Origin of the sequence: Mesorhizobium sp. LNHC252B00 (genome assembly GCF_000502955.1) — a bacterium.
GTDB lineage: Bacteria > Pseudomonadota > Alphaproteobacteria > Rhizobiales > Rhizobiaceae > Mesorhizobium.
Genome location: NZ_AYWO01000014.1, coordinates 1 through 115,343 on the forward strand (window position 1 = coordinate 1; position 115,343 = coordinate 115,343).

The 115,343-nt window shown below is 60.0% G+C and carries 99 protein-coding genes, 8 pseudogenes and 1 riboswitch (1 of these 108 running past the window's edge); of the genes and pseudogenes, 46 read left to right on the plus strand and 61 right to left on the minus strand.

Translation table 11 applies throughout. From position 1 onward, the window contains the following. Positions 1 to 389: arginase family protein (locus X744_RS152300; RefSeq protein WP_031260553.1), on the minus strand; the 389-nt coding region annotated here is incomplete at its 3' end. 134 nt (positions 390 to 523) lie between these two features. On the opposite strand from X744_RS152300, the gene X744_RS152295 reads away from it, so the two are divergent. After that, positions 524 to 964, plus strand: coding sequence for an Lrp/AsnC family transcriptional regulator (locus X744_RS152295; protein WP_023760289.1), 441 nt, complete (start codon positions 524 to 526; stop codon positions 962 to 964). Here X744_RS152295 and X744_RS12985 read toward each other — a convergent pair. Together X744_RS12985 and X744_RS12980 are read right to left on the minus strand one after the other, a co-directional pair. Continuing rightward, a pseudogene (locus tag X744_RS12985) lies at positions 961 to 1,753 on the minus strand (ATP-binding cassette domain-containing protein). The gene X744_RS152295 and the pseudogene X744_RS12985 overlap by 4 nt on opposite strands. After that, a pseudogene (locus X744_RS12980) lies at positions 1,750 to 2,470 on the minus strand (ABC transporter permease subunit). Before X744_RS12980 ends, X744_RS12985 begins: the two co-directional pseudogenes overlap by 4 nt. A gap of 120 nt (positions 2,471 to 2,590) precedes the next feature. Between X744_RS12980 and X744_RS0137350 the strand changes: the two are divergent. Then, complete coding sequence (locus tag X744_RS0137350) at positions 2,591 to 2,830, plus strand: hypothetical protein (protein ID WP_156938575.1); 240 nt, start codon at positions 2,591 to 2,593, stop codon at positions 2,828 to 2,830. 168 nt (positions 2,831 to 2,998) lie between these two features. On the opposite strand, the gene X744_RS1000000174520 is transcribed toward X744_RS0137350, so the two are convergent. The 4 genes from X744_RS1000000174520 to X744_RS152280 are packed head-to-tail and all read right to left on the minus strand — an operon-like array spanning position 2,999 to position 5,139. Then, complete coding sequence (locus tag X744_RS1000000174520) at positions 2,999 to 3,172, minus strand: hypothetical protein (protein WP_198032240.1); 174 nt, start codon at positions 3,170 to 3,172, stop codon at positions 2,999 to 3,001. Between the two features lie 32 nt (positions 3,173 to 3,204). Then, a complete protein-coding gene (locus X744_RS152290; RefSeq protein WP_023760294.1) occupies positions 3,205 to 4,332 on the minus strand; it encodes a WD40 repeat domain-containing protein in 1,128 nt (375 codons plus the stop codon). A 13-nt stretch (positions 4,333 to 4,345) separates the two neighbouring features. After that, positions 4,346 to 4,669: a hypothetical protein gene (locus X744_RS152285; RefSeq protein WP_023760295.1), complete on the minus strand. Its 324-nt coding sequence runs from the start codon at positions 4,667 to 4,669 to the stop codon at positions 4,346 to 4,348. Beyond that, positions 4,666 to 5,139 (minus strand): hypothetical protein, encoded by a 474-nt coding sequence (locus X744_RS152280; RefSeq protein WP_023760296.1) that lies wholly within the window; start codon positions 5,137 to 5,139, stop codon positions 4,666 to 4,668. The genes X744_RS152285 and X744_RS152280 overlap by 4 nt, the downstream gene beginning before the upstream one ends. Before the next feature lie 556 nt (positions 5,140 to 5,695). Between X744_RS152280 and X744_RS152275 the strand changes: the two genes are divergently transcribed. From X744_RS152275 to X744_RS152230, 10 genes are all read left to right on the plus strand, one after another. Further along, positions 5,696 to 7,363 (plus strand): aromatic/alkene/methane monooxygenase hydroxylase/oxygenase subunit alpha, encoded by a 1,668-nt coding sequence (locus X744_RS152275; protein WP_023675586.1) that lies wholly within the window; start codon positions 5,696 to 5,698, stop codon positions 7,361 to 7,363. 54 nt (positions 7,364 to 7,417) lie between these two features. Then, complete coding sequence (locus X744_RS152270) at positions 7,418 to 8,479, plus strand: 2Fe-2S iron-sulfur cluster binding domain-containing protein (protein WP_023760298.1); 1,062 nt, start codon at positions 7,418 to 7,420, stop codon at positions 8,477 to 8,479. A gap of 47 nt (positions 8,480 to 8,526) precedes the next feature. After that, positions 8,527 to 9,585 (plus strand): aromatic/alkene monooxygenase hydroxylase subunit beta, encoded by a 1,059-nt coding sequence (locus tag X744_RS152265; RefSeq protein ID WP_023760299.1) that lies wholly within the window; start codon positions 8,527 to 8,529, stop codon positions 9,583 to 9,585. A gap of 16 nt (positions 9,586 to 9,601) precedes the next feature. Further along, positions 9,602 to 9,973: an MmoB/DmpM family protein gene (locus X744_RS152260; protein WP_023760300.1), complete on the plus strand. Its 372-nt coding sequence runs from the start codon at positions 9,602 to 9,604 to the stop codon at positions 9,971 to 9,973. A 71-nt stretch (positions 9,974 to 10,044) separates the two neighbouring features. After that, positions 10,045 to 11,067 carry an amidohydrolase family protein gene (locus X744_RS152255; RefSeq protein ID WP_023760301.1) on the plus strand — a complete coding sequence of 341 codons (1,023 nt, stop codon included), beginning with the start codon at positions 10,045 to 10,047 and terminating at the stop codon, positions 11,065 to 11,067. A gap of 5 nt (positions 11,068 to 11,072) precedes the next feature. After that, positions 11,073 to 11,870, plus strand: a complete 798-nt coding sequence (locus X744_RS152250; RefSeq protein WP_023760302.1) for an iron-sulfur cluster assembly protein — start codon at positions 11,073 to 11,075, stop codon at positions 11,868 to 11,870. A 77-nt stretch (positions 11,871 to 11,947) separates the two neighbouring features. Next, positions 11,948 to 13,579 (plus strand): molecular chaperone GroEL, encoded by a 1,632-nt coding sequence (locus X744_RS152245; RefSeq protein ID WP_031260561.1) that lies wholly within the window; start codon positions 11,948 to 11,950, stop codon positions 13,577 to 13,579. A 38-nt stretch (positions 13,580 to 13,617) separates the two neighbouring features. After that, on the plus strand, positions 13,618 to 14,661 hold the full coding sequence (locus X744_RS152240) for an NAD(P)-dependent alcohol dehydrogenase (RefSeq protein WP_023760304.1): 1,044 nt from the start codon (positions 13,618 to 13,620) through the stop codon (positions 14,659 to 14,661). A gap of 73 nt (positions 14,662 to 14,734) precedes the next feature. After that, the gene (locus X744_RS152235; protein WP_023760305.1) at positions 14,735 to 15,424 is read left to right on the plus strand and encodes an MIP family channel protein; all 690 of its coding nucleotides are present in this window, start codon (positions 14,735 to 14,737) and stop codon (positions 15,422 to 15,424) included. Positions 15,425 to 15,560: 136 nt separating this feature from the next. Next, complete coding sequence (locus X744_RS152230) at positions 15,561 to 16,058, plus strand: DUF1097 domain-containing protein (protein WP_023760306.1); 498 nt, start codon at positions 15,561 to 15,563, stop codon at positions 16,056 to 16,058. A 100-nt stretch (positions 16,059 to 16,158) separates the two neighbouring features. Here the strand turns inward: X744_RS152230 and X744_RS1000000172245 are convergent. Beyond that, positions 16,159 to 16,558, minus strand: a pseudogene (locus tag X744_RS1000000172245) (transposase); the annotation flags it as partial. 212 nt (positions 16,559 to 16,770) lie between these two features. Between X744_RS1000000172245 and X744_RS152225 the strand changes: the two are divergent. The 9 genes from X744_RS152225 (at position 16,771) to X744_RS152185 (ending at position 26,324) form a co-directional block, all read left to right on the plus strand. Then, a complete protein-coding gene (locus tag X744_RS152225; protein WP_023760309.1) occupies positions 16,771 to 17,760 on the plus strand; it encodes an ABC transporter substrate-binding protein in 990 nt (329 codons plus the stop codon). Positions 17,761 to 17,893: 133 nt separating this feature from the next. Then, positions 17,894 to 18,706 (plus strand): ABC transporter permease, encoded by an 813-nt coding sequence (locus X744_RS152220; RefSeq protein WP_245266712.1) that lies wholly within the window; start codon positions 17,894 to 17,896, stop codon positions 18,704 to 18,706. 13 nt (positions 18,707 to 18,719) lie between these two features. After that, positions 18,720 to 19,523, plus strand: a complete 804-nt coding sequence (locus X744_RS152215; RefSeq protein ID WP_023760311.1) for an ABC transporter ATP-binding protein — start codon at positions 18,720 to 18,722, stop codon at positions 19,521 to 19,523. 94 nt (positions 19,524 to 19,617) lie between these two features. Continuing rightward, a complete protein-coding gene (locus X744_RS152210; RefSeq protein WP_023760312.1) occupies positions 19,618 to 21,222 on the plus strand; it encodes a GMC family oxidoreductase N-terminal domain-containing protein in 1,605 nt (534 codons plus the stop codon). Positions 21,223 to 21,376: 154 nt separating this feature from the next. Continuing rightward, positions 21,377 to 22,651: an NAD(P)/FAD-dependent oxidoreductase gene (locus X744_RS152205; protein ID WP_023760313.1), complete on the plus strand. Its 1,275-nt coding sequence runs from the start codon at positions 21,377 to 21,379 to the stop codon at positions 22,649 to 22,651. Positions 22,652 to 22,723: 72 nt separating this feature from the next. Further along, the gene (locus tag X744_RS152200; protein WP_023760314.1) at positions 22,724 to 23,140 is read left to right on the plus strand and encodes a RidA family protein; all 417 of its coding nucleotides are present in this window, start codon (positions 22,724 to 22,726) and stop codon (positions 23,138 to 23,140) included. Between the two features lie 5 nt (positions 23,141 to 23,145). After that, entirely contained in the window at positions 23,146 to 23,820 is a 675-nt protein-coding gene (locus tag X744_RS152195; RefSeq protein ID WP_031260566.1) for a DUF1028 domain-containing protein, read from the plus strand. A 27-nt stretch (positions 23,821 to 23,847) separates the two neighbouring features. Next, complete coding sequence (locus X744_RS152190) at positions 23,848 to 25,338, plus strand: aldehyde dehydrogenase (protein WP_023760316.1); 1,491 nt, start codon at positions 23,848 to 23,850, stop codon at positions 25,336 to 25,338. Between the two features lie 50 nt (positions 25,339 to 25,388). Continuing rightward, a complete protein-coding gene (locus tag X744_RS152185) occupies positions 25,389 to 26,324 on the plus strand; it encodes a LysR family transcriptional regulator (protein ID WP_023760317.1) in 936 nt (311 codons plus the stop codon). A 12-nt stretch (positions 26,325 to 26,336) separates the two neighbouring features. Here X744_RS152185 and argE read toward each other — a convergent pair whose 3' ends face one another. After that, positions 26,337 to 27,503 carry an acetylornithine deacetylase gene (argE, locus tag X744_RS152180; RefSeq protein WP_023760318.1) on the minus strand — a complete coding sequence of 389 codons (1,167 nt, stop codon included), beginning with the start codon at positions 27,501 to 27,503 and terminating at the stop codon, positions 26,337 to 26,339. A 279-nt stretch (positions 27,504 to 27,782) separates the two neighbouring features. Between argE and X744_RS152175 the strand changes: the two genes are divergently transcribed. Further along, complete coding sequence (locus X744_RS152175; protein WP_031260567.1) at positions 27,783 to 29,852, plus strand: NAD(P)-binding protein; 2,070 nt, start codon at positions 27,783 to 27,785, stop codon at positions 29,850 to 29,852. Positions 29,853 to 32,104: 2,252 nt separating this feature from the next. On the opposite strand, the gene X744_RS152165 is transcribed toward X744_RS152175, so the two are convergent. Both X744_RS152165 and X744_RS0137360 read right to left on the minus strand, forming a co-directional pair. Next, positions 32,105 to 32,578 (minus strand): hypothetical protein, encoded by a 474-nt coding sequence (locus X744_RS152165; RefSeq protein WP_023760321.1) that lies wholly within the window; start codon positions 32,576 to 32,578, stop codon positions 32,105 to 32,107. Positions 32,579 to 32,768: 190 nt separating this feature from the next. After that, a complete protein-coding gene (locus X744_RS0137360; RefSeq protein WP_031260570.1) occupies positions 32,769 to 33,074 on the minus strand; it encodes a ribbon-helix-helix domain-containing protein in 306 nt (101 codons plus the stop codon). 226 nt (positions 33,075 to 33,300) lie between these two features. Between X744_RS0137360 and X744_RS152160 the strand changes: the two genes are divergently transcribed. Next, the gene (locus tag X744_RS152160) at positions 33,301 to 33,696 is read left to right on the plus strand and encodes a VOC family protein (RefSeq protein WP_031260572.1); all 396 of its coding nucleotides are present in this window, start codon (positions 33,301 to 33,303) and stop codon (positions 33,694 to 33,696) included. A gap of 657 nt (positions 33,697 to 34,353) precedes the next feature. Here X744_RS152160 and X744_RS152150 read toward each other — a convergent pair. Genes X744_RS152150 through thiC form a run of 6 tightly spaced genes read right to left on the minus strand, consistent with a single transcriptional unit; the run spans position 34,354 to position 39,487 of the window. Further along, positions 34,354 to 35,118: a hydroxymethylpyrimidine/phosphomethylpyrimidine kinase gene (locus X744_RS152150; RefSeq protein WP_023760325.1), complete on the minus strand. Its 765-nt coding sequence runs from the start codon at positions 35,116 to 35,118 to the stop codon at positions 34,354 to 34,356. Beyond that, entirely contained in the window at positions 35,109 to 35,714 is a 606-nt protein-coding gene (locus X744_RS152145) for a thiamine phosphate synthase (RefSeq protein ID WP_023760326.1), read from the minus strand. Before X744_RS152145 ends, X744_RS152150 begins: the two co-directional genes overlap by 10 nt. Beyond that, positions 35,711 to 36,484: a thiazole synthase gene (locus tag X744_RS152140; RefSeq protein WP_023760327.1), complete on the minus strand. Its 774-nt coding sequence runs from the start codon at positions 36,482 to 36,484 to the stop codon at positions 35,711 to 35,713. Before X744_RS152140 ends, X744_RS152145 begins: the two co-directional genes overlap by 4 nt. A gap of 3 nt (positions 36,485 to 36,487) precedes the next feature. Beyond that, on the minus strand, positions 36,488 to 36,685 hold the full coding sequence (gene thiS / locus X744_RS152135) for a sulfur carrier protein ThiS (RefSeq protein ID WP_023760328.1): 198 nt from the start codon (positions 36,683 to 36,685) through the stop codon (positions 36,488 to 36,490). Next, a complete protein-coding gene (gene thiO, locus X744_RS152130) occupies positions 36,654 to 37,655 on the minus strand; it encodes a glycine oxidase ThiO (protein ID WP_023760329.1) in 1,002 nt (333 codons plus the stop codon). The genes thiS and thiO overlap by 32 nt, the downstream gene beginning before the upstream one ends. Next, the gene (gene thiC / locus X744_RS152125; RefSeq protein WP_032907654.1) at positions 37,652 to 39,487 is read right to left on the minus strand and encodes a phosphomethylpyrimidine synthase ThiC; all 1,836 of its coding nucleotides are present in this window, start codon (positions 39,485 to 39,487) and stop codon (positions 37,652 to 37,654) included. Before thiC ends, thiO begins: the two co-directional genes overlap by 4 nt. 103 nt (positions 39,488 to 39,590) lie before the next feature. Beyond that, positions 39,591 to 39,707, minus strand: a riboswitch (TPP riboswitch). 231 nt (positions 39,708 to 39,938) lie between these two features. Here thiC and X744_RS0137365 point away from each other — a divergent pair. Continuing rightward, the gene (locus X744_RS0137365) at positions 39,939 to 40,625 is read left to right on the plus strand and encodes a DUF309 domain-containing protein (protein WP_245266715.1); all 687 of its coding nucleotides are present in this window, start codon (positions 39,939 to 39,941) and stop codon (positions 40,623 to 40,625) included. A 1,041-nt stretch (positions 40,626 to 41,666) separates the two neighbouring features. Here the strand turns inward: X744_RS0137365 and X744_RS152120 are convergent. Then, a complete protein-coding gene (locus tag X744_RS152120; RefSeq protein ID WP_023760333.1) occupies positions 41,667 to 42,260 on the minus strand; it encodes a GIY-YIG nuclease family protein in 594 nt (197 codons plus the stop codon). Between the two features lie 332 nt (positions 42,261 to 42,592). On the opposite strand from X744_RS152120, the pseudogene X744_RS12800 reads away from it, so the two are divergent. After that, positions 42,593 to 43,426: pseudogene (locus X744_RS12800) on the plus strand (Shedu immune nuclease family protein); the annotation flags it as partial. 107 nt (positions 43,427 to 43,533) lie between these two features. Continuing rightward, positions 43,534 to 43,698, plus strand: coding sequence for a hypothetical protein (locus tag X744_RS1000000176275; RefSeq protein WP_348626167.1), 165 nt, complete (start codon positions 43,534 to 43,536; stop codon positions 43,696 to 43,698). Positions 43,699 to 43,765: 67 nt separating this feature from the next. On the opposite strand, the gene X744_RS0137370 is transcribed toward X744_RS1000000176275, so the two are convergent. The 4 genes from X744_RS0137370 to X744_RS152115 form a co-directional block, all read right to left on the minus strand. After that, a complete protein-coding gene (locus tag X744_RS0137370) occupies positions 43,766 to 44,242 on the minus strand; it encodes a hypothetical protein (protein ID WP_031260578.1) in 477 nt (158 codons plus the stop codon). 241 nt (positions 44,243 to 44,483) lie between these two features. Continuing rightward, complete coding sequence (locus tag X744_RS12795; protein ID WP_023760336.1) at positions 44,484 to 45,470, minus strand: hypothetical protein; 987 nt, start codon at positions 45,468 to 45,470, stop codon at positions 44,484 to 44,486. A gap of 1 nt (position 45,471) precedes the next feature. Then, positions 45,472 to 45,804: a hypothetical protein gene (locus tag X744_RS1000000175285; protein WP_023760337.1), complete on the minus strand. Its 333-nt coding sequence runs from the start codon at positions 45,802 to 45,804 to the stop codon at positions 45,472 to 45,474. After that, positions 45,794 to 46,675, minus strand: coding sequence for a hypothetical protein (locus tag X744_RS152115; RefSeq protein WP_031260579.1), 882 nt, complete (start codon positions 46,673 to 46,675; stop codon positions 45,794 to 45,796). The genes X744_RS1000000175285 and X744_RS152115 overlap by 11 nt, the downstream gene beginning before the upstream one ends. 677 nt (positions 46,676 to 47,352) lie before the next feature. Between X744_RS152115 and X744_RS152110 the strand changes: the two genes are divergently transcribed. The 5 genes from X744_RS152110 to X744_RS0137385 all read left to right on the plus strand — a co-directional run bounded on the left by X744_RS152110 (position 47,353) and on the right by X744_RS0137385 (position 52,891). Next, positions 47,353 to 47,571, plus strand: coding sequence for a KTSC domain-containing protein (locus X744_RS152110; RefSeq protein ID WP_023760339.1), 219 nt, complete (start codon positions 47,353 to 47,355; stop codon positions 47,569 to 47,571). A gap of 52 nt (positions 47,572 to 47,623) precedes the next feature. Beyond that, on the plus strand, positions 47,624 to 48,448 hold the full coding sequence (locus tag X744_RS1000000171070; protein ID WP_023760340.1) for an FCD domain-containing protein: 825 nt from the start codon (positions 47,624 to 47,626) through the stop codon (positions 48,446 to 48,448). Beyond that, positions 48,445 to 49,077, plus strand: coding sequence for a hypothetical protein (locus X744_RS01000000169895; protein ID WP_023760341.1), 633 nt, complete (start codon positions 48,445 to 48,447; stop codon positions 49,075 to 49,077). The genes X744_RS1000000171070 and X744_RS01000000169895 overlap by 4 nt, the downstream gene beginning before the upstream one ends. 746 nt (positions 49,078 to 49,823) lie before the next feature. After that, positions 49,824 to 52,358 (plus strand): P-loop NTPase fold protein, encoded by a 2,535-nt coding sequence (locus X744_RS152105; protein ID WP_198032241.1) that lies wholly within the window; start codon positions 49,824 to 49,826, stop codon positions 52,356 to 52,358. A gap of 302 nt (positions 52,359 to 52,660) precedes the next feature. After that, complete coding sequence (locus X744_RS0137385; RefSeq protein WP_023736267.1) at positions 52,661 to 52,891, plus strand: hypothetical protein; 231 nt, start codon at positions 52,661 to 52,663, stop codon at positions 52,889 to 52,891. 284 nt (positions 52,892 to 53,175) lie between these two features. Here X744_RS0137385 and X744_RS152100 read toward each other — a convergent pair whose 3' ends face one another. The 12 genes from X744_RS152100 to X744_RS152040 form a co-directional block, all read right to left on the minus strand. Next, the gene (locus tag X744_RS152100; RefSeq protein ID WP_023760344.1) at positions 53,176 to 54,489 is read right to left on the minus strand and encodes an HlyD family type I secretion periplasmic adaptor subunit; all 1,314 of its coding nucleotides are present in this window, start codon (positions 54,487 to 54,489) and stop codon (positions 53,176 to 53,178) included. Then, positions 54,464 to 56,239, minus strand: coding sequence for a type I secretion system permease/ATPase (locus tag X744_RS152095; RefSeq protein ID WP_245266721.1), 1,776 nt, complete (start codon positions 56,237 to 56,239; stop codon positions 54,464 to 54,466). Before X744_RS152095 ends, X744_RS152100 begins: the two co-directional genes overlap by 26 nt. Before the next feature lie 370 nt (positions 56,240 to 56,609). Continuing rightward, positions 56,610 to 57,410, minus strand: coding sequence for a hemolysin expression modulating protein (locus tag X744_RS152090; RefSeq protein ID WP_031260584.1), 801 nt, complete (start codon positions 57,408 to 57,410; stop codon positions 56,610 to 56,612). Between the two features lie 923 nt (positions 57,411 to 58,333). Then, positions 58,334 to 59,497, minus strand: a complete 1,164-nt coding sequence (locus X744_RS152080; RefSeq protein ID WP_023760348.1) for an IS4 family transposase — start codon at positions 59,495 to 59,497, stop codon at positions 58,334 to 58,336. 413 nt (positions 59,498 to 59,910) lie between these two features. Continuing rightward, positions 59,911 to 60,861, minus strand: a complete 951-nt coding sequence (locus tag X744_RS152075; RefSeq protein WP_023760349.1) for a LysR family transcriptional regulator — start codon at positions 60,859 to 60,861, stop codon at positions 59,911 to 59,913. Positions 60,862 to 60,927: 66 nt separating this feature from the next. Beyond that, positions 60,928 to 61,716, minus strand: coding sequence for an ABC transporter permease (locus tag X744_RS152070; RefSeq protein ID WP_023736275.1), 789 nt, complete (start codon positions 61,714 to 61,716; stop codon positions 60,928 to 60,930). A gap of 3 nt (positions 61,717 to 61,719) precedes the next feature. Next, positions 61,720 to 62,631, minus strand: coding sequence for a nodulation factor ABC transporter ATP-binding protein NodI (nodI, locus tag X744_RS152065; RefSeq protein WP_023760350.1), 912 nt, complete (start codon positions 62,629 to 62,631; stop codon positions 61,720 to 61,722). 4 nt (positions 62,632 to 62,635) lie between these two features. Then, the gene (locus X744_RS152060) at positions 62,636 to 62,920 is read right to left on the minus strand and encodes a carbamoyltransferase N-terminal domain-containing protein (RefSeq protein ID WP_023760351.1); all 285 of its coding nucleotides are present in this window, start codon (positions 62,918 to 62,920) and stop codon (positions 62,636 to 62,638) included. Positions 62,921 to 62,955: 35 nt separating this feature from the next. After that, positions 62,956 to 63,564: a nodulation methyltransferase NodS gene (nodS, locus tag X744_RS152055; protein ID WP_031260585.1), complete on the minus strand. Its 609-nt coding sequence runs from the start codon at positions 63,562 to 63,564 to the stop codon at positions 62,956 to 62,958. Positions 63,565 to 63,599: 35 nt separating this feature from the next. Next, the gene (gene nodC / locus X744_RS152050) at positions 63,600 to 64,958 is read right to left on the minus strand and encodes a chitooligosaccharide synthase NodC (RefSeq protein WP_023760353.1); all 1,359 of its coding nucleotides are present in this window, start codon (positions 64,956 to 64,958) and stop codon (positions 63,600 to 63,602) included. Positions 64,959 to 64,972: 14 nt separating this feature from the next. After that, positions 64,973 to 65,632, minus strand: coding sequence for a chitooligosaccharide deacetylase NodB (gene nodB, locus X744_RS152045; protein WP_023760354.1), 660 nt, complete (start codon positions 65,630 to 65,632; stop codon positions 64,973 to 64,975). Continuing rightward, positions 65,629 to 66,222, minus strand: a complete 594-nt coding sequence (locus X744_RS152040; protein ID WP_023736281.1) for a NodA family N-acyltransferase — start codon at positions 66,220 to 66,222, stop codon at positions 65,629 to 65,631. Before X744_RS152040 ends, nodB begins: the two co-directional genes overlap by 4 nt. 238 nt (positions 66,223 to 66,460) lie before the next feature. On the opposite strand from X744_RS152040, the pseudogene X744_RS01000000169900 reads away from it, so the two are divergent. Continuing rightward, a pseudogene (locus tag X744_RS01000000169900) lies at positions 66,461 to 67,562 on the plus strand (LysR family transcriptional regulator). A 483-nt stretch (positions 67,563 to 68,045) separates the two neighbouring features. Here the strand turns inward: X744_RS01000000169900 and X744_RS152030 are convergent. Next, entirely contained in the window at positions 68,046 to 69,077 is a 1,032-nt protein-coding gene (locus X744_RS152030) for a LacI family DNA-binding transcriptional regulator (RefSeq protein WP_023760358.1), read from the minus strand. A gap of 303 nt (positions 69,078 to 69,380) precedes the next feature. Then, positions 69,381 to 70,709: a dicarboxylate/amino acid:cation symporter gene (locus tag X744_RS152025; RefSeq protein WP_023770900.1), complete on the minus strand. Its 1,329-nt coding sequence runs from the start codon at positions 70,707 to 70,709 to the stop codon at positions 69,381 to 69,383. 1,412 nt (positions 70,710 to 72,121) lie between these two features. Here X744_RS152025 and nifA (X744_RS152020) point away from each other — a divergent pair. The 3 genes from nifA (X744_RS152020) to X744_RS152010 all read left to right on the plus strand — a co-directional run bounded on the left by nifA (X744_RS152020) (position 72,122) and on the right by X744_RS152010 (position 76,505). Continuing rightward, complete coding sequence (gene nifA, locus X744_RS152020) at positions 72,122 to 73,888, plus strand: nif-specific transcriptional activator NifA (RefSeq protein ID WP_031260588.1); 1,767 nt, start codon at positions 72,122 to 72,124, stop codon at positions 73,886 to 73,888. Positions 73,889 to 74,110: 222 nt separating this feature from the next. Then, positions 74,111 to 75,250 carry a histidinol-phosphate transaminase gene (gene hisC / locus X744_RS152015; RefSeq protein WP_023760361.1) on the plus strand — a complete coding sequence of 380 codons (1,140 nt, stop codon included), beginning with the start codon at positions 74,111 to 74,113 and terminating at the stop codon, positions 75,248 to 75,250. Positions 75,251 to 75,464: 214 nt separating this feature from the next. Next, on the plus strand, positions 75,465 to 76,505 hold the full coding sequence (locus tag X744_RS152010) for an LLM class flavin-dependent oxidoreductase (RefSeq protein WP_023736289.1): 1,041 nt from the start codon (positions 75,465 to 75,467) through the stop codon (positions 76,503 to 76,505). Positions 76,506 to 77,095: 590 nt separating this feature from the next. Here X744_RS152010 and X744_RS152005 read toward each other — a convergent pair. The 7 genes and pseudogenes from X744_RS152005 to nifB all read right to left on the minus strand — a co-directional run bounded on the left by X744_RS152005 (position 77,096) and on the right by nifB (position 84,203). Next, complete coding sequence (locus X744_RS152005; protein ID WP_023760363.1) at positions 77,096 to 78,988, minus strand: ABC transporter ATP-binding protein; 1,893 nt, start codon at positions 78,986 to 78,988, stop codon at positions 77,096 to 77,098. Positions 78,989 to 79,010: 22 nt separating this feature from the next. Further along, complete coding sequence (locus tag X744_RS152000) at positions 79,011 to 80,849, minus strand: ABC transporter ATP-binding protein (protein ID WP_031260589.1); 1,839 nt, start codon at positions 80,847 to 80,849, stop codon at positions 79,011 to 79,013. An 85-nt stretch (positions 80,850 to 80,934) separates the two neighbouring features. Beyond that, positions 80,935 to 81,904, minus strand: a pseudogene (locus X744_RS12665) (SIR2 family protein). Between the two features lie 33 nt (positions 81,905 to 81,937). Then, on the minus strand, positions 81,938 to 82,150 hold the full coding sequence (gene nifT / locus X744_RS151995; protein WP_023678250.1) for a putative nitrogen fixation protein NifT: 213 nt from the start codon (positions 82,148 to 82,150) through the stop codon (positions 81,938 to 81,940). Further along, a complete protein-coding gene (locus X744_RS151990) occupies positions 82,147 to 82,467 on the minus strand; it encodes a nitrogen fixation protein NifZ (RefSeq protein WP_023760366.1) in 321 nt (106 codons plus the stop codon). Before X744_RS151990 ends, nifT begins: the two co-directional genes overlap by 4 nt. Before the next feature lie 96 nt (positions 82,468 to 82,563). Continuing rightward, positions 82,564 to 82,758, minus strand: a complete 195-nt coding sequence (locus X744_RS151985) for a 4Fe-4S dicluster domain-containing protein (RefSeq protein WP_023672218.1) — start codon at positions 82,756 to 82,758, stop codon at positions 82,564 to 82,566. A gap of 32 nt (positions 82,759 to 82,790) precedes the next feature. Then, a complete protein-coding gene (nifB, locus tag X744_RS151980; RefSeq protein ID WP_245266717.1) occupies positions 82,791 to 84,203 on the minus strand; it encodes a nitrogenase cofactor biosynthesis protein NifB in 1,413 nt (470 codons plus the stop codon). Between nifB and X744_RS1000000175290 the strand changes: the two genes are divergently transcribed. Beyond that, positions 84,118 to 84,291 carry a hypothetical protein gene (locus X744_RS1000000175290; protein WP_245266728.1) on the plus strand — a complete coding sequence of 58 codons (174 nt, stop codon included), beginning with the start codon at positions 84,118 to 84,120 and terminating at the stop codon, positions 84,289 to 84,291. The two genes, nifB and X744_RS1000000175290, sit on opposite strands and share 86 nt — an antisense overlap. 217 nt (positions 84,292 to 84,508) lie before the next feature. Here the strand turns inward: X744_RS1000000175290 and nifA (X744_RS151975) are convergent, their stop codons facing one another. The 9 genes from nifA (X744_RS151975) to X744_RS151940 all read right to left on the minus strand — a co-directional run bounded on the left by nifA (X744_RS151975) (position 84,509) and on the right by X744_RS151940 (position 93,955). Continuing rightward, complete coding sequence (nifA, locus tag X744_RS151975) at positions 84,509 to 86,197, minus strand: nif-specific transcriptional activator NifA (protein WP_023760369.1); 1,689 nt, start codon at positions 86,195 to 86,197, stop codon at positions 84,509 to 84,511. Between the two features lie 254 nt (positions 86,198 to 86,451). Further along, the gene (locus X744_RS151970; RefSeq protein ID WP_023678245.1) at positions 86,452 to 86,751 is read right to left on the minus strand and encodes a ferredoxin family protein; all 300 of its coding nucleotides are present in this window, start codon (positions 86,749 to 86,751) and stop codon (positions 86,452 to 86,454) included. Between the two features lie 11 nt (positions 86,752 to 86,762). Then, a complete protein-coding gene (locus tag X744_RS151965) occupies positions 86,763 to 88,070 on the minus strand; it encodes an FAD-binding protein (protein WP_023760371.1) in 1,308 nt (435 codons plus the stop codon). A gap of 9 nt (positions 88,071 to 88,079) precedes the next feature. After that, complete coding sequence (locus X744_RS151960) at positions 88,080 to 89,189, minus strand: electron transfer flavoprotein subunit alpha/FixB family protein (RefSeq protein ID WP_023760372.1); 1,110 nt, start codon at positions 89,187 to 89,189, stop codon at positions 88,080 to 88,082. Positions 89,190 to 89,206: 17 nt separating this feature from the next. Further along, positions 89,207 to 90,058 carry an electron transfer flavoprotein subunit beta/FixA family protein gene (locus tag X744_RS151955; RefSeq protein ID WP_023760373.1) on the minus strand — a complete coding sequence of 284 codons (852 nt, stop codon included), beginning with the start codon at positions 90,056 to 90,058 and terminating at the stop codon, positions 89,207 to 89,209. A 189-nt stretch (positions 90,059 to 90,247) separates the two neighbouring features. Continuing rightward, positions 90,248 to 90,628: a nitrogenase stabilizing/protective protein NifW gene (nifW, locus tag X744_RS151950; protein ID WP_023736300.1), complete on the minus strand. Its 381-nt coding sequence runs from the start codon at positions 90,626 to 90,628 to the stop codon at positions 90,248 to 90,250. Continuing rightward, on the minus strand, positions 90,625 to 91,833 hold the full coding sequence (gene nifV / locus X744_RS151945) for a homocitrate synthase (protein ID WP_050589557.1): 1,209 nt from the start codon (positions 91,831 to 91,833) through the stop codon (positions 90,625 to 90,627). Before nifV ends, nifW begins: the two co-directional genes overlap by 4 nt. Before the next feature lie 25 nt (positions 91,834 to 91,858). Beyond that, the gene (locus X744_RS01000000169905; RefSeq protein ID WP_023760375.1) at positions 91,859 to 93,205 is read right to left on the minus strand and encodes an aminotransferase class V-fold PLP-dependent enzyme; all 1,347 of its coding nucleotides are present in this window, start codon (positions 93,203 to 93,205) and stop codon (positions 91,859 to 91,861) included. Positions 93,206 to 93,634: 429 nt separating this feature from the next. Further along, the gene (locus X744_RS151940; protein WP_023760376.1) at positions 93,635 to 93,955 is read right to left on the minus strand and encodes an iron-sulfur cluster assembly accessory protein; all 321 of its coding nucleotides are present in this window, start codon (positions 93,953 to 93,955) and stop codon (positions 93,635 to 93,637) included. A gap of 686 nt (positions 93,956 to 94,641) precedes the next feature. On the opposite strand from X744_RS151940, the gene X744_RS151935 reads away from it, so the two are divergent. Continuing rightward, positions 94,642 to 95,709 carry a hemin-degrading factor gene (locus X744_RS151935; protein ID WP_023760377.1) on the plus strand — a complete coding sequence of 356 codons (1,068 nt, stop codon included), beginning with the start codon at positions 94,642 to 94,644 and terminating at the stop codon, positions 95,707 to 95,709. 79 nt (positions 95,710 to 95,788) lie between these two features. Here the strand turns inward: X744_RS151935 and X744_RS01000000169910 are convergent, their stop codons facing one another. Next, positions 95,789 to 96,082 carry a hypothetical protein gene (locus X744_RS01000000169910; protein ID WP_023760378.1) on the minus strand — a complete coding sequence of 98 codons (294 nt, stop codon included), beginning with the start codon at positions 96,080 to 96,082 and terminating at the stop codon, positions 95,789 to 95,791. 518 nt (positions 96,083 to 96,600) lie between these two features. Here X744_RS01000000169910 and X744_RS151930 point away from each other — a divergent pair. The 4 genes and pseudogenes from X744_RS151930 to X744_RS1000000175295 form a co-directional block, all read left to right on the plus strand. Beyond that, positions 96,601 to 97,818 carry a cytochrome P450 gene (locus tag X744_RS151930; RefSeq protein ID WP_031260595.1) on the plus strand — a complete coding sequence of 406 codons (1,218 nt, stop codon included), beginning with the start codon at positions 96,601 to 96,603 and terminating at the stop codon, positions 97,816 to 97,818. Between the two features lie 39 nt (positions 97,819 to 97,857). Then, positions 97,858 to 98,058 carry a ferredoxin gene (locus X744_RS151925; RefSeq protein WP_023760380.1) on the plus strand — a complete coding sequence of 67 codons (201 nt, stop codon included), beginning with the start codon at positions 97,858 to 97,860 and terminating at the stop codon, positions 98,056 to 98,058. A gap of 332 nt (positions 98,059 to 98,390) precedes the next feature. Next, a complete protein-coding gene (locus tag X744_RS151920) occupies positions 98,391 to 99,011 on the plus strand; it encodes a nitrogen fixation protein NifQ (protein WP_084025492.1) in 621 nt (206 codons plus the stop codon). A gap of 265 nt (positions 99,012 to 99,276) precedes the next feature. Further along, positions 99,277 to 99,384, plus strand: a pseudogene (locus tag X744_RS1000000175295) (ABC transporter permease); the annotation flags it as partial. Between the two features lie 464 nt (positions 99,385 to 99,848). Here X744_RS1000000175295 and X744_RS151915 read toward each other — a convergent pair. Continuing rightward, positions 99,849 to 100,229 (minus strand): hypothetical protein, encoded by a 381-nt coding sequence (locus X744_RS151915; RefSeq protein WP_023760385.1) that lies wholly within the window; start codon positions 100,227 to 100,229, stop codon positions 99,849 to 99,851. A 1,453-nt stretch (positions 100,230 to 101,682) separates the two neighbouring features. On the opposite strand from X744_RS151915, the gene X744_RS1000000175300 reads away from it, so the two are divergent. After that, the gene (locus X744_RS1000000175300; protein WP_245266724.1) at positions 101,683 to 101,769 is read left to right on the plus strand and encodes an NUDIX domain-containing protein; all 87 of its coding nucleotides are present in this window, start codon (positions 101,683 to 101,685) and stop codon (positions 101,767 to 101,769) included. 589 nt (positions 101,770 to 102,358) lie between these two features. On the opposite strand, the gene X744_RS151895 is transcribed toward X744_RS1000000175300, so the two are convergent. Next, a complete protein-coding gene (locus X744_RS151895; protein WP_198032243.1) occupies positions 102,359 to 103,294 on the minus strand; it encodes an XRE family transcriptional regulator in 936 nt (311 codons plus the stop codon). 239 nt (positions 103,295 to 103,533) lie between these two features. On the opposite strand from X744_RS151895, the gene X744_RS1000000173880 reads away from it, so the two are divergent. The 3 genes from X744_RS1000000173880 (at position 103,534) to X744_RS01000000169920 (ending at position 106,443) form a co-directional block, all read left to right on the plus strand. After that, positions 103,534 to 103,677: a hypothetical protein gene (locus X744_RS1000000173880; protein WP_155930622.1), complete on the plus strand. Its 144-nt coding sequence runs from the start codon at positions 103,534 to 103,536 to the stop codon at positions 103,675 to 103,677. A gap of 1,588 nt (positions 103,678 to 105,265) precedes the next feature. Further along, positions 105,266 to 105,652, plus strand: a complete 387-nt coding sequence (locus tag X744_RS151885) for a hypothetical protein (RefSeq protein ID WP_031260607.1) — start codon at positions 105,266 to 105,268, stop codon at positions 105,650 to 105,652. 68 nt (positions 105,653 to 105,720) lie between these two features. Continuing rightward, on the plus strand, positions 105,721 to 106,443 hold the full coding sequence (locus X744_RS01000000169920) for a thermonuclease family protein (protein WP_245266726.1): 723 nt from the start codon (positions 105,721 to 105,723) through the stop codon (positions 106,441 to 106,443). Between the two features lie 570 nt (positions 106,444 to 107,013). Here the strand turns inward: X744_RS01000000169920 and X744_RS1000000176010 are convergent. The 3 genes and pseudogenes from X744_RS1000000176010 to X744_RS01000000169925 form a co-directional block, all read right to left on the minus strand. Then, positions 107,014 to 107,148, minus strand: coding sequence for a hypothetical protein (locus X744_RS1000000176010; RefSeq protein ID WP_023760395.1), 135 nt, complete (start codon positions 107,146 to 107,148; stop codon positions 107,014 to 107,016). Further along, on the minus strand, positions 107,145 to 107,582 hold the full coding sequence (locus tag X744_RS151880; protein ID WP_198032244.1) for a toxin-antitoxin system HicB family antitoxin: 438 nt from the start codon (positions 107,580 to 107,582) through the stop codon (positions 107,145 to 107,147). Before X744_RS151880 ends, X744_RS1000000176010 begins: the two co-directional genes overlap by 4 nt. 540 nt (positions 107,583 to 108,122) lie before the next feature. Beyond that, positions 108,123 to 109,160: pseudogene (locus tag X744_RS01000000169925) on the minus strand (IS256 family transposase). Positions 109,161 to 109,663: 503 nt separating this feature from the next. Between X744_RS01000000169925 and X744_RS151875 the strand changes: the two are divergent. Beyond that, positions 109,664 to 110,947, plus strand: coding sequence for a hypothetical protein (locus X744_RS151875; RefSeq protein ID WP_156938579.1), 1,284 nt, complete (start codon positions 109,664 to 109,666; stop codon positions 110,945 to 110,947). Between the two features lie 129 nt (positions 110,948 to 111,076). Here X744_RS151875 and X744_RS151870 read toward each other — a convergent pair whose 3' ends face one another. The 3 genes from X744_RS151870 to X744_RS151865 form a co-directional block, all read right to left on the minus strand. Next, on the minus strand, positions 111,077 to 111,868 hold the full coding sequence (locus X744_RS151870) for a hypothetical protein (RefSeq protein WP_050589558.1): 792 nt from the start codon (positions 111,866 to 111,868) through the stop codon (positions 111,077 to 111,079). Between the two features lie 559 nt (positions 111,869 to 112,427). Next, entirely contained in the window at positions 112,428 to 112,886 is a 459-nt protein-coding gene (locus tag X744_RS1000000172260) for a MucR family transcriptional regulator (protein ID WP_084025495.1), read from the minus strand. A 184-nt stretch (positions 112,887 to 113,070) separates the two neighbouring features. After that, on the minus strand, positions 113,071 to 115,343 hold the 3' portion of the coding sequence (locus tag X744_RS151865) for a UvrD-helicase domain-containing protein (RefSeq protein WP_245266719.1). The gene runs 490 nt beyond the window's last position; the window shows 2,273 of its 2,763 coding nt (coding positions 491-2,763); the start codon falls outside the window, past its right edge — the gene reads right to left on this strand; it ends in the stop codon at positions 113,071 to 113,073.

Below are 115,343 nucleotides of genomic sequence, written 5' to 3' on the forward strand. Positions count from 1 at the left end.
GTGTGGAAGTCCGGATGCGCGTCGAGCCACAGCACGAACAGCGGGCGTCCGGCTTCGGCAGCGCGGCGGGCTATGCCCGATACGGTCCCGGCGGATATCGAATGGTCGCCACCGAGAAAGATAGGCATGGCGTCCTCGCTCGCGGCATAGGCGGCGTGAGCAATCGCGGATGTCCAGGCTGATATCTCGGGCAAGGCCTTCAGTGCCAAATTGCCATGCACGACGCGCCTCGCCGGAGTTGCCTGGACGGCCCCCATATCCTCGACAGCGTGGCCGAGGCCGGACAGCACTTCAGCAAGTCCGGCGGTCCTGAGCGCACTCGGCCCCATCTCGCATCCCATTCTGCCGGCGCCATCCTGCACCGGCGCCCCAACGATTCTGCAACGCATTGTCTGTTCCGCGACCCAATTTCGAATGAGCGCAAGGAGATCATGGCGAGGCGGCGATATGAACAGGCAGAATTGGCAATCCGAGAAGCATTGTTTATCGTGATGGTAGCAAAATTGACCAAAATGGTAGCCCGATGGATGCACTGGACGAACGGCTCGTGACCTTGCTGCGGCATGATGCGCGGCGGAGCGTGTCGGATCTCGCCGTCGATCTCGGTGTCTCGCGCGCCACGGTCAGGGCGCGCATGGAGCGGCTGCAAAGGTCCGGCGAGATCATAGGCTACACGGTGGTCCTGCGCGCCGACGCCGTCGATCAGCGGATCCGCGGCATCATGCTCATCGAGATTGAGGGCCATGCCGCCGACCGCGTGGTGCGGGCACTGGGCGGCTTCCCTGAAGTCTCGACCATCCACACCACCAATGGCCGCTGGGATCTGGTGGTCGAACTCGGGACCGCATCGCTGACGGATTTCGACGCGGTGCTACGGCGCATCCGGCTCATAGCCGGCATAACGGGCAGCGAGACGAGCCTTCTCCTGGCCACGCCGCGCACGACGCGGGCACGATTAACCTAGCTGTGGCCCTGGCCGTTGCTACCGGCCAGAAACTGTCGGAAGCGGTCCGATCGGCTGGCAGTAAAGAGCTCGCCTGGCGGTCCTTCGTCCTCGACCAGACCCTTGTGCAGGAATACGATCTTGCTGGAGACATCTCTGGCGAAACCCATCTCGTGGGTTACCACAAGCATCGTCCTGCCTTCTTCGGCAAGCGCGCGCATGACGCGCAAGACTTCGCCGACAAGTTCGGGATCGAGCGCCGAGGTCGGCTCGTCGAACAGCATAACTTTGGGCCGCTGGGTAAGCGCGCGCGCAATGGCCGCACGTTGCTGCTGGCCGCCGGACAGGTGGGCCGGATAGTGGTTGCGCTTATCGGCAATCCCGACTTTGACCAGCATCGCCTCCGCCTCTTCCACGCATTCCGCACGAGGACGCTTCTGGACGTGGATGGGCGCCTCGATCAGGTTCTCGAGTATTGTCATGTGAGACCAAAGATTGAACCCTTGAAACACCATGCCGACGCGAGCGCGTATTCCCTGGAGCTGCCGCAGATCTGCCGGTCGCGTCTTCCCGCCCTTTTTCTCGAGCAGGATTGTTTCGCCCCCGACCTCTATGCGCCCTTCATCCGGAATTTCCAGCATGTTGATGCAGCGCAACATAGTTGACTTTCCCGATCCAGAAGAACCAAGGATCGAGACTACGTCTCCCTCCCTCCCTGGCCTCCAGGGAGATGCCCTTCAAAACCTCCAGATTGCCGAAACGTTTGCGAAGCCCGCTCACGCTGACGGCCGGTTGATGTGGTTTTGTCATCGTGCACCTGTTTGCGCGTCGGCGGGCACCGGTGGCAGCCTCAAATGACCGGTCAGACCGTAGTCAGCCCACTGGAGGAGCCGCGTGACGAGGAAGTTGATCAAGAGGTAGATCGCGCCTGCAACAACGAGAATTTCGATAGCGCGGAAAGACTGGGGAGATGAGTTTGGCGGCAAGGCCCGTCACCTCCATCAACGTGATGATCGATGCCAGCGACGTCGCCTTAACCATCAGGATGAACTCGTTGCCGTACGCTGGCAGTGCCTGACGCAGGGCAAGGGGAAAGACGATCCGCCGGTAGAGCACGATGGTGCGCATCCCGCAGGCGCGTGCCGCTTCGATCTGTCCCGTGGGAACCGACAGCAGAGCGCCGCGAATAACCTCGCTCGAATAGGCAGCAGTGTTCAGGCTCAGGGCAATGAGGGCGCACCAGTAGGGCTCGCGCAAAATCGGCCAAAGAATGCTCGTCCTGATCGCCGGAAACTGGCCGAGACCATGGTAGATCAGAAATATCTGCACAAGCAGCGGGGTGGAGCGGAACACGAAGACGTAAAACCGGGTTGGCCAGGCCAGAAGGGTCAGCCCGGACAAGCGCGCCAGAGCCAGCACGATGGCTAGCACAGTTCCGAGCGCTACAGACGAAACCGCCAGTTGCAGCGTCAGCGGGACACCGGTCAGGAGCGTCAGCAGCGTGCCGTACAGGAAAGAGAAGTCCATCATACTGGCCTCGTTCCACGCGTGAGGCGCCAGCGCATCTATACTCCGTCTCGGCTACGGTCGGGCGGGTTTTGCCTTTGGATCAAGTAAGACTAGTTCTCGTATCGGGGGATGAAGGCGATGCGCGACTTACCGAAGAACGTTGACGCCGACGCAGTGATCGAGATCGGCCGCTACCTCGATGATCAAGGGAAGGGAGCGCCCGTTTCTATTGCGGATGCGATCAGGATCGTCCGGAAAACTGCAGGGACCAAGCTGACCGCTGTTGAACTGGAAGAACTGATCCTGGAATGTGCGGCAGCGCGCCATTTGGCAGTGGTTCTGGATTCCCGCGACTGGTCGGCCGTTGCATCATTTTGAAATCGGGGTTGGCGCGGTCTCGCGCTCGGGCAAACTCGTTGGTTGGCCCCGCCGCAAGGCCGCGCCGACCTTATCTCAACCCGGCGCGATTGGCTGACAGGAGGCGAGAAGGCTGTCAGGCTTACGTTGAGGAGCAGCAGCATGCGCCGGACAGTGACGTCCCGCCTTCTAGTTGGTCTTCAATTGACCAACACGGTTCTCGGCAATCCAGCGCGCGGCAAGCACCAAAGCGCCCATACTGAAATCCTTGCCGTGTTTGGCCACCATCTCTTCCGCCAGCTTGGCCAGCCGTTCGAAAAATTCGTCCTTGCTCTCGTCCCCTGCGGTGAGTTCGGTCTGCATGTGATCCTCCTGTTTCATGTGGGCCGCGTCCGCTATTTGAACATCTGCGCGGGAAAGGTGACGATCGCGGCGGTGCCATCGACGGAACCCACCGCTAGGTGTCTGCCGTCGCCGGACCAGGCAAGCGCGACGACGGCGCTGCCCAAAGGCCTGACGAGGAGTTCGTCGCGCGCGCCGATCTGGGCGATGGTGATACGGCCGTTGGCGTAGCCCGCCGCAATCAGTTTCTTCTCCGGGTGTGCCGCCACCGCCTCGACAAGAACCAGCCCGGCGCGGCCTGTCTCCAGCGCACCCGAGGTTTCGCCGCCAACAGGCGGGGCTGTCATCGACCAGCCGGCGACCCGGAACGCGCCTGAGGCAAAGAGCGCATTCGCCGGCTGGCTCCAGCACACGGTGCGGACCGGCGATGGAAACCCTGCAACGAGGTCTGCTCTTCCATCAGCCAGACTTACCAGAGCAAAACCGCCGGTTTCGAGCCCGCAGGCCAGCCAACTGCCGTCTCTGCTCCAGCGGATCGACACCGGGCGCGCGGAAAGGGGGATGTCGCGTATCAAGGCGGCCTCGCCATCGACCACCCAGATCGACAACCCTTCGCCAAGGCCGCAGGCAAGTCGCCGCCCTCCCGGCGAGAAGGCAACGGCATCTGTCGATGATGTCACATCGCGTTCCAGCCGCGTTGCATCGCCTTGGCCGTGCGACAGGAAGACATCATGCCCGTTGCTGACAGCTATCATATCCGCCTTGGCGCTGTAATCGATGGCGACGACTCGTCCGTCGATCTTCAGCAGTGCGGCTGCGACGTCACCGCCGGCGGTCATGTGCAGCACTTCGCCGCTGGCCGCGCCGACGAGAAAGCCGGAAGGCGCATAGGTGGCGAGCGGGACGTCGCCGTCACCGAATGCCGCCGTGGCAACCGATGGCACTGGCGGCTTTTCCCTGGGGCGAATCGTCGTCTGGCCGAGATCGTTGCTCACCCTGATCCGCGCTTCCGGCGGCTCGTGATCCGCAATCGCGGCAATGGCGATTGTTCCGTCGACTGCGGTGAAAGCGACAGCCGAGCCGTCGGCGCTGAAGCGCAGATCGGCGATCGCCGACGGCCGCTGCCAACTGCGGGCCAGAAGGTCGAACAAGGTCAGGTTCTGCATCGTCTGCTGGTTCATGCTGTCTCTCCCATCAGTCCTCGTTCGCCGCTGCGGCAAGCTTACGGTCGACGTCCTCGACATCGCCTTCCGCAGCTATGATGCGATCCTCGCAAGCCGTGCACGCCTGCGCGATCGCCGCCGCGTTCTGCCCTGCCTCATGCAAGTCCCGCACCAGTTGCTCGGTGGCGCCGCTTCTGCCGATTTCGAGTTCCAGGCGCAGCACGTCCATCTCGATGCCGGCGCGTTTCTGGTTGAGCCGCAGTGCTTCCGCAGTAAGCGCCGAGACGCTGGCGACGAGATCGAGCCGGCGAGCAAGCAGCGCGTCACGCCGGGCTGTGTGGGATCCTCCGGTCATTTTTCGCTCTTCAAAGGTTGCGGCGGTTTTTCGAAGGCCGACAGCAATTTGGGTAACGTGCTGGCCTGCGACTGGAACTGTTTTTCGGCCGTCTCGATGTGGCTCTTCAGCTGGTCCCAGATGTCGACGCGGATCATCGATGTCGTATCGCCGGTCAGGCGCTCGATCTCGTCGACGCGGAACTGGCGCGTCAGCGAAACCCCGGAAAACACGAAGTCGCGCAGCAGGATCGCATGGCTTTCGATGAACAGATGGATCATCGGATGCGTTTTTGTGGTGACGCCGCCGGCAGCAAGTTCGGCCCTGATGAAGTCCTGGAAATGGTTCTGCAGGCGGTGTTGGCTCTCGCCCATGAAGCGCATGACGAAGACCAGGTCGCGCGGCATCAGCTTCACGAGATCGCCGGAGACGCCATCGGCATGGCTGGATATTGGCTCGGGCGGTTCCCTTCGGTCTCTATCGTTCGGCATGGTCCTTCTCCAGCGTTAGGCCTGTGCGTGCCCATGACCGTCAAATAGTAGAGATAGACGAAGAGTTAAACAGAAAATATGAGCTTCGGGATTTGCTGCAATTGCTAACTAAATATGCTGCGCGTGCGAATATACGGCAAATATTACAGGCGTAAGTTACAACTGTAAAAGAACGTTACAGTGGGTTGCCGGGGCGCGAGCCGAAAGAGCGGCAATTTTGCTTTGAGCGCCAGCCATCAGGCTATTTCGAAACTGGCACGACGCTTGCACTGTTCATTCTCACAAGAAGCCCATCGCGCTTGACGCGGTGCCAAAAGAACGAAGGAACGGAGGAAGCAGAACCGCTTCGATACGCCCATCGCATATGCGTTTGGCGCTGCGGCTCCCTGTCAGACGCCTCGAAACCTTTGCCCCGATCCACTTGAACGGCCGGACCTCGGGTCGCGCCTCGACGCGCAACGCTTTGTCATGCCGCTCGCACTCTCACTGGCGGTGCTTGCCGCTTCATGCCGGGGTCAAGGGACCTGCGGCTCAAACCTGGTGGAGGCTTATGACCATGACGTCTCTGACGCTCAACAAGATTACCTCGCAACGCGGAATCTCCGTCGGCGAGGCGACCAAGAAGATTGCCGATCTCGGCTGGAATCCGTCCTACGTGCAGGAAGCAATGACGTTTCCGACCGACTACAAGATCAACAAGACGCCGCGCGACCCGATGAAGCAGGTCCTGCGGTCCTACTTCCCGATGCAGGAAGAGAAGGACAACCGCGTCTATGGCGCGCTCGATGCCGCCTTGCGCGGCGACATGTTCCGCAATGTCGAGCCGCGCTGGGTCGAGTGGATGAAGCTCTTCCTGGCCATCATTCCCTTCCCGGAAATCTCGGCTGCCCGCTCGATGGCGATGGTCGCCCGCATCGCACCTGGCGAGGAACTCCGGACCGGTTTCACCATGCAGATGATCGACGAGTTCCGCCACTCGACCATCCAGATGAATCTGAAGAAATGGTACATGGAGAACTACATCGATCCGGCCGGCTTTGACATCACCGAGGAAGCTTTCGGAAAGTGCTACGCCACCACCATCGGCCGGCAGTTCGCCGAAGGCTTCATCACCGGCGACACCATGACCGCCGCCTGCATGTACCTGACCGTTGTCGCCGAGACCGCCTTCACCAACACACTGTTCGTCGCCATGCCTTCGGAGGCCGCCCGCAACGGTGACTACGCGCTGCCGACCGTCTTCCTGTCGGTGCAGTCCGACGAGAGCCGGCATATCGGCAATGGCCACTCGCTGCTGATGGCAGCACTCAAGGAGCCGGAAAACCACCTCTTGCTGGAGCGCGACCTGCGTTACGCCTTCTGGCAGAACCATGCGATCGTCGATGCGGCAATCGGCACCTTCATCGAATACGGCACCACCAACCGCGACAAGAACAAGGAATCCTACGCGGAAATGTGGCACCGCTGGATCTATGAGGACTATTATCGCACCTACATGCTGCCGCTCGAAAAATACGGCATCAAGGTCCATCACGACGACGTCCAGGCGGCCTGGGAACGCATCACCAAGAAGAACTACGTCCACAAGGTAGGACAGTTCTTCGCGGTCGGCTGGCCGGTCAATTTCTGGCGCATCGAAGCCCAGACCGACAAGGACTTCGAGTGGTTCGAGCACAAATATCCGGGCTGGTACGCCGAGTTCGGCGATTTCTGGAAATGGTACGCCAAGCTCAGCCACAAGGGCGAGAAGGTGCTGCTGTTCAACAGCGACGTCGGCTACGTCTATCCGCACCGCTGCTGGTCCTGCCTCGTTCCGTGCCTGATCCGCGAGGACATGGTGGTCGGCGAAATCGACGGCCAGCTTCACACCTTCGCCCATGAGCTTGACAAGTGGACCGCAACGGTCGCCTTCGCCGACGAGTATCAGGGTCGTCCGACGCCCGCAATGGGCCGCTTCAGCGGCAAGCGCGAGTGGGAGACGCTCTATGACGGCTGGGATCTGGCCGACGCGATCAAGGACCTGAACTTCGTCCGTTCCGACGGCAAGACGCTGGTTCCGCAGCCGCATCTGCGCTTCGACGACAAGGAGATGTGGACGCTCGACGATGTGCGCGGCAACAAGCTCGGATCGCCGCTCAACGCGCTGCGTGCCATGTCGCCCGCGGACCGCGAGAAGCATCTGGCGGAGTACGCCAAGGGCTTCACCATCACCCCCTGTAACTGATCAGGCCAAAGGGGGGCGGGTTCGTCCCGCCCCTTCCTTTCACTGGAGGTCCGTATGTCGGAAACCCACACGGTCAGGCTCAGCCCGGTTGGCGTCGAATTCGACGTCGAGCATGGCGAAACGGTGCTCAACGCCGCTTTCCGCCAGGGCATCGCTCTGCCGCACGGCTGCAAGGAAGGGCAATGCTCGGCCTGCAAAAGCGTGTTGCTCGAAGGCGAAGTCGACATGCTGAAATACTCGACGTTCGCGCTGAACGACATGGAGAAGGAGAGCGGGCACGTCCTGTTGTGCCGCTGCATCGCCTTCTCCGACCTGGAAGTCGAGCTCCTCAACTACGACGAGGAAATTTTGGCGAAAGCGATCGCCGTGAAGACGTACAAGGGCCGGATTGCTCGGATCGAGCACCTGACCCACGACATTCGCGGCATCGAGATCGAACTCGGCTCCCCAATGAAGTTCTGGGCGGGGCAATATGTCGACATCACGGTTACCACGCAAAAAGGGGAGACGATTACGCGCTCGTTCTCCATGGCAAATACGCCGGACCAAACCGAAAAACTCTCCTTCATCATCAAAAAATATCCTGAGGGAAAGTTTTCCGGAGAACTCGATTCTGGAGGCATCGAAGCCGGAGCCGAAGTCACCGTCGTCGGACCCTACGGAACCTGTTTCCGCCGCGACGAACGGCAAGGACCCCTGATCCTCGTCGGTGCCGGCTCGGGCATGTCGCCGATCTGGTCGATCCTCAACGATCATCTGAAGAGCGGCGAGAAGCGTCCGGTCTATTTCTTCTACGGCGCCCGCACCCGCAACGACCTGTTCTATCTCGACAGGATCGCCGAGCTGGTCGGCAAGCATTCCGACGTCACCTTCATTCCCGTGCTGTCGCACGCCAATGACGACGCCGAATGGCAAGGCGAACGTGGCTTCGTGCACCAGAGTGTGGACGCCATGCTCAAGCAACTGGCGGTCGACGGGCAGGGCGATGTCCATGCCTGTGGCCCGCCGCCGATGATCGATGCGCTGCAGCCGGTCCTGTTCATGAACGGCTTCGAAACCGAGCGGATCTTCTTCGACAAGTTCACCACATCGGCAGGTGCAACGCCGGCCCATTGAGGGCGGCCACGCACAGCCAACCACAACTGCAACAAGGGAGAGAGACTATGCCTGCAACCTCGAGTTCAGTCGGATCCGGAGCCGCCGGCGCGGCGATCTTCGCCGACTCCGACAGCCGGAAATACCGGTATTTCGACCCGAAAGGCCAGCGCGCCACCCACTACGAGGACATGACGGTCGACGTTCAGCCCGACCCGGAACGCTACCTGATCCAGGACTGGATCATCTCGTTTGCCGACGGCAAGGGCGCCTATGTCAAGCAGAACACCGCCGCCCAGAGTTCCAACTGGCACGCCTTCCGCGCTCCCGACCAGGAATGGGAGCGCACGCACTACCAGCGCCAGTCGAAGATCGAGACCATGGTGCAGAGCGTCATCAACAATGCGCGCAAGTCGGGCACTCCGAAGACCTTCGACAAGGCCTGGGTGAAGATCCTGCAGACGCAGCTCGGCGCCTGGAAACATGCCGAATTCGGGCTCGGCACCTCGCTGATGCAGGCGCAGCGTTACGGCTACACCCAGATGATCAACAACGCGACGCTGACCAACTCGTCCTACAAGCTGCGGCTGGCCCAGGACATCACGCTCTACCTTGCCGAGATCGGCATGGACCTGCCCGGCTGGGACGACGAGCTCGGCAAGAAGGCCTGGCTCGAGGACAAGAACTGGCAAGGCACGCGCGAGGCGGTCGAGACCATCATGGGCGCGACCGACTATCTCGAGCAGTACTTCGCCATCAACATCGTCTTCGAGCCGCTGGTGGGCGAAGTCTTCCGCTCCGGCTTCCTGATGCAGATCGCCGCCGCAAACCACGATTTCATCACGCCGGCGGTGATCTCGGCGGCCGAGGCCGACTACGAGCGCAACCTCGCCAACACGATCGACCTCATGCATCTCCTCGCCAATGACGAGAAGCATGGCGCCGCCAACAAGAAGCTCTTCCAGAGCTGGGTCAAGAAGCACGGCGCGCTCGCCGACAAGGCAGCCACCGGCCTGCAGCCGATCTGGTCGATGCCGCATTCCAAGCCGGTCGCCTTCGCCGATGTCCGCGCCAAATCCGAAGAGCGGATTGGCCAGATCCTCGGCGAACTCGGCCTCAAGCGCTGAAACAGGAGAAATCGTCATGTCACTAGCAGCACGCGACGCAACGCATTCCAACATCTTCAAGGCGATGAAGGACATCACCTTCGAGCAGACGATTTCGCACCAGTGCGGCGTCACCATGAACGATTCTGTCGAGGCTCGCGCCATCGCCGAATTCATGGGCCAGAAGCCGGGGGTGACCATCACCTACCAGCCGGCGCTGATCCGCATCGATGGCACCGGCAAGCTGATCTTCAAGATGGATGCGATCGGCGAATATCTCGGCCGCGAGATTTCGGCCGAGACCTTCGAGGTCAACACCTCCACCCATTACGGCCGCATGGTTCGCGTCGACGACAACACCGTAATCCTGTTCGGCAACATGGACGAGATGTTCGAATACATCGAATAGCCGCCCAAAAATCTGGCGCGCCGTTGCATGCGGCGCGCCGACCCGTCAACGCGATCATTGTGGAGGCAAGTATGTACAGGACACCGGAAGGCAAGGACATTTTCGTGGTCGACGGCCACACCCATTTCTGGGACGGCAGCCCGGAAAACCAGAAAAATATCCACGGCAAGCAGTTCATCGAATGCTTCTATGCCTATCACACGGGCTTGAGCCCGAAGGAACAGCTGTGGGAGAAGAGCAAGTTCGAGAAATACAGCGCCGACGATCTCTATCGCGACCTGTTCATCGACGGTCCCGATGACGTGGCGATCGTGCAGTCGACCTATCTCAAGGACTTCTACAAGAACGGCTTCAACACGATCGAGCGCAACGCCGAGGTGGCCAAGCGCTATCCCGAGCGTTTCATCGTCAACGGCGCCTTTGATCCGCGCGACGGCGAGAAGGCGCTCGAATACATCCACTTCCTCAAGGAGACCTACAACGTCAAGGGCGTGAAGATGTACACGGCCGAATGGAACGGCGCTTCCAAGGGCTGGAAGCTCACCGATCCCGATGCCTACAAGTGTTTCGAACTCTGCGACAAGCTCGGCATCAGGAACATCCACGTCCACAAGGGCCCGACGATCATCCCGCTCAGCAAGGATGCCTTCGACGTCCATGACGTCGACCACGCGGCGACGGATTTCCAGAACCTCAACTGGATCGTCGAACATTGCGGCCTGCCGCGCCTCGACGATTTCTGCTGGATCGCGACGCAGGAAACCAATGTCTATGGCGGCCTGGCGGTAGCGCTGCCCTTCATCCATTCCCGCCCGCGCTATTTCGGCGAGGTCATCGCCGAACTGCTGTTCTGGCTCGGGCCGGAGAAGATCCTGTTCGGTTCCGACTACGCGATCTGGACGCCACGCTGGCTGGTCGAGAAGTTCTGGGCCTACCAGATCCCGGAGGACATCGCCGCCGAACGTGGTGTGCAACTGACCGACGAGATCAAGGAGAAGATCCTCGGCCTCAACGCCGCGCGTCTCTACAACATCGACGTCGAAGCCAAGAAGAAGGCGCTCGCCAGTTCGCCCTTCAGCATCGCGGCGGAGTAGGAGCCATGGCAACCGCCAATGTTTCCGGCGACTGCCAGAAGGAACTCTGGCGGCGCCTTGGTGAGGTCAACGACCCCGAACTGGACGAACCCATCACCGAGATGGGCTTCGTCGAGCGGGCTGATGTGACAGGCGATGGCAGCGTGGATGTCGATTTCCGCCTGCCGACCTACTGGTGCTCGCCGAACTTCGCGTTCCTGATGCTGGATGGCGTGCGCAAGGCGCTCGACCAGCTCTCCTGGTCGCCGGCCTATCGCGTCAAGCTGCACGACCACATGTTCGCCGACGAGGTCAATCGCGGCATGGCGGAAGGCAAGACCTTCGGCGATATCTTCGCCGTGCTTGCCGAGGATCAGGATCTCGGCGCCTTGCGCGAAACCTTCGCAATGAAGGCCTTCAAGCGGCGCCAGGAGGCAGTACTGCGCGGCCTCAAGGCGAACGGCCTGACCAATCGCGAAATCGTCGGCATGGACCTGCCGGCCTACGACGTCGCGCGGTTCGAGCCGGGCGAGGCGGCCAAACAGAAGCCGCGCTACCGGGCGGCGCTGCTCGAGCGGTTTCCGGACCGCCGGGTGGATGATTCCGTCTTCGTGACCTGGGAAGGGCTGCCCATACCGCCCGATGCACTCGGTGCCCATCTCGCCGAACTGCGCGGTGTGCGCATCAACATGGAGTTCAACGGCGCGCTGTGCCGGGGGCTCAAGCAGACCCGATACAAGGAACTGGATGTGGTCGACGGCGAACCGACGCTGGTCGATTTCATTCTGGATCGCGTGCCGGCACGAGCCGCGCCGACCGCCTGAAGCAGATCTGAAAGCAACGGCCTCCCTCGCACGAGGCCCCTAATCAACAACCCGCCCGTAAGGCGGAAGGAGGAACCATGCCCAAAATAATGCTTCACAATTCCGAAGCCCGCCGTGCTCTCGCCCGTGGTGTCTTTCGGCTCGCCGCTGCCGTCGAACCGACGCTCGGCCCCAAAGGCATGAACGCTATGATCGACCGGCCGATCGGCACACCGATGGTGACCCGCGACGGTGTCAGCATCGCCTCCGAGATCGAGCTGCACGACCGTTTCGAAAACATGGGCGCGCAAGTCGTCCGCGAGGTGTCGATGCAGACCAACGAGATCGCCGGCGACGGCACCACGACGGCCATCGTGCTCGCCAACGCGCTCATCCAGGGCGGCGTCGAGGCGAATGAGCGCGGCGTGAAATCCGTCGATCTGTGCAAAGGCATCGACCTCGCCGTGGCGGCGGTGGTGGCGGCACTCAAGGCCTCGGCCAAGCCGGCCAAGGGTAACGGCATCCTGGCGTCGGTCGCCAACATCGCGGCGACCAATACCAAGCTTGGCGCGCTCGTGGCAGAAGCCCATCAGCGGGTGGGCGCAGAAGGCGTCATCACCACCGACTTCAGCGTCACCACCGAGACCACGCTCGATGTCGTCGAGGGCATGTCCTTCGAACGCGGCTACCTCTCGCATCACATGGTGACCGATCAGGAGAAGATGGAGGCTGTGCTCGAACGGCCTTACATCCTGATGACCGACCTCAAGATCAAGGAGCCCGAACAGCTCGATGCTGTTCGCCGCATCGCCGACGAGGACGGCCGCCCACTGCTGATCGTGTCCGAGGAAATGTCGCCGGAAGTGGTGGTGACACTACTCGGCAAGCAGGGACCGGGAAGATACCTCGTTGTCCATCCCCCGGAATATGGCCATTGGCGCAAGGCGATGATGGAGGACCTGGCCATCATCACCGGCGGCAAGGTGATCGCGCGCGATCTTGGCGGCCGGCTGGAGGATATCACCGCCGAGGATCTTGGTACGGCCGACCGGGTGAAGACCAGTTCGTCCTATACCTCCATCATTCGTGGCGGCGGCGATCATGCGGCCATCGCCTCGCGTCGCGCCCAGGTGCAGCGGCAGTATGAGGCTTCGCCGCCCAACATCGACCAGGACAAGCTGCGCGAACGCCTGGCCAAGCTCTCCGGCGGCACCGCGATCCTCTATGCCGGCGGCGTTACGCCGGTCGAGCAGAAGCGGACCATCCAGCTGATCGAGGATTCCTTGAACGCGGTGCGCGCCGCATCCGAAGAGGGCGTGGTCGCTGGTGGCGGCTCCGCACTCGCCCAAATCGCGCCGCTGCTCGACAAGGTAGCGGCTAGTGTCGATGGCGATGTCGCCGAAGGTGTGCGCCTGGTGCGTTCGGTGCTGTCGCGGCCGCTGTGGCGTATCGCCGCCAATGCCGGCGCCGATCCCGAAGCGGTTGTGGTCGAGGTCACACGCATCAATGGCGGCTACGGCTACAACGCGTCGACCGGCGCATATCAGAACATGTTCGAGGCCGGCATCATCGATCCGGTCCGCGTCACCTACACAGCACTCGCCAACGCGGCATCGGTGGCGACACTGATCCTGACCACAGAAACGCTGATTGGCCATCTCGCCGAGGATGAGGACCCGACGGCGGGGCCGGCACGTGGCGGCGGTTCCGAAAAGCTCGGCCGCGCCTGAAGCAATACAGACAATCTCGACGTTGAAAGGACACAGCCATGAAAGCTGCCAGACTCTACGAATACGACCCCAAGATGAACGTCCAGCTCAGGATCGAGGAGGTCAAGGCGCCGACCATCACCGCGCCCGACGAGGTGATCGTGCGGGTCGGAGCCGCCGGCCTCTGCCGCACCGATCTGCACATCATCGAAGGTGTGTGGAAGCCGACCATGGATCCCGAAGGCACGCTGTTGCCCTACATCATGGGACACGAGAATGCCGGCTGGGTCGAGGAAGTTGGCAGCGGCGTCAGATCGGTCAAGCGCGGCGACGCCGTGATCTGCCATCCCTTCCGCTCATGCGGCATCTGCCTCAACTGCCGCCATGGCGAAGATATGTATTGCGACAACGGCCAGTTTCCCGGCCTGGGCATGAATGGCGGCTTTGCCGAGTATTTCATCACCAGCGAGCGGTCCTTGATCAAGCTGAACGCCAACATCACGCCGATCGAAGTGGCGCCGCTGGCCGATGCCGGCATCACCGCCTACCGTGCCGCCAAACGTGCCGCAAAGCTGCTGCGGCCAGGCAGCTATTGCGTGCTGCTCGGCATAGGCGGGCTCGGCCACATCGCGCTGCAATCGCTGCACGCGATCTCGGGCTGCCGCATCATCGCCGTCGATCGCGAGCCGGCGGCGCGGGTGCTGGCCAAGGATCTTGGCGCCGATTTCATCCTCGATGGCGGGCCAAATGTCGTCGAGGAGGTCGCCCAGATTACCGGCGGCGGCGCCCATGTGGTGATCGACTTCGTTGGTGAACTCGGGGTCGAGAACATCTGCTGGAAGATGGTGCGCAAGGGCGGGCAACTGTTCGTCGTCGGCTATGGCGGCAACATCAACGTGCCGACCGCGCATCTCGTCATCGAGGAGATCAACATCGGCGGCAGCCTGGTTGGCAATTTCACCGAGCTCGTCGAACTGATGGAGCTCAACGCCGACGGCAAGGTGAAGATGCACTACACCGAATACAATCTCGCCAGCATCAACACCGCGCTCGACGATTTCAAGAACCGGCGCTTCACCGGGCGTGGCGTCATCGTGCCCTGAAGCATTAGGAGCGGACTTCGCGCGGACGGGCGCGGCATCCGCTCCCCACCATCATCCAGAGGGAGAGAAAAATATGAACAAATACATCTGTGAATTCATCGGAACCTTCGCGCTGGTCTTCTTCGGCTGCGCGACGGTTCTGTTCATGCGCTCCGAGGTTGGCCTGCTGGGCGTCGCCATGGCCTTCGGCCTGTCGGTGGTGGCGATGGCCTATTCGATCGGACCAATTTCGGGCGCCCACCTCAATCCGGCCGTCAGCCTCGGCTTCTTCGTCTCAGGCCGAATGAAATCAAATGACCTCATCGGCTATGTGGTCGCGCAATGCACGGGGGCAATTGTTGCATCGGCGGTGCTCTACGTCATCGCACAAGGCAAGGGCGGCGGCTTTGACGTGGCGGCGAATGGCTTCGCCCAGAATGGCTGGTCGACCTACTCAGTGACCTCGGCGTTCCTGTTCGAAGTCGTCGCCACTTTCCTGTTTCTGCTCGTCATCCTTCGCGCCACCGCCGAAGGCGGCGCCGGCCCTCTGGCCGGCCTGGCGATCGGGCTGACACTGGTCATGATCCATCTCGCCGGCATTGCCGTCTCCGGATCGTCGGTCAATCCGGCCCGCTCGCTCGGACCGGCGCTCTTTGCCGGTGGAACCGCTCTATCACAACTTTGGCTCTATATCGTGGCGCCGTGCCTTGGCGCGGCCGCTGCCGGACTGGCATTGCGCGCCGGGGTGATCGGCGCGAGCGAACCGGCGGCTCAGCCGGCCTGATTGCTTGCCGGACCCGGCAAGCCTTTTCTTGAACCCTGCGGCTGATGCCATGGCGTTTTCCGTGTCGGGACGTCAGCGAAGCGCGATCCCGGATCGAGATTCTTTGCTTCGAGCTTCGGAAAAACGGGAGGACAATATGGATCTTATCACAGGGTTGGCCGTCGTCATCGGCATTATGGGCGGCATTGCAACGTGGGCAGCGATCACCATCGGCAACCCCTATTTGCTGATCTGGGCGGTATTTGTCGGCTGGGGAAGTTTCTATCACTGTGGCGGCAAGGAAGCCGGGTTCAAGAATTCGGCGGTTGCAAACCTCTGGGGAGCGATCTGCGCCGCTGGCGCACTGATAGCACTGACGTCCATTGGCGTTACGGCGATCATGGCCGGCATTTGCGTCGGCATTTCAATCGTCGTCCTGATTCTCGCCGCCAAGCTGCCCTTGCTGAGCGCTATTCCGTCAGCGGTCTATGGCTATGCAACGACCGCCGCGCTTTATCTACTTGGTGCCGCCGCTTACGGCGAAGGCATCAGCGGCATTACCAAGGTCGCGGCGGCTGTGGTTGTCTCGCTGATCATCGGCAACATTCTCGGCTATCTCTCGGAGAAAGTGACAGGTGCTGTCGTAAAGGCCTGATCGATCCGGCGATCGCTGCCTGAAGGCGTTTTGCGGTCGACGCACTTCCCCGCTCACGCGACGGGCGAATGCCGCTTTTTTGTCGGTGAGCGACCCGAGTCTACCTTCCATGTTTGACGGAAGCATATCCAGCGTTGCTGAAGTGGTTTGCGCATTCGTCTGGCTTGATAGTGCCGAGATGGCGCCAAGTGTCTTCTACGGTGCGCTTCCGGGCGTGTCGCATCCAATGCTTGATCTTGGCGAAGGTCTGCTCGATCGGGTTGAGATCGGGCGAGTATGGCGGCAGGGACCAGAGCTTTCGCCGGCGGTGCCCTGATCGCATGACGGATGGCTGCGGATTTATAACTGCCCAAATTGTCCATGATCACGATGTCGCCGGGCCGCAGGGTTGGGAACAGTTGCTGACGCACATAGGCGCGGAAGCATTCACCGTTGAAGGGGCCGTCGAAGACACATAGCGCGGTGAGTTTGTCGCAGCGCAACGCGCCCAGGAAGGTCAGGCGGGCAGGGCCGGCGCCGCCTTGGTTAGGCCCAGCCTAAGCAGAATTATCGAAAATCATTATTTGTGCATCGCACACAGCGTGCTTTGCTCCATCAGCCGGCTGAAAGAGAAACATAAAGAACGTCAGGCGGCAGCCTTCGGCGATGCGTCCGAAGCGGCTTTGTTGTGGCGCGGATAACGCCTGACCTCAGAAAAAGACAGGGGAACGTGATGACGACAATAATCTCGAAGTTTCGCCACGCCGCGCTTGCGGCCGGCATTGCCCTGAGCGCCCTTTCAGTGAGCCTCCACGCCGAAGCCGGCAGCTTGAAGCTGGGAATGACGACCTGGGTCGGATACGGCCCGCTCTTCCTTGCGCGTGACATGGGCTACTTCAAGGAAGGCGGCCTCGATGTCTCGCTCGAAATCATAGAGGAAGCGTCGATGTACATGGCAGCAGTTGCCGCCGGCGAGCTCGATGGCAGCGCCTCGACCATAGATGAAATCATGAAGTACCGTTCCAAGGATGTCTGCTTCAAATCGGTCTATGCCCTCGATGATAGCCATGGCGGCGACGGCGTTCTGGCGCCCAGCGAGGTCAAGAGCGTCGCCGATCTCAAGGGCATGGAGGTTGGGATGAACGAAGGCTCGGTGTCCCAGTTCTGGTTCAACATCCTGCTCAAGCAGGCCGGTCTCAGCCAGGCTGACGTGAAGGTCACCAACATGACGGCCGATGACGCTGCCGCCGCCTTCATGGCCGATCGCATTCCTGTTGCCGTCACCTGGGAGCCGCATCTGACGCTGGCCAAGAAGGCAAACAAGGGACAGGTCCTGATCGACTCCTCGAAGACGCCGGGCCTGATCGTCGATGTGGTGGCGCTGAATTGCGACTACATCGCGAAGAACCCTGGCGATGTCGAGGCGCTGGTGAAGGGGCTCTACAAGGCCAACGAGTTCATCAAGGAAAATCCTGAGAAGGCTTACGAGGTGATGGCCAAGGGTGTCGGCGGCTGGCTGAAGGATCCGAAGGACTTCGCTTCCTCCGCCGCGGGCGTGAACTTCTACGGCAAGGCGCGCAATGCCGAATTTTTCGCCGGCGGCGAGAGCGGTGATGCTGGCAAACTGATCAAGCTGGGCGGCCACGTCTGGGGCGGCTTCGGCAAGCTCAAGATGGACATCAAATACGACGACCTGGTCGATCCGTCTTTCCTTACGAAGTGATCCGGCCTTGTAAAGTCAGTTCGCTGGACCGCAGGCGCGAGGCTCGGCCTGCGGTCCTAGCCGTCCAAAGGGTTCCCCTGTGACATTGGCACCGAATGCAACGTCTCCCATCAGCCATATCGGGACTGCGAGCGTGGAAACAAATCAGCCCGGTCGATCCGCCTGGAAAGCTGTCACCACGCCTTTTCGGGCCGTGTCGCGCCCTCTCTCCATCACGCTCAGCGTCTTGGTCTGGGGCGCGGTCATCGGTGGCTGGTTCGCTTTGACCTATTCCGGAGCGGTCAAGGAAATGTTCCTGCCGCGCCCCGAATCCGTATTGTCCACCACCATCAGCATGGCGCTTGACGGCTCCTTGTGGGAGCACGTCCTGGCTAGCGTCCAGGTGGTGCTGATCGGTTTCGTCATTTCGACCATCGTGGCGGTACCGCTCGGATTGACGATGGGCACCTACCGCGTCGTCCAGGCCGCGCTCGATCCGCTCGTCAATTTCATCCGCTATCTGCCGGTGACGTCCTTCGTCCCGCTTTTCATCCTGTGGATCGGCATCGGCATCGAGCAGCGCGTTGCCGTCATCATCTTCGGTATCTTCTTCCAGCAGCTGGTAATGATCGCCGACAGCGCCCGCGGCGTTCAGCGCGACCTCGTCAACGCAGCCTATACGCTCGGCACGAAACGCGGCGACACGGTCTTTCATATTGTATTTCCAGCCACGCTTCCGAATGTGCTCGACGTGCTGCGCGTCACCATGGGCTGGGCCTGGACCTATCTCGTCGTTGCCGAACTCGTCGCCGCGCGCAGCGGACTTGGCTACATCTCGCTCAAGGCCATGCGCGGCTTCCAGGTCGACGTGATCTTCATGGCCATCGCCATGATCGGCATCCTTGGTCTTTGCACCGACCAACTGTTCCGGGGCATCCGCCGCCTCGTCGCTCCCTGGGCCAATTGAGGAGCTCGCTGACATGGACACCCTTACCCTCGCGACGAAACCGACGAGTTCCGACATCGGCGTTGACAATGTCGTCCTGCGTTACGGCACAGGCGACAATGCCGTGCTGGCACTGGACGGCATCTCGTTCCATGTCGTGCCCAATGAGTTCTGCGTGATCGTCGGCCCATCCGGCTGCGGCAAGTCGAGCCTGCTCTATCTTGTCGCCGGCCTCGAGGAGCGCACCGGCGGCATGATCTCTGTCGGCGGCACGCCGGTTACCGAGCCAGGCCCGGATCGCGGCATGGTGTTTCAGGCGTATACGCTGTTTCCCTGGCTAACGGTGGCGCAGAACGTCGAATACGGTCCGAAGCGCAAGGGCATGCCGGCGGCCGAGCGCAGGGCCATCGTCGAGCATTTTCTCCATGAGGTCGGCCTCGCGAAATTCGCCAACCATTATCCCTCGCAGCTGTCGGGCGGCATGAAGCAGCGCGTGGCGATTGCCCGCGCACTCGCCAACGATCCGCAGGTGCTGCTGATGGACGAGCCCTTCGGAGCGCTCGACAGCCAGACCCGCCACAGCATGCAGAAGCTTTTGCTGAGGATCTGGGATCATTCCAAGAAAACGGTCCTGTTCGTCACCCACGACATAGACGAGGCCATCTTGCTGGCGGACCGGGTGCTCGTCATGTCGGGCCGGCCTGGCCAGATCAAGAAGGAAATCCACGTCGATCTCCCGCGCCCGCGCAGCATGGATCTGGTCATGGAGCCGAACTTCATCGCCATGAAGCGGGAAATCCTCGAGCTCTTGAAGAACGACGAAGACGACGATCACTAATGCATGTCGCCCAAAGCGACCTCGGTTTTGGGACGACGACAGGCATGAAACAAAGATCAGCGGTCTTCGGGGTAGATCATGAAACAGGCATTGCATGGGCATCGACGCCGCGGAATTCGACTATATCGTCATTGGCGCGGGCTCGGCCGGTTGTGTCCTGGCCAACAGGCTGAGTACTAATCCCGCCAGCCGCGTCTGCCTGATCGAGGCCGGCGGCAGCGACGACCGCACCCGGGTGCGCGTGCCGGCTGGCATTCTCTCGCTCTACGGCAATCCGAACTTCGACTACGGCTACAAAAGCGTGCCGCAGCCGCTGCTCAACAATCGCCGCATACCGGTCAACCGGGGCAAGCTTCTTGGCGGATCGAGTTCGATCAATTCGATGGTCTACATTCGCGGAGCCGCGCAGGACTACGATGAATGGGCAGCACTTGGCTGCGCGGGCTGGTCCTATGCCGGCATACTGCCGGTCTTCAAGAGGCTGGAGCGAAACCTTCTGTCGCAGAACCCCGCCTATCACGGCTTCGACGGCGAACTGCTGGTCGACAATCCGCGCGATCCCAATGATGTGTCCAGGCTGTGGGTAGAGGCTGGCCGAGGCATGGGCCTGCCCGAAAACCGCGACTTCAACGCCGATAGCCAACTCGGCCTCGGTATCTACAATGTCACCCAGAACAAGGGGGAACGCTTCTCGGCCTATACCGCCTTCGTCCGGCCGGTTCTCGGCCGCCCAAATCTCCAGGTGCTGTCAGGAGTCGAGGTGCTTGATGTGGTGGTTGAAAGTGGACGCGTCGCCGGCGTCAATGTGATCAGGGACGGAGTTGCCCAACGGCTCGCATGCCGCGCCGAGGTGGTCCTGAGTGCGGGCGCGATCGGATCGCCACGCATCCTGCTTGCTTCCGGCATCGGCCCGGCGGAGGAGTTGAAGGCGGCGGGGATAGAACCGGTCATGAACGTGCCGGGCGTCGGCAAGAACCTGCGCGACCATGTCGACGGCATGATCACGGTGCGATCGAACAGCACCAGGACGCTTGGTCTGTCGATTGCCAACCTGCCGGCGATGCTGGCGGCGCCGTTCCAGTATTTCGCCCGGCGCAAGGGCATGCTGACGACCAACTATGTCGAGGCCGGCGGCTTCGCGAAGACGAAATATGCCGGCAGCATTCCCGATGTCCAATTCCACTTTGTCCCCGGCTACCGCAGCCATCGCGGCCGGCTCGTCGAATATGGCCACGGTTACGCCGTGCACACTTGCGTGCTGAGGCCCGGAAGCGTCGGCGAAATCACGCTCGAGCGCGACGGCACCCGCCGCAACGTGCTGATAGATCATCGTTTCTTTAGTGATGAGCGGGATGCCCTGATCCTTGTCGAGGGCATCAAGCTGGCCCGCTCGATCCTGGCTTCTCCGGCCTTTGGCGGTATTCGCGGACCGGAAATCCTGCCTGGGCCGGATGTCGTCACCGACGACGAGATCCTCGCCTATCTGCGTGCCGAGGCACTGACGGTCTATCATCCGGTCGGCACCGCCAAGATGGGCAACGACACCATGGCGGTGGTCGACCCTGCCGGCCTCAAGGTGCGCGGCTTCGACAATCTGCGCATCGCGGACGCCTCGATCATGCCGACACTCATCGGCGGCAACACCAATGCGCCATCCATGATGATCGGCGAAAAAGCGGCTACGGCGATGTTGTCGTAGCCGTCCGTTGGGACGCGGCCATCCGGCATTTAGGGATAAGCTAACCACTGCCACGTGAAATCGTAATTTTCGCTATCCAGTCCCTCCAGTACACCAGCGATCTGACCTCCTCGCATCCGCAAAAATTCTTTGGGGAGCTGAAAAGGGCACTGAAATGTCGGTCGAAAAAATAAACACGCTTGTTGTTGGCGGCGGCCAGGCGGGGCTGGCCATGAGCGAACATCTGCGCAAGTGCGATGTGCCGCATCTTGTCCTTGAGCGGCATCGCATCGCCGAACGCTGGCGCTCGGAAAGATGGGACTCCCTGGTTGCCAACGGACCTGCCTGGCACGATCGTTTTCCGGGCATGGAGTTTCCGGATACCGATCCCGATGCCTTTGTCTCCAAGGAGGAGGTTGCCGACTACTTCGTCGCCTACGCGGAAATGATCTCAGCGCCCATCCGCTGCGGCGTGGATGTCGAGAAAGTGCAGGGGCTTGTCGGCCGTCCCGGCTTCCGGGTCAAAACCTCAGGCGGCGTCATCGAGGCCGCCAACGTGGTCGCCGCCACCGGGGCCTTCCAGCACCCTGTCATGCCGAGCATCGTGCCTCGGGATGCACGGCTCATGCAGCTCCATTCCAGCGCCTATCGCAACCCCGACCAGCTGCCCAGGGGCGCGGTCCTGGTGGTCGGGTCGGGCTCCTCGGGAGTGCAGATCGCGGACGAACTCCTGCGCGCGGGAAGGAACGTCTACCTCTCGGTCGGGCCGCATGATCGTCCTCCCAGGGCCTATCGCGGCCGCGATTTCTGCTGGTGGCTGGGGGTCCTCGGCAAGTGGGACGCCCAAGCGCCGGCGCCTGACACGGAGCACGTCACAATCGCGGTGAGCGGGGCGCGCGGCGGCCAGACGATCGACTTCCGGCGCCTTGCCGCGCAGGGCATGAAGCTCGTCGGCAGGACGGAACTGTACAAGGATGGCGTGATGACCTTCGCCCCCGACCTTGGCAGGAACATCGCCCGCGGCGATGCCAACTACATGTCGCTGCTGGACGAAGCCGACGCCTATGTTGCCCGCTACGGCCTCGACCTTCCGGAAGAGCCAGGTGCCCGCAAGATCGAACCGGACCCGCCATGCCTGACTGATCCAATTCTCGACCTGGACCTCGCCAAGGCCGGAATAGCCTCGATCATATGGGCGACGGGATTCAGCTTCGATTACAGCTGGCTGAAGGTCGACGTGTTCGGCGAGAAGGGCAAGCCGAGGCATCAGCGCGGTGTCTCGAGCGAGCCGGGGATCTATTTCCTGGGTCTGCCGTGGCAGTCAAGGCGCGGGTCCAGCTTCATCTGGGGCGTCTGGCACGATGCCAAGCATCTGGCGGACCATATTTCCACGCAGCGCAAGTACCTGACCTATCATTCGTCCGCGAAACGCCAGATCAGGGCGGCATAGCGAGGGCCGGCGGCAGCCTGGCGCTGTGAGCGACGATATTCCGATGAAGAGCCCGATCCGATGGAGACTAGGATGGCGCACACAAGAATCCGTAAGTTCAATACGAAAGACACCTATCCCGAGCAGAAGCTCGACAATGATCTGTGTCAGGCGGTGGTCACGCGGGGCGGCCGGACGGTCTATCTGCGTGGCCAGTGCCCGCAGGATCTCGACACGGCCAAGAATATCGACAGCCATGATCCGGCCGAGCAGACCCACAAGGTGATGCAGAACATCAAGCAGCTCATCGAAGAGTGTGGAGGCAAGATGGAGCATCTGGTCAAGGTGGTCGTCTACATCACCGACGTGCGCCATCGCGAGGCGATCTACCGCACCATGGGTGAGTATATCAAAGGCGTGCATCCCGTTTCGACCGGCCTTGTCGTGCAGGCCCTGGCGCGGCCCGACTGGCTGGTCGAGATCGACGGCACCGCTGTCATCCCGGACTGACGCTGATGACTTTTTCCATTGTCGCGCGGTGCAGCCGCACCGGAATGTTCGGCGTCGCGGTGTCGTCTTCCTCTCCGGCGGTGGCGGCGCGCTGCGCCTATGCGCAAGCGGGCGTGGGTGCGGTTGCAAGCCAGAACGTCACCGATCCGACGCTCGGCACAAGGGGGCTCGAGCTGCTGGCGCGCGGCGCCTCGGCCGCCGAGGCGGTCGCCATCCTGAAGCGCACCGGCACCTACAGCGAATACCGGCAGGTTCTGGCCGTCGATGCCGCCGGGACCACCGCCATTCATTCCGGCGCTAGGGCGCTTGGCATCTGGGCGCAAGCGCATGCGGAAAATGTCGCCTGCGGCGGCAACATGCTCGCCCATGACGGCGTACCGCAAGCCATGGTGGAGGCCTTCCTGGCTTCTGAAGGCCATCTCGGCGACCGCCTGATCGCGACCATGCGCGCCGCGCTGAAAGCGGGTGGAGAGGCCGGTCCGGTCCATTCCGCCGGAATGAAACTGGTGCGCGAGGTCGCATGGCCCGTCGCGGACCTGCGCTGCGACTGGAGCGACGGCTGCCCGATCGAGGAACTGGCGGCATTGTGGGATCGCTATAAGCCGCAACTCGATGCCTATGTGACCCGGGCGATCAATCCGTCCGATGCGCCGAGCTACGGCGTGCCGGGTGACGAGTAGCCTGCACGCGTGGGGGAGGGCAGCCAAATGAGCGGACTCAGTCACAAGGACTGGATCGGCAAAGCATCCGCGATCCGTTTTCGCGACAAGGCGTTCATCGACGGCAAGACGGTCGCGGCCCGTTCGGGCCGCACCTTCGCCAGCATCAATCCGGCCACCGGCGAAACGCTGGCCGAGGTGGCGTCGTGCGGCGAGGAAGATGTCGATCTGGCTGTCGCCGCGGCGCGCCGCAGTTTCGAGGCGGGTGTCTGGTCACGCACCAGCCCGGCGCACCGCAAGGAGGTGCTGCTGCGGCTGGCGCGGCTGCTGCGCGAAAACCTGCAGGAGCTTGCCCTGCTCGAGTCGCTCGACATGGGCAAGCTCGTCACGGATGCCGCGACTGTCGATGTCCCGGGTTCGGCGGCGATCTTCCAGTGGTATGGCGAGGCCATCGACAAGCTCTACGACGAGATCGCGCCGACCGGCGTCAGCGATCTGGTGCTGATGCGGCGCGAACCGCTCGGCGTGATCGGTGCCGTGGTGCCGTGGAATTTCCCGCTCGACATGGCGACCTGGAAGTGCGCGCCCGCGCTGGCGGCGGGCAATTCGGTGGTGCTGAAGCCCGCCGAGCAGTCGCCCTTCTCGGCGCTCCGGCTGGCGGAACTCGCGATGGAGGCGGGCCTGCCCGCCGGTGTGCTCAACATTGTGCCTGGCCTTGGCGAGACAGCCGGGCAGGCGCTTGGCCGCCACAAGGACGTGGATTGCCTTGCCTTCACCGGATCGACATCAGTCGGCAAGATGTTCCTGCAGTATTCGGGTCAGTCGAACATGAAGCAGGTCTGGCTCGAAACAGGCGGCAAGAGCCCGAACCTCGTCTTCGCCGATTGCGGCGATCTCGATGCGGCGGCCGACATGGCGGCGTTCGGCATCTTCTTCAACCAGGGCGAAGTTTGCTCGGCCAATTCGCGCCTGCTCGTTGAACGCTCCATCAAGGACACGCTCCTGGAGAAGCTGGCACAGCGCGCGGCGGCCACCCAGCCTGGCGATCCGCTCGACCCGGCCTCGAAAATGGGCGCCATGGTCGATGCCCGCCACGCGGCCAACGTCATGCGGTTCGTCGAGGCCGGCAAGAAGACCGCGCGCCTGGTTGCCGGCGGCAATCGGGTCACGGTCAACGGCCGCGGCAGCTTCATACAGCCCACCATCTTCGACAATGTCGCCCATGACGACCCGATTGCCAGGGATGAGATATTCGGACCGGTGCTTTCCGTCATTGCCTTCGACGATGAAGAGGAGGCTACCCGTATAGCCAATGACAGCCCGTATGGACTGGCGGCATCCTTGTGGACCGACAGTCTTTCGCGCGCGCACCGCGTCGCCGCTCGTCTTCGCGCCGGCACGGTTTCCGTCAATACGGTCGATGCGCTTAGCCCGATGACCCCGTTCGGCGGCGTCAAGCAATCCGGCTTCGGCCGCGACCTGTCGCTGCATGCGCTGGACAAGTACACCGCGCTGAAAACGACATGGATCAAATATTGAGCCAAGGCGAGCGCTTGATCGCAACGCCCAAACCGGCAACATAGCCGCCCATGCCGCTACGCTTTACGCTGAGACAACTGGAATATTTCGTCGCCGTCGGCGAAGCCGGCTCCATTACCAAGGCGGCCGAACAGGTCAATGTTTCGCCGCCTTCGATCTCGGCATCCATCGCGCAACTGGAGGCCGAATTCGGCGTCCAGCTTTTCGTTCGCAAACATTCGCATGGCCTGTCGCTCACGGCCGGCGGGCGTGTTTTCCTCAAGGAGGCCGCCAGGCTGCTTGCCGACGCCGACGCTCTGCACGATATCGCCGGCGACATCGCCGAGAAGGTGCGCGGGCCACTGGCGATAGGATGCCTGCTGACCTTCGCGCAGATCGTCTTGCCGACGCTGCGCATGAAGTTCGAGCGCGCCTATCCCGAGGTACGGTTCAGGCAGTTCGAACGCAACCAGGGCCAGTTGCTCGAAATGTTGCAGCGAGGCGAAATCGACGCGGCGCTGACCTACGATCTCGAACTGTCGCAGGACACGACTTTCGAACCGCTGATGCTCGTGCCGGCCTATGTCATGCTGCCGCAGGGGCACCGCTTCGCCAGCAAGGCTTCCATCACGACGGAAGAACTGGCCGACGAACCGATGGTGCTGCTCGACCTGCCATATAGCCGCGAATATTTCCTTTCGGCTTTTCATTCGCAGGGGATCCGACCGAACATTGCCGAGCGCACCGGCGACATCGCGGTTATGCGTTCGATGGTCGCGAACGGCTTCGGCTATGGCATCGCCAACATGCGGCCGCTCAATACGCTGGCGCCCGACGGCAAGCCGCTGGTGTTCGTGCCTCTGGAAGGCGATTTGCGGCCGCTTACCATGGGGATCGCCCTGCCCAACGCCGAGCACCGCACGCAGACGGTGCAGGCATTCATCGATCATTGCCGCCGTTTTGTCGTCGAACAGGGCGTGTTCGGGAGTGGGCGGGTCGTGGAATAGCGGCAGCCTCTATCAGGCGGCGTGAAACTGGTGATCTGAAAGCAGCCGCAGCAGATTGTCCAGCATGTCGTCGCAGCGGCGCATCTGTTCGACGCTGACGAATTCGTCCGGTCTGTGTCCTTGCGCCATCGAGCCCGGTCCGCACACGATCGTCGGCGTGCCGAGATCGCGGCTGAACAATCCACCTTCGGTACCGAAGGCAACCTTGATGGTGTCATTGGCACCGGTCAGCGACTTCACGAAGGCCACGGCCTGCGAATTCGCCGGCGTGTCCAGACCCGGATAGGTGTTGGTGATCTCGATGTCGACGGCAGCCTCAGGCGCAATCGCTGAAGCGGCAGCGGCAATGCGCGCCGCCTCCGCGCGCAGGCGCTCGAGGATTTCGTCGGGATTGTCGGCCGCTATATTGCGGATCTCGAAGTCGAGCTGACAGAGGTTCGGCACGATGTTGAGCGCCACGCCGGCATTCATCTTGCCGACGTGGACGGTCGTGTAGGCAATGTCGTAGTCGCCGTCGCGCGCGCCATCGACCGCCAGCCGGTCTTGTTCGCCGCGCAGTGCGGCGACGAAGTCGCAGCCGAGATGTATGGCATTGAGCGCCAAGGGGGCGAGCGCCGAATGGCCTTCCCGTCCCCTGCAGATGGCGCGAGCGGCAAGCTTGCCCTTGTGGCCAGTCGCGACATGCATGCTGGTCGGCTCGCCGACGATGCACAGCAATGGCCGTAGCGGCGCAGCCCGTAGCATGTCGATCAGGCTGCGCACGCCGATGCAGCCGACCTCCTCGTCATAGGAAAGCGCCAGATGCAAGGGTGTTTGCAGAGGTATTTTCGAAGCTTTGAGACACGCCGCAAGCGCGCAGGCCACAAAACCCTTCATGTCGGCCGCGCCGCGGCCGTAAAGCTTGCCGTCTCGCGCGGTCATCTCGAAGGGCGGCAGCGTCCAATCCTGTCCGTCGATCGGCACGACATCGGTGTGGCCCGACAGCATGACGCCAGCAGCGTCTGTCGGCCCGATGGTGGCGAACAGGTTGGCCTTGTGGCCATCCGCGCTGCTGATGATCTGGCACGCAATGCCCTGTGCCGCCAGCAGGTCACTCACATAGCCGATGAGGTCGAGGTTCGAGTCGCGGCTCACCGTCGGGAATGCGATCAGCTTTTCAAGGATTTGGATGCTGTCCATGCGTTGTATGTCTCCTTGGCCGTGCGCGCTATCTAGCATCGCGTCGCCACGGCCTTGAAGTCGCATTTGGCTCAGCCGGGATTCACCGGATGCTAATCCAGGCGGCCGGGGCTGATTAGGCGCGTCCTAATCGGCACAGAAGAAATCTGTAGTTTTCCGGCACGCGCCGCAACTTATGAGTAGTTTGACGGCATCTACACGCTGGGCAGACCAGCTTGCGCCAGGGTCAAAACCACCGCAGCACATGCCGTGATGCGACCTTGGCAGGAAGGAAGCACCATGCGTGATCCACGCTACGACATTCTGTTCGAGCCGGTGAAGATCGGTCCGGTGACCGCCAAGAACCGCTTCTACCAGGTGCCGCACTGTAATGGCGGTGGCTATCGCGATCCGTCGGCCGCGGCCGAGATGCGACGCATCAAGTCGGAAGGGGGCTGGGGCGTCATCTTCACCGAGCAGACCGAGATGCACCACACCTCGGAGATCACGCCTTTCATCGAGCTCAGGCTGTGGGACGACGCTGATATTCCAGCGCTCGCCAAGATGGCCAGCGCCATGCATCAGCATGGCGCGCTGGCCGGCGTCCAGCTGGCCTATTCAGGCATCAATGGCCCGAACCTCTACACCAAGGAAGTGCCGCGCGGGCCGTCGGCCCTGCCTATCCGGACCTTCACCAACGATCCCGTTCAGGCGCGCGCCATGGACAAGCAGGACATCCGCGACCTGCGCCGCTGGCACCGCAATGCCTTCAAGCGCGCGAAGCTGGCTGGCTTCGATCTGGTGTGTCTCTACGGTGCGCATGGCTTCGGCATCATCCAGCACTTCCTGTCCACCGCCACCAACCAGCGTAGCGACGAATATGGCGGCTCCCTGGAAAACCGCTCGCGGCTGATGCGCGAGCTGATCGAAGAGGGCAGGGATGCCATTGGCGACACCTGCGGCCTGACGCTGCGGCTGTCGCTGGACGAGATGATCGGCGAGCTTGGCTTCGTCAATTCCGAGGTGCGCGACATGATCGAGATGCATGCCGATCTGCCCGATCTCTGGGATCTGGCGCATGGCGCCTGGGAGGATTGTTCGGGGCCGTCGCGGTTCAAGGAGGAGGCCGCGCAGGAAAGCCTCGTCTCCGGCATCAAGAAGCTGACCTCGAAGCCGGTCGTGGGTGTCGGTCGCTTCACGTCGCCGGATGTGATGGTGAAGATGATCAGGTCTGGCACGCTTGATTTCATCGGCTGCGCGCGACCGTCGATTGCCGATCCGTTCCTGCCGAAGAAAGTGGAAGAAGGGCGCATCGAGGACATTCGCGAATGCATCGGCTGCAATATCTGCATCACCGGCGACATGACCATGTCGATCTCGCGCTGCACGCAGAACCCGACCTTCATGGAGGAATGGCGCAAGGGCTGGCATCCGGAGCGCATGCAGCCCAAGGGCGGCAGCGAGAGCGTGCTGATCGTCGGCGCCGGTCCGGCCGGACTTGAAGCTGCTCGCGCGCTCGGCCTGCGCGGCTATCAGGTCGCCATTGCCGAGACTGGCATCGAACTCGGCGGCCGCGTCGCGCGCGAATGCCGCCTGCCCGGGCTCTCGGCCTGGGGCCGCGTGCGCGATTATCGCCAATACCAGCTCAGCCAGATGCCCAATGTCGACATCTATTTCGAAAGCCGGTTGTCGGCGCAGGACATCCTGGCCTTCGGCTTTCAGAACATCGCCCTCGCCACCGGCTCGACATGGCGGCGTGACGGGGTGGCGCGCGCCCATGTGGTGGCGATGCCGATCAGCCCGGCCATGCCGGTCTACACGCCGGACGATTTGATGGGTGGCAATGTGCCTGCCGGCAATGTCGTGCTGTTTGACGACGACCACTATTACATGGGTGGCGTTCTGGCAGAGTTGATGGCGCGCAACGGCGCCAAGGTGACGCTGGTGACGCCGTCCGCCTATGTATCGGACTGGACTCGCAACACCTTGGAGCAGGGCGCAATCCATCGCCGTCTGGCCGAGCTCGGCGTCGAGATCGTGCTGAACCGGACTGTTACGCGCGTCGTGCAAGGCGGCGTTGCCACTGCCTGCTCCTACACCGGCGCCGAACGCGACGTCGCCGCCGACGCCGTGGTGCTGGTGACGTCGCGCCAACAGGAGGACCAGGTCTGGCGCGAGTTGAAAGCGCGGCGGCACGAATGGGCCGACAATGGCATTCGCTCGATCAAGGTCATCGGCGATGCCGAGGCGCCAGGTCCGATCGCCTGGGCAACCTATGCCGGCCATCGCTTCGCGCGTGAGCTGGACGAACCCGATATCGGTGATGCGCTGCCGTTCCGGCGGGAAGTCACGGCCCTGGCTGCGGAATAGGGTTGGGAACCACGATCCAATCCATCGAGTTGCCGTGGTTCCGACAGATGCTGTAGACGAGCGGCCCTAGTCTTAGTTTAGAGGAAACCGCGGCGGATGCCGTATTGTCCGAGCTTGCGATAGAGCGTCGGGCGCGAAATACCGAGCCTCAAGGCAACTTTGCTGAGATTGCCACTCTCCGCGGCAAGCGCGTTCTTGAGCGCCTGGCATTCTGCATCCTCGAATGTGCAAACTGGTGCTTCGAGCATGGCTGCGGGATGATCGTTGTGCCCGATCATAGTGTTGCGATTGCCCGCATTGATTTCCCCAGGAAGATCCGAGAGCTCGACAGTGCCGCCACGCGCCAGAATGTGCAACCGCCCGACGAGGTTCTTCAGTTCGCGCACATTACCCGGCCAATGGTAGGCGAGCAGGACCTCGAGCGCTTCTTGCGAGAATTCCAGCGGGTCCTCGCCTGCTGCGGTGGCGATCTGCCGGTTGAAATGTTCGATCAGCAGCAGCACGTCCTCGCCGCGCTCGCGCAGCGGTGGGACGGTGATCGAGACCGCGCCGATTCGATAGTAGAGATCGCGACGGAAGCGGCCTGCGGCAACTTCCTGGTGGAGATCGCGATTGGTCGAGGCAACCAGGCAGATCGGAAGAGCACACGTCTGAACTNCCACGCGCTCTTCCAGGACACGCAGCAGAAACGGCTGGATCTCAAGCGGCAATTCGCCGATCTCATCGAGACTGAGCACGCCGCCATTGGCGAGCTCGAAAACGCCCGGCTTGCCTTCACGCGAGGCGCCGGTAAAGGCACCAGCGACATGACCGAACAATTCGCTGCCGAAAAGGTCCTTGGTAATCGCCCCGCAATTCATTGCGATGAACGGATCATTCGCCGTGCGCTGGCTGCCTGCATGGACAAGACGTGCAAACAGCTCTTTTCCAACACCCGTCTCACCTTCGACCAATAGCGAAGCGGCACTGTTCGATTGAGCGACGCGACAGGCGACGTCAATGGCGGCCCGCAACGCTTCGCTTTCGCCGACAATCATGGCGACAGCATCCCGAAGATGCTTGTTCATTTCCCGGTGGACCACCGCCACGCTTGAGACTGCCGGCACGGGGGGGAACACCAGCGCAGCGCCGCGAAGGTCCCCGTCAAGCTTGAGCGGCGTAATGTGGCAGGATCGCAGATGTGCCGGAAGCGCTCTGGCGAGGTCGGCGTCGGAGCCGGAGGACGGAAGGTTCATCAACCAGCGGCCACGGCCTGGCTCCATCGGGCCGTCCATCATCTCGGTGGTCTCGCCATCGGGCACGTTGTTGCAGAAGATGGCGCGGCCGCGATGGTCAACGATGACCAGCCCGTCTTTTCGGCGGTAGCTTGGAGCCGAAGCGATGAAGGCTTCGAGCAGACGCGTGCGCTGTTCCTGCTGCTGTTCGGCCAATGCCTTTTCGATCTGCCGGGCCGTGGCGGCAACGAGCGCGGTGTTGTGCGGCCGAAAGATAGGCGAATAGCCTGACAAGTCGACGACCCCGATGATCTTGCCATCCAGTGGGTCGCGGATCGGCGCGCCGGCGCAAGTCCAGGATTTGATCCCGGCGCAGAAATGCTCGGCCGCATGAACGAAAGTTGGCTCCCCGGTCCACAGCGCGGTGCCGATTCCGTTGGTTCCGACTGCGTCTTCGTTCCACTTACCGCCGATGCCGAGGTGGATATCCATGCCGTCATGCAGCGTCTTCTTGTCGCCGATGGCGTCGATCAGCACACCGTCGCTGTCGGCCAGAACCAGCATCGCGCCTGTCCCGTCCAGCAACTGGCCAAGGGAAGCAAATGACCGGCGCGCCGCCGAGAGCAATTCGGCATTGGCGCGGGTCAGATATTCGATCTCGTCGCGATCACTGCTCAGCGGCGCTTCAATACCTTGAGCGTTTATGCCGCCGGAGGCACTGCGATACCACGAATCATGAATGAGGGAGCGGACGTGGCTTGGGTGGACAGGATCGCGGGCACTTTTGGGCTCGTCAGCCAGAAAATTTTCCCAGGCGCGCATGGTGGCACGCTCGTCATAGTCGATGTTGCCCAGAACCATTTGCCTGGCTGCCGCCGACGCATGTGCTGGAAGAGCATCGATCTTCATCTGATTGGGGCTTATCTGGCGTTTCATTCAGTCATCACAGAACCTTTGAGGCATGCCATTTCTGTATGCTGTCGCGTCGTACCCGGCGCGGATTGGACGTGCACACAGGCACGCCCGGCGTCTGCACGGTCAGTTGATGCCGAGTTTCGCGCCGATGTCGGCGGCAAGCTGTTCCTCGGTATAGGTGGCGGCGAGATGGGCCCCGTCTAATTCGGAGAGCGCCGCAGCGATGGATTCGTCTACCGGCGAGAAAAAGCCATTCTGCTTCGTCGCCAGGACGAAGATCTGGTCGCCACCTCGGTTACGGACATCGCCGATGTGATGAAGCTGGCGGCCCGAGTTCTGATCCTTCGAGATTACACGGCCGTTCATGGTGACCTGGATGGACGGCTTGGCTTCAGCCACGGGCGTCGTGCTGCCGCCGACATGGATGATAAGGCCTTCAGCTTTCGGCTGCTGGCGTGGCTTTCTCGAAGCCGAATAGCCACCGCCGCTGATCTGGTCGGCAAGGCGAACGATGGTCGAGCGGTTCTGCTCGATCAGTTTTTTGACCTGTACGTCCTCGCGCCGCGGGCCGTCCCGCTTAGAGAAAATCTCAACCATGAATCCTCCCAGATTCGCTCCTGCGTCGCCGTTGGTGCGGCTTATTTCTTGTTATGAGATGAACTCTATACCGCCTCTGTCAAGTTCGCCATTCCTTATCACATAGCGCCAAAATTCGGTTTGCTGGTAGCAGGCGGCTGCTACACGGGTTTTTCCGGTACGCGGGACGTTTTGAGAAAATGCCCGCGGGTCAGGCTGCCTTGTTCGTGAATTCCGAGGGTTTGCTGTCGAGTGCTTGTCTGTCGCGCAGATAGAGCGCGCACGTGGTGCGCAGCATGGAGGCAAAGTTCGGGATTTGGCCGTTGATCTCCAGCGCTTCGTCGTAAAGCGTTGAGAGGAATTTCGGCGCCGTCATCCCTTGCCCACGGGCGATCTCGTCCAACAGGGTCCAAAAAGTAGCTTCGAGTTGGATGCTGGTCGAATGGCCGCCTATTCGAACTGAGCGATTGATTAGCCGATAGCCTTCCGGATCCTGCCCGGCAAAGACCTGACACATGCGAAGACCTCCCTTTTGATGCCGCTGGGCGAAAGCATTCCAGCGCCTATTCGGCCCGATGATACCAAACCGAAGCGCATTTTCCACTGCATTTGCAGTGGCTGCAATCGGACCTGCTGCGCAGACCATCCTTCAGCCAATTGCTCGACGTGGTAACCGGCTGCCACCCCTTTTTGCGCCAATGGGCCACGTTGTTCGAAATCTGGCGGCAGACTGGAGGCTCCCTTTGGCGAAAGCAATTCATTCGATGATCCGGGTCGTGGACGAGCACCTGTCGGTCAGTTTCTACAAGAGCGCATTTGGACTCGATGTTGCGGACCGGCTGGATTTTGACACGTTCACTCTGGTTTATCTGCGCAATGCGGAAGCCGATTTCGAGCTTGAACTGACGATCAACAAGGGCAGGGAAGAGCCCTACGCGCTTGGCGATGGTTATGGCCACATGGCACTTTGCGTTGACGATATCGAGGCAGAGCACAAGCGCTTGGCGACGGCAGGTTTCAATCCGCGAAGAATTGTTGAATTCAACCACGAAGGCGGGCTGCTTGCGCGGTTCTTTTTCGTCGCCGACCCCGACGGTTACCAGATCGAAGTGCTGCAGCGCCACGGACGTTACCAATAGTGCGCTGCGCCCGGATGTGGCAGTGCAATCTGACTTTGCTGTCGGCCAGTCTAACCGTCGAGAACCGTCTTAGTATTCGGTCGACGTGCATCACCACCAAGGCCTGAGCGGCGGAGCTTCGTTCGAGCACAGCCATGGAAAACGAACGGCATGATCGTCGGCCGCCGCATAGGAGTGCGGCTGGTCGGTGAGGAGCACGCGGCCTCCCCGGCTTGCAAGACTAATCGTTGCGGAGCCGACCGATCGTCCAGGACCACATCTCGAACATGGTTCGGCCGGAGGTCGCTGTCATCAGTTTCGCCTCGCTCCCTTGCGGGGTTTACCAAAGCGTTGCTGGTTTGGTCCGTTCGATCGTTTCGTCTGTGATTTTCTTCCGAAGTTTGGCCCAGCAAATCGGTGACGGAGAGCGAGAACGCGAAGGCCAGCCGGCACAAGACTCCAACGCTTGGGTTTGCCTTTACCTGTTCGATGGCCACGACGGTGCCCTTCGACAGACCCGCGCGCCTTGCAAGCGCATCAAGGCTCATATTCTGCAATCACCGCAAATGCTGCACTTAACGAAAGCGCCGTTCCCGTACTGGCGGACATTAATCGTTCGCGGACAGAGCTGGATATCTTGATTGTTGGCCCGCCGCGATTGGATTGACCGAGGCAAAGTCAATTTCGTCCGACTGCATTCTTCTGCAGCTTCTCGAAGACAAACAGCTTGCCTTCGCGCACGCTGCCTTCAATTGAGGTCTTTGCCAGATGTGCCGCAATCGCGCTGGCCAGCATGCAGCCCGTCCCGCGCATCGATACGGCAAGGCGCGGCATGTCAAAGCGGATTGGTTCTTGATCCAAGCGCAACAGAATATCGGTCGATCGAAGTCCCGATGCATGGCCGCCCTTGATCAGCAGGGCCTGCATCCCGGCCACCAGCAATTCCTGGCCTTGCCACACTGCGCCGTCTTCATCCACCGCTGGCTCTAAGCCAACAAGATGCGCCAGCTCGATGAGATTGGGTGTGACGAGGCGGCAAAGGGGCATCAGGTCGCGTTTCATGGCGGCGATGGCCCTTGCGTCCAGCAGCGCCCGGCCTGACGTCGAGGCCAGCACCGGGTCGAGTACTGCCGGCACCTGTGGATTTTCGCGTAGCACAGCCGCGACGGCAACGACGACCTCAGCCGTTGCCAGCATGCCGATCTTGATTGCCGCCACTTTGTTGGCCTGCAGCGCAGCGCGCATCTGATTGGCCACAAGATCGGGCTGCGAAGGATGGATTTCCATCACGGCTTCGTGCGTCTGCACCGTTAGCGCGGTGACGGTAAGGCAGGTGCGCACGCCAATGGAAGAGATCGTCTCGATATCGCGTGCAATTCCAGCCCCACCGCTGGAGTCTGATCCGCCGACCACGAGCACATGCGGTTCTCGCCTCAGCGCCATGGCTTTGTCTTTTCGATCCATTCTCGCGTGCGCGCTTCGGAATCGGCATTCAACGTGATGTCGGTGACCACTGCCGCGCTGTCCGCACCAGCCTTGAAGACACCGTCGAGCCGGTCAGGGGTGAGGCCGCCTATGGCGACTAGGGGAATGGGTACCACCCGATGCTTCCACTCGCTGATCCGCTTGAGCCCTTGCGGCGCCCATTTCATCTGCTTCAGGACCGTGGGATGGATGGGGCCGAGCGCGATATAGTCGGGCTCGGCAGCGATGGCCGTTTCCAGTTCTAGATGATCGTGCGTGGAAAGCCCGAGCTTCAATCCGGCGTACTTAATCGCCAGCAGGTCGGCCGCAGCCAAATCCTCTTGGCCGAGATGGACGAAGTCGCAGCCTTCCTCAATGGCGAGCCGCCAATAGTCGTTGACGATCAGTTGGCAACCATGGACCGCGCAGACGCCGTTCGCGCGGCGGATTTCCGTCCGTAGCGTGGCCTCGTCCCTATCCTTGATGCGCAACTGAACCAGCTTGACGCCAAGCGGCACCAGCCGTTCGATCCAGGCGGCGCTGTCGACGATCAGGTAGAACGGATCGAGCTTCATGAAAAAACCCCCCTGCCAATTGTCGGCGTCGACGGCACGGCGACGTCGCGCGGTTCGAGCATCCCGGAGCTGAAAGCTTCACGACCGGCCTCGACCGCCTTGCCGAACGCACGCGCCATGCCGACCGGATCGGCCGCCTTGGCGACTGCAGTGTTCAGGAGTACGGCGTCAAAGCCGAGCTCCATGACGGTTGCCGCGTGCGATGGCCGTCCGAGCCCCGCATCCACAATCAGCGGAACGCCTGGGAAATGGCCGCGCATCGAGCGCAGCGCCGTGATGTTGATCGGTCCGAGGGCGGAACCGATCGGCGCGCACCACGGCATCAAGGCCTTGCAGCCCGCCGCAAGCAGCCGCTCGGCGACGACAAGATCATCGGTGGTATAGGGGAATACCGCAAAACCGTCCTCACACAGGATGCGGGCGGCTTCGACCAGACCGAAAACATCCGGCTGCAGGGTGTCGTGGTTGCCGATCACTTCAAGCTTGATCCAGGTCGTGCCGAAGACTTCGCGCGCCATTTGTGCGGTCGTGACCGCTTCCTTGACGGAGTGGCAGCCAGCAGTGTTGGGCAGGATTCTGACGCCCAGCGAGCGGATCAACGACCAGAATTTTTCGCCAGCCCTGCCGCCTGCCATTTCACGGCGCAACGAGACGGTCACCACCGCCGTGCCCGATGCCCTGACTGCATAGGCAAGCATGGCCGGCGAAGGATATTGAGCCGTGCCAAGAAGCAGGCGCGACGGAAGCTCGGCTCCATAAAGCTCGATCATGGCCTAGCCGCCCTGCATGGGCGAGAGGATTTCGATCCGGTCGCCGTCGTTCAATTGGAATTCCGCCCTGTTGGCTTTGTGCACGAGGTCGTTGTTGACGGCGGTCGCGAGCCAATCGCCCTCATAGTCGAGCGCGGCAAGCAGCGCCTCCAGTGTTGTGGCGGCAACCTCATGCGCTTCGCCGTTGACGGTCAGTTTCATGAGCAAGCTCCTTCGTTCTGTCGTGACTGAAAACCAGCTTGGCAGCCCGGCGCGCCATGGCGGGAGCCAGGAGAAAACCGTGACGATAGAGCCCGTTTATCGCGATGATTTCACCCTTCGTTTCGACGCGCGGCAAATTGTCGGGAAAGGCTGGGCGGACGCCGACACCGGTTTCAACGATCTCGGCCTCCCCAAAGGCCGGGTGGAGAGCATAGGCGGTACCCAGCAGCTCCATCATGGAGCGCGCCGTGACCGGTCCGCCGGACTGGCTTTCAATCATCGTCGCACCAATCATGAAACGGTGGTCGGTGCGCGGCACTGCATAGAGTGGAAAGCGCGGATGCAGCAGCCTGACGGGGCGCGACAGCGAGATATCAGGTGTACGCAGGGTGAGCATTTCGCCGCGAACGCCGCGCAGCCAGTCATTTTGCGCCGCCATTCCCGTACAGTCGATCTGACGATCGAAACCAAAAACATGCTGGGCGTCGGCGCCGAAGTAGAATTCAACACCCGTGGCCGCGAGCTTGTCATGAAGTGCTGCCATCGCCTGGCGCGGATCAAGATGGCCCTCAGCGGGGAAGAGCAATCCGCGGCGGAAGCGGCCGGCTAAGTCGGGCTCCAGCAAGGCAATTTCATCTTCCTCGACGCGCCGATAGCCCGTCGTGCGGCTGGCGAACCGGTCGAGCTCGCCCGCATCGCGCGGCGCGGCCAAGACCAGCGTTCCCCGTCGTGCTACCAAGCCGGGCGTTGCGGCGTCCCACCAGTCGGCGGCGTCACGTCCGAGATCCAGCACCGGCTGCTCGGCGCTTTCACGCTCGCACCACGGCGCCAGCATGCCACCGGCGAACCACGACGCGTTGCCCCCAAGGGCAGGCCTTGTCTCGGCAACGGTAACCGCCGCGCCGCGTGCGGCGAATTCGAAGGCGGCGGTGAGGCCGGCAACGCCGGCCCCTTTGACCAAGACCTTCATGATGGCTCACGTGGCTGAGGTATGAGCGGTGAGCCGGTCTCGTCCGCCGGCAGATAGAGATCGCCGCCCTCGCGGTACTTCGCCGCCATCGCCGCCATGCCCTCTTTCTGTGCCTCGGCGCGGATGTCGTGAGAGATACGCATGGAGCAGAATTTCGGTCCGCACATCGAGCAGAAATGCGCCACCTTGTGCGCTTCCTTGGGCAAGGTCTGGTCGTGGAAGGACCGCGCGGTTTCCGGGTCGAGCGACAGATTGAACTGGTCCTCCCAGCGGAACTCGAAGCGCGCGCGGGAAAGCGCGTCATCCCTGATTTTCGCTGCCGGATGGCCCTTCGCCAGGTCGGCGGCGTGGGCGGCGATCTTGTAGGTGATCACGCCGATCTTGACGTCGTTGCGATCGGGAAGGCCGAGATGCTCCTTGGGCGTGACGTAGCAGAGCATGGCGGTGCCGAACCAGCCGATCATCGCGGCGCCGATGCCTGAGGTGATGTGGTCGTAGCCCGGCGCGATGTCGGTCGTCAGCGGTCCGAGCGTATAGAACGGCGCCTCGCCGCAGACGGCGAGCTGCTTGTCCATGTTCTGCTTGATCTTGTGCATCGGCACGTGGCCAGGGCCCTCGATCATCACCTGGCAATCCTTCGCCCAGGCGATCTGCGTCAGCTCGCCAAGCGTTTCCAGCTCGGCGAACTGCGCCGCGTCGTTGGCATCGGCGATCGAGCCGGGACGAAGGCCGTCGCCGAGCGAGAAGGAGACGTCATAGGCTCTGGCGATGTCGCAGATCTCGGCGAAATGCTCGTAGAGGAAGCTTTCCCGGTGATGGTGCAGGCACCATTTGGCCATGATCGAGCCGCCGCGCGAGACGATACCCGTCACCCGGTCGACGGTCAGCGGGATGTAATGCAGCCGCACGCCGGCGTGGATGGTGAAATAGTCGACGCCTTGCTCGGCCTGTTCGATCAGCGTGTCGCGGTAGACCTCCCAGGTCAGATCCTCGGCAATGCCACCGACCTTTTCGAGCGCCTGGTAGAGCGGCACCGTGCCGATCGGCACCGGCGCGTTGCGCACGATCCAGTCTCGGATGTTGTGGATGTTGCGGCCGGTCGACAGGTCCATCACCGTATCGGCGCCCCAGCGGATCGCCCACACCATCTTTTCGACCTCTTCCGCCATCGACGATGTGACGGCGGAGTTGCCGATATTGGCGTTGATCTTGACCAGGAAATTGCGGCCGATGATCATTGGCTCGCTCTCGGGATGGTTGATGTTGGCGGGAATGATCGCCCGTCCGCGCGCCACCTCGTCACGCACGAATTCGGGCGTGACGAAATCGGGCAGTGTCGCGCCGAAAGCCTCGCCGTCGCGCTCAAGCTTGCCGTGCAGGATGTCGCGGCCGAGGTTCTCGCGGATGGCGATGAACTCCATCTCAGGCGTAATGATGCCGGCGCGCGCATAGGCAAGCTGCGTCACCGCCTTGCCTGCTTTGGCCCTGAGCGGTCGGTGGCGGATGGGAAATTCCGGCGTCAGGCGTTCGCCCGTCGCGAATCCGTTGTCCTCCGGCCGGACATGGCGGCCGTCACAGCCCTCGACATCGCCGCGGGCCAAGATCCATTCGTGGCGAAGCCGGGCCAGGCCTTTTTCGATGCTGGTTTCGACAGCCGGATCGGTATAGGGGCCCGACGGATCGTAGACGGTAACGGGCGGCTCGCCGGCTGTCGGATGGACGGAGATTTCGCGCATCGGCACCCTGATCTGTGGGTGGAGAGCGCCGGGCTTGTGGATCTTCCGCGAGGCGGGCAGCGGTCCCGTCGACACGGCGGGGGTAAGGGCATTCATCTTGAGGCTCCTTTGCTCATGCATTGGAGACCCAGTTCTGTGCCGGAAGGATGAAAAGACGCTTCTGTCGACCTGCCGAAACAGGACCTCGGGCGTAAACTCCCGCAAAGCGCTTGCACCGTCCCTACGCCAGTATGAACTGGATCAGGTTCAACGGGTCACTGCGCCGCGAAAGCCAGCAGTATCTCAGCCCCTTGCCGGGACTCCCCTGGTGAATGCCTCAGGTTGAACGGGCCGGCGCTATTTTGTCAAGCGCATTTGGCCCGCGTTGCGATCGGGGCTAAGCGCCGTCGTCCGAAAATAGTCCTGCATAGGGCCCCCCTATCACTCGCCGATTTTGCCCAAGAACGACGCCCTTTCTGAATGTTGAAAAGTAATAGCCCGTTTGAGATCCATGGATGAGCGATTCTGCGGATGCGATTGCCGCCGGTCGCGATCAGGATCTTTGCATATGAGAGACGTCAGAGCGCACACTCGAAAATCAGGGGCCCCACCGCCTTTTTTGTCCTTTCGCCAGCGGTTGCTTTCCGGTCAACGCGCGTCCGCATCAATTGCCAATCAACGCGCTTTCATGCTTGCTGGACCTATGTCTCGTCCTCGCTTGCTGCCCGATAAGAGTTTCCCGAGCTATGCGTATCTGCCCGGCAAATATCCGCATCCGGTCCGTGATCCATTGGGCCACAGTTACCGAACAGATCCGGTGACCGTCGCCGTTGGCGAAGAGCTGGAATCAGATGTGTTTCGGTGGGGGATCGACCTTTTCAACCACGGCTACTACTGGGAAGCCCATGAGGCTTGGGAGGCTCTTTGGCACGCCGCCAAACAAAGCGCTCAACATCGTTTGTTCTTCAAGGGACTGATCCTGTTGGCCGCTGCCGGGGTGAAAATCCGCGAGGGAAAACGCGGCGCTGTGGCGCGCCATGCGGGGAGGGCTGCAGCACTTTTTCGTCAGATCGCGAGGGTCCCGAATGGCCCATTTGAGACGGCACTCGGGACCACACTTGCCGCGCTCGCTGAACACGCCGAAGCGGCCGTAGCTTCCCCTCTTGTTCTACGGAAGCCAAAGCCAGGCCAGCCTGAGCCTGTTTTCGATTTCATACTTGCACCAAATCCGAGAGCGTCTGATCGGCAACCCTAGTGCCGTCCGACCGGCTTTAGCGAGAAGGGGTCTTTGAAAGCTGCTCACACTGCTTGCGGCGTAAACAACAAGAATGGGGTGCGGCTTCGTAAGCAGGACGAGGTGCCAAGCCTTTTTGTTCCCACGGCCCTGGCGGTCAAATTGTTCCTCGGCTCGCAGAGGACGCGACGGCGGTTAAGCGTACGATGGAATAGGTCACATGGTCCAAAAATCTCTCCCCGATGGTTGATTTTGGACTGACGGCTGCGTCGTTTTGATTCAGGATAGGTCGAACTTGGATGTCCTTTTCGGGGAGGAGGCGTGTGATTCGACCTTGCTTTCATGCCCCGCTAGCGGCTCGTTCAATCCACTTTGTTAACGCACCTGATCGCGTACCAAGAACTCGTGCTCATCCAGTTGGCGCGCCTTGGTCGCCGCCGAACGTGAGGGAAGTGCTGGCGCAAACCAACCTCGACTGCCAATCATTGGCGTTCGCCTTGGAGAGAGTGAGGACGCTTGCAGATCTTTGACAGGATCAATTCACTGATAGACTTAGACGATTGCCGGGCCGCGATCGAAGAAGCGCGCGCCTTGCTGCTTCAATTCGAACAAAGGTCTTAGGCGAGCCGCCACAGGCGAGAGCCCGTGGGCTGTGCCCATAGCTGCAGCCCGCTCCCATCAGACAATTTCACGAGTTTGGAAGCAGGGCGGGCGTAGAGGGGAAATGGTGCCCAGAGGCGGAATCCAAGTGAAGAAAATCCCGTTTTCCTTTCAGAGACTTATACGAAGGCTAGTCGCATCTGCTACCAACAGAAATACCAACAAAATATTTCTGTGGATTGGTTCGGTTCCTGCTATTTCTCTCAATGCCTCGCACCTGCACCTTGTCTCTTCCGGTTCGGTCTAGATCCTTCTTGGGTTATTTATCATCATGCAGGGGGTCGAGTGAAGACCACGGCTGCCCAAGACCACTCAATGAGAACGGATGGCCGCTTGCGGCCCAAATGCGCCTGATGTCGGTCGTTCAGTCGCTGTGCAAATGGTCCCAAAAGCCGCCGTCGTCTAAGCTAACCCGCTACGTCGCGCCTTACTTGCACGCCCTACTTTCAAGCGCTCTTCGTACTCCTTCCAAGCCATATAGTCTTCCTCGTTGTCAAAATCGGGCTGTGAGAAATCGGTGAGTTCATCGCAGCTTAAACAGTGAAACATCTGCGATGCGTCCTGAAAGTGCATGCCGCACAAGCAGCCACAAAACGGGCAGCACTCTTCAAGCTCGAGGTTGCTCCAGTCCCAGACGCCGAGATATTCAGGTACGCCGTCACGATCGTGACCGACGACTTCAAAGGCATCTGCATTCTTTTCGACGAAACCCTCGATGCCCGCGCGTTTCAGATCCTCGAGAATGTCGGCGGGTTGAAGGTAGAACCACTCTCTGGCGCTACTCCCTCCATGCCGGCCAATGTTATGCGCTGCATATTTCTCGTGGAGCCGCCTTTCCGTTTCGGCCTCATTCTCCGCTTCGATCCACCCCACTACCTTTAGCGGGCGCGAGTTGCCGGTCTGTAAGGCACCTCGACGACCTCTAAGGTTCGTCGCGCGACCGATCTTCATCCGCCAATCGGCGTTATTCTCCTCGAGGATGAAATAAATGGGCATCGCTAATCGCCTCCCATGTCAAACAAGCTACGCGGCTCTTACGCACTCACATGTCAGACGTTAAGGTAGAATTTTCGTGCGCCCCGAAAATCGGCGGGGTATGCCCATCCTCTATCCGGCCGCCGCGCTTCACCATTCAATAGGCCGGACTGCAGGGGTCAGCGTGTAGGGTGTGCGCAGATATTGCATCCTGACTGCGAGATCCAACGATTTATGATAGTATTCCCGAAACGTCGCTGGCGGGCCGGGGAATGAGTTATGACTACGATGAGCGTAAGTGGTTTTTGGAACGCCGTACTGACAAGACGATAATTAGTAAACGTATTCCTGGAATGGGTCCCGGCCAGCATCTGCGTATCGCTACACACATCGTAGAAGGAGAGGCCGGCCTCGTATTTGGAACGATAAAGGACGAAGTCGTCCTCCGCCGAACGCCGGCCGGAAGATACGAGCTAAAGGCCACGTTCCTTGAGGACGATCGATCGATCTCATCGCTGACTATTCAGAAACATCTTAGTCGGACAGGACCGCACGATAAGCAGCATTTCACGCTGGTCGGGCCGGAGATCAACACGCTGATCGGGTTCCTCGCAGGCCTTGAGACCATACCGCTCGACGACGCGTCAAAGGTTCACGTATCGGATGATGTGGTGCGCGACCTGGTGCTTAACCAGGCGCAAGCACGTCGCATCTTCGAGAAGAATTCCGACGTTTTCCTCGAACTGGCCCAGAACGAGGAAGTGGCAAGAGATTTGGTTGCACTCGGATATCGCCGAAAGCAGCTCGCTCACTTCGATCGACTGCTTAACGACAACGCATTCTTCTCCGCAGAACGGCAACGGCTCGGGTGCCGACCGGAAGACGTGTGGCAACGCTTCTTCGAGGCCAACACATGGATATTTGGGTACGGCCTGTCGTACCAGTTTCTTTCTTCGCTTAACGAGAGGAAACTGGAACAGATTGTGCGCGGTAACACGCTTGATGGCGCTGGAAAACGCGTCGATGGATTAATGAAGACCCGCGGCATTATCGGTTCACTGTGTTTTGTGGAGATCAAGCGGCACGACACGCCGCTTCTGGCTTCTTCGCGCTATCGCCCGGATACGTGGCAGCCTTCGTCCGAGCTTACCGGTGGCGTTGCACAGATGCAGGCAACGGTTCATGGTGCCGTCGAGCAGCTGGGATCTCTTTTGACGCCCAGCTCCGCGGACGGCGACCCGACCGGTGAAGCGCTATCAACATCGAGCCGCGATCCTGTCTCGTCATCGGTTCGCTGGCCGAATTTCAATCTGATCGTGGGACGAATCTCCCGAAGTTTCGCTCATTCGAGCTTCACCGGCGCCACACCAATCGCCCAGAAATTGTCACGTTCGATGAGTTGTTGGAGCGCGCGAGGTTCATCGTGGAACATGGTCCAGAGCAGATGGATCAAGGTTGATTGTCAACAGGGATGCTGCTTGTAGTGCAGGCCTCCGCTCACCGCGCTTGACTACCCATAATCCGACCTACCCGTGGTCGCCTGCTGACGCGCAACTTTTGGCTGTTAGAAGCCGACACGCCAGCTCAGGCCCACCCCATCGCGTTGCGAATGTCTCGGATACTTCAAACCAGCTGCCGTCATTGCCTGCACCATGGTTCTCGCCCATGCAGGAACATTCGCAATCGTGCCCAGTTGCGTTGAGGCAAGCAGGGGAACATTTCTCCTGCTCGCGGTACGGCTGAATAATGTAAACGCTGCGGTAGCGTACAAGCGCGCGATCGACGAAATCATTTAGCCAGGCTTTCGGCAACTCCCAGCAACGCAGCTCCTCGATCCATTCCGGGCGATGCCGGCGTTCATTGCGCAGCCACTTGCGATTGCCTTCTCCGTAGGGCAACCGCACCCGTAATTTCTCGCCCTTACCGATGCGTCGCAAGATGACCGGGATGGCTTCTTGATTCCACACCCGCTTCAGCTGCGCGTCGTCGAACAAAAGGTCCATGTCATCTTCCCCCGAGCGGCCGTTATAGTACGCGTTCGTTGTGCCGCAAGCGAGGTCGCCCTGGCTGGCCTTGCGCCTTGCAGGAACGCGATGCGGTCGTCGAGCGCTGGCCTCGCGAGGAGGTCGCGCCGACCTATGGCCGCGTGAGGGCCGATCCAAGCTGCGGCATCGCTGCCGCTGACGCGCTCGCGGACCATGTGAAACCGCGCGAAGTCATCCTTTCGCCCGAGACCCGACACCCTCATTGCCGAATGCGGTGCAGCCGAAAAAGCTTCTCGAAGAAATCCGTGATCCTCGCCTCGGCACCGCTACCGACCAGTTCATTCGCGCCGAACCGGTAGACCTCATATCCTGCAAGGCGCAGTTCACGGTCAGCCGACACCATGTCGGCATAGACATTCAATGATGGGAGGTCGTTTTCCGAGAAATGGTGCTTGCCATCGACCTCGATCACGATGCGTTGACGGTTGCGAAGTAACATAAGGAAGTCCATGCGCTGACGCGGCAGAGGCAGTCGATGACGCAGGGTCTTCACCACTGCAGGGTCATAGTGAAGATAGACTTGCGGCAGGAGTGCGGGCAACTCCTCGCCGAGGGCGGAGCGATAGGACTTGAAGTAGGTCGCGAAAAGCTTGCGTTCCGCGTCCGAGGCCAGCGATTCCTGAAGGCGCGCCCCGAGTTTTGCGGCATCTGCTCCCGGCGCAACCTCGCCCCACCAGGCGACGAGCTCCGACCACAGAAGTCCGCTCGCGCCGATCGGCCGGTCGTAAACAAGGCAGCTCTCTTCGCCGGACAGTATGACGATGTCGTTGTTGATCGCATCGGCGAAGCCGATCTCCGGCTTTGGTCCCCGCGAGGCAAAGATCAGGTTCTTCGGCCTGCCACCGACCCCGCGCACAAGAGAGCGAAAACTGAAGAGCGGATGACCGGAGATTTCGCCATCCTGGGCCAGCTCATATCCATCCCGCGAAAGGACCTTGTTCAGGGCAGCGACCGTCTTCGCCTGCTCATCGCCAGATCGGGAAAGGGGGTGAACAGCCTGTTCGAGCAAAGCGCCGAACCTGGCCCTTGAACAATCGAAGGCCCCGATCTTTCCAAAAAGGCCTTCCACCGACCAGTCGCCGGGATGTTGATCCATGTGCCGGATGATCTGGTCGCGCAAGCTCGGGCCCTTGCTTCCGAAGAAGGCTTCAAATGGAGAGGAAAGCGGGAAGTAGACCTCGATCACTTCAACGGTGCTGCGCTCGCCAGCGAGATCGTCCGAGGATCCGCGCAACGTCTCGCCGTGTGATCTGCGTCAACGGCGGCTCGGCCGCCTCGAGCACCTTGCGGCCCGCTTCATCGAGCGGGATGTCATCGCGGGCCGCAGCGAATTTGAGCGCCAGCTGAGCCAACTCTTCCTGCGTGAGCTTCTCGAGCGCAGCTTCGACACGCTGCCGCTTCGAGTAGCCCTCCGGAGCTGGCACGACCAGCCCGGCGATCCGTTCCGGCTCTTCGCTCAATTGCGTGTGGCCCATCCCGTGCAGAAGCCCGAAGACAAGCCCGTAGAGGTCATCCGTCACGCCCCGTCCCCTTCAGGATAACGCGCACGAATGCAAACATCCGCGTAAACAGGTAATCGACATGATCCGGAGAGATCAGCACCTCCTGCGTCGTCTCGGAATGACGAATGCGGAAGCTGTTCCCGATCGTCGTCAGCTCGGCAGCCTCCCGGCCAAGAGCGTTCCGGAACCCAGAGTCCTGAGTGGCGACGCGGTCCAGCAGCGCATCGGCCTGGGCGCGCTTATTGGCGCCGGGTTCCAGCGTCTTCAGCCGTTCAAAAGCATCCCACAGCTTCTCCAGCGCGTCCTGCCGGTCCTCGGGCTTTGGCGAGAGAAACCGTTGCCGAGCGGCTTCGAGCAGCCGGTCGGTTTCCGCATCGCCCGTCTGAAACATCGCCCAACCGAGCGCATTGGCGACCGGCTGGGGGAGGAGGCGGCGAGCCTGCCCGATCGGTGTTAGCTCATAAGCGACCGCGTTGCGACGAAACAGGAGATTCACGTCCGCCACAAATCGCGTGAGGCCAGCATCGCGGTTCCAGCTCAAGTGATGGTGGCCGAAGTAGGAGTGATAACTGCCCTTGATCGGTTCGCCCACGGCGCTGGCGCAAAACTCGAGCAGATCGAGGATCACCGGCGTATCGGGCACTTCGTTTGCGGAGAGCGGCCACAGAATCCACGGCACCTCGGCGCCCAGCACCCGGCTGAAGGCCTGAGCATCACATCCGTACGGACCGTTGCCGTCGGGACACTGTTCCGGAAAGCGCAGGCCAAACGAGCCGTCGCCGATCCTCGTCTGGATCAAGCTGTAAAGGCCAGCCCACAGACGCGCATCAATAACGTCAATGGTTGCGGGACGTGCTCCGTATTCCCGATCGGTAAAATAGGTCGACACCCTTTCCCCCATCATCGCTTCTCAGCACGGTTCTCCTCCTGGCAATGTCTGCGCATCGCTTGATCGGCGTCTCGAAGGCTCCGCGTGGTCCAGCAGCAGGCCGCTCCCCACCTCAGGAGGAAATTGCGAGGCGGTATTGTTAATTAACAGCAGTTGGAGTCAGCAGATCATTACGCTCTGCTCTCGATCTACAAAGGATGCGCATGTTTCACAAGCGGACAGGAAGCGCGGCGCGTGATGACAGGCTTCAGCTTTGAATTCCAACCGGCCACCCGTAGAGAAACAGCGGCGTTGAGCATTAACGGGCCTGCCCGAACGGCTGATTTTCCCCAAAGGCTGTCGTCGATAGATCGATGGGGTCGCCTGCCGAAGGGCATCTATCGGCTGGGCACGTCCTATAACCGGACAGTCCACTTGCGGCCCCAATCATACCGCCCCCACAGCAGGGCATGGCATGCTGGACGGAAAGTCACTCTCGTTTGCCTCCAGCCGATTGCGATGTTGCCACTGTTTGGCTCTCGGTTCGGTGCTCGTGCAAATTTGCAGCGGCTATTTTCGCTCTGTTTCCTGACGGACGTCGTCGACCACCACGACTGATTGGTCAGTTCTCGTGCGCAACCAACCCCTCCGCCACTCGTTGGTTCGTTGCTTTGCGAGAATCTCCCCTTGGCCGTTCAATGCCGTCGACCTCGATACGCAAGTTCGACTATGACCGTAACAACAGGGTACTCTTGGTTTGGTTTGTCGCCAGCGGGAAGCACTACGAGTTCTCGGACGTACCGCCTGAGATCTTTACCGCGTTCAAATCTGCCTTCGCCAAAGGCCGTTATTTCAACGAGCACATCCGCAATCACTTCCGGCACCGCTTAGTCGGACCTGCGAGTTTCAAGGATTAGGGGCTTCTCGCCGCTGCGCGAGGCGCTAAATCGCCTGCAGGCCGAGCGGCTGGTGACGGCGGAATCGCTGCGCGGTTTTCGCGTGGTGCCACTCTCTCTCGACGAGTTGCGCGATGCTATGTCGGTGCGCATCATGGTCGAGACGCAGGCGCTGCGCGCTGCGATCCGCAATGACGACGATGCCTGGGCGACGGGGATCGTCTCGTCGCTCTACGCCCTCAACGTCCAGGCTGGACGCACCGGACCTGAGGCTGACATCTGGACTCTCGAGGCGAGGCATTACGCGTTCCACCGCGCCCTGTTGGCGGCGTGCAAATTACCGTGGACGTTGGAATTCGCTTCGACCGCCTCCACGCGGCGACGGATTCCTTTTGGCCGCCTCGCACCCGGCCGGCCGCGACGTGCAAGCCGAACACAGCGCCCTAAGAAGAACTGGCTTAATCTTCTCGACGATTTCAAACCCCAGCGCATCCAGCACAAACTGTATCGATCGGAGCAAAGGCGGCGCCGCCTTTATCCAGTGATGGCTTACCGTGGTTGCCGCCTCTGGCGCATCTGCAAACGGATGAAGGGGCGTGTGGTCAGCAATACGGTGTCCCCTCGATCGACTGACAATGCAGACCTCGATAGGCTCGAAGGCGAGGCCCGTTTGGCCGAAGCTAGAGCCAAGTTGCTCACGGCGGAACATGTAACGCAGGATGGCAACAAAAAGACATGGTGGAAGGATGGGCAACTCAACCTGTTAATCATTGGTGGTATCGTGACGATCATGGGCAATCTCGGGGTTGCCGCCTACAACGGTTATGAAACGCGCTTTGAAGATAGATTGAAGGCCGTTATGATTCTGGACTTATTGCAGACCCGGGCGACAAATTGAAAAAAGCAGTCACGAAGTACTTTCCGGTTTTGCCTGCCCCCAGCGGTGCTGTGCCATCCTTCCTCGACCCTTCTGACTACGCGCAAGCCTTCTGGCAGGTTTCCCTAGACGCCAGCCAGATGTCCATGATCGACAACGAAGCCAACAAGATCACGGCCGGGCGCCAGACATTCGAAACCGTAGCCAAAGCAACCCATGCCCCTTGGTACGTCGTGGGCGTTGTATGGATGTTGGAGACCGGAGGCGATTTCAGCACTCACCTTCACAACGGCGATCCGCTCACGGCCCAAACAGTTCATGTCCCCGCCGGACGACCGCTCCAGGGGCAGCCTCCGTTTACGTGGGAGGCAAGCGCGATCGACGCGATCAAGCTTTACAAATTGGACAACACTGACACGCTCGACCTAGGCGACATGCTAGATCGGCTCGAGGGATACAATGGCTATGGCTACCGTCGCCATCAGGTGTCGTCGCCGTTCCTTTGGGCTTTCACGAGTGGCTACGCTGGTGGATCGTACGTGGCAGACGGCGTCTTTGCGTCAGATGTGAAATGGGCAAGACCGGGAGCCGTTGCCTTGCTGCGCCGTCTCCAGGATCGCAGAGCGATTAACTTGAAGGGGACAAACTAGTGGCTAGCTGCTTCGCGCCGCTTATCCACACCGACATCAGCTTCGCGAGACAGTGTATTGGGCCTGTTGTCCTATTTGCATAGGGGCTGATTGAAATTGGCGGGTGGGATTACCGGCGTATGCGTGTTGTAGAGCCGGACTGACGAGATGGAAGAAGAAGCAAGGATGACGACCGGCCAGATTTGCATCGATGGAAACCACTCCCGTGGTGCTCATCAATCACCTTGCATGTTGCGCTGACATTGGGCCGCGCGGCCGACCTGTTTCAGGACAACGCCTGACGAGCAGATATCGGTCTAGCCATCTTTCAGAATTTCGCCCCGGTGGGACCTCTATGGTACCGAGGATCATCAGAAACGCAGATGCGGCACCCGATCGAAGTAGCAAGCCGAATATTACCCGAAAAAGCCTAAGCGAACGCGGATACCATGCTTTAAGAAAATTTGACTTGTGCATCGACCCGTCGCTGTCAAATCGAGCAATTGCTGTTATCAGAGTGTAGGCTAGGAAGATCGCGATCGGGGGAGGCGATGCCAACTGTAATTGTACCCGGCGCCAGCACTGAGGTTCGAACTCGGGTAGAGTCCCTCTTGGCCTCCCTCTTTGAGCAGGCATTAGGAATTGAGAGTCTAATCCTCAGCCCGATATGCGCCCACGTCCTGCTCGAATGCGCGAGGTATTTGCCGGAGAAGGTCAGAGAACGCGAAATACTTTCCACGTCGACTGTATTTTTGACAACCCTCCTTATGGCCCGCAGGCTTGCCACTACTGTTTCTGACGATGCCGAACGGTTGAGCGACGAGTTCGATCAATTACGCCGTTGGGGCGAGCTCGTTCGGGGGGGCTTCTCCAGTCGCCTCGACGCCGCGGCCGAGAGTTTCTTTCAAAAAATCCCTGTACCGGACATTGAGTTGTTCAGGGGGATCGCGCCGGCAACTAGCCTCGTGGGCGTCCGCCTTGGTCCCGGGTTGACACATGTCTTCCAGGCCTGCGGCAGCAAGCGAGAAGTAAGGCTAACGGATATCGTCCTGCGAAGTCTCGATGACCCGGAAGCTCGCCTGCCGACGCGTATCGAAGAATGGCAGTTGGGTGCCCTGGTGAGGGGGATGAAGGGAGTCGCGAAGACTAAGGCGGGGCGCATCCCAAGGATGGTCAGGGAGGCAGATGACAAAGAGTTGTCGCTTTTCGTTCAAGATTACGCAGAAGCTCTGGCAACAATCCTGCGCAGCGCTGAGGACGAATTCACTTTTGCCCTCTTTGGGCCATGGGGCAGCGGAAAGACCACGCTCACGCGGCTGCTGAAGCCTTTGCTAGAATCCCCGGAAGACTTCGTCACACAGACTGGAGCACCCCAACAACCTTTTGCTAAGCTGCGCTACGAGGTCGTAGGCCACAATGCCTGGAAGTACCGTCAGGCGCCTGAAGCATGGGTGTACCTCTACAAGAGCCTCGTCGAGCGTGCGGGGGCCAGCCTGCGCAGTTTCGATAGGATGGCTCTGGCGGCCAGAGCGTCCCATTTTCGCTATGGGCCATGGCCGCTCGTCGGCGCGCTGATGTCGCTCGCCCTATTGGCGATCCCTCTCAGCGCAACTTTGCAACTCGCAGCTGTACTGGGAGCCCTGATCGGGACAGGCGCGCTCGCTCACATGGCCGTAATCGCTCCCAAGGTGCAAACCAAGGTCAGAGCCATTTTCGCGAAGAACGCCAGGCTGAGCACTGGGCCGGAGCGGCTCGGTATGCTGGCACTGGTCGGGGAGGACGTGAAAGCGTTGCTGTCGGCTTGGACGAAGAAACCGCCCGACGTTCCGTCGAAGGGTGACGGAAGGAGCGAGTTTCCATCGACCAACGGGCAGAGGCGGTCCGTGCGGACCACGCTGGTGTTCCCCCTACTGATATTGGCAGCCGTGGCAGTTGGCTGGGCCTACGGTCTGTGCACATCGCCCCAGCCCCGAGAGGGTGGCTTTCTCATCCGGAGCCTTGAGGCGATCGCCCAAATCCTCGACGGCGGCGTTGGCGAAGGATTGCATAATGAAACCGTGGGGCCCAAAAGCGCGCACAACCAGAAATCCGAAGAGCGTGCGGCAACCGATCCGGAAAACTGGATACTCTTGGCCTGGATTGGACTTGTCTTGGTCACCATCCTGGGCCCCTGGTGGATTTCCGCGCCCGGACCAGACCGTGTGCTGTTGATCGTCGACGACCTAGACCGATGCAGCCCAGACGACATGCTGACTGTAATTGAGAACATGAAATTGTTGGTCGACGACCCGGTTCTCAGGAACAGATTGCAGGTGCTGATGCTGGTCGACGAACGGGTTCTGGCGTTTGCTATTGCCAAGCACTACACGGACATGATCGACGAACGCGCCGCCGACATTGTCGGAGCTAGTGCCGCTAACGCCAGGCTGATTGCGAAGCAAGAGATCGTTGCCGAGCAGAACGAAAAGCTGTTTGCCTGCCACCTCCGCTTCCCGGCGCTGAGTGATCGCGACGTAGCAGCCTTAGCCGTGAAGCTTTCCTCGCGCGAGCTTGAGGAAAGCGAAGAGCAGGAAAAGCAGGACGCGGAAGGGCGGCGAATTGACGAGCTGCAAAGGGCGGAAAGGGTTCTGCAAAATGCGGTAGCCGCCAAAGCCAGTGCGAAGTCGACCATCGAACTTGTGCGTGAAGGGCAGAAACGACCATTTGTCGATATCGATGCACCATCCTCAAAGCCGGTGCCAAAGCACTTGCGGGATATGGGATTGGCGGATGCCTTCTTTCCCCCATCGGAGCAAGAAAAGACCGTCAGGATGCGACAGAACGCAGCGGCCGAGGAGTTTAACCGCAAGCTCGAAGCCCTGTCGGCTGAAGAGCGACTTGCCCAGAACCCCGACGTGATCAAGCGCTACGATCAGACCGTCGCGATGGAGGAGCAGGCCCGAGCGGACCTGGAACGGGTTCGGAAACGATCGGCTCAGGCCGAAACCATTCAGGCAGACGCGCCGACGTTTCCCTTCAACGAGGGCGATGTCCGCTTCACAAAGGATGAGGTCGGCGAGCTGGGGCAACTTGTGCCAGGCTACTTCCGAGCGATCAACAGGCGCCCGTCACCACGTGCTATCCGCAACCTGCTCTTCAAGATCCAGCTCTTCCGTTTGTTGCTGCAGGTCCGCACGCCGAATCTGCCATTGGAAAGTCTCTCGATTGTTAGCATCTTGGACGCGTTCAAGCAGGCGGCGCAGATCGAGCCGACGGCAACGCAAGACGAAGAGACCGTCTCGATCGCGAGCCAGGTAATCTAATGCGACAATACCGCAGATCCCGTGCTCGCGGCCGTGCCTCCCGCCACTAACGACCCATCAGCCGAACCGGACGGCTTGCGCTTCCGTGCCCGTGCTGCGGCGGACGCATGATCATCATCGCGATGTTCGAACGGGGAGGCAGTTGCTCAGACCGCCACACCATTTTGTGATGCGATCTTTCAAAGAACGGCAAGTTGAAGCGCCATAGCCGACGCCTCCCGCGAGATTCTGACCTTCCTATGCATTGCACCCACAGGTGAAGAGACCGTCGAGATGGATCTTTCGTTCAGAAGGAAACTGCCATGCGAACCACCGAACGTGATCGACCGCCTTCCGGCTGGTTTGTGGTCGACGTGATGCGCCGCGAAGCCCGGAAGTGGGACTGGACGGCGCTTATGACCGATACGCATCCTGATGACGATCTAGAAGCTCGGATCTTTGCGAAGCAGTGCTGGGTCCGCATTCCCGGCAAGCACCGAAACCGAGATGAGGCTTGGGATATGTTCGAGGCGATGTCAGCCACGCGGCACTGACTGACTTTCATTCCGCAGAAGAGAAACGAACAGCCCGCTGCCGCTGGTGGCGGTGTTTCATGTCGCCTTTCATGTCGCGCACCAGTAAAAACCGTTGAAAACCAAGGATACTCAGTTGCAACATGAAACGCGGACATTTCTGCATTTGAGGGTACGTTAAGATGCTAAATTCACTACAGAAAGAAGTTGTGCCCAGAGGCAAATGAGGAAATATGTCTGTGCCTTCAGGTGTTACCACTCTCAAAGAAACCAAGAAATACAACAATATATTTCTGTGGCTTATTTCATTCCTCCCGGAATGTCCGACTGATTTGGTCCGACAGCGGCTTCACGAAATAGGAAAGCGCCGTACGCTCGCCCGTCTCGACCATCGCTTCGGCCGGCATACCGGGCACGAGTGTCAGCCCCTTGAGCTTCGTCAGTTCCGCCTGCGGAACCGACAGGCGCACCAGGTAGTACGAAATGCCGTTTTTTTCGTCCGTCGCCAGATCGGCTGCGATCCGGCTGACATATCCGTTCAATTCCGGCGTGGTTCTCAGATTGAAGGCTGACATCCGCAGCACGGCCTTGTGACCAAGCTGGATTTGGTCGATGTCCTTCGGGGTGATTCGTACTTCAAGCGCAAGATCGTCGCCTTCCGGCACGATTAGCATGATCGGATCGGCGGGCGTAATCACTCCGCCGACCGTATGAACTGCGAGTTGTTGAATGGTGCCTGACTGCGGCGCGACGATATCGATCCGTCGCAGTTCTTGTTCAGCCGCCACCTTGCGCTCACCATACTCCCCGACCTGCGCCTGAACCTCTCTGAGCTCCTGGCCGACTTCGGTCTTGAAATCCTGATCGATCTGCGGGATCTGCAGGCGCGTTTCGGCTATGCGGGCTGCTGTCTGTGCCTGATCTGCGATCTTCTCACCGCGTTCGCCACCGAAAGTGGCAACCTGGATCTTCAGGCTGTTCAACCGTTGGTCCGAGACAATGCCTTGGTCGCGCAGCCCACTCAGAACAGCAATTTCCTTTAGGAGAACCTCGATCCTTTTTTCACAGGCAATTTCCTGCGCCTCGAATCCTTCGATCTCGTGGTGATATTGAGTAATGTGTTCCGCCAGTTGCGCCTGCTTTCCGTCGCGGGATTGTCTGCGGAATTCGAACAGCAGCGTCTCGCTATGTATTGCCGAAGCTACGTCCGGAACATCTCTTCGGGCGAGCAGCCAGTCCGGGAAGGCGATCTCCGCGAGATCGTCACGCTCAGCATCGAGTCGTGCCTGGTAGGCGGCGAGCTCATCGAGCCGCTTGGTGACTATGGCGAGATTAGCGCGCGTCTGGGTGGCATCGAGCCGCATGAGGATGTCGCCGGCTTTTACTTTTTCGCCTTCGCGCACCAGGATTTCTCCCACCACCCCGCCGGTCGGGTGCTGCACCTTCTTGACATAGGAATCGACGACAAAGTGTCCGGACGCGACAACCGCACCGGAGAGATTCGTGAAGGCCGCCCAGGCTCCGGCTCCTCCCACAAAGATTACGCTCGCCACAAGGCCCGCCACCAGGTGGCGGCGAATGGAGCTGGAAACGTCATTGTTCTGATGAATGCCGGACACCGGGATCCTCCATGTCAGCGCGCTCTCCCACGTTATCCTGTGTAGATTCGATGGCCTTGACGCCAGCGCCTCTTGCCATCGCTGTCCCCTTCAGGACTTTGGAAAGCGCTTCACCACGCGCACCGAATGCTCGCTGCCGTCCACCTTCCATCACCAACACCAAATCCACGGCGCGGATGGCGCTGGGCCGATGGGCGACGACAACCGCAATGCCCTTGCGCTCGCGCACGGAGGCGATCGCCTTAATGACCGCAGCCTCGCCTTCCGAATCGAGATTGGCATTAGGTTCATCCAGCACAACAAGGAAAGGGTCTCGATAAAGAGCACGGGCAAGACCGATACGCTGGCGCTGCCCGGCGGAAAGTGCCGATCCGGCCTCACCGATCGGAGTTTCGTAGCCGTGCTCAAATCGGAGGATCAGTTCGTGCGTGCCCGCTGCTTTCGCCGCGGCGACAATAGCCTCAGGGTCAGGATTATCTTCAAAACGAGCGATGTTTTCGGCAATGGTGCCGTCGAACAGTTCAACACCTTGCGGCAGATAGCCGATATGACGGCCTAGTGCTTCCCGGTCCCATTGATCGAGGCTTGCGCTGTCGATGCGAACTTTTCCGGCGACCGGCGCCCATGCGCCGACGATGGCGCGCGAGAGTGTCGACTTGCCCGAGCCCGATGCACCGATGATCCCGAGTGCGCTTCCCGCCTGAATGGCAAACGCAAGGCCGGTCACGGTCGGCTTCCTTGCGCCGGGCGGAACGATTGTCACGCCTTCGAGGCGCAGTTCGCGTTCAGGTGCAGGCATTGGCATAACGGCAGCGGATTCAGGAACCTTTTCCAGGAGGTCCTCCAGCCGCGCCCAACCCTGGCGCGCCATGAGGAAAGGTTTCCAGCTTGAAATGGCCAGATCGACCGGAGCCAGCGCACGCCCCATCATGATCGAACTGGCAATCATAACCCCGGCCGTAGCCTCCTGTCTGATGACAAGGTACGCGCCGACGGCAAGAATGGCCGATTGCAGCAGCACGCGCAGCGATTTTGAAATGGCACCCAGCCCACCTGCCACGTCCCCAGCTTTCCGGTTGGCGGCCAGAAACTTGGCATTGGCCTTTTGCCATCGGGCAGCGATCCGCTTTCCAAGACCGAGAGCTTGCACGACCTCGGCATTGCAACGCGCTGCTTGCAGCAGACCATTGCGTGCCATGTTGTGGGAAACGGTATCGCTTATCGGCCGTTGCGAGAGAGTGTTGGCAAGGAGTGTCAGAGATGTGAGACCGACCGCCCCGATAAGTGCCGTCATGCCGATCCAGAAATGAAGGAGGAAGCAAATGCCAAGATAAAACAGCATCCATGGCAGATCGAAGAACGCTGTCGGACCGTTTCCACCTAAGAAGCCGCGAACATTGTCGAGATCGCGAAGCGGCTGTAAGCCGTCGCCCGGCATGCGCGTTGAAAGCGGAAGGCGAACGATCGCATTGTGAACGCGTCCGGAAAACTCTCCATCGAAACGCTCGCCAATCCGCAGCAGCACGCGGGCGCGCAAAATGTCGAGCAAGCATTGGAACGCATAAAGCCCCGCAGCAAGCACGACGAGCCCCACCAGCGTCGATACGCTGCCACTTGCCAGAACGCGGTCATAGACTTGAAGCATGAACAGCGGCGAGATCAGCGCAAGCACATTGACCACGCCGCTGATCAACAGAATTCCCCAAATAGCGGAAGTCAGAGGGAAAGGTCTCAAAGCTGAATCCTTCAAGGAATGGTTACTCACGTAGGTCTCCGTGAGGATCTGGCGACCCAGCTCCCTATATTGCTCCCCGAGCGGCAACCGACTCGCTGATTCAGGATCAGTGCTCCCGCCGAATATGTTTGGTTTGGCATCTAATGGAGCGGGTCAACAACAACACCGTCCGGCTGAAGGTTTGGAAGGGATTCATCGTGGCCGGCCGCAAGGGCCCGAACAGACGCCTTCAGGGAGATTTCGGTGTACGACCAGCGCGACGTGCAGGGCTTCGTCAAGCTGTACACGCTGCGACTGCTCCCGGGCGCCCCGGCCCATCGCAAGTAGCGGAGACGGAAAGCGCCCGCCCAGGGGGCGGGGCGCTGTTCCGTATCGTTTTTCTGGATCAAACGAAGGTGAAGTCCGACGCGGTCAGGCCTAGGTCGGCCACGGTGACCACACCGCCCAGGTGGGCGAACTCGTGCGCGCTGCCGTCGGCGGTGACATAGGCCAGAGTTGCGACTCTGTCGGTGTAGCTGCTTTGGTAGACAATGATGTCGCCGGCGTGCTCGCCGGAGATCGCACTCGCTGCCTCATTAGCAGAGTTGAAAGATTCGCCAGTGATTACCACGACATGTTCGCCGTTCGCACCCGAGGCCGCGCCACTGTAGAAGCTGCTCACCGGGTAGCCGGACTGTATACTGGCGTTGTTGACGAAGTTCGCGCCAAAACCGTCGTTGTAGAGGCCCACCGCATCGAAGGCGAACTTGTCCTCCGCCGGGTTGAAATCGGTGATAGTGGTAATGTCCGGCTTCGACCCGACACTCGGATCGACCCCAGGCACCGGATTGTGGAACTGGAACACGAACGTGTCATTGTCGGTGCCCCCGGTCAACGTATCCTGGCCGTCACCCACGTAGAGGACATCCTGGCCGGGACCGCCGCTGAGCCTGTCATTGTCCTCACCGGAGATGCGCGCGTTGAAGCGGCCGTTGTCGCCGGAGAGATCGTCCCAGCCATCTCCGCCGAAGATGCGGTCGTTACCCTCGCCGCCAAGGGCTCGGTCACTGCCCGGGCCAGCCGAGATCTCGTCGTTGCCGCCACGACCGTCAATCCAGTCACCGCCCTGGAAACCCTCCATCCAATCTTCACCCTTGGTGCCGAGGAGTGTTTCGGCATCCGGGCTACCCTCGATAATGTTTGCCATCGAAAAATACTCCTGATGATGCACCCTGCCTGACGCGTTCATATTGCTCATCGGGTAATTAGAGAAATCGATTGCTTGGATAGACACACATTTACGAAATGGATGCATTCACGTTCACTTCGCCCTTCCGCTGAGCAGTAGCGGGCTCGCAGGCGGCGGGGAATCTGGTCGCCCAAGCAATCGATCTGAAGATTGGACACTCAAACCGGACCGGGACAACACTTCGTAAGCCGTCCTAGTTCCGCCCCAAACTTCTCTCTGTTGCTCGACGCCGGCATACCCGCACCGTAAGCGCTGGACGAGGACAAGTTCCGCTGGCCGCGGGTGGAGAACGGCGTGATCCGGCTTGCCGCGCCCAACTGATGGCGCTCGTCGAAGGCAACTGGCGCGTTTGAGCCGATCGGAGACGGCGTCCGACGTCGGCCGGATAGGCCGTGGCGAAGTGACTCAGGCGCAAAAGGCGGGCCTCTAGCCGTGCAAAATAAGCTTTTGTCGGCGTCATGACGAGAAGCGCTTTGGCCCGTCTCCACGAAATCGTTCCGCTCAAGGCGATATTCGTCGCTATGGCGGCGGAGAAGGCCGAACTGCAACAACTCCGGAGCGAAACACTCAAGGCCGAGATCGTCCGGATGGCGACACTCAACGAGCGTGCCCAGGAGAGGATCGCCGACCTTCAGGGATCAAGCAGCTGGAGCGCGCCGCTTCGGTCGCAGCTCCGAGAAGCTCGAACGTGCCCAGCAGGCCTTCGCCTTCGAAATCCAGACCGGGCTCGGCGCGATTGAGTCCGAGCTCGAGGCCGCAAGACCGCAAGACCGACAGGCGAGCCGCGACGTGGTGCGCGACCGCGCAAGGCGGTCCCGGCGCATCTGGAGCGGGTCGAGATGGTCATCCGCCCCGAGCCATGCAGGACTGTCCGGGGAAATTTATTCATATATGAAGGCCATCTGATTGAGGCAGGATCGGTCTCTTGGTCGGCTCGGATTGACCGGCGGCGGCTTATCGATGGCGTTTATTTTTCGCCGCCCGAACAAGTATTGGGCGACCAGCTCTGTGAACCGCAGGATTGGAATGGCGACACCTCGGGCGCGCGCGACGATGCGCAGCAGTGCATAGGCGATCATTGCCGCGAAGAGCTGCAGGCGGATTGCATTGCCGTTGTTGCCCAGGAACTTGCCGATCTTGAGGTGCTGCTTGATCCAGCGGAACAGAAGCTCGATTTGCCAGCGGCCTTTGTAGAGCTGCCCGATCTCGACTGCGGAGCGCTCCATGTCGTTGGTCAAAAGCATGATGGTGTCGCCTTCCTGGCGTTGGATGCGCAGGCGCCGCAGGCGTATCGGCAGCTTGCAAGCGCCCTTGCTGACCAGGTTCACCTCACTGTCTTCCAGGACCAGGAAGCCGTCGCCCTGCGGCTCGGCCACGGGGCGGTTGCACAGCTGCGCCAGCCCCATGTTGGTCTTGGGCCGCGTTACGAAGACCGACCCGGCCTCGGCGATCGCCGTCCACCAGCCATAGTGGCAATAGCCCTTGTCGAACACATAGGTCGCCGCGGGCTCGATGGTGATCCGGCGGCCGATCTGGGCGTCGTTGACGTTGGCGTCGGTGATGTCGAGGACGCGCGGATGGTCGGCCTTCGGGTCATAGACGACATGGACCTTCATGCCGCGGATGCGTCCGTTCGACTTGGCCCACTCGCACAGCTTGCCGAGCGGAATGGGGGTCGAATCGATCAGCCGCAGCATTTCTTTACCCTCTTGCCGCGTCTGCCGGTCGAGCAGGCCCGCCACCAGGCTGAAGGCCTCGGCAAAAATGGCGACCGGGCGCCGTCTGTTGGCATCCGACAAGGTCGAACGCATCAGCGGACCGCTGCCCAGGTGGTAATGATGCTGGCTGTTGGCATTCCAACCGGCTTCCAGGCCACGCAGGCTGTCGCTGCCGCAGAACTGAGCATAGATCAACACCACCAGATGATCCCAACTCCTGAACGATTTGTCGTAGGCATCGCCGTCGTGACGATCCACAATGGCTTGGAATTGACGGCGATCCATGGCTTCAAGAAGCTGCCCGAAGATGCTAGGTGCAAAGCGCATGCCCCGTTCCTTTTCTGAGTCTCGACAACCAGAGAGAAGACGGACAAACCCCGTTTTACGGGGCATGCACATGCGGCATTTCGATTCACTCAAAACTTTCCCCGGACAGTCCTGCGAGCCATGGGGCAAGAAGCGCTCCCGCAGCCAATCGTCCAGTCCGTCAAACGCCGTCGGCCGCACAGGCATGCGAAACGGAACAGTCCCGCCCTCGCTTAGATACCGAGGCACCGTGTTGCGCGCGCACCCGAATTCCTTCGCCCGTCGGTTCCCCAGCCAACCTCATGCCGCCGCAGCATCGCTGCCACCTCTTCAGGCTGAAGGATCTGCTCTCCCTGCATCGTTCTCGACAATGCAGGAATCGCCCAATCCCAATCGCCATCCATGCCTCCTCTCATAACCGAGAGGTCAGTTTCTCAATTCGGCCGACAAGTGAGACGCCCGGTGCTCTTAGGCAGGGTAATCATACGAGATGCCTCCTGCAACATCATTTCCCGCATCCATAGGCTTGCCGGATCATTATTGTGAAGCGCAGGCCATTGGACGGCCTCCGTGAATGCGGCAGGAAGTGGCGGCGGAAGTTCGACAATCCGCAGGGGTGTTAATTTTGCGAAATGCTGCGCCAGCCGCAACGGCATGGTCCCGATGCGGCTGGTGCCTGATAGAAGGGGCGGGATCATGCTAAAGCCGTGTACGACGACCTCGATACGTCTCTCGAAACCGTTCTCGAGCAAATACCATTCCTCGATGGAGGGCTGCCGGGTGTCCCCGAATTTAAGCACAACCTGCCCCATCGACAAGTATCGGTCGAATGTAAGTGGCTCTGACAGCTGCTTGTTCGTGCCGCAGCCTACGCATACGAGCATATCTTCGAACAGGGCTGCGCGAGGATGTTTCGACATGAACACTTCCGGCATAATCAGAAAATCAACGTCGCCGCGCCGGAGAAGCTCCTCGGGGTCGTCGGAAATAGGCAGACATTCGAAGCGGACGGCGGGAGCTTCCCGCGCAGCACGCTTTACGATTTTCTTAAAAAATACGAGTGTGAGGTAATCGGAAAGGATGATGCGGAAGCGACGATCCGATCCGACCGGGTTAAAGGGGTCCCAGGAAATAATCGACAGCTGGATGTGCAGCAATGCCTCCCGGACTGCTGTGGCGAGCCCCTCCGCGCGCGGTGTCAAAATGAGTTCGCGGCCGTTCATCGTAAATAGCTCATCGCTGAAATAGGCGCGTAACCGACCGACGGCGGCGCTCATGGCCGGCTGACTCAGGTTAATACTGCGGGCTGCGGCGGTGACTTTACGCTCCCTGATCAAAGCGTCCAGCACAACGAGGAGATTTAGATCGAGTCCCTTAAAACGCATGCATTGACCTATCCGACCCGTGGATGGGTATCGCCCAAATAATCAATTTCACGAATGGTGAGAGCGTCAACGCATCAGCCGACGACGAAACAGAGCAACCGATAGGAAGAACGGCAAAACCGTGTATATGCAAAGCGCGCCGATATGCAGGCCCATGCTGCCGGCCGGACGGCCAAGCATCGCCGGACGAATGAGGTCAATTGCATGTGCGAGGGGCAACAAGGAGGCGACGTCCTGAAAAGCGCCGGGCAATTGGTTGACCGGAAACATCGCGCCGCAAAGGAAGAGCATGGGTGTTATAACAAGCGTATTATAAAATATGAAATATTCATAACTGGGCGCAAGCGCCGTGACGACCATCGCTAGACTTGCGAAGGCGAGGCCACTGAGAGCGATGACTGGCAGCAAGCAGAGGATGGATGGCCACGATGCGTAGCCGAGCGTGGTGGCAACAATAGTGATTGCTGTGCCCGCCATCAGGGCCTTGGTGGCTGCCCACGCCAATTCGCCGAGTAAGATATCGCCGAGCGTCAGCTGAGTGCATAGCATTCCTTCCCAGGTGCGCTGGTCGCCCATGCGGCCGAAACTCCCGTAAACCGTTTCAGCGGTCGCCGATGCCATCGCGCTTGTGGCAACCATGCCAGCCGCGAGAAACGCAATGTACGAAGTGCCCTCAACAGGACCTATCATTGTTCCGATTCCAAAGCCGAGACCGAACAGATAGATCATCGGATCGGCGAGGTTGCCGAGCACCGATGCAAGCCCGATTTTCTTCCATCCAAGATAGTTGCGGCGCCAAACCGCGACCCAATTCCACGCATTGGCGGGCATGCCCGCCGCATAACGTTCGCCCATTGTTCAGTCCTCCATCTCGCGCCCGGTTAGCCGCAAAAACACATCCTCGAGATTGGGGGGACGCTGCAGAAGGCGTAGACCCGCGCGCCCGCGTAGCTGCGCCAGCACCTGCTCCGGATCGGGTGCATAGCAAAAAAGCGTCTCACCGCTCACCTCGATGCGCTGTGCGTACGGCCGGATCAGCGCACCCAGTTCATGCGGATTGCCGCCGTAGACCTCGACCACGTCACAGCCGATCTGCTCGTCAATGAGTGCGGACGGGCGGCCTTCGGCGATCTTGCGCCCCTCCTCCATAACGCACAGCCGATCGCACAGCCGCTCGGCCTCTTCCATGAAATGGGTAGTCAAAAGAATAGTCTTGCCCCGCGCCAGCAGCGATCGCAGCCGTTCCCAGATCAGGTGGCGGGCCTGCGGATCGAGGCCGGTGGTCGGCTCGTCCATCACCAGCAAGTGCGGGTCATTGATCAGCGCACGCGCGAGCGTCAGGCGCCGCTTCATGCCGCCGGACAGTTCGGCGACGCGCGCATCCGCTTTGTTCTCGAGGCGGGCGAACTCAAGCAGCGATGGTATGACCGCATCGATCTGGCGTCTGCTCATCCGGAAGTAGCGCCCGAACACCAACAGGTTCTCGCGTACAGTGAACGCGGTATCAAGATTGTCGAACTGCGGGACCACGCCGATGCGCATACGTGCCAAACGCGCGCGCGCCGGCACTGGAACGCCGAGCACAGCAATCTTCCCCGCATCGGGCGATGTCATGCCGAGGACCATACGCGCAATCGTGCTTTTGCCCGCGCCGTTCGGTCCCAAGAGCCCGAAGCATTCCCCCGCCGCAACGCGGAACGACAGTCTGTCGACAACGAGCTTGTCATAAGTTTTGCTTACGTCAGTAAGATCGATCGCTACCATGGACATGGGTTCATTTTACCGAGAGGGACGCCAAGACTGGCGGTTGCTTGGTTGCCTGCCGGACCTGAAACTGTGACTCGTCTTCGCCATCCCAGCCGTCGATAACGAACTGATCGACATCACAAGGATTTAGCCCCTGTTCCGGTAAAGCGGCGATAATTGCGTCGAGATTACCGATGGCTTGGTAACGCGGATCGTTGTGCCGCTTTTCCTGGTCAACGCAGAAGACGAGCCGTCCATCCTCGACCAGGGCGATCGCCCCATCATGGGTCAGCTTGGTACCACAGATGCGCATAGTGTCTCCAGGTTAACGGCGATAGATTCGATTCATCAGGAAGCGGAAAGCGGGTTCCGGAAACGGACGAGCAAGCAGTCTTCGTTGACCGACTCGCCCCGACACTCAAGACGCTCTACCTCGATCAACGTTTCGTTCAGCATGGCGATGACCGGCTCAGCACCAGCGGCGTGACCCCAGCGACGGCAATTAGCATCCCTTGCCGATCCGAAGATCAGATGCCCGCCTGGCGCAAGCACCCGCACCAGGTTTTTGACGGCCGCGCGCATCTCGGCTATGTCTTCGAGATAGTAGAGGACCTCCGCCACAACGATCAGGTCAAACAACTCGTCGGTCGAAAACTGTTGAACATCGGAGACTATCCACTTGATGCGCGACGGCTCGTTTATCCGTTGACGTGCTCGAGCAATAGCTTGCGCCACGACATCGATGACGGTGAGCCCTTGGCAGTAGGGGGCTAGTTTTTCCGTGAATGCGCCGGCAGCGCACCCGACTTCGAGGGCATTTGAAATGGAGCCTTGGGCAAGCGCCAGCTGGAGCATTTGCGTGTGGCGCTTCCGCTCGAACGGATTGCCGTCGAGAAGCCACGGATCGTCTGCGGCCAATTCCCGATCAAGCAACTGATGATTCACGTTCTGGGTCAAACTCGTGCACCTCTCGTCCACTAGGTAATTAGCGATCACTCGTCGCCGCAAATGTTGCCCGACAGCACTAATTCCGAAGAATCCCGCGCAAGATTGAGCCTGCGAAGCGGAGCCGCATGCGGCGAGAATTCTGCCCTGCTGGAACCAGTGATCGGAGTTTGGGTGGGGGCCTGTTTTCCCCCAGTGTTCGATGTAGCGACAGCAGAGCCTCGCGACAGCCAATCGCTATTGCTCAATGTACACAGCGCGTAGGCTTTCAACGGAAGCAAGAGAAAGATGTTGATGAACGTGTGCAGCGAAAAGCCCAGAAATCGAAACTGTCGGGCACGAAATGCTACCACGCTGCATCGGAGCATGGTCATGGACACAATCATCAGTCCTGTCCACCAAGGCACAGAGCCTGTCAGTGCGAAATGTGCGAGGCCCGTTAATACCGATACGGCGAGGAGTAGCGCGCCGAGATTCTGTCCGACCACGTCCAACGTGAGATAGCTATTCAGGCTGGGCAGCAAGCGCAGCCCAAGCAGCGTGTCCCGGAATGTGCTTCGTGCCCAACGGAGTTGTTGGCGCAGATACGGTCCGAGTCTGTTCGGGACGACTGTGGCCGCGATGGCGCTCGGAACGTACTCGGTTCGAAAGCCTGCTTTCAGCATCAGGATAGTAAGATGGCGATCCTCACCGAAGTCGCTTGGCTTGCCCCGAAAAAACTGCGACTCGTACTGGTCCAGTAACAAAAGGAGCGCAGACCGGCGGTACATGGCACATGGGCCGCAACAGCACATAACGGCACCGAAGCGAGCCTGCGCCGCGCGCTCCTCGTTGCAAGCCAGCCAGTACTCCATGTCTATCAGCCTGGTCAGCCAGCTCTCGCTCCGGTTACTGGCCGTCAACTGACCCATGACCGCGCCGACCGCTGGATTTCGCATCTTCGGTACAAGCTTGGCAATGACGTCGGACGCGAGTAGCGTGTCTGAATCAACGTTAAGCACCAGATCCCCGGATGAGCGGCGTATCGCGGCGATCTGCGCCTTGCGCTTTCCAACATTCTCGGGAAGCAAAATGATGTCGAACCTAGGGTCGCGCGCGTAGGTTTCGTGGACAGTTCCTACGGCTTCGCGATTTCCAGAACCGTCATCAACCACATAGACCCGAAGTCTTCCGGCGTATTCTTGGTCTGCAATGGAAGCCAGGCACTCTGAAAGCGTGCGCGGATCCTCGTTGAAGCAGGGGACGATGACATCCACGCTGGGCAGTTGATCGGAGCCGACGAGAACCTCTAACGCGGACGAGTCCTTTGTCGGCAGAGCATAAAGCCCCTGCATGCCCTTATAAGCAGTCGAGAGCAGCGCATAAAGCGATATGGCCACAGTGCTGGTTGTACCAAGAAGAGTCATGGGATCTCGTTTGTTCAGTGATGTTGAGGAAGTGAGCGGATTACAAATCCGCGCTCACGCAATGCTGGAATCAGCCGGGACAGCGCCGTGACCGTCTGGTCGCGCAGACCGGCGTGAGCGCCCTGGCTTAACTCGCCGGGAGGGCATCCGTCGTGCAAGAGTACGATTGCGCCCGGCCGGACAGAGGCGAGCACTTTATCGATAATCGCGTCGACCCCAGGGCGAGACCAATCTCGAGGGTCGACGGACCAATGGAGGGCCGCCAGCCCGGCGATCTGTGAGGCTGTGAAGACTTCTTCGCTCCAGGCGCCGTAGGGCGCGCGAACATAGCGCACCGAGGCCTGCGGGCACGCTCTCATGATGGCGTCGTTCGCTTCAAAGACCTCACGTTGCACTTCGCCGAAACCGCATTGGTACAGATCCGGATGAGACATCGTGTGGTTGCCTACCTCGTGCCCTTCTGCGACCATCCGTTGGATTAGATCTGGGTGCTCTAAGGCGTAGGCGCCGATGACGAAGAAAGTCGCCGGCACCCGCTGCTCTGCCAGCACATCGAGAATCTCCGGTGTGAAAAGTGGATTGGGACCGTCGTCAAACGTCAGATAAACGCTGCGACGGCCGGTGCCGTCAGAGCACTCACGGCGCACTTCGTACAAGCAATCGGGACGGCTCATAGCTCTGGTCCGTTCCGATCTATCATCGTGCCCGTGGGCCATTCGCTGATCGGCCGTCCAACCGGCAGAACAATGGTGAGTGCGTCATCGATGCGTGTGGGCGGCAGGTCGAGGCGGGCCTCTGGTCGGGTGGAGCGCACGCGAATTCCCGACAAAACGGCCAAAGGCCTGTATCGCCGCCCGAACCTCTCAACATGATTCCGCAGCGCGTCCCGGACCGTTCCGAAAGCGAATGGAACGCCAAGCTCCTGCAGTATTGGAAGCATGACATGGATTGAATGGGCGATTCCGAGACCCTCAAGGTCCGGACGTACCCCGTACAGGCCCAGCTCAGCCACCAACAGGTCGACCGCGTCAACCTTGATGAAACGGCGTAGTATGCCCATGTGAGCCGCTACACCGCTTGAATCATAGGCGATCACGCGGAGTTCAGGCCTGGCTCCGGCCCAGCTTCGACTACCTTCGAACGGTTCTGCGTTGGACGCCCCAGTCGGCCCGTACGTATCACGAAAGAACTCGGCGAGCTCAACGTGATCGGAGAGCTGCAACTCGTTTTCCCAGCACAACTTCCACTGCACCTGATGGCGCATTCAGGACCTCTCTTCATATTAGTTTTTTGCGGCCGCATTACCCGACCAAAGCGGCGCTGTTGGCTGCATTCAGCCGTTGTCGTTGGCGAAGGTGAGCCAGACGCTCTCTCGAAGTTCCGGCCCGTGTCGTCGATTTGAGCTTGACGTCGCTCATTAACGTTCCTCTAATGCATGGCTCGTAAATTCGTAAAATTGATTGTTTGAATGATACGCATCCACACGTTGGATAGAACATGACATGCGTTTCAAGGGACTCGATCTAAATCTCCTCGTTGTGCTGGACGCTCTGATGAGGGAGCGTAAAGTCACTGCCGCGGCTCGCAGTATCAACCTGAGCCAGCCGGCCATGAGCGCCGCCGTTGCTCGGTTACGCGCCTATTTCAACGATGAGCTATTTACGATGAACGGCCGCGAGCTCATTTTGACACCGCGCGCCGACGGGCTCGCCACGGCAGTCCGGGAGGCATTGCTGCACATCCAGCTATCGATTATTTCCTCCGACGCTTTCAACCCGGCCCAATCGGATCGTCTCTTCCGAATGATGCTTTCCGATTACATCACGCTCGTATTTTTTAAGAAGATCGTAGAGCGTGCTGCGCGGGAAGCTCCCGCCGTTCGCTTTGAATGTCTGCCTATTTGCGACGACCCCGAGGAGCTTCTCCGGCGCGGCGACCTTGATTTTCTGATTATGCCGGAAGTGTTCATGTCGAAACATCCTCGCGCAGCCCTGTTCGAAGATATGCTCGTATNTTGATTTTCTGATTATGCCGGAAGTGTTCATGTCGAAACATCCTCGCGCAGCCCTGTTCGAAGATATGCTCGTATGCGTAGGCTGCGGCACGAACAAGCAGCTGTCAGAGCCACTTACATTCGAGCGATACATGTCCATGGGGCATGTCGTGCTCAAATTCAGGCACACCCGGCAGCCCACCATGGAGGAATGGTATTTGCTCGAGCACGGTTTCGAGAGACGTGTCGAGGTCGTCGTACAGGGCTTTAGCCTGATCGCGCCCTTCCTGTCAGGCACCAACCGCATCGGGACCATGCCGTTGCGGCTGGCGCAGCATTTCGCAAAAACAACACCCCTGCGGATTGTCCAACTTCCGCCGCCACTTCCTCCTCCCGCATTCACGGAGGCCGTCCAGTGGCCTGAGCTTCACAATACTGATCCGGCAAGCATGTGGATGCGGGAAATGATGTTGCAGGAGGCATCTCGCCTGGCGCCTTTGCCTGAAATCATTGAGCGCCTCGGGCACGCCGATCCGACCTTGCGGTTGTTGGTACCGACTGCCACCTCGATTTCGCGTGCGAAGTCCCGGAAGATGTTAAGCCCCACTTAAACACCGGGCCTTTGCCCAGCAGAGCGGCGCAGTTGCTCGTCAAGTACGAGGGCCAGGAACGAGCAGAACACACGCCCGGGGTAGCTACTGAATTGACTGCCGCCTCCGATTCTGATTGCGGAGTCCCAGAAGATGCTCAGCCCCACTTAAATGCCAACGTCGCAGGCCTTGCCGCGGCTTTTCACGCGCGGCCAGGCGAGGAGATGGCGGTCGACGTGGTCGATCCAATCTGTGCCAGCCGCGCTCGGCTACTGGCGTTGACGACAGTGCCCTGCACCGAGAAAGTCGGGCACTTGGCAATGAAGCCGGTGGAGCTTGACGCTGCGGACCCAGGCAATTGACCCCGCGCTTCTGCCTGAACGCGTGGCCGATCCGTTCATCTAATCGGCGCTTCATCCTGCCCGGCTGAGGCCCGTGGGTGCGGCCACCCCGCGGGATGGGATCATCATTCAACTCCCCGACTTACGATAGAGTCCATGAGTTTCATATATTTTCCGGCAGATGGATGTCGAACGGGAGAAATGTCTGTCCGGGTGTTTCAGCGGTGCCGGTCTCGATAGCCCGCGTCATCAGCATTATCAGCTCCTGGCAAAGTCGGCGCATTGGCGTGGCGACCGCCATCGTGACGACATTATCTGCGAGCGCCGCCCGAGACTCCGGCGTGATTTCATTCACGATCGCGACGAGATCGCGACTTTTGCCCTCTTCTCGGAGCGCGGAGATGGCGCCCTCCATGCCGCCGCCGGCGACATAGAAGCCGACGAGCTCGGGCTCTCGCTGCATGAGATCAAGCGTTGCCTCGTAGGTGATCTGCCGTTTCTCGAGGTTCATGACTGGATCCAGCACCTCGAACGTGGGCGCGTTCTCACGGCAATAGGAGCGAAAGCCGACGTCACGGAGCTCGTGCCCCTGGAAACGATGGCTGCCGACAAAAACCGCCACTTTGCCGGGCCGTTTTGCAACCTTGGACACCATCCAAGCGGCCGTGCGCCCCACCTTGCGGTTGTTAAGGCCGATATACCCCTGTCGCACTCCGGCGGCGAAGTCGGAAAGCAGCGAGAAAACCGGAATGCCTTTGGCCTTGAGGTCCTCAACCGCTGCTGTAATTTTCGGGTGGTCCGGTGCCACCATCGCGATCGCATGGCAGCGTGCGCCCAAATCCTTGAGCGGCGCGATCAGGTCGCTCGGCATATGTGACGGGGCGAATTCGACGAGCGGAATGCCGTGGAAGGACTGGGCCAAATTGACCGATGCTTCGACCTCGCGCGCAAAATCTTGGTAGAAATGCTGGGCCGGTTTTCTCAAGATGAAGCCCAGACGGTAGTGCGGTAGGTCTCGCCGCAAGCGCTGCTTGATTAGCCCGGCAGCATGATAGCCGATCGCGTGGGCGGCGTCGTGGACCCGCCGCGCGGTCTCCTCGCGCACCGGATGGCGGGCGTTCAGAACCCGGTCGATCGTTGCTACGCTGACTCGGGCTTCGCGGGCGAGATCGGCAATTGTGGGGCGCTTGGTCATAGGTCCTATTCTGATCGGCTTTTGACGCGGGCCGGCTCTCTGTCGCCTAACGCGTTTCGGTTTCGGGTGGCAAAGTGAAGACGTCCCATACGAATGGCCAACAGCGTGTTGGACGAACATCATTCCAGACGTAAACCGGCCGGGTATACTGAAAGGCTCATTCGCTTAAAGGGCGGTGACGGTTTGCACTCACACATTTAGCGCTTCTGCTACATGGTCCGTGAGGAGCCGTTTAGAGGCTGCGGGTCGGTCGTCAGTTCATGTGACCAGCTAGGCGACTTAACAGGTCGTGGGCCGCCCACCTTATTGGGAGGAGGGTAGCCGGTTTGATGCCTCGGCAAGCTGATGACCGCAGAAGGCGGCTTTCATCTGTGCTCGGTCCAATTCTCCTTCCCAGCGGGCGACGACGAGGGATGCCACTGCGTTGCCGACGCAATTCGTCAGCGCCCGGCATTCGGACATGAAGCGGTCGATGCCGAGTATCAGTGCCATGCCAGCAACGGGAACACTCGGAACTACGGCGAGCGTAGCCGCCAGGGTGATGAAGCCCGCGCCTGTGACACCTGCAGCGCCCTTGGAGGAAAGCATTGCTACGAGCAGCAGCAGCACCTGATCGCCGATGGACAGATCCGTGTTCGTCGCCTGCGCGATGAAGAGGGCCGCCAGCGTCATGTAGATATTCGTGCCGTCCAGATTGAATGAATATCCGGCCGGGATGACGAGACCCACAACCGAACGCCTGGCGCCCGCCTTCTCCATTTTCTGCATCAGCGAAGGGAGCGCCGCCTCCGAGGAGGACGTTGCGAGGACAAGCAGCAGCTCTTCCTTGATGTAGCGAATGAGAGAACAGATCGAGAAGCCGTTGTAGCGGCAGACCGCGCCGAGAACCCCGAACACGAAGAGGAAGGCGGTGAAATAGAACGTCGCGACCAGCATCGCGAGGTTGACCACCGAACCGATGCCATATCTGCCGATGGTGAAGGCCATTGCGCCAAAAGCGCCGATCGGCGCGGCCTTCATCAGAATTCCAACGAGCTTGAAGACAGGCGCGATGAGCGCCTGAAGGAAGCAAACGACAGGCTTGCCCGGCTCTCCGGCCATCGCAAGCGCCATGCCGAACAGAACCGAGAAGAACAGCACCTGCAGGATGTCGCCTTCCGCGAAGGCACCGACGATCGTTGGCGGGATGATGTTCATCAGAAAGCCGGTGACCGACTGCTCGCTGGCTTTTGCGGCATAGGTATTCACGGCCTGGACATCGAGCGAGGCCGGATCAATGTTGAGGCCGGCGCCAGGCTGGACGACATTGGCGACGATGAGGCCGACGATCAGCGCGAGCGTCGAGAAGGTGAGGAAATAGACCATTGCTTTACCGGCGACCCGGCCGACCTTATGAAGATCGTTCATGCCGGCAATGCCGGTGGCAATTGTCAGGAAGATGACAGGCGCGATGATCATCTTGACCAGCTTGATGAAGGCATCACCCAGCGGCTTCAGGCTCTCGCCTGTCTCCGGATAAAAATAGCCAATTGCGACGCCGAGCGCGATGGCGGCAAGCACCTGGGCGTAGAGCTTGGTGTAGAAGGGTTTGCGGGGCGCGGGACTCGCGCCGCGAACTTGTGCAGCTGACACTGTTTCTCTCTCCCTGACCGGATCGAGGTGGCGTGACTTCTCCCGGGCTTCTCCCTATCGCGGCGCTCCGGTCGAACGCTGCACCAACGCCGCCGCAATACCCATGCCAGATGAATCCGCATGACCTGAACTGACGTGGGCTCGCCAATGATGGAGGAATGCGGTGTCAGCCAGCGGGATAGGCCGCGGTCCGGCACGCCCTTGATGGTCTCTGGCAGAGTGCTGCCGGTCGGTCCCTCTGGCTTGCGGTTTTGTTGCACAGAGCGTGGTGGGTTCCTCGTTTTAGCCGGCTTTGGACGGGCCGCATCGCTGGCGCCAGCGCAGGTTCTGTCGGCCAGTGCTTTTGGGTGCGTCGTCAATCGTTGTGTTGCTCGCGCCTTGTTACATCTTGCCAAAGGAGAACAAGGCGAGCCGACAAGAACTAGGCGACGACAGCCCCTGCGATCGGCGTGAACCAGTTCCGTTTCGACTGTCGCAAGCTTGCTTTGCGAAGTCCGTTTCCGCCCCGATGAGACCAGGGAAAGCCGCCAACAAACGTCTCACTGTTGCGAGTCGCGGCCGGTCAGCCCACAGCGCGTTGGTGTGATTGTTTCGGCCCATTCGAGCGCACTGACGGTGAGCTTTCCTTGGTCGCTGCTAAAAGTCTTAGGCCATCCAGCACGCTAGCCTCGGAAAATCGAACACCAAGCGCCCGTTCGACAGTCCAGATCGGCCTCGCTCTCTTCGTTGACGCCGGACGACCAGGCCCTGTTGAAGCGGAGAATTGCCGTGCTCTTTGCAGCGCTCCCGCTGCATGAAAGCGACGTCGAGACGTAGAGATTGACGCCGTTGGTGCTGACCGCGACGGTGCGGTTCAGAAGTTGCGAGCACCGCCTACGAAGCCGTGCTCGACGCCAGCTTCCTTCACACGCGACACCGCTGCATATCCGAATGGTCAACTCGGGAAAAAAATGGCGGTTGCCGCAACCGACCAGTGTCGTTGGCAGTGATCATCGCTCCCGCCCCGTTCGCGGGCGCTGGTGAATGGCACGGCCCGGCATTTACCCTCGACGCGGTCAGCCGCTCGGGCACCGCATCGCCGGCTCAGGTATTTCTGCTTCAACGCAAAAATAGAACTGATGAATCCTATCATAGGCCGCGAGGTTTCCTTTCACAGATGAAAGAAAGCTCGATTGACTATCCCGCCTCGCTCCAGTCTTCTGAAAACAACGTTTGGTTGCCTTGGTGCAAGCCAATAGCATGGCCAAGCTTCGTGGAGGGAGAGCCAAGCGATGCGTCAGGGCTCGACCCGCTTTGCACTCGACCACACGGCGGCGGCACGAGTTCACGTCGGAGCATTTTCGCGCTTGCCCGCGACGTCGCGGGCGCACATGCCGCCAGGATACATTTGCTGGCGCCAGATCGAGGATCACATGCACCACAACATTCGCAAATCGGAACAAAATGCCAGCGAGTGCGGCATATCGCTGCCGGGTGCGATAAAGGGTTGTCCAAAGTCCGACACGAATCCTGCGAATGGGGTATTGCACGAGCGCGCGCTCACCGGAATCTTCGAAATATCGAAAATACTCGCCGATCCCGCCCGGCTCGAACTTACGCTGGCCAAGATCGTTGATCTCCTGCACTCGTTTGTGCAGATGCGGCACGGCATCATCACTCTCTGCGATGCCGAGGGCGGACTGGACATCACCGTGGCCAGCGGCTGCGACACGAACAGCAATGAGCCCTCCCGGTCGCGCTTGCCGCGCAACGCCATCGATCAGATTGTGACGACGGACACGCCGCTCGTCACCGAGGACATAGCGATGCATCCGGCCTTCACTGCCGCTGACATCGAGGTGCTTGGGGCCTCCGAGACCGTGTCGTTCATCGGCGTTCCCATTCGTGTTGATGGGAACGCCGTAGGCGCGCTGACTATGGACAGGGCTTTGGAAAGCAGGTCAAGCTATCGGCTCGATTACGATGTCCGGCTGCTCACTATGATTGCCAACATGGTGGGACAGACAGTCAAGTTGCATCGCTTCTCCGCGGGCGACCGCGAGCGACCGCCGGAGTTGGAAGATCGGCTGCAAACGAAATTTTCTGATGTTAAGCACCCTGCACCCCGGCGCAAAAAGGTTCATGTCGAGGGGATGATTGGTGACAGTCCCGCGATAAGCACGCTGCTGGAGAAGATCGCGGTCGTAGCCAAGGCAAAAACCACGGTTCTGTTGCGAGGCGAGTCCGGTACCGGAAAGGAGCTGGCTGCCAAGGCAATTCACGAGTTGTCGCCGCGCGCCAAGCGGCCCTTCGTTAAACTCAATTGTGCAGCGCTCCCAGAGACAGTTCTGGAATCCGAATTGTTCGGTCATGAGAAGGGTGCCTTCACAAGCGCATTCAATTCCCGCAAGGGGCGCTTTGAGCTCGCTGACAAGGGGACGTTGTTTCTGGATGAGATTGGCGAGATCTCGGCCTCGTTCCAGGCAAAGCTACTGCGCGTGCTGCAGGAGCAGGAGTTTGAGCGCGTCGGCAGCAATCAGACCATCAAGGTCGATGTTCGCGTGATTGCCGCCACGAACAGGAACCTGGAAGAGGCGGTTGCAAGGAATGAGTTCCGCGCCGACCTATACTACCGCATCAACGTGGTTCCCTTACTGGTACCAGCATTGCGCCAAAGGCGCAGCGATATTCCGCTCCTCGCAGCGGAGTTTCTCAAGAATTTCAACGGCGAGAACGGCTGTACACTCACTTTCGATCCGCGTGCGATTGAAGTGCTGATGAAATGTGAATTTCCCGGCAACATTCGGGAGCTTGAAAATTGCGTGCACCGGACAGCGATCCTGGCCGAGGGACTATCAATCGGGAGAAACGACTTTGCCTGCTCCCAAGGGCAATGCTTTTCCGAGGCGCTGTGGAAGTGCAGATCGGGCAAGGCCGCGCTGCAACCAGCGCCGATCCTGCCGGAGTCAGCGAATCCGGCCACGCCGCCGGATGGGGCAGCCAGTTCGGCCGCGACCACAGTCCCGCGTGCCGGCGCAACCCACCCAATTGGCGCGAGGACCCCCGACATAGAGCGCGTCATTGCTGCCATGGAAAGATGTGGCTGGGTGCAGGCAAAGGCAGCGCGCCTCCTTGGACTGACCCCGCGCCAGATTGGCTACGTGCTGAGGAAATACGGCGTCGAGATCAAGCGTATGTGAAACCGAGGAGATGAGCTGAGCTGCTTAGCGCCTTGGCGCAGCGATGCAGATCCGCGTCCGCGTCAACTCGATTCACCGAGGACAGCCTGGCCGAATTCCCATGTCAGTCGGCGTTGCGACCATCGTGTGAGAGGCAACGCTGCCATCGTCAATCCCGTCCGCCATGTTGCTCTCGTTGGGAGCTCATTCGGATGCCCTGTGCGACTGAAACGGAGATAAAATATGTCCGATGCAAAACTGCAAACTGTGCTTTCGGCTCTTCCGCAAGTGACGCGACAGTTAGATGCTCTGCCGTCCAACGGACCAGCGCCGGACGGAATTTTTATCAAGCTGAATACGAATGAGAATCCGTTTCCGTTGCCGCCAATCATCATGCAAAGTGCAGTGGCGGCCCTCAAGCGCCAGTATCTATATCCGGATGACGATAACATCAGCTTGAGGGAAGCAGCGTCCAGCACCTATGGCGTTTCCAGGGATCAGGTCATCGCTGGCAACGGGTCGTCTGAACTGCTCGGACTGATCTACAGAGCTTTCCTCGCACCTGGCGACAAGGTTGCGATGGTGTCGCCAGGGTTTTCGTTCAACCGCAAACTTGCCATGGTTCAGGGCGCCGAGTTTCTCGAAATCGGATGTCAAGCTCATTCCCTGCCAATGGAGCAATTGCTTTCCGGTCCGGCAAAAGACGCCAAGTTCATTATGTTGGCCAATCCAAACAATCCGACCGGAACATTCCTCCCGATAAGCGATATCGAACGCCTCGTAGCACAATCGGACCGCTTGGTTGTCCTTGATGAGGCCTACGTCGACTTTGCACCCGATCACGGCCTGCGCCTCATCAACCGGTATTCGAACGTTCTGATCTTGAGGTCATTCTCGAAAAGCTATGCCGCCGCCGGCATTCGCGTCGGTTTCGGCTTCGGTCACCCTGAAATTATTGGCAGGCTGCGAAACATCCAGAACGTCTTCAACATGAACGTCATCGGGCATGCCGTTGGTATCAGCGTGCTTGCGCATCGCGGCGCCTACGCAGAGAACCACAAGCACATCAAGTATGAACGAGAGCGAGTGACAGTCGCGCTGTCGCAACTCGGATTTTCCGTAACGCCCTCCCGCGCAAATTTCTTGCTGGCCCGTGTGCCCGCGGGACAGGACGGCTCATGGTGGCAAGCAGCATTTGAAAGGCAGAAGATACTTGTCGCGTTTTTTCCGGACAGAGGCTTGGAACACTGCATCCGCGTTAGCATCGGCACAAAAGAGCAGATGGATGCATTTCTTGCTGCCGCTGGCGACATTGCTGGAAGCTTAACGATGCCAAGCTCCAAGGGCAGGGAAGCGTCAGCCTCTGCTTCTTCGTTACGCTGACGCTAATCGGCGATCACACACATCTCTTCCGACTTGCTTGGTCATCCCAGCAANTTGCTGGAAGCTTAACGGTGCCAAGCTCCAAGGGCAGGGAAGCGTCAGGCTCTGCTTCTTCGTTACGCTGACGCTAATCGGCGATCACACACATCTCTTCCGACTTGCTTGGTCATCCCAGCAAGAGAACAGCCTGCTTTTAAAATCGGGGACTTATCGAGTGACAAACGTCTTTCCTTCAAACCTAGCGTTCGGCATCTTCGATCATCTGGACGAGGATGGCCGCGATATCGGCCGGCAGTACGAAGATCGCCTGATATTAGCAGAGGCGTGCGATCAGCTAGGGTTCTATGCCTATCATCTGGCAGAACACCACTGTACTCCCCATGGGAGAGGTCCATCGCCGAATCTGTTCTTATCGAGCGTCGCCCAGCGCACCCGGCGCTTGCGTCTCGGACCCTTGGTGATGCTGCTTGCGCTTTATCATCCGCTGCGTGCGTTCGAAGAGATCTGTATGCTGGACCAGTTGAGCGGTGGCAGGCTCGAACTGGGCATAGGGCGCGGTGCTCTCCCGATCGAATTGGGCTACTTCGGGATTGGTGCGGACGCGGTGCCGGGCCGTTATGCCGAAGCCAGCGAAATTCTCATGGAAATACTTGTTAATCCGATGAAGGTCGGCACGCTATGCTATCAAGGCCGCCATTTTGATCTCAATGACGTTCCTTTGACGCTAAGACCTCATCAGCGTCCACATCCGCCGACATGGGTCGCTGCCAATCGACCCGAGTCCGCAGCTTGGGCGGCTGCGAATGGAACAAATATCGCGTGTGTAGGACCTTCCTCTTCTGTTCGCAAAACTACTGATGCGTTCCGCGCCTATCGAGAGGACAACGCTGGCGCGGGGGATCAGGCGCAATTTATCGGATTGCTCCGCATGGTCGTGGTTGGGCGTTGTGACACACATGCCTATTCGCTCGCGGCACCTGCTTACGAACGCTGGCTCAAGAGCTTCCAATTCCTTTACGAGCTTAACGCTATCCCCACTCCACCAAACCTGCCGCTGACCTTCGATGCGGCAGTCGAGAGTGAATTGTGCGTGGTAGGATCAGCAGAATCTGTGCGAAAAGCTCTCTTAGGTCAGTTGGAAGAGGCAGGTGCCAACTACCTGCTTTGTCAACTGGCATTTGGAAATCTGCCGCTAGATGCTTCCCTGTACACCGCGACGACCATTCAATCCGAAATCATGGCTCGACTTGGCTGACCATGAAATTCGCGGTCACAGCGCTCCCTCACATCCACGTGCTCGAGCGTGCACGTGATGGGGACGGGCAATCGGGAGGGAGGCCAAACTGACGACGAGCCGGCGGCACAGAATACCAGCTTTGTGCGTTGGCTGGCGTCTGGGCCATCGTGTGAACCTGCACGATCCTAAGGAGATGATGGCCGAGCGCGTCACGATGCAGGCACGCGTCTGCTCGTCGCGCTCGCGCTAGCCGTTGCCCATAGCCCGCCGCAGAGGTTCTTCTCGCCTGGGGCGGCGTCGGTGCGGCGCCCCCCATCCAGCTTCATCAGCGGCCCGGCGGTAGCAAAGCCGCCACTCGCTACGGCGCTGTTGAGGGCGCGCTCGCGAGCGGCTTTGCTGCGCCCAGCCACCAACGGGAGCGAGCTCGCCCGATGATGGGGGTGCACCGCGGTCGGGATACGATGCTGGAGGAAATCGTTCGCAGCCGGTCTTCACGAACTGCGAGGAGTGCTTGTCCTTGAATGCTGCCTGCTGGCCGTCTGCGGTGGCCTGAGTGGTCCGCCGACACGCCCGAAAGTCAACGCCACTACCACAAGGCCGCCAAAAACTCAGGTCTGGGAGCCAGCTTGGACGATGGTCTCGTGTTCGGGAATGTCGTCGAAGGAGGCGTAGTTGAGATAGTAGAGTTTGGAATACAGGCCGCCCATAGCTATTAGCTCATCGTGGTTGCCAGTCGCAACAACTTGGCCATTCTGAAGCACGATGATGCGGTCGGCGCCCCGGATCGTGGCGAGACGGTGGGCGATGACGAGGCCAGTCCGCCCTTCAAGCAGCTTGATCAGAGCCTTCTGAATCTGCAATTCCGTGTAGCTGTCGATGTTGGCGGTCGCTTCGTCGAGCACGAGGATCTTGGCGTCAGCGACGAGGGCGCGGGCGAAACTGATAAGCTGGCGCTGGCCGAGAGATAAGTTGTCGCCGCGTTCGCCAAGTTGGGTCTCATACCCGTCGGCGAGGCTCATGACGAAGTCATGCGCGCCGACCGCCTTCGCCGCCTCGATCACCTTGTCGCGCGTGGCTTCCGTCTTCTGGTATCGAATGTTCTCGAAGACCGTCCCGGTGAACAGGAATGGCTCCTGCAGCACCATGGCGACCTGGCGGCCGAGCGATTCCTGGGTGAGGTCGCGCACATCATGCCCGCCGACCAGCACCTGACCCTGCTGAACATCATAGAAGCGGTGGACCAGGGCCATCGCACTCGATTTGCCAGAACCGCTCGGTCCAACCAGTGCGACCGTCTCGCCGGGATTGACCCTGAAGGAGACATTTTTCAGAACCGAACGGTTCGGATCGTAGCCGAAGGTGACGTCCCTAAACTCGACCGAGCCGTCCATTTCGGGCGAAAGCACCTCGGCATTGGGTTTGTCCTGAACATCGATCTTGACGTCGAGCACATCGGTCAGGCGCTTGCCTGAGGCCATGGCGCGCTGCATGATCGAATATTGCAGGGTGAGTGAGCGGATCGGGTCAAAGAAGCGCTGGATGTAAAATAGGTAGGCTACCAACACGCCCACATCTACACGGCTATTCACGACCATCGAGCCGCCGACCACAATAACGGCGGCCAAGGCGAGGCCGGTGAGGCCATCGACGATGGGCACCATGACCAGTGCATATCTGGCAGCGATCAGTTGGGTCCTGAGGTTGGCATGGGCCCGGTCGTCGAAAAGAATGAAATTCACCTGCTGGCGATCCATCGACTGTATGGTCCGCACGCCGTGAATGGCTTCGGCCAGCGCGCCATTGACGACGGAATTGGTTTCGTGTGCAGCCATGAAGGCGTCGCGGGCACGCGGCAGCCAGACAATGCGGACGATCACGAGGATCGGCAGAACCGACAGAGTCAGGAGGCCGAGGCGAAAGTCGAGCCACAGCATTACGAAAACGATGCCGAAGAGAAGTGCAACATCGCCTAGGGAATATACCGAGGTTTCCAGGAACTCCTGTATGGAGTTAACGTCGCCTTGCAGCCGCGACATCAGGCGTCCGACCTCAGTCTTGTCCATGAAAGAGAGCGAAACCTTTTGCAGATGGCCAAACATGGCGCGGCGGATGTCGAACAGGACAGTTTCGGCAATTTTCCCATCCAAGGTTTCCTGCATGTAACCGGCGGCGAAATTGACCAAAATCGCCGAAAGGAACGCGCCGACGGCCGCAAGCTGGGCTGAGCGATCGCTCGCTGCCGGGTTCATGCCCTGGTCGATCGCGTAGCGGATGATCAAGGGGATGAGAAGCTGCGTCCCGGTGAAGATCAACATCGCGACAATCGTGACAACTACCTTTGCCCGATAGGGATGGACGAAGCCCCAGATCCGGCGGAGGATGCTCTTGTCGAAAGCCCGGCCGAACATCTCCTCCTCGATCCGGTGCGAGCCGACGACCGCGCGCGGAGGGCGTCTGCCGTCGTCACGTTCGGCTTCGAGTTCGCCGGGGCCCTGGTCCATCAGCGGGCGCCCCCATACTGGGTCATATGCTATCACCTGGGCGCGTCTGGAGATCGTAAAGGGTCCTGTAGCGTCCCCGCTTCGCCAGAAGCTCTTCATGCGTGCCGCGTTCTACGATTTCGCCGTTATCGACAAAAAGGATCTGATCGGCATGCATAAGCGCACTCAGCCGGTGCGCGATGATGATCGTCACCCGATCCTTGGCGAAGCGCCGCGTCGCCGCGCGAATGCGCTGCTCGGTGCCGGCATCGATCGCGGCCATCGAGTCGTCGAAAACGACGACAGAGGGGCGCAGCATCATGGTGCGAGCAATCGTGAGACGCTGGCGCTGGCCGCCAGAGAGAGAGACGCCGCGTTCGCCCACGACCGTCTCATACCCTGCTGGGAGCCCGAGGATGTAGTTGTGGAGCTGGGCGAATTCGCCAGCGCGTTCAATTCGCTGTCTCTTCGCCCAGGGGTCGCCATAAGCGATGTTGTTCTCAATCGTGGTGGTGAACAGGAACGCATCCTGCTGTACAACGGCAACCGCCTTGCGAAGGCTCTCGAGGGTGACATTGCGTATGTCCTGGCCGTCCAACGTGATGGCGCCACCGGTCACGTCGTAAAAGCGGGGGATCAGATGAGCCATCGTCGATTTGCCGGAACCCTGCGGACCGACGATCGCGATCGTCTCGCCTCTCCGGGCCTCAAAGCTGAGGTTCTTCAGAATGGCGCGGTTTTCGACATTGGGGTACGCAAATGAGACATTGTGGAAGCGCAGAGTGCCGTCGCTTATCTCAAGCGGTCTGGCCTCGAGAGCATCCCTGATGGTGATCTCCTGATCGAGGAGACCGAAAAGCCGCGAACCGCAGCTGGAAGCGCGGGCAAAGGCATTGACCATGAGGCCGATCTGGCGGACTGGCATTTGCAGGATGGTCATGAAGGTCAGGAAGGTCGCCATCGTTCCGACGCTGATCTCGCCAGCGATGAGCTTGTTGCCACCGATCCAAAGCACCAATCCCATTGCGAAAAAGAAGGACAAGGTCATCGCCGACGTGCTGGGTACGTAGATGTCAACGAGATCGTTGGCGAGGCCGAGCGCGGTCTTGGAAGCGCGGTCGAACTTCAGCATCTCATAGGATTGAGCCGCAAAAGCGCGGACCACGCGGATGCCTGCGAGATTTTCCTTCATCACGCGGCTTAGTACCGAAAGGCGCTCATAGAGGTCGAGCCAGGTGGCGCGCAGCCTAAGCTGTGTGGTCGATGAGCGCCAGGCGACAAAAGGCACGAAGCTCAGCGCGACCAGGCCGAGCATGAGATCGATCGAGATCATCATGTAGGCGCCGATCCCGATCAGCATGGTGAGCAGGACCACGCGAACGAGCGCGGTGGAAAAATACATCCGCACCCCTTGGAGATCGAGCATTCCGATGGTGATCAGATCGCCTGAATGGACCCGATCGTGAAAGGAAAAGCTGAGACGCTGGATCTTGTCGTAGTAGGCGAGCCGCAGTTCGTACGCGACATGATGCCCGACGGCTTCGGCAAAATAGTTCTGCGCCATCGTGAAAAGGCCGCGTAGCGCGCTGACGGCGAGCAGCAGGAGAGCCGGGGTCCAGAGCGCTTGCCCTGCCGCGCTCCCGCCGCCCCCGATGGCTGTCTGGGCCTGGTCGACAGCCCGGCCGAGAAGCTGGGGAATGAGCAACTGGAGGATTGCCGCCATGATCGTCGAGCCCATAGCGAAGGCGACCTGCCAGGGATGCCGAAAATTCATACGCGTAATGCGCAACAGCGTACTCAAATCCCGGCCCCAGCGCGCCGCTTCAACATGGGTCAACGAATTCAGAGCGTTCGTTGCGCTGCCGACAGCATCACTGTTCACGGGTGTATTCCCGACTGCATTTTGCGCCTTCGTGGAAAGCCGAAGGACGCATCATCAAAGGCATCCGCCATTGTTAATCCCGTCCTCAACCTGCAGCCGTGCCCGTTCCCAGAAGCCGAGCCGCCGCTTCACCTACTGGCATGTCGATCACAGTGATTCCGCTCGCCGCAAGGAAACGCGCTTCGTTTCTGGTCAGGGTTTCCGCGTCCATTACGGTGCAATAGGGACCGCGGGAGCGCTTCATGATCTGTCTGGCGTAGGTGCGCAGCATCTGATCGTTGAAGCGGCAGCCAACGNTAGGGACCGCGGGAGCGCTTCATGATCTGTCTGGCGTAGGTGCGCAGCATCTGATCGTTGAAGCGGCAGCCAACGAAGAAAAATCCACGGGTGATGCGCCGTTCCTTCACCACGTCTGGGATCGGTGTCTGGATATCAATTTCGGTCAGGACTTCGACATAGTCGGAATCTGCGACAAGAAAGTTTTGCGCGGGCCTACTACTCCCGTGAGGTGCATAGAGGACCGTCTTTGCCCCCGATCGGGCGTCGAGCTCCCTCCCGGACAAATCGTAGGTTTTTGTCCAAATGTTGCCGATTTCGTTCGCCCGCGTGACGCCTTGTATCTCAACGACGTCCGTTCGGCCGGTCTCCACGAGAGCCGTGCGCATCGCGCTGTCATACCAGCTGTCGATGATGAGGGAGAGCGGCAGCCTTGCGAGCCAGGCGTGGAGGAGGGTTGGCCTCACCGGCGCTGCGAATATCTCGGTCATCCAAGCTTGAAGCGTCCGGCGATGCCGGCGCTGTTCGATGAACTGCGCAACCGACCACATATTGGTGCGGATCCTGGAAGGGGCGGGCGCCCGTGCATTGAGTGCCGCGGCAACGACCTCCGGAGTATGCGGCACTGGCGGTTCCGCACAGTTGAACCCAAGAAGACCCGGACCGAGATAGGGGATCACCTCATCGGCGGCGAGCGCTTCCTTCGCCAGGTCAAGCAGCTTATCGGCAAAACTGTCCCGCACGATGACGAGGTGGTCCGATGTCAGGATCGTGTTCATGCTCGTTTCCTCGCGACGCACCTAGGGGCAGCATCAGTCCTCTTCGGAAACCTTCCTTGCCTCGACAGTGATCGGCAGACGCGTATCCCGTGGAAGATCGGGTAAGAGGAGCCGCCACCCGTTCCTGAGCGTGACCGTTCCGCCCCACAACTCTTCCTTCTCGAGCTTGATGATCGGCTCTTCGAGGTCTTTTTTGGGGACATACGCCGACAAGCCAGCATCGGTCCTGCGGATCATGACTTTCATCTGGCCGTCCCTTCATTGGAATTGCTTTCAGCACTGCAGGACGCCTCGGCTTTGTCGAGGCTCATCAGTTCACGCGCTCGCATGCCGACGACGGTGCCACGGTCGATCCACTCGACCGCATAGATGAAGAACTGCTGGAGAAAGGTGCCGATGTCGCGCACATATCCCTCGTCTCCCTTGCGCACGAGATTTTCCCCGATCTCCCTGCCGGGATAGGTGCCGTCATTCTTTATGTGGCGAGTGGCACGTACCCGCTCTCCCGGCATGAATCGTGGAGGCCTGCGGATTTCGATCTCCTCTTCGCGTCCGAGCGACATGTCCGTTCCCTGATTTCTCGTGAGGCTGCAGATTGTGAACAAGGCGCTCCTGGCGTGCTGCGTAGGCAGCCCCAACCATGTCGGCAGCCCATGTGGTCACGCAGGAACGCAGGTCTTCGGCACCGGGCATACCGAGGCACATTGCTGCGCATCGAAGACCCCCTCGCATTCGGTGCACTTCTGTGACTCGATCACGTAGCTCTCGCCTTTGAACTTGATCGCGCCGGAAGGACATTCGAATTCGCACGCGCCGCATTGGGTGCATTGGGATGCGATGATCTTGAAAGCCATTTTAACTCCTGGTCCGAATGAAATGAGACAGCTCAGGCTGTCGCCGCGAGTGCGGGGGCCCCTGACGTGGCGGTGTAAATCGCGCTGATGGCCGTCTCGATATAGTCATGGGCATAAGCACCGGTCGCTTGGATTCCAGCGTCCGCGAGCTGATCCTGCGGGCAAGTTCCAATCCTGGCGCACAGCACGATATCTATGCCTTGAAGCGCTGCGATGATGCCATCGAGGGCGGCTTCCTCGCCCCAGCCGCCGAGGCAATACTTCTCCACCTTCCGATGCCCGACAAAGCTGATCCCTCTCGGCGAGGCTTCGTAAACCTGGAATTCCTTCGCATGGCCGAAATGTTCGTTGACGCGGCCGCCGCCCTTGGTCGCCACCGCGAACAGAAGGGACTTGCCGGGGCTCGCTGCCTTGACCAATCCGATCGCTTCTCTCCTAGCCGCGACGTGATCACGGCGCTCCTGCGCGACCAGCTCCCGATAAGCCTTGTGTTTGCTGGCATCGTAGGTGACCTCGCCGGGAATCCGGTCGACTGTGAATTCCTGGCCACGATCCTCTCCGAGCAGGCCCACGGCATCTGCCCGGCACTGCCGGCAATGGCGCATCAACTGGGCGCCGCCTTCGACACGATCCTGAAGAGCTTTCATCTCCATTGCGTTTGGGCCGCGCTGCCCGCTCAGTCCGTAATGCGTGCCGTGTGCCGGGTCCGAAATCAGCGGCATGAGGTTGTGCAGGAACGCGCCTCGCTCCTTGACCCATCTATTCACCTCGATCAGATGCTTATCGTTCACGCCAGGAATCATCACCGAATTGATTTTGGTGAGGATGCCGCACGCGGTCAGCATCTCCAGGCCCAACATCTGCCGCTCGTGCAGGATCCGGGCGGCTTCGATGCCGACGTAGCGGCGATGGTCGTAAAAGATCCAAGGATAGATCTTTGCACCAATCTCAGGGTCGACCATGTTGATGGTGATCGTCACGTGATCGACATTCATGTCAGCAAGCTCATCGACACGGTCCGGCAGCGCGAGCCCATTCGTGGAGATGCAAAACTTGATGTCTGGGATTTCCCTGGCAACCCGCGCGAAGGTTGCCTTCGTCTTCTTCCAGTCGTAACAGGCATCGCCCGGTCCGGCGATGCCGAGCACGGAAAGCTGCGGCACCTCGTTGGCGACCGCGATCACCTTGCGTAGCGCCTGGTCGGGCGTCAGCTTTTCAGAGGCCACCCCAGGCCGGCTTTCGTTGGCGCAGTCATATTTGCGATTGCAGTAGTTGCACTGGATGTTGCAGCCCGGCGCGACCGCGACGTGCATGCGCGCGAAATAGTGATGCGCCTCTTCTGAAAAGCAGGGGTGATCCTTGATCTTCTCCCAGACAGCCGGATCCGGCTCGTCGGGCTTTGTCGACGAGCCGCAGGACGAAGACGCGCAGCCACCGGGTTTCATGGTGCCAAGCAACTGGTCACCGAATGTCGTGCTGAGGCTCTCAAGCGAAATTGCCGGTGCAGACATGAACGGCTCCGTTGCTGCGTGATGTCGCAGTTCAAAGCGCAAGAGCTATGCCAGCTCAAAGAGCTGTTTCGGTTCACGAATAGGCTTGTTGTGTCAGATTCCTTCGGATTGCTCCGACACACCTTTGTCGGGCTTACGACAGTGGACAAGCAAATAGGGTCGCGAGGCTAGCAGCCTCGGGCGCGCAGAGTGTGAGCGAGACCACTCCGGGCTGCTTACGGTTGACGTCATCACGACGTCTAGAATTTCTTCACCACGATACCATGCCGGCGCAGGGCGTAGCCGACTTGCCGCGGCGTGAGGCCGAGGATACGAGCCGCCCTGGCCTGAACCCAACCGGCCTTGTCCATCGCGTCGATCACCCGGTCGCGTTCCGCCAGACGCGGGGGACAAGCGGGATCGTTCGGATCGCCGGGCGTAAGGGGAGATATCTTGCCTGCGGAGGCACCGATGCAACTGGCCGGCAGCCGCGATCCGACCGGCACTGCGTTGACCCGTGCGAGATCGTCGATGGCATTGCCGCCATTCGAGCGGTCGGCTCGCTTCCAGAGGAGCCAGGAAAGGCACTGGCCCTTCTTACAGGCGAAGTCGGATGGAGTGATCGTCCTTGAGCGCGCAAGTGTGGCCGTCCTTTGGACGCAGTTCTCCAGCTCGCGGACGTTACCAGGGAAGTAACATTGCGAGATCAGGTCAAGCGCCGGCGCCGCGAAGGCTAGTGCGCGATCGTTCTCCTTGTTGAACCGGTTGAGGAAGGCGTTCGCAAAGCGTGGAATATCGCCGGGTCGCTCTCTGAGCGGAGGCAGGATAATTGGCACGACATTGATGCGGTAATAAAGGTCGGCCCTGAACTCCCCTTTTATGACGGCCGTCTCGAGGTCCTTGTTGGTGGCGCATATGAGGCGCACGTCGACCTGTAGCGTTTTGGTGCCGCCGACTCGCTCCAACTCGCCTTCCTGCAAGACACGCAACAGCTTGGCTTGAAAGGCCGGCGAAATCTCGCCGATTTCATCAAGTAGCAGCGTTCCCTCATTTGCCAATTCAAAACGACCGGCGCGCTGGGAGATAGCACCCGTGAAAGCGCCCTTTTCATGCCCAAACAGTTCTGACTCCAGAACGCTTTCAGACAGTGCGGCGCAGTTCAATTTGACGAAAGACTTCTTCCTCCGACGTGAGAGCTTATGGATGGCCTGCGCAAAGAATTCCTTGCCGGTGCCGCTTTCACCCCGCAGAAGCACGGTGGAATTGGTCCCTGCTACGACCGAGACGGTTTCGAGCACCTGCTTGAGTGCGGGGCTTTCCCCGATGATCCCGTCGATTTTGGCATCCGCATGCCGGGCAGGGTCGTAGGTCCTCCCCTCGTTGGGCGATTTCTCCGGTCCCGATTGCTCATGGCCACACCGCTGACGATCTGTACTCAGGGCGCGATGGAGGCGGATGGTCCGGCCGACAAGGTTGGCGACCATCGTCAGGAAATAAATGTCCTCGTCGTCGCGAAAGTCGGTGGCGCCGTCTCCGGCGCGGTCGATCGACAATGTCCCAAGGATATCATGATCAGCCTTTAGCGGGATACCGATAAAGGCAATTGGGATGGTTCCGATGCTCGAAGACGTTTGAAGGTCAGCCTGAAATAGTTGGGACTTGCGCACGTCCGGTATGAAGAGCAGCGTCCCCGTAGCGACGATTTGATCTGTTACGGCCTGTGGTATGACGCGGCGAGTGCCTGATTGACGTACGTGGGTATTGCCGGCAGTCGCGGCAATCTCCAGCTCTCCTTCAGCGTCCAGGACGACGATTGCTCCGTGACGCATCTGCAGAAATGAAGGCAGGACGTTCACGACATTGGCGAGCGTAATCTCCAGCTCGCTGGGGGCGGTCAGCACCTTCGATATCTCGTAGAGTCCTCTGAGCGCGATATCTGATTGGGGCATGCTTTTGATGGGCGGTTCAGGGCGGGTCTCCCGAGGTCCAACCTCGTCGACCCGATCTTGCGGTCCGTGGGTCATGGAAACACCTCAGGGGTTGTCGTCCAGAGTGCTCCTCCTTTTTTATCTGAATTCTGAAAGCACAGTATTCACGAGCTTCTCTTCGTCAAAGCGACGATCGAAGCAACGAAGATAGACTTGGCGTTGGGCGAGACCTAAACTGTATCAAGATCAACCCTCTTAATACGTGCGTGCGTCGGTCATCCGAATTTGAAGAGGACTCCGAAACCGCCGCGTGGATAGTTCCACTCGATCTCGCCACTGGTCTCACACAAAATCCGGCAGGTGCCGCACTCCATGCAGCCGTCAGCAGTGATCTCCACTTGACCTTTGTCGTTCAACTCATAACATTTCGCCGGGCAGACGTGGGTAAGCGCGAGCAAGTTCGCGCTTGGCCTCTCGTGCGGTCGCACTTTGATATGCGGGCGGCCGGAATCCACCAAGTAGCGGTTCTGGTAAAGCTTGTCCTCGACACGTGACTTTGTCACTGCGATCGTCATTTCGTCTCCCTTCAGCGCCACGCCAATGCAAGGCGGACCGCGTCGCTGAGCAGCCCCCAACGCGAGCGCGCCTTGATGAAGGCCGCCGTGGTCGCCTTTTCCTTCTCGATCTTCGGCGTGCCGTCGACACGCATGAAGTTCTGCGCGGCTTGCGACATCAACCGCGGATAAGTTGTGAAGTAATTGCAGGAATTGGTGTGGAGCAAGGCCGGCATATCTTTGTATTTCTTTAGGTCCTTGACCACGAAGGACTTGTCCAGCATGGCTTTGTAAAGAGCGAGATTTCGTTTGGTCATAGGAGCGTTGCGGCTGTTGACCTCGATGATTGCCTCAGCCGCGATGCGGCCGGAGGTCATGGCGAGGTTCGAACCCTCGCGGTGAATGGCGTTGTTCAGTTGCGCGGCATCGCCGACCACGACCCAACCATCGCCAAAGAGCTGCGGAATAGCCTTGTAGCCGCCTTCGGGAATGAGATGCGCGGAATATTCTTTCACTTCCGAGCCGGCGATCAGCGGCCGGATCGAAGGATGGCTCTTTAAGGCGTCGAGGAGGACGTAAGGGCTCTCGACCATCGCGGCGAAATCGGAGACGAGGCAGCCAATACCCAGTGAGATCGACTCCTTGTTGGTGTAGAGGAAGCCGAGCCCAGCCATGCTGCGGGAGGTCGTGCCCACTGCTTCGATCACGCAGCCTTCATCGCCCTTGAGACCGAACCGCTGCTCAATGACCTCTTCGGGCAGGAAATGCATTTCCTTAACGGCGAGCGCCACGGTTTGTGGCTTCGGCATCTGCCGCAGGCCGGCTCGCGTGCCAAGCAGTCCGCAGACACCTTCTGCGAGAACGACCACGTCCGCGTAGATGGCTCCGCCGGCCCGGTCTGTGCGCACGCCAATCACCCTGTCCTTGGCGTCACGGATGAGCTCCGTCACGGTCGTCTCGCACAGAACCGTCGCGCCGGCCTCGCGCACCTTACGCGAAAACCATTTGTCGAACTGGGCACGGATGATTGTGTATCGGTTGGGCTTGGCCTCATTGAAGTCGTCCGACCGATAGTGAATCCCGGTATGGGATGTGTCGTCCATCACCCAAAGCCGCTGTTCAACCAAATGCCGCTCGAGAGGCGCATCGTCCCTGAAATCCGGGATGATCTTCTCCAGCATGTTCGCGTACATGATGGCACCTTGGACATTCTTGGAGCCCGGATATTCACCGCGCTCCAACTGCAGCACCTTTAGGCCATGGCTGGCCATGGTGTAAGCAGCTGCGTTTCCGGACATGCCTGCCCCAACAACAATGGCGTCGAAGTTTTCCTCGATCATGTCCGTCCCTTAGCTCGCAAGCTTATCGCGACTGTGGGGCGACAGCCGCCGGGTGAAGGCTTCCGTCAGTGCGGGCAGGAAGCGGATCGCGTCGGTGACGATTCCGAGGTGAGCGAAATCGAAAATCGGCGCGTTCGGGTCGGTATTGATGGCCACGATGAGATCCGCCCCCTCGACGCCAACCCGATGCTGGACGGCGCCGGAAATCCCGGCCGCTATGTAAAGCTTCGGCCGGATGGTCTTGCCAGTTTGGCCGATCTGCCGATCAGCTGGCATCCAGCTCTTCTGGACCAACGGGCGCGAACAGCCATGCTCGGCGCCGATTGCTCGCGCGAGGTTCTTCACAAGCTGCAGGTTCTCCGCCGCGCCAAGACCAAGGCCTCCCGCAACCACGACGTCGGCATAGGCAAGGTTTGCCTTTGCCGACTGATTGTCCGGCAGGAAGCCGAGGACTTTGGTAGCGATCTCGTCCTCGGCAAGCGAGAGCTTGTGCCGGATGACACGCCCGACCGGTTTATCCGTCCGCTGCGGCATGGGCATGACCCTTGGCCGCACTGTCGCCATCTGAGGGCGGAAATTGAGCGTATAGATCGTGCACAACAAGGAACCGCCGAAAGTCGGACGCGTGGCGGCGAGCGAACTGTCGGTATCCACATCGAGTTCGGTGCAGTCGGCCGTGAGCCCTGTCTGCAAGGTCGTCGCCACGGAGCCGGCAAGATCCCTGCCGAGTGTGGTGGCACCGAGAAGAAGGATTTCGGGTTTGTGGGTATCGACCAGATCCGTCATCGCCTTGGTGAAAGGCTCGTTCCGATAGTCGGCGAGCAGGGGCGCCTCGGCGATGTAGACAAGGTCAGCACCATAGGCGAATGCTTCGGCAACGGCGTTCCCGACGGCCTCTCCCGGCGGTCCGAGCACGACGCCTGCAAGCTGGACCTCAAGCTTGTCTGCTAATTTGCGGCCTTCGCCGAGCAGTTCGAATGATACGGGATGGACCTGGCCGCGTTCGAGCTCGATGAAAACCCAAACGTGCCGGTAGTCCTTGAAATGGGCGGGCAGCTCCTTCTTTATGCCGGCGCGGCCGGCGGCAGGGCGAGGGGTTTCTCGGTTCGCGGTCGACATCGTTTTGCTCCTTGCCGTCACGCGCCGCCGTTGAAGGCGAGCTCATGTTCCAGCGCCGGCTGGCGGGTGAAGATTGCGGTGATGAGTTCGTCAGCGACATCGCGCAAGGCCTTCTCGGCGGTGTCGATTAGTGCCGCCTTTTGAGCTCGCGCAGCAGGGGCGAAAACACGCTTGACGACCGTCGGTGAGCCGCGCAGGCCGCATTTGGTGAGATCCTCAATGCCGGCGTCGGCCGCGCTCCATTTCAAGACCTGGCTGCGCGCGGCGCACAAGGCGTCGTGGATCGAGCCCCGGCGGATCTCGTTTGTGCCTTCCAGCATGGTGATGAGACAAGGCAGCCTGCTCTTCAGCATCTGTGTGCCGCCTTCGGAGCGGCGCTCGACCTTGATCTCGCCTGCAGCAAGGTCAATAGAGGGGATCTTCGCGACATAGGTCAGTTGCAGGAGTCCGAGGCGCTTGGCGATGCCGGGCCCGACCTGGGCGGTGTCGCCATCGATCGTCTGCTTGCCGGTGAAGACGAGGTCTGGCGTGCCGAACGTCTCGCCGACCTTCGCGATTGCCTGGGAAAGGGCGAACGAGGTCGCCAGCGTGTCGGAGCCGGCAAAATAGCGGTCGGTCAAGAGCACCGCTCGGTCGGCGCCGTAGCCGAGCGCCTTGCGCAGCGCGTCCTCTGCCATGGGCGGACCCATGGTGAGCACAGTGACTTCGCCGCCATAGGCATCGCGCAGTCTGAGCGCTTCTTCGAGGGCGAACAGGTCGTAAGGGTTGATGATGGTCGGAACACCCTGGCGCATGATTGTGTTCGTCACCGGATGGACCCTTATCTGTGCCGAGTCCGGCACCTGCTTGATGCAGATTACGATGTGCATTGGCGGTTTCTCTAGGCTCCTGTCCGGGTGCGGGCATTGTCGGTTATCTCCTTGATCCGCATAATACGTGCCAAGTCTCTTGCGCTGCCCCCTTTCCTACAACTTCGGCTGGTTGCTTCTGACGGCGCTGTGGTGATGACCGGATTTGTCGGCTGCTCGACATTGTCGCGTCGCAACCCTTGTCGCCGCTCATTCCCGTCCGAACCGCTTCAGTACCGAGTCGAACGGGACAAAGGTGTGACCCGGCGCGGCAGGTTTGTTCGGATCGTGGTCCTTGAGCACCTTGAAGACCCGATGCGTGAGCGGCGAGGAAATCGCAAAGTCCTCGTAAGCGCGTTCGAGCGTCGCGCGCACCCTCGCGGCAATCACCTGGTCGGGCAGACCGGAGAAATCTTCTTCGGCAAGGTATTGGCCCACGCGCTTCATTATATGGAGCCGCGAGACATTCAGCACCTTGGGGTCATAGGAGACGCCAAGGACTGAGAAGAACTCCTCCGCGGCCGACAGGCGCTTCAGTCGTGCGAGGATGTCTGTGACATCGATGGGGCGGCTGTCAGCGGAACAATTCATTGCATTCTCCCTGGTCGCAAAACTGTGGCCTTTGCGCGCGCGCGCACGGCTGACCTGGACCCGCACAGCTCGAAGAGGGACGCCTCGATGCACATTTTATCGTAGAGCTCGACCAGTTGAGTTGCAGTGAGCGTCGATTTGGTCTCGGCCGCCTCGCGCCGGACGCGGGCCACCATCGCGGCTGCCAGATCCGGGTCGAGATCGCGACCGCTTTCGCTCAGCACATGGGCAATCGCAGTGGCGCCGGAATGCTTGCCGATGACGATCCGCCGGCAGCGGCCCACGAGAGCCGGATCAAGCCCCTGATAAGTACGCGAGTCCTTCAGCAGCCCTGCGACGTGAATGCCGGATTCGTGGGTGAAAACATCGGCGCCGACGACCGGCTTAGTGGCCGCGGTCTGCCGGCGGGCGGCCCAGGCCACCTCGGCGGCGAGGCCGGGCAATGCGGTCAGCTCGATGCCGGTATCTGCGCCGCCGAAGACCGCCATCGCGGCGGCCACCTCTTCCAGCGCGGCATTGCCCGCACGCTCGCCGAGCCCCAGGACGGTGACGGAGGCATGGCGCGCGCCTGCGCGGATCGCGGCTAGCGTGTTGGCGCCAGCAAGTCCGAGATCGTTGTGCGCATGAAATTCAAGGTCGATTGGAGACTGCACCACGAGCTGGGCGACAAGTTCGAAGGTCGAAAACGGGTCGAGAACACCGACCGTGTCGGCTAGCCTGACGCGGCTTGCGCCAGCGCGTGCAGCCGTCTCGATGACGCGGGCGAGATGATCCCGATTGGCCCGCGAGGCGTCCTCGCAGCCCACCGCGACAAAGAAGCCGGCGGCGGCGGCGCGCCTGACCATATGATCGATGACCTGGAGCGCTCCCGCCTTGTCGAGGCCGAGCTTGGCGGCAAGTTGGATGTCCGACGCTGGCAGCGATAGATTGACGGCGTGGACGCCGCTCTCGATCGCTGCATCGAGATCCAGCGACGTCATCCGGCACCAAGCCATGAGCCGAACCGGGAGACGCCGCGCGACCACGGCGCGAATTGTTTCGATCTCGTCGACGCCCATGACCGGCGTGCCGATCTCGATCTCTGTCACGCCGGCCGCCGCAAGAGACTGGGCGATCTCCAGCTTTTCCGTCGTGGTAAAGGCGACGCCCGGCGCCTGCTCGCCATCGCGCAAGGTCGTATCATTGAGAGAGACATGACGGGTCATGACCGGTAGCCTGTTCTTCTGCCGCTCACGCATAGACCGGATTACCCGGCCCAGAACCGAAAAAGCTGCGCAGCTTCCCCACAATTCCCGGCATGACCTCGAGCACCCGGTCGATATCCTCTTCGCTGTTGTCCCGCGCCAAGGAGAAGCGGACTGCCGCGTGCGGCGTTTTCATCGCGCTTAGGACATGGCTTGGCTCCAGAGAGCCGGAGGTGCAGGCCGAGCCAGAGGAACACGCGATGCCAATGCGGCTGAGGAGAAGTGGAATTCCATCACTGTCGACATGTTCGAAGGAGATGTTTGCGGTGTTGGGCAACCGTTGCAGGGGATCACCAGTGACACAGGTGCTTGGGATGCGCTGGAGGATCCCGCCCTCCAGGCGATCGCGGAGCGACTTTACCCGTGTGGTCTCGTCGTCCATGAATTTCAATGCGAGTTCGGCCGCCGTGCCGAGNCTGTCGACATGTTCGAAGGAGATGTTTGCGGTGTTGGGCAACCGTTGCAGGGGATCACCAGTGACACAGGTGCCTGGGATGCGCTGGAGGATCCCGCCCTCCAGACGATCGCGGAGCGACTTTACCCGTGTGGTCTCGTCGTCCATGAATTTCAATGCGAGTTCGGCCGCCGTGCCGAGCCCGGCTATGCCGGGCGTATTCTCGGTGCCAGCACGCCGGTTGTGTTCTTGGTGGCCCCCCTTGATCAGCGAATGGAAGTTCACGCCACGTTTTACGAAAAGCGCACCGATCCCTTTCGGCCCGTGCAGCTTGTGGCCGGAGAGCGACAGCATGTCGATTAAGGTCGACTTCAGGTCCATCGGAAGCTTTCCGACCGCCTGCACAGCATCCGTATGGAAAAGGGCGCCCACTTCCTTGGCCAACTCGGCAAGCCTGGCCACGGGGAAGATCACACCAGTCTCGTTGTTCGCCCACATTATGGAAACGATTGCCACCCTTGGGGTCAGGGCGGCCATATAGGCGTCGAGGTCGAGCCGGCCAAGGCAATCCACCGGGATCCTATGCACCTTGACGCGGCGGGTCTTCTCAAGATGCGCGCAGAGCGTCAGCACGGCGGGATGCTCGACTGCGGACGTCACGATCTCGGTTCGGTTGGGCGCCGCCTCGAGCGCTGAAAGAAGCGCTGCATTGTCGCTTTCTGTCCCACCCGAGGTGAAGGTGATCTCATCGTCGAACTCTGCGCCGATCAGCGCTTGCAATTGCCTCCGCGCCTTTCTCACCGCCGCACTGACTGAGGCGCCAAGAGCGTGCGCCGACGAAGGGTTGGCGAATTGATCCCTAAAGAACGGCAACATCGCTTGCAGGACCGCAGGATCGACCCGTGTGGTTGCGTTGTTGTCGAGGTAGACAGGCTTCATAGGTGCGATCCTCAGTTGACCAGAATGACGCGGCGCGGACCGACTCGTTGAGCCTCTGGCGCATGCCGTTGATGATAATGGGCCTGAACTGGCAGCCGCCGCAGACGCCCGGAGTGTTTGACGTAGACCGGTGACATGTTCGCAGTGCCCGTCGTCAGCCCGCAGGTAAGGACGGCCCGAACGCGATAAGGTCTTCGATGAGCCGAATTTGGCGCAGCGGCGCGATTTGTCCGCAAGCAGCTCGGGTGACACCAGGACCCGAGCTGTTTCGGGAGGCGACGTTCTTTGCATCCTAGGGAAGCGAATGGCTGTCCCGAGATCGGCTTTGACCTTACCTTGTTCTTTAGGACGGGGACATCTGTCGTGCCGGCCATATAAGTCTCCTCTGCCGCAAAATCAGTCTGTCGGCCGCACAGGCGCTTCGGGCGTTTAACTGAAGGACTTGCCGCAGCCGCACTTTTCGCGCGCATTGGGGTTATCGAAGACAAAACCGGAAGATTCGAGCCCGGTGAGGAAGTCGACGGTCATGCCGGCGACATGGGGTTGGGAGCCCGTGTCCACGAACAGCTTGATCCCATCTGTGTCAGTGATCGCGTCGCCCTCGCGCGACACGCTCTCCAGGCCCATTAAGTATTTGAAGCCGGCGCAGCCGCCGGTCTCGACCATAATGCGAAAGCCTTCCGCCGGCTCGCTGGCGCGGGAAAGAGCAGTCTTGAAGGCGGCAACAGCGTTGTCGGTGAGCGTAATCATGGCTCCATTCTCCTCAGCCCGGGACCTGCTTGCGCATCACGTCGCATGCACCGTGCCAAAGCGAAGAAACGTTTCAACACAGCGCGGCATCTCTGACACTGCCGTGCTTCTTGTGAGTGCATTGCTGCGAAGCTGTCGGCCAACCGACACGTACTGTCGGGTTTGTCGGGATCGCCACGAGGGATGTTGGGCCTGAGTTCTTGGTTGAACTCACATCAGCAAGTACAGAACGTCTTCTGAGCTTGCTTCGGCGCAATTGGCACGGTTTTTGAAGCTCCGTTTAGGCGAGGCGGCAAGAGCATGCCGATCCACAATCATGCCGTGGGTGCCCTCGCGATGGATGGGGCGAAGCAAGGGGGCAACATGTCAGGACCGGGTCAGATACGCCTTGCTTGGCAAAGCAGCGCCGCCCGTGGCATCCGAATGCCCGCCTGGCCGATTGCGACAACACCCATACTCGCTCACCACCGCCCAGTAGCCGCCGACGGGCTCGACGCGATGCTGCCATCGGCATGTGCATGCTCGCCGGTTTTCGCGCGGGTGCGACGCCGTGCGCACGCTGTCCAGCGACACTTTGTTCATGGGGCAGCAGCAGATCAGGGGCGAGCATTACGGCCGCCCTATCGCCTGAAGATTCCCCGGCAGGGCAGCTGATCCTTACACGTAGGTAGAACCAGGGGTAAGACATGGACCAGCGCGAGAAACCGTCGCCGGATGAAATACGGCGGGCGTGCGAAGACAATCCGAAAATCCGGGAGCATGATCTCGCCGCTCGATTGGGCATTTCGGAAGCCGAATTGGTCGCGGCGCATTGTGGTCACGGCGCGGTGCGCATCGAGCCGCGCGTCGATGATCTGCTGACGGGCCTCGAAGCGGTCGGCGAGGTGATGGCGCTCACCCGCAACGAAAGTGCCGTGCACCAAAAGATCGGCGTCTACGACAAAGTGGTCACCGGCAACCAGCATGCCATGGTGCTCGGCGACGACATCGACCTGCGCATCTTCCCGAAAGCGTGGGCGTATGGCTTCGCCGTCGAGAAGCGCGAGGGAGCCGAGATCCGCCGCAGCCTGCAATTCTTTGATGCCGCCGGCGAGGCGATGCACAAAGTACATCTCAGGCCCGCCTCGAACCTGCACGCCTATCAGGATCTGACGGCAGAGCTCGTATCCTACGACCAGGAGCCGATCATATCGGTCGAAGCGGGCGGTGCGCGCGATAACGCAGTGAGTCCAGACCAAGCCGCCACGGCCGACGACCTACGCGAGCGCTGGAGCCGGCTGAGCGACGTGCATCAGTTCTACCATATGTTGAAGACACTGAAGCTCAGCCGCTGCCAGGCAATGCGTATGGCCGACGAAGATTACGCTTGGCTGCTCGACAATGATGCCGTTGGCGCCCTGTTCCAACAGGCGGCCGAAGACGAGATGCCTATCATGTGCTTTGTCGGCAATCGTGGTTGCATCCAGATCCATTCCGGCCCGATCAAGTCGGTCAAGCAGATCGGGCCGCGGATCAATGTGCTCGACGAGACCTTCCATCTGCATCTGAGGACCCATCACATCCGCGAGGTCTGGGCCGTGCGCAAGCCGACGAGGGACGGTCACGTCACGTCCATTGAAGCCTATGGCGCCGACGGCAAGATGATCATCCAGTTCTTCGGCACGCGCAAGGAAGGCGAACGCGAGCGCAGCGACTGGCGGTTTCTGGCCGAGAGTCTGCCACGCATTCCCGGTCCGAGCGACAGGGATGTATAGAGTGTGCCGACAGGCCCTCGGATTGAACCGGCCGCTATAGGACTCGGCACCACGTTCCGACAGCGGCTCGCGAGGAAATTTAGGTCCATGAGCGGAAAGGCTTGCCCTCGTAGCGGATGCGCACGGTCAGGTGATGCACGCCGGAATGGACCGCATCGATACAGTCAAGCTGGTCGCCGGCCGGACCGGTGCGCACGAGTGCATCGCCGTCTGACCGAAAATCCTTGCAGCGCCTGCGAGCGATAACGCATACGCCATCAACACCGAACCGAAGCGCGGCTCGACCTTGTTGATATCCGATCATCGCGCGCAAGCGCCGTCGGGTCTTGTCGGACCGCAGTCGATCCTTGCGCTGGATCGCGTCGTTGCTCAATCCGGGCCGTGCGAGCGATCTCCTCGCTCGTCGACCGGAAGGCTGTGCAGCAGCAGCCAAGCCGAACAGCTTGATGTCGCGGACTCGACAAAACCGACCACGGATGTCGGTTGTCGGACGTTGTCCTAAGAATGATGGACAGGTGATCCCAGCCGCGGGCCCAGTGCAGGCTGGCATTGCTTGGTGCAGCGCCATGGGTACGCCTATCCGGCACGCGACTTGCTTCGACGATTTGATCAGCAGGGCATCAGCAGTGCGTCACGGAGCTCAGAGGTGATTGACCAGCCTCTCAACCCCAACGGGGATAGCGGCGGCTTTGCTTCATGACCGCAGAGCGGCGGAGATGCCCCTTCTGATCGACTTCGCAACCGATCTCATCCGCGCTGGTGCAGGTGGGCTGTATCAGGCGACAGAATCTAGAAGGCGCCCGACAAGAGACGTGCCCATGCTGGAAATCGAATTTATGAACAGCCGTGCAATCTCAATCGAGCCATGAACGCCAATGTAGAGAAAACAAAATGGCGACCAACCCCGTTCCAGATCATGTCCCACCCGAAATGGTGAGGGACTTCAGCCTGTTTACATCGCCAGGGATGCCACCAACACCCGACGGGGATCCACACGCAGCTGTCGCTTGCGTACATGACGGGCCTCCGATCTTTTACTCCCGCTACAACACGCAAGATGGCCGGGGTACCTGGGTCATCACCCGTGCCGCGGACCAGCGGAGGGTGCTGCGGGACGCAGAGACTTTTTCCAGCCATCGCAGCATCTTCTCCTCCATACTGGGTGAAAACTGGCCGACGATCCCGCTTGAGCTTGATCCACCGGCCCACGGCGTCTTTCGCTCACTGCTCAATCCGCTGCTTTCGCCAAAGCGGGTGTTGGCTTTGGAACCGGCTGTCCGCGAACGGGCGGTCGAGCTGATCGAAAGGATCGCCGCGTCGGGCACAAGCTGCGACGTGATGAAGGATTTTGCATTTCCTTTCGCGGTGAGCACCTTTCTTCGCTTTCTGGGGTTGCCTGATGACCGACTCGATACATTCGTCGGCTGGGGGAAAGATCTGCTCCACGGCGACGATAAGGAACGACCTGTGGCTGCCCGGACGATCGTGGCATTCATCGACGAACTTGCAGCCATGCGCCGCCAGGAGGCGGTTGACGATTTCATGACCTTTATCGTGCAGGCACAGGTCGAGGGCCGCCGGCTGACGGACACCCAAGTCCGCGGCATCGGCGTGCTTGTCTTCGTCGCTGGGCTCGACACGGTCGCAGCAGCTATAGGCTTTGACTTGGCGTACCTCGCACGCAACCTCAAAGATCAGCAATTGCTGCGGAGCGAACCGGACCGCATCCCGCTCGCAACCGAAGAATTGCTGCGGGCCTATCCGCCCATTCAGTTGATCCGCGTGGCCACGAAAGATATCGACTTCGAAGGCGCGCCGATCCGGAAGGGGGACTATGTTTCCTGCGCCACTATGATTGCCAATCGTGACCCGGCGGAATTCGCATGCCCCAACACGATTGATTTGGAGCGGGAGGACAACCGCCACGCAGCGTTTGGCTATGGTCCCCACCGTTGCCTTGGCTCACACCTTGCCCGGCGGGAGATTGTCATTGGCCTGGAGGAGTGGCTGGCGCGCATCCCGGCTTTCAGGATCAAGCAGGGTACGGCGCCGATAACTTCTGGCGGCCATGTGTTCGGGATCGAAAATTTGATCCTGGACTGGTCTTAGGCCCGCCCCGAGCCGGGCACAAACAATGGAGGCACTGCCATGCGCATCATCGTCCAAAAGGCCAAATGCCAGGGCCACGCGCGATGCGCGGCGCAAGCGCCTGACATCTTCAAACTCGATGATGACGGTTACATCCTGCTTGGTGACATTGAAGTTGCGGAAGGGGAGGAACTGCCTGCATCACGAGCCGTGCGATCCTGTCCTGAACGTGCGCTGGAACTCACCCGCTGCGCGCTTTGAGGACTCATTCAACCGAGAGTCTGGCGGGCTTGAACCATGTGGCCGCACTCAGCACGCGACCTCTGTCCCGCACGGTTCACGTCCAACTCTGCAGGGGCATTTCCGGCGCCTGTGTTCCCCGTGAGGCGCAAACGGCAGGGCCCCGCGGTTCGCGAAAAGCCTCCTTCCAATCACAGAATTTGCAACAGAGCCGAGTGGACCAGACGAGAATTGCCGAACTACTCGACCGCGAGGCGATCCGCGACTGCGTACACCCGAAGAACTGCCCGACCCATGTTGCGGCAGGCCGGGTCTCTGCATGAATTGATAGGGACAAACCAGGAGAACGCACCATATTTGCTCAACATTGTGCCCGGCTCAGCACCGGCCAATGGCCGCAGATCGAGCTGGAGAGGAGGTTCGACCAGCATGTGCTTGCTTGTGTGCTTTCACGTGCGCTCGAGGAGATCGAGGCCGGCGAGGCGACGGCGACGGAGGCAACCGGACTCTCGCTCGCCGAGCTGCGCGATGTCCTGGCCCGCTGTTTCCCTGCTATTCCTATCAACGCGTTTGCCTTGAAAGAGGTAAGCGAGCCCGAGCCGGATCCGGAGGAAGAACTTCTGCATGGACTGCTGCTGGCGCATGCCCGACCTGGCGACCCGACGAGCGCCCGCTTCGCCAGGATCATCGCCCGGCGTGCCATGCGCAATGACCACCTCTGGCAGGACCTTGGCCTTGTTAATCGAACCGACCTCGGCCGCCTGCTCGCCTCGCATTTTCCGACGCTGGCGGCCGGCAACACCCAAAACATGAAATGGAAGAAATACTTCTACCGCAAGCTCTGCGAGGCCGAAGGTTTTTCGCTGTGCAGCGCGCCCAGTTGCCGGGAATGCAATGATGTCGAAAGCTGCTTCGGCCCGGAGGAAGGCGAAAGCCGCCTCACACGGATCAAGAACGGCGTCGCCTCGGATTGAGAGCCGCTTTCGTCAATTGTACAGCGCCAGCGCTCGCGCCGCGCCATATGTCTCTTGTCGAATGTCGACTGCCCCCTTCGGGGATTGAATGCTGTGCATGCTGTCCGATTACTCGCCATGCTCGCTTCGGCGGCCGCCGTCATGATGGCGGTGCAGGATGCGACCCGCACCGTCGCCGCCGAGCAACTGGTGTTCTCCGGGCCGTTGCTGCTCGCCTGCCTGGCGGTTGCGGCGCCTGGGCGGCCGCGGTTCACCGCCGTCATTGTTCGCACTGGTGCACAGTTTCGCCTCGATCACCCATTGGGGCGGCCAGATTGTCTCCGGCGTTGCCATCAATTTCGTTGCTGCCGGCTCCGCCATCATTCTCGGCCAGGTTCCGGCGGCGCGCGCTGGGGTTCCTGGAAGCTTTTCGAACTTTCTGCCTTGCGCCTCCAGCTGAATTTCGCGCGCTCATGAAGGAAGTTGACGGCCCTGGACATACAGTGATGCAAGCATGATCGAACCGCTTATTCGGGGTTTCGAGTCGGGAGAGGGCTACCGCCAATACAGCGCTGTTGTTGAAATAGTCTGCTAACGGACCATTCGCGGTGAGTTAATGCGATTAGATCTCGTTTTGCTTCAACCGAGTTGATGCGCTGATATCAAGGGGTTCAGATAGCCGCATCGGCAGAATTGCCTCTGTCCGCGCACCGTTCAGCTCGTTGCTATCTCATTCGGATGTGTAACGAGCGCCTACTCATCAAGGTTGGCCATGGAGCCTATCGCGTAACGGATCAGGAGGCGACATGACCAAGGTTCGGGGTGACGCGCAAGCAGCCAACGTGACGGCGACAGGCCCTAGTGATCGGAGCGAGCCGTGGGGATGAGATCCAGAGGCATCAGAAATTCGAACTCGTCCAGACAGCTATCGAAATCGCCATTGAAGGTTCGAACTGCTCTATCTTTGCCCACCAAGACGATCTGATATGCGTTCTCTGCCGGGTCAAGCGCCCACCAATAGCCCTCGCGAACTGTCGATGGATCGACGGCGCCCTCCGTTGGCCAGAGGCTGGCATCAAGCCATTGCAGTAGCTCGAATTCTATCAAGTCGAATGGATCGGCATCCCCAACACGATTGGCCATTTGGCCAAAGGAATAAGAACCTACGTCGATGATCTCGGGCCGATCATCCTCCTGCCGAATGCTAATCGCCCACCAATAGCCACTCTGTATCCGCATGACTCCATCTCCAAACGTGTTCGTTCGGCCGCCGACTGCGTGAGCAGGTCAGCGGGCCAGTTGATGTGTTCAAGGAGTTTTGTTGGGCAGCCGTGCTGCTCGTTGTCTACGACGTAAGGGCTCCCCCATCGTCGGTTATCACGCGGCTTAGCCAAGATGCCCAGGGCCGCTTCTCTCAAGGCACGGCATGGAATTTATCCGGCGCGGTCAGGCAGTCAAGAGCGCTACAAACCTAGGCTATGAAGCCAGGGTTAGCTGTCGCTTCGTTCCACAGCTTTCATCCACCGGCACACCTGACCAGTCCTGCCCACCCCACCCGAATCCATGATCACTGGAATGTAGCCAAAGTTAGACTCGCACTTCTGGACGTCGCTCAATATCTGTTGGCAGATCTCGACCGGTACGGGAGTAAAATCGAATGTTGGTCGCTCTAAGACGATGTACCCAGGTGCATTCTCATCTAAGCAGTTTTGGAAGCTGAAGCCCTTTTTGTCGAACGAGTAGAACGACCATTCACTCATATGACCTTTGGGCTTTGTGCCAAGCACCGAAAAATGACCCGGCATGCTAGAGGCAAGCCGTGAAGCCAATCGATAATCTGCTGATCGGACACTTTTGCCGAGGCCGACGCCTCGTTCCCTGTTCGACCTGGTCGGGCAGCCGTATAAAACCTGGCGCCGCCGTGGGTCTGCGGGAGTTGCCAGTGCCGAAGCCGAAATGGTCTCCTCATGCTTTGGCAAACGATCCGTTTAGTGGACTTGCCGATGGTCGTTCACCATACACAGCCTCGATGCCCGTCTTCCGGATAGCCAGACCGACGGCTTTCTCTATCTCCCAAACCACCAGCCGCAATCGCTCCATGGTTCGCGCAGTCCTACGCGGCCCGTCCTTGTCAAGCTTGTAGTCGTATCGNCCAGCCGCAATCGCTCCATGGTTCGCGCAGTCCTACGCGGCCCGTCCTTGTCAAGCTTGTAGTCGTATCGGATCTGCGTGTATTCGTTCGCGACCGTGCGCGAGCGGATGAAGTCTTCTACATCGCTCGGCATCTCCAACCCGAGGTGTCTTCCTTCGTCCAGCATGTCCAAGAAATGATGCTGATAGCCCCGGATGTCAGCCGGTGTTTTTCCTTGGAGAAGGAGGAAGCTTCGCAGGTAGTGCTCTAACGCTTGAAAGTAGAGGAATCTGCGAGGATGATCGGAAATGCTCGGCCGAATTTGGGGGGAGACCAAGGCAAGAGCATCAGCGTTCGCCCGATAGGTTTGGGCGAAAAGAAAGACGCCGAACGGCGTCATTCCCGATCCATATACCTTCGGCTTTTTGGCTGCACCGTCTCCCATGGTCAGCGAAGATGCCGCCTTCGGTCGCGGAGGGCAAGTCTCTCTCGAGTAAGCACAATCTAAAGGCGCGCTCGCGGGGCAGAGCTACTGGGCGACGCCCGGTGGAGGCTTGCAGCATGGGGGAGACGTTCGAACAGGCCGCAATCCGCGAACTGCGCGAGGAAACCGGAATCCTTGTGGATCGCGTCGCGCCCCAGGTGTGAGAGCGAGAATTTGTGCTTCATTTGCCCGACGGCGAACATGTCATCGCCGAGGAGCGATTCTTCCTGATACGGGCCGATAGTTCCACAGCCGAGCGGGAGTTCATTTGCGAGAGCAGCTAAGGCAGCTTTGAGTCTCTTGGTGCTCGGTGCCGTGGCGCCGCCAACAGGATTGGCGTAATCCGCATTGCGACGTGGGAACGATATGCCTGCTATTATCAGAGCCGCCACTATTGCCGACTTGCCGCGCATGGTCGATCTCTTGTTGGAGGATGCTAGGCAAAGACACGCTCTCAACCCGACACTCTGGGCGATTGCAGATGATGCACATGAGAGGGTGGAGGAGGCGGTGAGATTCGCTTTGGAGGCGGACAAGCAGCCATTCCGGCAGAAATGGCTCGTTGCCGAGGGGGATGACGCGCTCGCCGGTCTCCTTCTTTGACGGCATCGAAAGGTCAGGGGAGCTAGAAGGCGCTATTTTGAAGTTTGTAGTAGGGTCGACATTTCCCGACCGGCTTTGCACTGCCTAAGCGTAACTGCGAATCGGAACCTTGTTGAACCACGCGCCGCTGGCGGTCGACGGGTGGCATCGTTAGGGTTTGGCGAGACTCACTTTCTTTCCAATATGATCGCGCCATAAGCCGAGCCGCTTTATTCGATATTCAACAAGTTCCGGTGAGGTCCCGAAGAAGGATGCGATCTCGGGGGCACTTTTGCCATCCGAGACCATACGCTTGATCGCGTCTCGTGGAAGCAAAGTTGCCGATGCCAAGAAATAAGCGTCGTGCTCTTCAGCGCTATCATATGTTCGACCGAAGCAGCCAGCAATCTTAGCTATCTTGGTTAGCTTGTGCCCGGCAAGAATATGCCAATACTCCTCAAGTAGCGTCACTCTTTGTCTCTCAACGGTATGGTAGTCGTTTAAAAAGACAACCCAGCTATCCTGATCGGAATTCAAGGGAACGCTCATAGCGGACCACTCGCCGCGCGACGGTCCAACAAGCGTGTTTTTTGCCTTTCCGGAAATACAGGTGGATTCCCGCAATCGTTCTACCGTAACAGAATCAACAACCAAATAAAATGGATCCAGCGGATCGCTTTTCTTCAACCCTAACTCTTTTCGGAAATCTTCGGCCGTCTGCTCTAGCTCCTCCTTAGACATGGCGATAACTTCAGCATCTATCGGCGCGCTGCTCGGTTCTGATATATCACCCTTAGTGTAGTGCTGACGAAGACACACGGCTGCGTGCAGTAGGGTTTGCACAGTCTCGGAGGACGCGTTTTTGCCAGCGCGGAAGTGGACGAATGCCACCCGATCAAAGCCAAGCTCGTGTTCATCGGCATCAGGGCCGAGCCACTCGAGCAGCCTAATTTTGGAATTGTTGTCGGGCGATCCGTCGCCCCGCTCGATGCGGGCCAGCGTGGAGAAGCTGATCCCCACAATCCCCGATAATGCCCTTATACTAAGACCTTCGCGTTCCCGCTTCTCGCGGACCGCCCCGACGAGCTTTTCTTCGAATTCGTTCATGTTCACCATTGTGCGATCAGCACACCTTGACACACTCCGCTCCAGAATGCATCCTGTGCTGGTGACACAGACTCGCACATCGGCAAGCAAAATGGAAGTGTTGTTGACCAACGATGCGCGGGCTGAGTTGCAGCGGATTGGCGACGGTTTGGACGCGCGCCAGCCCGTGGGGGTAAGGGACCGGGGAATCGTAATTCTCGGCCCACAGCCCACATCACCGACTGTCCAGGAGAAAAGTAATGAGCAACAGCAAGGAGCGGGAGGACCCGCAGCCCGATCACGGCAAGGGTCCACCAGACGGCAAAGGTCGTCCGATCGATCACGGGCGCCCCGTGCCGGATCACGGATCGTCGGCCTCGCCGGCAACTACGCCGGGCAGCTAGAGAATGTGCAACGGGCATACCCCGGAGCAACTCTCCTCCCCGATGACCATGGAGTATGGCTTCTCGCTCGCAGCCAAGTCATAGATGGTTTAGCGCGAGAAGCCATATTCCTTATTGCCTTACCAGAAACACCAGCGGTCGAGCCGCGTGGATGGGCGTTCTGGGAGCAAGATGGGCAGGTCGAATGGATCGGCCCGCGACATACCAATTTCCCTGACGGCTCGGTCTGCGCTTATCACCCCATGCTCGACAAAGCTTGGTCGCCAGGTGGTGATTTGTGCACGTTGCTCGACCTTTATAGCGTATGGGCGCTTCGTCACCTTCATTTGGTGGTGTTTGATCGGTGGCCGGGACGCCAGTATGCGATGCCTGATGAACTGGGCCAATCTGATCCCTATTATCGGCTAACTCAGTTTAAGGAGGCCGAGCTTTGCAGCTGCGGATCAAATCGGCGCTATGGCGAATGCTGCCGGCCGCATGACCTGAAACTGCCCTTTCTGTCAATTCTGCACGCCTTCAAAAGGCGTAACCTCGGTCTCGGCATCCTTGGTCGAGCGCCCCCCGCCGAAATTCCAGCGTTGATCGCCCAAGGAGGACAAAAACCTCCACCTTCCATGTTAGAGGTTCACTCTGCTCTGCGGGCGCATGTCGCGGACGTCAGCCGGAATCCGTAGCTCTACATCCCGTAAGAGATGCACGATCGGGTCAGAGGGGGAAGCATGCCGCTCCTGACGAATCCCCAATGCCAGGTGCCGACGACTTCCGAGCCCTCGAACCAAGTCGAAAAGTTCAGCTTCGGAAAATGCAGCACGCGGGCCGCCCATCATATTTTCTCAATATCGTGGTCGCCTGGACCCTTTGCCCATGGGGTCCAGCCCTTGCATAGCCGTTGCGCCAATTCGCTGTTTCGCATCTTCATTCCTACGGAATGATGGATAAAATAACGGGGTATATCCGTCGGAATAGGGAAGTCTACGAACTGCCAGCAGGTGGAATTTGGCAGAATTTACCAGATTTGTTCATCACTCTTGCACCAAATTCAACTTTAGGAGATGCTAACTCGGCCTTGGGAGGGCTGGGGGATGAGAATAAAAGCATTTGTGGCACTTGGTGCCACGGCAGCACTGGGCGGCTGCCAAACAAGCAATCAAGCTGACTACATGCAAATAGGCTACGGGCCTAGTTTCGACGTCGCCCACGCTCAATGCGAAATGCATAAGGGGTCGGTTGACCAAGGCTATATTGCTATCGGGTCCCCGGGCTTTGTTGCGGGGGCCGGAATCGGCAATGCCCTCGGCAACTTGGCTGCCGAAGACCAGTATATGAAGAACTGCCTCATCCTAAGCGGGTGGAAGCGTGCCCCGCATGGCCAGAGTGCCACGGCAGCTCCAGCCGTTGCTGGTGGCGCGCCACCGACACCCTATGGGATCCAGCGCGCACCTGGCAGCTGGATCAATACGGCGCTGCTGGACTGGTCAGACGCGAATAACAAGTGCGTCGCCGGCGACAAGGCCGCGTGTGGGACTCGAGCGAAGCTTGGTGCGCAACTGAGAGCCGCCGGCATAAACCCGGCGCCGGTCTAGGGGCCATGCAGTGGAACCTGGCGATCTGCCTTGGCATCGTTCTAGCATTGAGCGGCTGCGCAGCGGATTATCTCAATCACTACGACAGCGTGACGCTCTCTGCCGGCGACGCCAATCGCGCCAATAGCCTCGCCCAGACAGTCGACCCGTTCAACCCGAACAGTCAGAACACGCATATCGAGGGCGACGGCCAGCGAACAGCTGGAGTCATCCAGGCCTTTCGCGGAATCCCGCTGACACCGCCAGGCCAAGGTGCGCGCCAAGGTGGCGGCGGGGACTCTGGCAATCATCCATGCGATCTGCGCAATGGGGTTGACAGCCTAGGCCGGGCTTGCGGTGAACGTGCCGCCGAAGCGAAACCGGGCGGCCGCACCGGACATGAGGCGAACTAGCAATGCTGCGTAGAATGCGATCGCCTCGCCGGAGGCCACTTGGCGTGGTGCAAAGGCGCCTGATCTTGGTGACGCTGGCCGCGGCTGGCGCTCTGGCTGCGCAAACGGCCATGCAACACAGCGACCGCATACCTGAGTTCCATCTGCCGAACTGGACCAGCGCGGGCTTGGCGACGATTGCCGGCGTGGCATCCGTCATCGACGGCGACACGATCGAAATCCACGGACAGCGCATCCGCTTCAACGGCATCGACGCGCCGGAGAGCCAGCAGCTTTGTAAAAATGCGAGCGGGGCCGACTATCCCTGCGGCCGGCGATCGGCACAGGCGCTTGACACCTTCCTGGCCGCGTCGAAGCCAGTGCAATGCACATTCGTGACCTGGGATCGCTATCAACGCTTTGTCGGCGACTGCCAGCGTGCCGATGGCGCCAGCGTGGGCGCTTGGATGGTCGAGCACGGCCAAGCGATCGACTGGCCCCGCTACAGCCATGGTGCCTATGCAGCGCAGCAGGGGAAGGCGGAAGCGGCGAAGGTCGGGCTGTGGGTCGGAAAGTTCCAAGCGCCGTGGGAATGGCGCGCCGGGCATGGAGACAATGCCCAACCGGCGGTGAGCCAACCGCTCGGCACCATCAGCCGTCAACAGGTAGCGCAAAGCTACTCATGCCAGCCGCGGCGGAAATGCTCGCAAATCAGCTCGTGCGACGAGGCTCAATGGTATCTCAGTAATTGTCCGTGGGGCGGCAAGCTCGACCGGGATGGCGACGGGCAGGCGTGCGAAACCTTATGCTAGGAATGGCGACGATGACAGCGAGACTAATTGGACTGGCTGTGGCTTTGTGCCTGCCCTTTCCGATGGTTGCGCTTGCGGCGGGAGAACCGACTGTGGTCTCCTGCAAGTTTGAGCACCTGCCTCCGATGCTGCTAACGTTCCGTGGCGGGATGGGAGCTAACGACAATACTCTGCAAGTCGGACAAACCCCGCCCGTTTCGTTAAGCGTCGGATCAAGTTTGATGGTTGCCGAAATAGGGGCACAGGAGCTGACGTTTTCCCTTCGAATGCCCACCTCTGTTTCAATAGCCGCGCCTGGGAATGACGTCATCACATACTACGGAGACTGCATTAGCTCCCTACAACCGCGAGGATAACCGGTGCGGCTACTTCTAAGGGCTGATGGAGCCGAGCGGCGCAACTGGCTGGATTTATTCTCGGCTCCGTTCGACCCTTCCGTTGAGGTGCTTAGTCAGGACGGGCAAGACATCTTGTTTTGAATGTGGCGCGGTTGGAGTCAAGCTCACGATCGAAGTGTTGTGAAAAAGCGGTGTGGCTCATTGGGAGCGACCCTCGGATGTGTGATGAAGCTTATGAGATAAGCCGATAAGCGCAATACGCGCCTATCGCGACTGCCGCGATGGCAATGATTATGGCGACCGCACCTTCGGCCGTCAGCCTGACCTTGAGGCTGGCACGCGAGGCAGAAATCTCAATCTTGCTCACGGCTTGTCTCCATCGCCGGCGCAGCCTTCGAGGCAGCGCACCATCCAGGCATTGAGGGACTGTTTGTTTGCCTCAGCTTTTGCCGCTAACCGCGTCCTCAAACTCTCCGGCATTCGCAAAGTGAATTTCACCTCACCCGAGCCGGCTTCAGGCATTTCACCGAACAGTTTCTCTATGAGCTCGGGGTCCCAGCTCATATTCTTTTCGAGCCACTGACGGGCCTCGTCCGGAGTCAGCGGTGTGATCGTGTCGTGATCATCTTCGTTCTGACCATCCATGAAATTGTAGCGGAAGAATGCACCATGGCGGGTCTGGTAAAGGTAATCGCCATAGCTCCACCACTCCTCATTGGAGGTCCAACCGCCGATCTGGGTTGCTGTTTCGGTGTTGTAGGTTTTGCCATCGATAATCCGCTTACATTTTATCGGACGCATGAAGCGCTCCATCAGTTGCCGTCAACTGATAAGGTAGGTGACTTGCCGTCACCTGTCAACACTTGCCGTCACCTGATTTAGCATGACTCAATGTGACAATGTCCTTTATCAGTGATTGTGCGCGTAAAGTTCAACGCCGCTCTATCGTCTTAATGGTCCGCGCCATCTCTCGTTCTCACAGCATTGCTGCGCTTCTAAGCCATGCTGCAAAGGCGGGCTGGGGCGGAGCCACCGACACCAAAACCGGAAACCATACCTTCGGGCGACCGTCGACCGGATGAGGCGACGCTCGATGAAGTCAAGCGCTACTCATACAGAACTCTCGATTGCGACTAAGTTGCTTGCCAGGCAACGAGAAACCCCTGATAGAATGGTCAGGGGGATCAAAGTCATGCTTGAACGAGGGGATCGTGTCCCGCTGCGTGGTGTAGCTGACGGCTTGGTCGCCGCGCTCTCCGGCATGGGGCCGGGCTGATCAGCGTGCCACGGCTGGCAGGCTGATCAGAGGATCATCGCTCATTTGGCTGATGGTTTCCAGCGTCATGTATCTGGCGCGCTGCACGGCCCATTCGTCGTTCTGTTCGAGCAGGATAGCGCCAACCAGGCGGACGATGGCGCCATCATTTGGGAAGATGCCGACGACCTCGGTGCGCCGCTTGATCTCGCCGTTGAGGCGCTCGATCGGGTTGGTCGAGTGCAGCTTGGCGCGGTGCTCCTTGGGGAAGGTCATGTAGGCAAGCACGTCGGGCTCGGCGTCGTCCATGATTGTCGCCAGCTTCGGCACCTTCGGCCGGATCTGGTCGGCGACGGCGCGCCATTGCGTGCTTGCGGCCCGGGCGTTTCCTGGGCGAAGGCGGTGGCGATGAAAGCGGAGACGACGCGGCGCCCGCTCTTGCCGGCATGGGCCAGCACGTTCCTCATGAAGTGGACGCCGCACCTCTGCCATGTCGCGCACAGCACCTTGGTGACGGCCGCCTTGATGCCTTCATGGGCATCGGAGACGACGAGCTTGACGCCGCGCAGGCCACGGCGGGTCAGCTTGCGCAGGAACTCCGTCCAGATCGGCTCGGCCTCAGACGTGCCGACCTCCATGCCCAGCACCTCGCGTCGGCCGTCCACGTTGACGCCGACGGCGATGATGACGGCGACCGACACGATGCGCCCGCCGCGGCGCACCTTCAGGTAGGTGGCGTCGATCCACAGGTATGGCCAATCGCCCTCGATCGGCCGATCGAGGAAGGCCTTCACCTTCCCGTCGATCTCCTCGCACAGCCGCGAGACCTGGCTCTTGGATATGCCGCTCATACCCATGGCCTTGACCAGGTCGTCGACCGAGCGGGTCGAGATACCCTGGACGTAGGCCTCCTGGATGACGGCGGTCAGCGCCTTCTCGGCCATGCGGCGCGGTTCGAGGAAACCGGGGAAGTAGGAGCCCTTCCTGAGCTTGGGGATGCGCAGCTCGACGGTGCCGGCCCGCGTCTCCCAGTCGCGCTCGCGATAGCCGTTGCGCTGGGCCGTGCGCAACGGGTTCTTCTCGCCACAGCTGGCGCCGGTGGCCGCGCCCACCTCCATTTCCATCAGTCGCTCGGCGGCAAAGCTCTTCTCCACGAGCGGCAGTGAGGTAGCGGATTGCGGCAAGCTCAGAGCGCGCAGATCGCTTGAGCCGGCCGCGCGTTTTGCGCGGCGCGGCCGTTGCCGGGCTAGATGCGACGCTCATATCCGGCGGAAAATGCGCCTTGGCATTGGCCGGGATGAGGGTCTCTTCGAGAGTAACGGTAGTCATTTCAACTCCTCCGTAGAAATAACAAGTGTTGCTCGGAAGGCGCCAACCTCAAGAGGTTAGAAATGCCTCCGGGGGGCTTGCCGACCATAACGCTGTAGGTGATCGAACGGCCTCGGCCAAGGGACGGCGGCAGTCTTTGTGCTGTGCAACTACAGGCCGCATTGCGTTACGGATACACCTAAATGGGTCACTTTCTGTGAATGTACCCATCACCCACCACATGTGGCAACCGATTCGCTTGACGACACATTATATGGTACAGATGTCGCGAGAATCAGTTTTCGCGAGGTGCATCGAATTGAGTGCCGCGACACAACTCAACAAACCTATCGAGCCGGCAGGCCGCTGGGGTCGGCTTTCTGACGAGGAACTCCTCCGGATCAGGTTCACCACCGACGACCCGGAAGGCCTGGAGGGGCTGATCCAAAGTGTTCCCCCCGTCGATAGCCGGCCTTTCGTGGAGTTCGGATACGATTTTCGAGGCTCAAAGCGGTCAATGATCCGGTGTGCACATTGCAAGTACCCCAATCATCTCGCGGGATTTGTCATCCGCGTTGACGATGGCAGCCGCTTCCTATGTGGCCATAGGTGCGGGGCCAAGATCTATGGTGTAGACTTTGAGGCGTTGCACCGGGATTATTCCCAGGCGAGAGATCGTGCATCCCTTCTCCATAGAGTAGCGAAACTCAAACAGGCCTTGCCTGGGTTCGTTCGCTATCTGGCAGACCTGAAGCGGGATTCCGCCTTCCAGCAGTATAGCGATACCCGGCAAGCCCTGCGGAGCGGCATGCAGAGGCTATGGGGCGGCCTACGGGCAGCGACCGAGCGCAGCGGAGGTATCCTCCACATAGAAGAGCGGGTGCGCGACTTCGAAGCCGAAGCGCGGGATGAAGCCCGTTATGAAAGGGAGATGGAAGACTGGCAGCAAGCCACATTAACAGAGCGGAAGCGCTGGCGCCGGGAAGGTGCGGCGCCGCGGAAACCGCAGACACCAATCTATAAGACAGTACCCCGCCCGATTGGGTCAGTCGGCGCCGGTACTTTCTTCTCGTCTACCAACGCTCCGCGTCGCGACCTGGAGGACATCGCCGCTCAGTTCGAGAGCCTTGCCGTTGACCCGGTCAGTGCAATGTCGGCATTCGAGAAGCTGCATTATTTCGGCTACAATGCCAGGAAGGACGCCCGTGGCAGCTTCATGCGGTTGGCATTTGGGTTTGGCGACACCAGCAACAAAGGCATGGCCACGCTTCTCAAGCAAGTTTCCGTGCTGCTCGAGAGGATTGAGGAACAGATCGACCGCCTCGCCGAATTGCCTGCCTTCTTCCAACCTGCGAAGCTTGAATTGATTGCCAATTGGGGGACGGCACACCATCTTGGCGGACATTTCCGGGCCGAGCGGAGAACCTTGATTTTTGAGCACGATGCGGGGTCTATCCATCAAGTAGGGCTACCGGCAGGTTATAGCGTCCCCAGCAAGGCTGGCATCGAACTCTTGCGGGCTACGATGAGCGACAAACAGGGATTAGCTGACGGCATGGGAAGTCTCATCCCCGACTCTCCGGGACACGGTGATCTAACATAATGGATATTATGCGAGTTAAGTATTTGATCGATTTATAGCTTTTCGATCGGCGGTGTACTCTGTCACGATGCCATGAGCGGCGCCGAGCTTGCTGAACAGTCTGCGGGACTATCGGGCAGCGCCTGGTAGTCAGCCAAAAACGCCCACATTCGCGGCCGCCGAAGTGGCTGAATCACGGTTGGCATGCAACGTTCTGAGCCTGCTTGCGAGAGCATTTGTGAGAGCCGCTAGCCCTTCACCATTGTTGAGATAAGGAAGAAACCGATGGTGACGTAGGTCGAAAGGGATATCGTCGGCAGACTGGGTGATCGGAATGACCTGCTTACCCAGCGTGTGAGCAATCCCAGCTTCATAAAAGACGTTGGGATTTTTGCCGGTGAAATCGCAAACGACAACGAACGATCGGTAGATGAGACCGAAAATGTCCTGGATGACGGCCGACTCCTTCCAGATATTGTCGGCCCGTTCACAGCTCATGCCGCTTTGGCTGCAGGCTTGCTGAATCGCACTATATACGCCATTCAAGCCGGCGGAGAACGGCATCATCACCGAAACCAGATAGGGGTCTGGTAATTCGGCCGGCAAAGTGAAGGCAGATGGCTGAAAATAGATGCGAGGCCCGGTGTTGGCGGCGCTCGAGATCGTTTGGCCTCCGCCCCCAAATTTGCCGCCGATATAATTGTCAACTTCGGAAAAGTTGGCTTCCTCACGTTCAACAATGCGCATCAACACCTCCAAGGCACAGCCAGCGTAGTCGTCGTCCCCGAAGCTGAGGCTGCGCAGGAGCCGGGAGTGCGAGCTGATCAAGTCGTAGCAGCCCGTGAGAGTGCCAAGCTCCAGCCAGTTTTCATGCTTGAAGTGTTCAACCGCCACATCTTTTAGGACGAGGACTTTCCGTCGTGTTTGTGCGTCTACGTACATGGACTCGATTCTGATGTGAGAAGCCGGGATGGAGCACTACGCCGTGGATATACCAGAAAGGCAGGGCAATCTGCTCTAGATCTCAAATTTAGCTCAATAGGCGCCAGCTACATGGCTTGCGGACGCAAGCGGCGCCGGATTCCAATCTGCTTGAAGGTGGCGGATACCCGATATCGTCTAAGCTATTGACTTAAATGCATATTCCATAGCAAAACGTCTGCCGTTTTAGGGTAGGAAAGCGAATCCGAATCGACTGGGGTTGTTGGAAGCTTTCGAACTTTCTGCCTTGAGCCTCCAGCCGAATTGCGCGCGCTGATGAAGGAAATTGGCGGGTCTCGATCCGCAGTGTTGCGACTTTGATCGAAGCCCTTATCTCGGTGTTCCAGTCGGTCAGACCGCTACGTCGCGCGACCCACTATCGAGGAAGCACTCTTCTGCTATCGGGGACGCTCTGCATAGCTCGCAACGTCGCCGAAGATCGCTCGAATTGGGTGCCATGGCCCACGTTCTCGATAGGCTAATGCCCATCGCGGCGCGCCCGAGGTTTGACCCGCCGCCTTTACGAAGCCCTTGGCTTTCGTTTTGCAGGCGCCTTTCGGGTCGGGGTAGGTTGCGGTTTGCGTCCAAGCCCCGCCGCCTTTGCTAGCGTAGATCTTTGGGCCGCGTAGTTCGGCGCAACCATCGGGTAGTCTGGCTTCAATCCCCACTTTTCGCGGTATTCGTTTGGAGTGAGTCCGTAGTGTACCGCGAGATGGCGTTTCAGCGATTTGAATTTCTTCCCGTCTTCAAGGCAGATGATGTGATCTGGCGTCACCGACCTTTTCGGATTGACGGCGGGTTCATGCTGAGACGGCTCGGGCACATTCGGCTGACCAAGGCCTGTAAGCGACGAATGTATCGACGCGATGAGGTCCGGCAACCCAGCGACGGGCAGGGGGTTTTGGCTGACATAGGCAGAGACAATGTCTGCAGTCAGCCCGACCAGATCAGCCGTTACGGCTTCGTTTTGATCACTCAAGTATTCGCTCCTGGTATGGGGTCAAATCCGCATCGCCCACTTTTCGTATATCGCAATTTTGAGCGATGCCGAGATAAATCTACCAGCCCCTCCTTTCCCCGTCCGGCCACATCTCAGCTCAATGCTCGTTAGGAGCGCGAAGTCGTAAAGGGTCCCTGTTCGCCGTCACAATGAGTGCAGGCGGTTACCGTCTACGGACTACGCTTTTCGGTTCAGTGTGTTTGCAATCCGGGAATTGATTGCACCCACGAAACTTCGATCCGTCTTCGTTGCGCCGCTCCACCAATTGGCCGACGAGGCAGGCTGGACATTGGCTCAATTCCGCTCCCTCAACCGTCTCGAAGCGAACTTCATCGCCGGCGATCTCGCAAAGCTCCTTAATATAGCGGGATGGCTGACGGCGATTGGTAAGCATGTAGACGCCTCGGCTGGCACGCGTGAGCGCTACGTAGAACAGGCGTCGTTCTTCCGCGTAGGCGAAGGTCTCGGGTCGGGGAATGACCAAGTTCAGCAGCTCATCGTCTTCGATGCGGCTTGGTACGCCGTAATTGCCCTCGCTGACGTCGAGCAGGACCGTGTAGTCGGCCTCAAGGCCCTTTGCCCGGTGAAACGACAGCCCGGCCACCTCAATGTTGGCAAAGGACGGCGGCCTTCCTTCAAAAGGATCGAGGACGTTGTAGCGCCACAAAACCAGAACCTTAAGCTTGTCGCGCTTTTCGTCGCGCCACCGGTTGGCAATACCCCCCAGAGCGCCATCAAGCCGTTCGAGCAGGCGCTGACATGCCACCGCAAAGTCCGGCTTGTCGCGTTTATCATCGATGGGAATTACACGGATTGATCGCGAGACGGCCGGACGCGTCGAGCGGACGGACTTCTTGATCTGTTCGGGATTGCGCTGGACGAACTTGGCGGCTGTCTCGGCAATGAGCTGGTTACAGCGATACGTCTGCTCCAGGCGCCCCTGCCAACTGGTCCCGAAGTTCGCCTCGAACCGTGTGAAGATGGTGATGTCCGATCCGGCAAAACGATAAATTGACTGCCAGTCGTCTCCGACCGCGAACACCTTGCTGAACGCCTTTTGCTGTTTGAGCGCCTTGACGAGGTTAGCGCGAGGCTCGGAAATGTCCTGAAACTCGTCCACGAGAATGAGGGAATAGGGGCTTCGATACCGTCCGCTCTCAACCAACTGCACCGCGTCCGCGATCATCGAATCGAAATCGATCCGCCTGGTTTCCTCGAGCTTTCGGGAATATCCCTGGGTGATCGCCCAGACCAACCGAGCGAATAGCTTAGCGCGCTCCTTGTCATGCAGGGTCTTGGCGCGTTCGAGCAGCATGTCGAGCGTGAGGTGGCTAGCACGTATGTGCTTCAAGCAGGTCGATATCAGCTGGTGATAATGCTTGATAACGACCGGATCGAGCGCCTTGGTGATTTCGGCATAGCTCTTGCGCTCGACAGGTATTGAGCGACGCGCCAGTTCGGATTCTAGCGTGCTGAGCAGCGTCTCGTCGCTGGCTTGAGCCGAAGTGGTCTCGAAGAAATCGATCTCATTGCGGCGATATGCCTGCCGCTTGTTCTCGGCGTGGTTGGCGTAGTCCGCAAGGGGTGAGCATCCGTCCGCATCGAGCGCGAAATGCTCATGCACGGTTTCGGTCTGCGGATAGTAGAAATCTGGATGTAGATGGCGGACGCTGCCATCGTCTTCCTCCACCGCAATTTGCCGTTCGTATTCGAAGGCGACTGAATGCAGCCAAAGCCAGTTGGCGATCTTCTTCTCCTGCAACGACTTTACGATCACCGCGGACAAGGAACCGATCGTGGCGCTATCCTTTCCAAGGGTGTCCGATACGTAGCGCCGGTAGTCGGCCTCCCCGTCAAATACCTCTATCGGGATGTCGGCCTTGGGATGCACGACGAGAAGCTCGGCCCACATCCGGGCAAATTCCGGATCGCTCTCGACAAGGTTCTGGATTATCGCCTCGATAACCCTGGTTTCGCCTGCGGGATGATCCACCCAGTTGGCGAGCTGCGGCGGCCGACCCTCGACCTCCTCAATGATTCCGCGTCCCAGCGCATGAAATGTAGTGACCCGACACTCCAGGGCGTCCTCCGCGACCTGTAACTGGGCGGCGATCCTTGTCCTGAGTTCATCGGCTGCGTTTCTGTTGAAGGCCAGGAGCAGAATCTCGTCGGGCCGATAGAGTTGCTTGTCCAGGACGTATGCGACCTTGCCGACCATCGTCGCGGATTTGCCTGACCCTGCCGAGGCCACCAGCAGGTTGTTGTCCTCTAGGCGAATACAGGCCTCGCGCTGCTGGTTGGAAAACGAGCGCCGGTCGAGATCGTCGAAGAACGACTGGAACTTGATAAATTCCGAGCGGACGAAAGCCTCGTTGTAGGCATGGCGGACGCCTGGGTCGGTTATCATCGCGAACGAGGCCGGAAGGGAGGCCTTCA

Coding starts and splice junctions, on each gene's coding strand:
- X744_RS151940 (WP_023760376.1), bottom strand. CDS start 93,955: ATGATTACGCTCACCGACAACGCTGTTGCCGCCTTCAAGACTGCTCTT.
- X744_RS152270 (WP_023760298.1), top strand. CDS start 7,418: ATGTCGGAAACCCACACGGTCAGGCTCAGCCCGGTTGGCGTCGAATTC.
- X744_RS151930 (WP_031260595.1), top strand. CDS start 96,601: ATGGCGACCAACCCCGTTCCAGATCATGTCCCACCCGAAATGGTGAGG.
- X744_RS152075 (WP_023760349.1), bottom strand. CDS start 60,861: ATGCGTTTTAAGGGACTCGATCTAAATCTCCTCGTTGTGCTGGACGCT.
- X744_RS151955 (WP_023760373.1), bottom strand. CDS start 90,058: ATGCACATCGTAATCTGCATCAAGCAGGTGCCGGACTCGGCACAGATA.
- X744_RS152280 (WP_023760296.1), bottom strand. CDS start 5,139: ATGCCGAACGATAGAGACCGAAGGGAACCGCCCGAGCCAATATCCAGC.
- nifV (WP_050589557.1), bottom strand. CDS start 91,833: ATGACCCGTCATGTCTCTCTCAATGATACGACCTTGCGCGATGGCGAG.
- X744_RS152235 (WP_023760305.1), top strand. CDS start 14,735: ATGAACAAATACATCTGTGAATTCATCGGAACCTTCGCGCTGGTCTTC.
- X744_RS152200 (WP_023760314.1), top strand. CDS start 22,724: ATGGCGCACACAAGAATCCGTAAGTTCAATACGAAAGACACCTATCCC.
- X744_RS152210 (WP_023760312.1), top strand. CDS start 19,618: ATGGGCATCGACGCCGCGGAATTCGACTATATCGTCATTGGCGCGGGC.
- X744_RS152195 (WP_031260566.1), top strand. CDS start 23,146: ATGACTTTTTCCATTGTCGCGCGGTGCAGCCGCACCGGAATGTTCGGC.
- X744_RS152110 (WP_023760339.1), top strand. CDS start 47,353: ATGCCGTCGACCTCGATACGCAAGTTCGACTATGACCGTAACAACAGG.
- X744_RS152295 (WP_023760289.1), top strand. CDS start 524: ATGGATGCACTGGACGAACGGCTCGTGACCTTGCTGCGGCATGATGCG.
- nifW (WP_023736300.1), bottom strand. CDS start 90,628: ATGAATTGTTCCGCTGACAGCCGCCCCATCGATGTCACAGACATCCTC.
- X744_RS151985 (WP_023672218.1), bottom strand. CDS start 82,758: ATGGCTTTCAAGATCATCGCATCCCAATGCACCCAATGCGGCGCGTGC.
- X744_RS0137350 (WP_156938575.1), top strand. CDS start 2,591: ATGCGCGACTTACCGAAGAACGTTGACGCCGACGCAGTGATCGAGATC.
- X744_RS151915 (WP_023760385.1), bottom strand. CDS start 100,229: ATGCGGATACAGAGTGGCTATTGGTGGGCGATTAGCATTCGGCAGGAG.
- X744_RS151935 (WP_023760377.1), top strand. CDS start 94,642: ATGGACCAGCGCGAGAAACCGTCGCCGGATGAAATACGGCGGGCGTGC.
- X744_RS151970 (WP_023678245.1), bottom strand. CDS start 86,751: ATGACGATCGCAGTGACAAAGTCACGTGTCGAGGACAAGCTTTACCAG.
- nifB (WP_245266717.1), bottom strand. CDS start 84,203: ATGAAACCCGGTGGCTGCGCGTCTTCGTCCTGCGGCTCGTCGACAAAG.
- nodI (WP_023760350.1), bottom strand. CDS start 62,631: ATGTCCATGGTAGCGATCGATCTTACTGACGTAAGCAAAACTTATGAC.
- X744_RS0137370 (WP_031260578.1), bottom strand. CDS start 44,242: ATGGACCTTTTGTTCGACGACGCGCAGCTGAAGCGGGTGTGGAATCAA.
- X744_RS1000000174520 (WP_198032240.1), bottom strand. CDS start 3,172: ATGCAGACCGAACTCACCGCAGGGGACGAGAGCAAGGACGAATTTTTC.
- thiC (WP_032907654.1), bottom strand. CDS start 39,487: ATGAATGCCCTTACCCCCGCCGTGTCGACGGGACCGCTGCCCGCCTCG.
- X744_RS152070 (WP_023736275.1), bottom strand. CDS start 61,716: ATGGGCGAACGTTATGCGGCGGGCATGCCCGCCAATGCGTGGAATTGG.
- X744_RS152090 (WP_031260584.1), bottom strand. CDS start 57,410: ATGGCAAACATTATCGAGGGTAGCCCGGATGCCGAAACACTCCTCGGC.
- X744_RS0137365 (WP_245266715.1), top strand. CDS start 39,939: ATGAGAGACGTCAGAGCGCACACTCGAAAATCAGGGGCCCCACCGCCT.
- X744_RS152150 (WP_023760325.1), bottom strand. CDS start 35,118: ATGGCGCTGAGGCGAGAACCGCATGTGCTCGTGGTCGGCGGATCAGAC.
- X744_RS152185 (WP_023760317.1), top strand. CDS start 25,389: ATGCCGCTACGCTTTACGCTGAGACAACTGGAATATTTCGTCGCCGTC.
- X744_RS151925 (WP_023760380.1), top strand. CDS start 97,858: ATGCGCATCATCGTCCAAAAGGCCAAATGCCAGGGCCACGCGCGATGC.
- X744_RS152245 (WP_031260561.1), top strand. CDS start 11,948: ATGCCCAAAATAATGCTTCACAATTCCGAAGCCCGCCGTGCTCTCGCC.
- X744_RS0137360 (WP_031260570.1), bottom strand. CDS start 33,074: ATGTGTCAGGTCTTTGCCGGGCAGGATCCGGAAGGCTATCGGCTAATC.
- X744_RS152060 (WP_023760351.1), bottom strand. CDS start 62,920: ATGCGCATCTGTGGTACCAAGCTGACCCATGATGGGGCGATCGCCCTG.
- nifT (WP_023678250.1), bottom strand. CDS start 82,150: ATGAAAGTCATGATCCGCAGGACCGATGCTGGCTTGTCGGCGTATGTC.
- X744_RS152225 (WP_023760309.1), top strand. CDS start 16,771: ATGACGACAATAATCTCGAAGTTTCGCCACGCCGCGCTTGCGGCCGGC.
- X744_RS152030 (WP_023760358.1), bottom strand. CDS start 69,077: ATGACCAAGCGCCCCACAATTGCCGATCTCGCCCGCGAAGCCCGAGTC.
- X744_RS152145 (WP_023760326.1), bottom strand. CDS start 35,714: ATGAAGCTCGATCCGTTCTACCTGATCGTCGACAGCGCCGCCTGGATC.
- X744_RS152140 (WP_023760327.1), bottom strand. CDS start 36,484: ATGATCGAGCTTTATGGAGCCGAGCTTCCGTCGCGCCTGCTTCTTGGC.
- nodC (WP_023760353.1), bottom strand. CDS start 64,958: ATGACTCTTCTTGGTACAACCAGCACTGTGGCCATATCGCTTTATGCG.
- X744_RS152290 (WP_023760294.1), bottom strand. CDS start 4,332: ATGAACCAGCAGACGATGCAGAACCTGACCTTGTTCGACCTTCTGGCC.
- X744_RS1000000173880 (WP_155930622.1), top strand. CDS start 103,534: ATGAGCAACAGCAAGGAGCGGGAGGACCCGCAGCCCGATCACGGCAAG.
- X744_RS152275 (WP_023675586.1), top strand. CDS start 5,696: ATGACGTCTCTGACGCTCAACAAGATTACCTCGCAACGCGGAATCTCC.
- X744_RS1000000175300 (WP_245266724.1), top strand. CDS start 101,683: ATGGGGGAGACGTTCGAACAGGCCGCAATCCGCGAACTGCGCGAGGAA.
- X744_RS152040 (WP_023736281.1), bottom strand. CDS start 66,222: ATGCGCCATCAGGTGCAGTGGAAGTTGTGCTGGGAAAACGAGTTGCAG.
- X744_RS152005 (WP_023760363.1), bottom strand. CDS start 78,988: ATGGACCAGGGCCCCGGCGAACTCGAAGCCGAACGTGACGACGGCAGA.
- X744_RS152105 (WP_198032241.1), top strand. CDS start 49,824: ATGGCCCGCAGGCTTGCCACTACTGTTTCTGACGATGCCGAACGGTTG.
- X744_RS0137385 (WP_023736267.1), top strand. CDS start 52,661: ATGCGAACCACCGAACGTGATCGACCGCCTTCCGGCTGGTTTGTGGTC.
- X744_RS152260 (WP_023760300.1), top strand. CDS start 9,602: ATGTCACTAGCAGCACGCGACGCAACGCATTCCAACATCTTCAAGGCG.
- X744_RS152285 (WP_023760295.1), bottom strand. CDS start 4,669: ATGACCGGAGGATCCCACACAGCCCGGCGTGACGCGCTGCTTGCTCGC.
- X744_RS152250 (WP_023760302.1), top strand. CDS start 11,073: ATGGCAACCGCCAATGTTTCCGGCGACTGCCAGAAGGAACTCTGGCGG.
- X744_RS151895 (WP_198032243.1), bottom strand. CDS start 103,294: ATGAACGAATTCGAAGAAAAGCTCGTCGGGGCGGTCCGCGAGAAGCGG.
- nifA (WP_031260588.1), top strand. CDS start 72,122: ATGCACCACAACATTCGCAAATCGGAACAAAATGCCAGCGAGTGCGGC.
- X744_RS151870 (WP_050589558.1), bottom strand. CDS start 111,868: ATGTACGTAGACGCACAAACACGACGGAAAGTCCTCGTCCTAAAAGAT.
- X744_RS152175 (WP_031260567.1), top strand. CDS start 27,783: ATGCGTGATCCACGCTACGACATTCTGTTCGAGCCGGTGAAGATCGGT.
- hisC (WP_023760361.1), top strand. CDS start 74,111: ATGTCCGATGCAAAACTGCAAACTGTGCTTTCGGCTCTTCCGCAAGTG.
- X744_RS151960 (WP_023760372.1), bottom strand. CDS start 89,189: ATGTCGACCGCGAACCGAGAAACCCCTCGCCCTGCCGCCGGCCGCGCC.
- X744_RS152265 (WP_023760299.1), top strand. CDS start 8,527: ATGCCTGCAACCTCGAGTTCAGTCGGATCCGGAGCCGCCGGCGCGGCG.
- X744_RS151965 (WP_023760371.1), bottom strand. CDS start 88,070: ATGATCGAGGAAAACTTCGACGCCATTGTTGTTGGGGCAGGCATGTCC.
- X744_RS152215 (WP_023760311.1), top strand. CDS start 18,720: ATGGACACCCTTACCCTCGCGACGAAACCGACGAGTTCCGACATCGGC.
- X744_RS151885 (WP_031260607.1), top strand. CDS start 105,266: ATGCAGTGGAACCTGGCGATCTGCCTTGGCATCGTTCTAGCATTGAGC.
- X744_RS152165 (WP_023760321.1), bottom strand. CDS start 32,578: ATGGTTGAGATTTTCTCTAAGCGGGACGGCCCGCGGCGCGAGGACGTA.
- X744_RS151990 (WP_023760366.1), bottom strand. CDS start 82,467: ATGTCGCTCGGACGCGAAGAGGAGATCGAAATCCGCAGGCCTCCACGA.
- X744_RS152230 (WP_023760306.1), top strand. CDS start 15,561: ATGGATCTTATCACAGGGTTGGCCGTCGTCATCGGCATTATGGGCGGC.
- nifA (WP_023760369.1), bottom strand. CDS start 86,197: ATGCCCCAATCAGATATCGCGCTCAGAGGACTCTACGAGATATCGAAG.
- argE (WP_023760318.1), bottom strand. CDS start 27,503: ATGGACAGCATCCAAATCCTTGAAAAGCTGATCGCATTCCCGACGGTG.
- nodB (WP_023760354.1), bottom strand. CDS start 65,632: ATGAGCCGTCCCGATTGCTTGTACGAAGTGCGCCGTGAGTGCTCTGAC.
- thiO (WP_023760329.1), bottom strand. CDS start 37,655: ATGAAGGTCTTGGTCAAAGGGGCCGGCGTTGCCGGCCTCACCGCCGCC.
- X744_RS152120 (WP_023760333.1), bottom strand. CDS start 42,260: ATGCCCATTTATTTCATCCTCGAGGAGAATAACGCCGATTGGCGGATG.
- X744_RS151880 (WP_198032244.1), bottom strand. CDS start 107,582: ATGCGTCCGATAAAATGTAAGCGGATTATCGATGGCAAAACCTACAAC.
- X744_RS152205 (WP_023760313.1), top strand. CDS start 21,377: ATGTCGGTCGAAAAAATAAACACGCTTGTTGTTGGCGGCGGCCAGGCG.
- thiS (WP_023760328.1), bottom strand. CDS start 36,685: ATGAAACTGACCGTCAACGGCGAAGCGCATGAGGTTGCCGCCACAACA.
- X744_RS152080 (WP_023760348.1), bottom strand. CDS start 59,497: ATGCGCTTTGCACCTAGCATCTTCGGGCAGCTTCTTGAAGCCATGGAT.
- X744_RS152240 (WP_023760304.1), top strand. CDS start 13,618: ATGAAAGCTGCCAGACTCTACGAATACGACCCCAAGATGAACGTCCAG.
- X744_RS152255 (WP_023760301.1), top strand. CDS start 10,045: ATGTACAGGACACCGGAAGGCAAGGACATTTTCGTGGTCGACGGCCAC.
- X744_RS152190 (WP_023760316.1), top strand. CDS start 23,848: ATGAGCGGACTCAGTCACAAGGACTGGATCGGCAAAGCATCCGCGATC.